At 33.6% G+C, this 115,343-nt stretch carries 96 protein-coding genes and 1 pseudogene (2 of these 97 cut by a window edge); 64 read left to right on the forward strand and 33 right to left on the reverse strand.

Translation table 11 applies throughout. From position 1 onward, the window contains the following. From A0O34_RS16090 to A0O34_RS16100, 3 genes are all read right to left on the reverse strand, one after another. Positions 1-957, reverse strand: the start of a protein-coding gene (locus tag A0O34_RS16090; protein ID WP_066756773.1) for a hypothetical protein. Its footprint begins 1,179 nt before the window's first position; 957 of the gene's 2,136 nt are visible here — the first part of the coding sequence; it begins with the start codon at positions 955-957; its stop codon lies off the left edge, out of view. A gap of 119 nt (positions 958-1,076) precedes the next feature. Next, entirely contained in the window at positions 1,077-4,640 is a 3,564-nt protein-coding gene (locus A0O34_RS16095; protein ID WP_066756776.1) for a DUF4450 domain-containing protein, read from the reverse strand. 1 nt (position 4,641) lies between these two features. Then, complete coding sequence (locus A0O34_RS16100; RefSeq protein ID WP_066756779.1) at positions 4,642-6,042, reverse strand: glycoside hydrolase family 28 protein; 1,401 nt, start codon at positions 6,040-6,042, stop codon at positions 4,642-4,644. Positions 6,043-6,378: 336 nt separating this feature from the next. On the opposite strand from A0O34_RS16100, the gene A0O34_RS16105 reads away from it, so the two are divergent. From A0O34_RS16105 to A0O34_RS16115, 3 genes are read left to right on the forward strand one after another with little or no spacing between them, the layout of a single operon-like run. Continuing rightward, positions 6,379-7,407: a hypothetical protein gene (locus tag A0O34_RS16105; protein ID WP_066756782.1), complete on the forward strand. Its 1,029-nt coding sequence runs from the start codon at positions 6,379-6,381 to the stop codon at positions 7,405-7,407. A gap of 3 nt (positions 7,408-7,410) precedes the next feature. Further along, the gene (locus tag A0O34_RS16110) at positions 7,411-8,358 is read left to right on the forward strand and encodes a hypothetical protein (RefSeq protein WP_066756786.1); all 948 of its coding nucleotides are present in this window, start codon (positions 7,411-7,413) and stop codon (positions 8,356-8,358) included. Next, a complete protein-coding gene (locus A0O34_RS16115; RefSeq protein ID WP_066756790.1) occupies positions 8,358-9,608 on the forward strand; it encodes a hypothetical protein in 1,251 nt (416 codons plus the stop codon). The genes A0O34_RS16110 and A0O34_RS16115 overlap by 1 nt, the downstream gene beginning before the upstream one ends. A 56-nt stretch (positions 9,609-9,664) precedes the next feature. Here the strand turns inward: A0O34_RS16115 and A0O34_RS16120 are convergent, their stop codons facing one another. Then, positions 9,665-10,432 carry a methyltransferase domain-containing protein gene (locus A0O34_RS16120; RefSeq protein ID WP_066756793.1) on the reverse strand — a complete coding sequence of 256 codons (768 nt, stop codon included), beginning with the start codon at positions 10,430-10,432 and terminating at the stop codon, positions 9,665-9,667. 96 nt (positions 10,433-10,528) lie between these two features. Here A0O34_RS16120 and A0O34_RS16125 point away from each other — a divergent pair, with 96 nt between their 5' ends. The 5 genes from A0O34_RS16125 (at position 10,529) to A0O34_RS16145 (ending at position 15,805) form a co-directional block, all read left to right on the forward strand. Further along, on the forward strand, positions 10,529-11,329 hold the full coding sequence (locus A0O34_RS16125) for a metallophosphoesterase (protein WP_228394303.1): 801 nt from the start codon (positions 10,529-10,531) through the stop codon (positions 11,327-11,329). Positions 11,330-11,410: 81 nt separating this feature from the next. Next, positions 11,411-11,971, forward strand: a complete 561-nt coding sequence (locus tag A0O34_RS16130; RefSeq protein WP_066756796.1) for a DUF2652 domain-containing protein — start codon at positions 11,411-11,413, stop codon at positions 11,969-11,971. 221 nt (positions 11,972-12,192) lie between these two features. Then, a complete protein-coding gene (locus A0O34_RS16135) occupies positions 12,193-14,355 on the forward strand; it encodes an outer membrane beta-barrel family protein (protein ID WP_066756798.1) in 2,163 nt (720 codons plus the stop codon). Positions 14,356-14,471: 116 nt separating this feature from the next. Then, positions 14,472-15,428, forward strand: coding sequence for a Fic family protein (locus tag A0O34_RS16140; protein ID WP_066756800.1), 957 nt, complete (start codon positions 14,472-14,474; stop codon positions 15,426-15,428). Between the two features lie 14 nt (positions 15,429-15,442). Beyond that, entirely contained in the window at positions 15,443-15,805 is a 363-nt protein-coding gene (locus A0O34_RS16145; RefSeq protein ID WP_066756802.1) for a hypothetical protein, read from the forward strand. A gap of 52 nt (positions 15,806-15,857) precedes the next feature. Here A0O34_RS16145 and A0O34_RS16150 read toward each other — a convergent pair whose 3' ends face one another. From A0O34_RS16150 to A0O34_RS16165, 4 genes are all read right to left on the reverse strand, one after another. Next, entirely contained in the window at positions 15,858-18,119 is a 2,262-nt protein-coding gene (locus A0O34_RS16150) for a glycoside hydrolase family 3 C-terminal domain-containing protein (protein ID WP_066756805.1), read from the reverse strand. Positions 18,120-18,439: 320 nt separating this feature from the next. Beyond that, a complete protein-coding gene (gene metQ / locus A0O34_RS16155; protein WP_066756808.1) occupies positions 18,440-19,249 on the reverse strand; it encodes a methionine ABC transporter substrate-binding lipoprotein MetQ in 810 nt (269 codons plus the stop codon). 191 nt (positions 19,250-19,440) lie between these two features. Then, entirely contained in the window at positions 19,441-20,097 is a 657-nt protein-coding gene (metI, locus tag A0O34_RS16160) for a methionine ABC transporter permease MetI (RefSeq protein WP_066756811.1), read from the reverse strand. Continuing rightward, positions 20,090-21,118, reverse strand: a complete 1,029-nt coding sequence (locus A0O34_RS16165; protein ID WP_066756814.1) for a methionine ABC transporter ATP-binding protein — start codon at positions 21,116-21,118, stop codon at positions 20,090-20,092. The genes metI and A0O34_RS16165 overlap by 8 nt, the downstream gene beginning before the upstream one ends. 586 nt (positions 21,119-21,704) lie before the next feature. On the opposite strand from A0O34_RS16165, the gene A0O34_RS16170 reads away from it, so the two are divergent. The 11 genes from A0O34_RS16170 (at position 21,705) to A0O34_RS16220 (ending at position 32,989) form a co-directional block, all read left to right on the forward strand. Then, positions 21,705-22,637 (forward strand): ring-cleaving dioxygenase, encoded by a 933-nt coding sequence (locus A0O34_RS16170; protein ID WP_066756817.1) that lies wholly within the window; start codon positions 21,705-21,707, stop codon positions 22,635-22,637. Between the two features lie 61 nt (positions 22,638-22,698). Next, positions 22,699-22,995 (forward strand): GNAT family N-acetyltransferase, encoded by a 297-nt coding sequence (locus tag A0O34_RS16175; RefSeq protein ID WP_066756821.1) that lies wholly within the window; start codon positions 22,699-22,701, stop codon positions 22,993-22,995. A gap of 62 nt (positions 22,996-23,057) precedes the next feature. Continuing rightward, complete coding sequence (locus tag A0O34_RS16180; RefSeq protein WP_066756826.1) at positions 23,058-24,011, forward strand: VOC family protein; 954 nt, start codon at positions 23,058-23,060, stop codon at positions 24,009-24,011. Positions 24,012-24,015: 4 nt separating this feature from the next. Next, on the forward strand, positions 24,016-24,636 hold the full coding sequence (locus A0O34_RS16185) for an alpha/beta hydrolase (protein ID WP_066759773.1): 621 nt from the start codon (positions 24,016-24,018) through the stop codon (positions 24,634-24,636). Positions 24,637-25,135: 499 nt separating this feature from the next. Beyond that, positions 25,136-26,746 (forward strand): Na+/H+ antiporter, encoded by a 1,611-nt coding sequence (locus A0O34_RS16190; protein ID WP_066756829.1) that lies wholly within the window; start codon positions 25,136-25,138, stop codon positions 26,744-26,746. Between the two features lie 17 nt (positions 26,747-26,763). Further along, positions 26,764-27,075 (forward strand): hypothetical protein, encoded by a 312-nt coding sequence (locus A0O34_RS16195; RefSeq protein ID WP_066756832.1) that lies wholly within the window; start codon positions 26,764-26,766, stop codon positions 27,073-27,075. A 9-nt stretch (positions 27,076-27,084) separates the two neighbouring features. Further along, complete coding sequence (locus A0O34_RS16200) at positions 27,085-27,663, forward strand: Crp/Fnr family transcriptional regulator (RefSeq protein ID WP_066756835.1); 579 nt, start codon at positions 27,085-27,087, stop codon at positions 27,661-27,663. 696 nt (positions 27,664-28,359) lie between these two features. Then, positions 28,360-29,235: a pirin family protein gene (locus tag A0O34_RS16205; RefSeq protein ID WP_066756838.1), complete on the forward strand. Its 876-nt coding sequence runs from the start codon at positions 28,360-28,362 to the stop codon at positions 29,233-29,235. Between the two features lie 25 nt (positions 29,236-29,260). Then, positions 29,261-29,959 (forward strand): M17 family peptidase N-terminal domain-containing protein, encoded by a 699-nt coding sequence (locus A0O34_RS16210; protein WP_082891180.1) that lies wholly within the window; start codon positions 29,261-29,263, stop codon positions 29,957-29,959. 189 nt (positions 29,960-30,148) lie between these two features. Beyond that, a complete protein-coding gene (locus tag A0O34_RS16215) occupies positions 30,149-32,269 on the forward strand; it encodes a type IA DNA topoisomerase (protein WP_066756841.1) in 2,121 nt (706 codons plus the stop codon). A gap of 297 nt (positions 32,270-32,566) precedes the next feature. Beyond that, positions 32,567-32,989, forward strand: a complete 423-nt coding sequence (locus A0O34_RS16220; RefSeq protein ID WP_066756844.1) for a PaaI family thioesterase — start codon at positions 32,567-32,569, stop codon at positions 32,987-32,989. A gap of 133 nt (positions 32,990-33,122) precedes the next feature. Here A0O34_RS16220 and A0O34_RS16225 read toward each other — a convergent pair whose 3' ends face one another. The 3 genes from A0O34_RS16225 to A0O34_RS16235 form a co-directional block, all read right to left on the reverse strand. Beyond that, positions 33,123-33,860: a hypothetical protein gene (locus A0O34_RS16225; protein ID WP_066756847.1), complete on the reverse strand. Its 738-nt coding sequence runs from the start codon at positions 33,858-33,860 to the stop codon at positions 33,123-33,125. A 95-nt stretch (positions 33,861-33,955) separates the two neighbouring features. Beyond that, positions 33,956-35,302, reverse strand: a complete 1,347-nt coding sequence (locus tag A0O34_RS16230) for an MFS transporter (RefSeq protein ID WP_066756849.1) — start codon at positions 35,300-35,302, stop codon at positions 33,956-33,958. A gap of 14 nt (positions 35,303-35,316) precedes the next feature. Next, the gene (locus A0O34_RS16235; RefSeq protein WP_066756852.1) at positions 35,317-36,750 is read right to left on the reverse strand and encodes a mannitol dehydrogenase family protein; all 1,434 of its coding nucleotides are present in this window, start codon (positions 36,748-36,750) and stop codon (positions 35,317-35,319) included. A 180-nt stretch (positions 36,751-36,930) separates the two neighbouring features. Here A0O34_RS16235 and A0O34_RS16240 point away from each other — a divergent pair, with 180 nt between their 5' ends. After that, complete coding sequence (locus A0O34_RS16240; RefSeq protein ID WP_066759774.1) at positions 36,931-37,941, forward strand: LacI family DNA-binding transcriptional regulator; 1,011 nt, start codon at positions 36,931-36,933, stop codon at positions 37,939-37,941. Positions 37,942-38,087: 146 nt separating this feature from the next. Beyond that, positions 38,088-38,432, forward strand: coding sequence for a phage holin family protein (locus A0O34_RS16245; protein WP_066756856.1), 345 nt, complete (start codon positions 38,088-38,090; stop codon positions 38,430-38,432). Positions 38,433-38,498: 66 nt separating this feature from the next. Here A0O34_RS16245 and A0O34_RS16250 read toward each other — a convergent pair whose 3' ends face one another. Then, the gene (locus tag A0O34_RS16250; RefSeq protein ID WP_082891181.1) at positions 38,499-39,359 is read right to left on the reverse strand and encodes a T9SS type A sorting domain-containing protein; all 861 of its coding nucleotides are present in this window, start codon (positions 39,357-39,359) and stop codon (positions 38,499-38,501) included. 169 nt (positions 39,360-39,528) lie between these two features. Between A0O34_RS16250 and A0O34_RS16255 the strand changes: the two genes are divergently transcribed. Further along, entirely contained in the window at positions 39,529-41,523 is a 1,995-nt protein-coding gene (locus A0O34_RS16255) for a S9 family peptidase (protein ID WP_066756867.1), read from the forward strand. A 189-nt stretch (positions 41,524-41,712) separates the two neighbouring features. Next, positions 41,713-42,201, forward strand: a pseudogene (locus A0O34_RS16260) (DNA-deoxyinosine glycosylase). Between the two features lie 146 nt (positions 42,202-42,347). On the opposite strand, the gene A0O34_RS16265 reads toward A0O34_RS16260, so the two are convergent. The 5 genes from A0O34_RS16265 to A0O34_RS16285 form a co-directional block, all read right to left on the reverse strand. Then, positions 42,348-43,385 carry a phosphotransferase enzyme family protein gene (locus A0O34_RS16265; protein WP_066756871.1) on the reverse strand — a complete coding sequence of 346 codons (1,038 nt, stop codon included), beginning with the start codon at positions 43,383-43,385 and terminating at the stop codon, positions 42,348-42,350. Continuing rightward, a complete protein-coding gene (locus A0O34_RS16270) occupies positions 43,376-44,284 on the reverse strand; it encodes a nucleotidyltransferase family protein (RefSeq protein WP_066756874.1) in 909 nt (302 codons plus the stop codon). Before A0O34_RS16270 ends, A0O34_RS16265 begins: the two co-directional genes overlap by 10 nt. Continuing rightward, on the reverse strand, positions 44,274-45,665 hold the full coding sequence (locus tag A0O34_RS16275) for a Gfo/Idh/MocA family protein (protein ID WP_066756878.1): 1,392 nt from the start codon (positions 45,663-45,665) through the stop codon (positions 44,274-44,276). Before A0O34_RS16275 ends, A0O34_RS16270 begins: the two co-directional genes overlap by 11 nt. A 208-nt stretch (positions 45,666-45,873) precedes the next feature. Next, positions 45,874-46,947 (reverse strand): serine hydrolase domain-containing protein, encoded by a 1,074-nt coding sequence (locus tag A0O34_RS16280; protein ID WP_185097265.1) that lies wholly within the window; start codon positions 46,945-46,947, stop codon positions 45,874-45,876. Positions 46,948-47,032: 85 nt separating this feature from the next. Then, a complete protein-coding gene (locus tag A0O34_RS16285) occupies positions 47,033-47,725 on the reverse strand; it encodes an AIM24 family protein (RefSeq protein WP_066756880.1) in 693 nt (230 codons plus the stop codon). A gap of 187 nt (positions 47,726-47,912) precedes the next feature. Here A0O34_RS16285 and queA point away from each other — a divergent pair, with 187 nt between their 5' ends. The 5 genes from queA (at position 47,913) to A0O34_RS16310 (ending at position 53,263) form a co-directional block, all read left to right on the forward strand. After that, on the forward strand, positions 47,913-48,962 hold the full coding sequence (queA, locus tag A0O34_RS16290; protein ID WP_066756883.1) for a tRNA preQ1(34) S-adenosylmethionine ribosyltransferase-isomerase QueA: 1,050 nt from the start codon (positions 47,913-47,915) through the stop codon (positions 48,960-48,962). Between the two features lie 72 nt (positions 48,963-49,034). Beyond that, positions 49,035-50,078 (forward strand): dual-specificity RNA methyltransferase RlmN, encoded by a 1,044-nt coding sequence (gene rlmN, locus A0O34_RS16295; protein WP_066756886.1) that lies wholly within the window; start codon positions 49,035-49,037, stop codon positions 50,076-50,078. Between the two features lie 73 nt (positions 50,079-50,151). Next, on the forward strand, positions 50,152-51,084 hold the full coding sequence (locus A0O34_RS16300) for a sterol desaturase family protein (protein ID WP_066756889.1): 933 nt from the start codon (positions 50,152-50,154) through the stop codon (positions 51,082-51,084). A gap of 252 nt (positions 51,085-51,336) precedes the next feature. Next, a complete protein-coding gene (locus A0O34_RS16305; RefSeq protein ID WP_066756892.1) occupies positions 51,337-52,209 on the forward strand; it encodes a hypothetical protein in 873 nt (290 codons plus the stop codon). A 76-nt stretch (positions 52,210-52,285) separates the two neighbouring features. Continuing rightward, a complete protein-coding gene (locus A0O34_RS16310) occupies positions 52,286-53,263 on the forward strand; it encodes a polyprenyl synthetase family protein (protein ID WP_066756896.1) in 978 nt (325 codons plus the stop codon). Between the two features lie 71 nt (positions 53,264-53,334). Here the strand turns inward: A0O34_RS16310 and A0O34_RS16315 are convergent, their stop codons facing one another. Continuing rightward, complete coding sequence (locus A0O34_RS16315) at positions 53,335-54,105, reverse strand: hypothetical protein (protein ID WP_157886044.1); 771 nt, start codon at positions 54,103-54,105, stop codon at positions 53,335-53,337. Between the two features lie 406 nt (positions 54,106-54,511). Beyond that, complete coding sequence (locus A0O34_RS16320) at positions 54,512-54,805, reverse strand: hypothetical protein (RefSeq protein ID WP_066756909.1); 294 nt, start codon at positions 54,803-54,805, stop codon at positions 54,512-54,514. Positions 54,806-54,942: 137 nt separating this feature from the next. On the opposite strand from A0O34_RS16320, the gene A0O34_RS16325 reads away from it, so the two are divergent. Beyond that, the gene (locus tag A0O34_RS16325; RefSeq protein ID WP_066756911.1) at positions 54,943-57,375 is read left to right on the forward strand and encodes an alpha-ketoacid dehydrogenase subunit alpha/beta; all 2,433 of its coding nucleotides are present in this window, start codon (positions 54,943-54,945) and stop codon (positions 57,373-57,375) included. Positions 57,376-57,538: 163 nt separating this feature from the next. Then, the gene (locus A0O34_RS16330; RefSeq protein ID WP_157886045.1) at positions 57,539-57,811 is read left to right on the forward strand and encodes a hypothetical protein; all 273 of its coding nucleotides are present in this window, start codon (positions 57,539-57,541) and stop codon (positions 57,809-57,811) included. A 4-nt stretch (positions 57,812-57,815) separates the two neighbouring features. Here A0O34_RS16330 and A0O34_RS16335 read toward each other — a convergent pair whose 3' ends face one another. Further along, entirely contained in the window at positions 57,816-58,205 is a 390-nt protein-coding gene (locus tag A0O34_RS16335) for a winged helix-turn-helix transcriptional regulator (RefSeq protein WP_066756915.1), read from the reverse strand. 132 nt (positions 58,206-58,337) lie between these two features. Here A0O34_RS16335 and A0O34_RS16340 point away from each other — a divergent pair, with 132 nt between their 5' ends. Further along, on the forward strand, positions 58,338-59,399 hold the full coding sequence (locus A0O34_RS16340; RefSeq protein WP_066756918.1) for an NADH:flavin oxidoreductase: 1,062 nt from the start codon (positions 58,338-58,340) through the stop codon (positions 59,397-59,399). A 480-nt stretch (positions 59,400-59,879) separates the two neighbouring features. Here the strand turns inward: A0O34_RS16340 and A0O34_RS16345 are convergent, their stop codons facing one another. After that, positions 59,880-61,082 (reverse strand): C1 family peptidase, encoded by a 1,203-nt coding sequence (locus A0O34_RS16345; RefSeq protein ID WP_066756921.1) that lies wholly within the window; start codon positions 61,080-61,082, stop codon positions 59,880-59,882. A 237-nt stretch (positions 61,083-61,319) separates the two neighbouring features. Between A0O34_RS16345 and A0O34_RS16350 the strand changes: the two genes are divergently transcribed. From A0O34_RS16350 to A0O34_RS16455, 22 genes are all read left to right on the forward strand, one after another. Beyond that, positions 61,320-61,835, forward strand: coding sequence for an RNA polymerase sigma factor (locus tag A0O34_RS16350; protein ID WP_066756925.1), 516 nt, complete (start codon positions 61,320-61,322; stop codon positions 61,833-61,835). Between the two features lie 12 nt (positions 61,836-61,847). Beyond that, positions 61,848-62,948, forward strand: coding sequence for a TonB-dependent receptor plug domain-containing protein (locus A0O34_RS16355; protein WP_066756927.1), 1,101 nt, complete (start codon positions 61,848-61,850; stop codon positions 62,946-62,948). A gap of 99 nt (positions 62,949-63,047) precedes the next feature. Next, the gene (locus A0O34_RS16360; protein WP_066756930.1) at positions 63,048-65,825 is read left to right on the forward strand and encodes a hypothetical protein; all 2,778 of its coding nucleotides are present in this window, start codon (positions 63,048-63,050) and stop codon (positions 65,823-65,825) included. A gap of 3 nt (positions 65,826-65,828) precedes the next feature. After that, positions 65,829-70,358, forward strand: coding sequence for a TonB-dependent receptor plug domain-containing protein (locus A0O34_RS16365; RefSeq protein ID WP_066756933.1), 4,530 nt, complete (start codon positions 65,829-65,831; stop codon positions 70,356-70,358). A gap of 340 nt (positions 70,359-70,698) precedes the next feature. Continuing rightward, positions 70,699-72,669, forward strand: coding sequence for a vWA domain-containing protein (locus A0O34_RS16370; RefSeq protein ID WP_066756936.1), 1,971 nt, complete (start codon positions 70,699-70,701; stop codon positions 72,667-72,669). Positions 72,670-72,785: 116 nt separating this feature from the next. After that, the gene (locus tag A0O34_RS16375) at positions 72,786-73,289 is read left to right on the forward strand and encodes a GbsR/MarR family transcriptional regulator (protein ID WP_066756939.1); all 504 of its coding nucleotides are present in this window, start codon (positions 72,786-72,788) and stop codon (positions 73,287-73,289) included. Between the two features lie 70 nt (positions 73,290-73,359). Beyond that, the gene (locus tag A0O34_RS16380; RefSeq protein WP_157886046.1) at positions 73,360-73,704 is read left to right on the forward strand and encodes a hypothetical protein; all 345 of its coding nucleotides are present in this window, start codon (positions 73,360-73,362) and stop codon (positions 73,702-73,704) included. A 7-nt stretch (positions 73,705-73,711) separates the two neighbouring features. Then, positions 73,712-74,113, forward strand: coding sequence for a hypothetical protein (locus A0O34_RS16385; RefSeq protein WP_066756944.1), 402 nt, complete (start codon positions 73,712-73,714; stop codon positions 74,111-74,113). A gap of 78 nt (positions 74,114-74,191) precedes the next feature. Further along, the gene (locus A0O34_RS16390; RefSeq protein WP_066756946.1) at positions 74,192-74,611 is read left to right on the forward strand and encodes a hypothetical protein; all 420 of its coding nucleotides are present in this window, start codon (positions 74,192-74,194) and stop codon (positions 74,609-74,611) included. 11 nt (positions 74,612-74,622) lie between these two features. After that, on the forward strand, positions 74,623-75,000 hold the full coding sequence (locus A0O34_RS16395) for a hypothetical protein (protein WP_066756949.1): 378 nt from the start codon (positions 74,623-74,625) through the stop codon (positions 74,998-75,000). Beyond that, the gene (locus A0O34_RS16400; protein ID WP_066756952.1) at positions 74,997-75,809 is read left to right on the forward strand and encodes a DCC1-like thiol-disulfide oxidoreductase family protein; all 813 of its coding nucleotides are present in this window, start codon (positions 74,997-74,999) and stop codon (positions 75,807-75,809) included. Before A0O34_RS16395 ends, A0O34_RS16400 begins: the two co-directional genes overlap by 4 nt. An 80-nt stretch (positions 75,810-75,889) precedes the next feature. Beyond that, positions 75,890-76,360: an SRPBCC family protein gene (locus A0O34_RS16405; protein WP_066756959.1), complete on the forward strand. Its 471-nt coding sequence runs from the start codon at positions 75,890-75,892 to the stop codon at positions 76,358-76,360. Between the two features lie 64 nt (positions 76,361-76,424). Beyond that, positions 76,425-77,129: a YqjF family protein gene (locus tag A0O34_RS16410; RefSeq protein WP_066756962.1), complete on the forward strand. Its 705-nt coding sequence runs from the start codon at positions 76,425-76,427 to the stop codon at positions 77,127-77,129. Between the two features lie 105 nt (positions 77,130-77,234). Then, positions 77,235-78,128 carry a TIGR01777 family oxidoreductase gene (locus A0O34_RS16415; protein ID WP_066756966.1) on the forward strand — a complete coding sequence of 298 codons (894 nt, stop codon included), beginning with the start codon at positions 77,235-77,237 and terminating at the stop codon, positions 78,126-78,128. A 218-nt stretch (positions 78,129-78,346) separates the two neighbouring features. After that, the gene (locus tag A0O34_RS16420) at positions 78,347-79,789 is read left to right on the forward strand and encodes an alpha-L-fucosidase (RefSeq protein ID WP_066756974.1); all 1,443 of its coding nucleotides are present in this window, start codon (positions 78,347-78,349) and stop codon (positions 79,787-79,789) included. A 266-nt stretch (positions 79,790-80,055) separates the two neighbouring features. Continuing rightward, a complete protein-coding gene (locus tag A0O34_RS16425) occupies positions 80,056-82,719 on the forward strand; it encodes a glycoside hydrolase family 3 N-terminal domain-containing protein (protein WP_066756977.1) in 2,664 nt (887 codons plus the stop codon). Positions 82,720-83,040: 321 nt separating this feature from the next. Then, positions 83,041-83,463 (forward strand): hypothetical protein, encoded by a 423-nt coding sequence (locus A0O34_RS16430; RefSeq protein ID WP_066756980.1) that lies wholly within the window; start codon positions 83,041-83,043, stop codon positions 83,461-83,463. 80 nt (positions 83,464-83,543) lie between these two features. Continuing rightward, a complete protein-coding gene (locus A0O34_RS16435) occupies positions 83,544-83,804 on the forward strand; it encodes a hypothetical protein (protein ID WP_066759778.1) in 261 nt (86 codons plus the stop codon). Between the two features lie 230 nt (positions 83,805-84,034). Continuing rightward, positions 84,035-85,423, forward strand: coding sequence for a dihydrolipoyl dehydrogenase (lpdA, locus tag A0O34_RS16440; RefSeq protein WP_066756982.1), 1,389 nt, complete (start codon positions 84,035-84,037; stop codon positions 85,421-85,423). 84 nt (positions 85,424-85,507) lie between these two features. After that, entirely contained in the window at positions 85,508-86,107 is a 600-nt protein-coding gene (locus tag A0O34_RS16445; RefSeq protein ID WP_066756985.1) for a hypothetical protein, read from the forward strand. Between the two features lie 154 nt (positions 86,108-86,261). After that, positions 86,262-87,065: a patatin-like phospholipase family protein gene (locus A0O34_RS16450; protein WP_066756987.1), complete on the forward strand. Its 804-nt coding sequence runs from the start codon at positions 86,262-86,264 to the stop codon at positions 87,063-87,065. 303 nt (positions 87,066-87,368) lie between these two features. Then, a complete protein-coding gene (locus A0O34_RS16455; RefSeq protein ID WP_066756989.1) occupies positions 87,369-89,312 on the forward strand; it encodes an SPFH domain-containing protein in 1,944 nt (647 codons plus the stop codon). Positions 89,313-89,363: 51 nt separating this feature from the next. Here A0O34_RS16455 and A0O34_RS16460 read toward each other — a convergent pair whose 3' ends face one another. The 3 genes from A0O34_RS16460 to A0O34_RS16470 all read right to left on the reverse strand — a co-directional run bounded on the left by A0O34_RS16460 (position 89,364) and on the right by A0O34_RS16470 (position 91,359). Further along, positions 89,364-89,801 (reverse strand): hypothetical protein, encoded by a 438-nt coding sequence (locus A0O34_RS16460; RefSeq protein WP_066756992.1) that lies wholly within the window; start codon positions 89,799-89,801, stop codon positions 89,364-89,366. Positions 89,802-89,950: 149 nt separating this feature from the next. Further along, on the reverse strand, positions 89,951-90,682 hold the full coding sequence (locus A0O34_RS16465; RefSeq protein ID WP_066756995.1) for an ABC transporter ATP-binding protein: 732 nt from the start codon (positions 90,680-90,682) through the stop codon (positions 89,951-89,953). Positions 90,683-90,765: 83 nt separating this feature from the next. After that, positions 90,766-91,359, reverse strand: coding sequence for a hypothetical protein (locus tag A0O34_RS16470; protein ID WP_066756998.1), 594 nt, complete (start codon positions 91,357-91,359; stop codon positions 90,766-90,768). Positions 91,360-92,420: 1,061 nt separating this feature from the next. Between A0O34_RS16470 and A0O34_RS16475 the strand changes: the two genes are divergently transcribed. Further along, positions 92,421-94,940 carry an RCC1 domain-containing protein gene (locus A0O34_RS16475; RefSeq protein ID WP_162271029.1) on the forward strand — a complete coding sequence of 840 codons (2,520 nt, stop codon included), beginning with the start codon at positions 92,421-92,423 and terminating at the stop codon, positions 94,938-94,940. A gap of 148 nt (positions 94,941-95,088) precedes the next feature. Here the strand turns inward: A0O34_RS16475 and A0O34_RS16480 are convergent, their stop codons facing one another. From A0O34_RS16480 to A0O34_RS16520, 9 genes are all read right to left on the reverse strand, one after another. Next, a complete protein-coding gene (locus A0O34_RS16480) occupies positions 95,089-95,436 on the reverse strand; it encodes a hypothetical protein (protein WP_066757004.1) in 348 nt (115 codons plus the stop codon). 66 nt (positions 95,437-95,502) lie between these two features. Next, entirely contained in the window at positions 95,503-95,904 is a 402-nt protein-coding gene (locus A0O34_RS16485) for a hypothetical protein (RefSeq protein ID WP_066757007.1), read from the reverse strand. 98 nt (positions 95,905-96,002) lie between these two features. Next, positions 96,003-96,629 (reverse strand): hypothetical protein, encoded by a 627-nt coding sequence (locus A0O34_RS16490; RefSeq protein ID WP_066757010.1) that lies wholly within the window; start codon positions 96,627-96,629, stop codon positions 96,003-96,005. Between the two features lie 137 nt (positions 96,630-96,766). After that, on the reverse strand, positions 96,767-97,075 hold the full coding sequence (locus A0O34_RS16495) for an immunity protein Tsi6 family protein (protein ID WP_066757013.1): 309 nt from the start codon (positions 97,073-97,075) through the stop codon (positions 96,767-96,769). Positions 97,076-97,572: 497 nt separating this feature from the next. After that, the gene (locus A0O34_RS16500; protein WP_066757015.1) at positions 97,573-98,199 is read right to left on the reverse strand and encodes a hypothetical protein; all 627 of its coding nucleotides are present in this window, start codon (positions 98,197-98,199) and stop codon (positions 97,573-97,575) included. A 7-nt stretch (positions 98,200-98,206) separates the two neighbouring features. Beyond that, complete coding sequence (locus A0O34_RS16505; RefSeq protein ID WP_066757018.1) at positions 98,207-101,782, reverse strand: peptidoglycan-binding domain-containing protein; 3,576 nt, start codon at positions 101,780-101,782, stop codon at positions 98,207-98,209. Between the two features lie 42 nt (positions 101,783-101,824). Continuing rightward, entirely contained in the window at positions 101,825-103,291 is a 1,467-nt protein-coding gene (locus tag A0O34_RS16510; protein WP_066757021.1) for an ATP-binding protein, read from the reverse strand. An 84-nt stretch (positions 103,292-103,375) separates the two neighbouring features. Then, positions 103,376-104,818: a contractile injection system tape measure protein gene (locus A0O34_RS16515; protein WP_066757024.1), complete on the reverse strand. Its 1,443-nt coding sequence runs from the start codon at positions 104,816-104,818 to the stop codon at positions 103,376-103,378. A gap of 51 nt (positions 104,819-104,869) precedes the next feature. Further along, a complete protein-coding gene (locus A0O34_RS16520) occupies positions 104,870-105,184 on the reverse strand; it encodes a hypothetical protein (RefSeq protein ID WP_066757027.1) in 315 nt (104 codons plus the stop codon). A gap of 674 nt (positions 105,185-105,858) precedes the next feature. Here A0O34_RS16520 and A0O34_RS16525 point away from each other — a divergent pair. From A0O34_RS16525 to vgrG, 10 genes are all read left to right on the forward strand, one after another. Continuing rightward, entirely contained in the window at positions 105,859-106,422 is a 564-nt protein-coding gene (locus A0O34_RS16525) for a Pvc16 family protein (protein WP_066757031.1), read from the forward strand. 51 nt (positions 106,423-106,473) lie between these two features. Next, on the forward strand, positions 106,474-108,231 hold the full coding sequence (locus A0O34_RS16530; RefSeq protein WP_066757033.1) for a phage tail sheath family protein: 1,758 nt from the start codon (positions 106,474-106,476) through the stop codon (positions 108,229-108,231). 73 nt (positions 108,232-108,304) lie between these two features. Then, the gene (locus tag A0O34_RS22630) at positions 108,305-110,026 is read left to right on the forward strand and encodes a phage tail sheath family protein (RefSeq protein WP_066757035.1); all 1,722 of its coding nucleotides are present in this window, start codon (positions 108,305-108,307) and stop codon (positions 110,024-110,026) included. A 39-nt stretch (positions 110,027-110,065) separates the two neighbouring features. Then, positions 110,066-110,497 carry a phage tail protein gene (locus A0O34_RS16540; protein ID WP_066757038.1) on the forward strand — a complete coding sequence of 144 codons (432 nt, stop codon included), beginning with the start codon at positions 110,066-110,068 and terminating at the stop codon, positions 110,495-110,497. A gap of 25 nt (positions 110,498-110,522) precedes the next feature. After that, complete coding sequence (locus A0O34_RS16545; RefSeq protein ID WP_066757041.1) at positions 110,523-111,863, forward strand: phage tail sheath family protein; 1,341 nt, start codon at positions 110,523-110,525, stop codon at positions 111,861-111,863. A 39-nt stretch (positions 111,864-111,902) separates the two neighbouring features. Further along, positions 111,903-112,334 carry a phage tail protein gene (locus tag A0O34_RS16550; RefSeq protein ID WP_066757038.1) on the forward strand — a complete coding sequence of 144 codons (432 nt, stop codon included), beginning with the start codon at positions 111,903-111,905 and terminating at the stop codon, positions 112,332-112,334. 2 nt (positions 112,335-112,336) lie between these two features. Continuing rightward, entirely contained in the window at positions 112,337-112,804 is a 468-nt protein-coding gene (locus A0O34_RS16555) for a phage tail protein (protein WP_066757044.1), read from the forward strand. 203 nt (positions 112,805-113,007) lie between these two features. Further along, complete coding sequence (locus tag A0O34_RS22530; protein WP_169816839.1) at positions 113,008-113,169, forward strand: DUF5908 family protein; 162 nt, start codon at positions 113,008-113,010, stop codon at positions 113,167-113,169. Further along, a complete protein-coding gene (locus A0O34_RS16560) occupies positions 113,169-113,888 on the forward strand; it encodes a CIS tube protein (protein ID WP_066757047.1) in 720 nt (239 codons plus the stop codon). Before A0O34_RS22530 ends, A0O34_RS16560 begins: the two co-directional genes overlap by 1 nt. Position 113,889: 1 nt before the next feature. Next, positions 113,890-115,343, forward strand: the 5' portion of a protein-coding gene (gene vgrG / locus A0O34_RS16565) for a type VI secretion system tip protein VgrG (protein ID WP_066757049.1). Its footprint extends 292 nt past the window's final position; the window shows 1,454 of its 1,746 coding nt (coding positions 1-1,454); its start codon is at positions 113,890-113,892; its stop codon lies off the right edge, out of view.

Here is a 115,343-nt window from a genome sequence, read left to right on the forward strand (position 1 = left end):
AGATTTCCAACCTGATGTGCTTTCTTTTTCAGCGTCAGCAAATAATGTTTTACTGCTTTTTGGATTTTTAGACGAAAATTCAACACTTAATTCTATTGTTTTATTTTTAGAAGAAGGTTCGTAAACGAAATAATGTTTCCCCGCTTCGCTTAATTTTCCATCTGTAAAATATAATTGAGTGTAATAATCTGCGCTTTGCAATTTATGCTCAATCAATCCTTGAGTTGGATTTGATGAGATTATTTTTGTTGAATGATCTTTTTCATTGCCATAAAAAACTGCGTCATCCAGAAATTGTCCAGTCGGAGAAGGGTAGTGCGTAAAAACTTTTAATCTTTTTTGTATAATCAAATCCGATTCAATTTTTACCCCAATTTTATCGGAATTTTGAAAAGATGCCGTCCATACTTTTACGGGTGTTCCTTCCAATGAGAATTCACTCGTAATAATTCCCGTCCACAAATCAATTTTCTGATTGATATTTTGTAAATCTGAAATTTTAGCTTTCTGACCATCTTTTTTATACAGTTCAATCCCCACATTTCCCAACTGCAAACGATGCTGATTCACACGGTAATATTCAACTGCTTTTTTATTGCGTTCCGGTTCTTTAAGTTGAACGCTGTACAACGCTTTTCGTCCATCATTATTAAAATCATAAGCTTTTAACGTCTCATCAAATTTATAATTTTCAGTATTCGGAAAACTATTCCAACCCCATTCGGATTGAGTTCCCAAAGAAACTCCGTTTTTGTAAACCTCAGGAAACGACTGCATTCCGGTAATATCAACGGTGTATGCAAATTTTCCGTTTCCGACCGTCAGAGAAGATAAAGTATCAACTTTTGTATTGACAATATTATGACGTTGAACGACTTTTTGGCGGTCAATTTTCTGGGCATTGAGAGAAGAAAATCCAATGCAAAAAAGACTCAGGTATATGACTAATTTCTTCATTTTTTTAATTTATTTTATTGAATCAGGCATTGTCGATCTTAAAATAAGTTTCGGCTAAAGCCTTGATTTTTTTGTTATTTATAAACGGGCTAAAGCCCGTCTCTATTGATGTTTTACATTTATTTAAGAACAGTAACGCTCATCATTCCGATGACAACATCGTTGCTCACTGCCGTTAATTTTATAGTTTTTAATTCTTTATTTGGATCAATTGGTAAATCCAGAATGGTTGCAGAACCGCCTTCTACGGCGCGATCTGTGAATCCTTTAATGCCTGAATATTTCGCTAAACTTCCGCCTTTATATAATTCTCCGGTTTTTAATTTTACTCTGTACGGAATTTTATCATCCGGAATTTCAAAGGCAAAATTATCATCAAGCAAATCCTGCTCGATCGGCCACCAATTGGTTGGATTTTTTAGTTCTAATTCTGTAGTCGAACCATCAGCATATTGAACGGTAATTTTTCCATTAATTATCTGTGATTGCATCGGATTCGTAGAACCTGCCATCAGAAAATAGATTTTTTTTCCTTTTCCTGAAATGGGAATTTCAACCGATCTTGGAAAATTATCCCACTGACTCGTAAAGACAATATTTTTCTCCGAATTATCAATTAAAAAAGGGATTTCAAGAAACTCAACCTTGCCGCTTTTTCTTTTATTCATCAATCCGCTGTCGTCGATTTGAGCGTTGATTAATGGATAACACCAATTTCCAATTCCCTGCCACGGAAGTTGTAATGTTGGGACATTTAGCCTTGGTGAAAGATATTTTTGATTGAAAATTTGGGTTACGCTTTCATTGTATTTTGAAGCTAATGAAATGGTGTTGAATTCTCCTTTGTTTTCAATTTCCCAATCTGTAATTTCAATATTTTGCTTAATTCCGTTGTATTCCAATTCAATAGAATTAGTTCCTTTACTTAAAATATTTGTCGGAATTTCAATAGATGTATTTTTATTTTTCTGAGCTGAAAAAGTTTTATTTAAACCATTAATACTCAATTTTCCATTAATCTGATTTAATGATTTTGATTGAATTTGTAACGTTTTATTAATCCATTTGATTTGCAAAGGATATTGAATATTGATGTTCACTGGCTGCCACCATTTGGTTCCGTTTTGCTCTAACTGAACGAAAAAAGTTCCTTTTCTTTCTTCTTTAATTAACTCGAATTGATTGTATTTTCTATTTTTAATTAATTCCTGAGGATCAAAAACTGCTTTAATTTTCTTTTTTGAATCTAAATTAAGTTGAAGGTTCTCAGAAATGTAGCTAACATAATCTGTCTTTTCATTTTTTAATACTTCTCCTGAATAATTAATTTCAATCTTAAATTCTTTTCCAATCGGAGTTTCAAACTGTACAAAAGGTTGTGAAATAGAATTTGGATTTATCGTCCAATCTACTTTTTTACCATTTATTTGTACTGATTTTATTTCGGTATGATTCACAGGAATTTGTATTTCCAAAGCAACCGATTTTGAATAATTTGATTTGAAAAAATATTCTGCCTTTTTTGAGTTTTGATTAAAATTAAATTCCCAATCAGGAAGTTTCAACTCAGCAAAATTCCAATCTTTAGGAAAGCCTGGTTTAATACTGATTTTATTTTCTAATAATTTAGGATAAACCCCGAAAAGTCCTTCCGTTAAAGTTCTTGCAGCAACACCAATCGGGTCGGCAAAATCTCTGTACAATTCACCACGAAAAGCATCGTAATGCGACAATTGCTCAAAATTTCCCGGGCTGATTCCGTAATACATACTTTCTGCCAAATTGCCTTTCCAAAGTAGGTAAGCATCTTCAGTTCTGCCAGCTTGCCAATATGCCAAGGCAGTTTGTAAATTCTCCGCCAGAGCTACATTGTTGATCGACCAGTCATATGGCTGCCAGTTGGTAGTCGACAAAGTATAATATTTCTTATCAACTTCTCCTTTTACTTTTATTGGAATTTTAGGAATATAATTGTTGATATATTGAGTGTTTTGATAATCTTCAAATTCATTCAGAATATAAGCATCTGAAACGTGATAAATCGACCAAATTCCGGGCTTATCATGAAGAATTTGATTACCCAAAGAGTCTTTATATTCAGCGAAATAGCCTTTATTTTTAATCCAAAGCTGATTTTTCATGGCGTTCAAAATCGATTCGGCTTCTTTTTCGTAAGGTTGAGAATTTTCGCCAATAATTTTCGCCAATTTTGCCATTTCGCGGTTGGCTCTGTAATTATAGGCAGAAGTATGAGTAACTTTTCCGCCCGAATATTGTAACGCATCACTCGCCCAAATAGCAGCATATGCATCGTAAAGATCGCCACGTTTGAAATTTCGTTTTTCCCAATCCATGTGACGAACCATCGTTGGCCACATTTTCTTTAAAAACTCAACGTCTCCGGTGTAATTGAAATGAGAAAACATCTGATCAAAGAAAACCAAATTCATATCATAATGATGCGGCTTGGTATTGTCATTGGGATTTCTCGAAATATATCCGCTTGAAAATACAGAATTGCCCATTTTTTCGGCATGTCGAGCTAAATGAAGTAAGGTATCCATCTCAACAGGTGCGAAATCTGGTTTCAAAACCTGAGAATTTGAATAGCTTTCAAAATGTTCTTTTGCACGGTCGTGCCAACTCAGAGCGTCTGCAACATAAGCACCACGCCACGCATTCAATCGCATTCTCCATGCTACAGCACCATGAAGATAGGTTGGACTTTCCCAAATTCCATCTGCGGCAACGGCTAAAGTTGCTCCGAAATTATTTAAATCCGAATCAGGAGTTTTTAACTGAACTCGGTTGGTTAAATTTAAACGAGATTGTTCAGATTCATTAAAAATATTCTTCAATTCTTCATCGGAAAAATGTTTATCTGATTTTCCTTTTGAAATTTGAATATAAATAGGCTGTTTTTGTGCTGAATAAGAACCGTAAATAATAGGATATTTTTCGTTTTTATTTTGAGTAAATTCACCAAGTTTTTCTAACGTTTTTGCATCAGTGAATTGAAGAGAATTTACATTTGAAAAGCTTCCGTTAACGATTTGAGTTTCTTTTTTCTTATTTAAATAATTTAATTGAAACTGATTTTTACTGATTTTATATTCATTAATTAGACAATATTCAGGCAAGAGATAAAATCCGGATTCAGGATCTGCGCCAATATCGCCGTTTCTGCTGAAAGTTGTTCCGCTCGCTCCGCCATAAACTGCGTAGATTTTTGTTGAGGAATCTATAGTTGAAGTTTCCATTTTTAAAACCAAACCTTCTTCTTTGGATTGTGCTAAAACAGTTAGTTTTAAAGTTCCAAATCCAAAAATCGGATCTTTAATATTGTAAATCATTGATCCCGGACGGTAACGGGTTTCAATCCTTTCTGCATTAATCAATTTTTTTATGGAATTCCCTTTTTGAATAACGAACTGAAGATTTCCGCCCATTCCGGGAAGATACAGCGCGAATTCCGGTAAATCTCCGGCTTCGACTCTTGAAGCACGGTTGTCTCCATACAAAGCGCGGTTGAAACGGTATTTTCCATTAACCAATAAAAAATCACCTTTATCTTCCTTATAATGCAGTTCTCTTTCATTGTTCTGCCAATGTTTCGATTGGGAAAATGAAAGTGAATAGGCAGATAAAATGATACAACCTGCTAAAATGGATTTTCTTCGCATTTTATTTAAAATTGGTTAAAGGTTTTCCGTTAACGGTTACATTTTTCAGTGTCACATTTTTCAAGAAATCCACTTTATACGGAATCTCAACGCCATTAATTTTGGCATTGATCATCGTGAAATCTGTTATCGGTGAAGATTCGTAAGCATCAGAAAGAACAGCATATTTTCCGCCTTTCTTCACCTGTAAGTTTTCTACCCAAATATTTCTGATAGTCGGAATAAAATTACCGGGTTTTTCATAATGCATATTGAAACGCACCGCTGCTTCTTTATAGGCGCCAACTTTTGTGTTGTAGAAAAATACGTTTTCAATGATTCCACCACGGCTTGAGCTGGTTTTAATTCTTAAAGCTCTGTCAAGATTTTTACTGTCCATCACATTTCCTATGGCGTAAATGTTTTTTGCTCCGCCTGCAATTTCGCTCCCGATGACAACGCCACCATGCCCGTCTTTCATTTCACAGTTTTCGATGATGTGATTTTCTGCTGGTTTTCCGATACCTCTTCCATCTTCGTCTCTTCCTGATTTTATGGCAATACAATCATCTCCGGTATCGAAATAAGAATCTTTAATCCAGACATTTTTACAGGCTTCAGGATCAAAACCGTCATTATTAGGGCCATGACTTATTATTTTTACTCTTTCAATTAAAACATTTTCGCAAAGCACAGGGTTCAGATTCCACATTGGAGAGTTTTTAACTAAAACATCTGCCATGTAGAAATTTTTACTTTTATAAGGCTGAACAAAATTGGGTCTCAGATAATGTCCATCTCCAAAAATTCTTTCTCTAGGATCTTTCTTTTGAGCCATATATTCGTGAAGTTTTGCACGTGCTGGATTTTGTCTTCCCGGACGGGATTCGTTGTAGCCATATTGTTTGGCACCACACCAAAACCACCAATGGTCGTTGTCCGAATTTCCGTCTAATGTTCCTTTTCCGGTGATGGCGATATTTTCTTCTTCGTAAGCGTAAATTAGGGAAGAATAATTCATACATTCCATTCCTTCCCATCTGGTGAAAACTATAGGATAATCGTTACTGTCTTGGCTAAACAAAATCGTAGCACCTTCACTCACATGCAGATTAACATTACTTTTTAAATAAATAGCACCCGTCAGGAAAATTCCTTTTGGAACTACAACTCTTCCTCCGCCTTCTGAATTACATTTTTCAATAGCTTTCTTAAATGCTTCTGTATTTTTTGTCTTTCCGTCACCAATGGCACCAAAATCAGTAATAAGATAGTCTTGTTTTCTGAAATTTGGCTTTATAATTTGTTTTTTTAAGGCATCAATTTCTTTTAAAGGCTGTTGTGCTGAAGTCCAAGGTTTATATTGAGCCGAAAACGGAATCGATAGTAAAAGTAAAAGAAAGAATAAAGTATATTTTTTCATAATGGGAGAAAGTTGTTTAGTTTTTAAAGCTATTATCTTCAAATAATTTTCTTTATTAATCGCAATCTAAAATAATTATGAATAATAATTATCCTGCACTGTCGGTATTATAAAATTTTATTTAAAAAAGATAAAATTACTGTTAAAATCTGCACGAATTGCGTGTTTCCGTAAAACTGAATTTGAAAGAAATTGTTATCATTGCATCAGAAAACTGATAATTAGTCAATGAATAAATTTTAGAAAAAATCTAAGATTACGGCTTCCCGTAATTTTTTTTTTGAGGTTGTTTATAGTTTTGAACATTATAAAAACGAAAACAATAACTCAATTATTATGAATAAAAAAATTACTCCTGCAGACCTTTTTTTGGGCGTTCTCGCAGTATTACTTATTAGCGTAAGTTTTTACCAGACTTGGCTTGGACTACAGCAGATCTTCGGGCCAGCATCGTTCGTCATCGCATTGGTTTTATCGCTGTTACTTCTTTTTCTGTGTTGGATGCTCCGAAATGCAAAATTGGAAGGGAAGCCGACGGGAAGCCTTGTGGGAATCTACATTTTTATTGCCTCTTTTTGTTTTATCGCCAACTTCAATGCGTTGTATACGAGATTTATGAGAACGGATATTTATACGGATGAACTTCGCGAAATCAATAAAAATTTCACAAATCTTGAAAATGATATAGAGTCGAAATTAAGTTACAAATACAATAAAATAACCACTCAAAATATCGAGATCAAGAAGAAACAGTTGATGGAGCAGATCAAAGATCCCGGAAATAAGGGAATCGGAACCCGTGCCCAGTCATTGATCAGAGATGTTGAAAAACTGACAGGTCAGAAAGTCGATTTACTGACTCCGGTTGGAACCGATTACGAAGATCTTTCAGAAAGAATGGGAAGACAGGTGGATAATATGATATCAGATTTATCTCCCGAAGAAAGAGCATTGAAAACCGATGTGAATAATGCAACCTTAAAATGGAATAAAAATATTCAGGATTTACTGCTTTTGTCTAAAAAAGAAAAAGATGATATGTCGCAAGGTTTAATTGATGAATCTCTTTCTGAATATAATAAATTAGGAAGCCGTGCGCAAACAGTTTTAGGAAACGAGAAAATTCATTTCGAACCTGTTGTCTCACAAACTCAGCAAGTCGGGAAAATAGGTTTTGCTTTTGAACATGCCATCAAAAACTTTGGAATGTACCAGTTTGTTGTTTTGGCGGGATGTATTTTGTTGGATTTTGTGATCGTAATTATCATTTTATTGGTAACAGATCCTAATAATAACGGGAGAAATAACGGTGGCAGTGTATTTAATAATAAAAGAAAAGGGAATACTTTAATTCCTAATAACTAAGCTATGGAAAGCAGTAATGAAAAACTAAAACCATTGTTGTTTGAGAACGATAATGAAATTGAAATAGAGGAAACTTTAAAACCTCTTTCATTTGATTTTAATAAAGATACTCATGACGATTATGTTCCGATTGCGAAAACGATTTCCAATGACATAAAAAATAAAGAGAGCAATTTTGTATTCTTCTTTGGAACGGCAGAATCTGGAAAATCGGTCATACTTTCTTCAATGTTGTACTATTTGAGGTCGTACGCGGGAGTTTTGAGACCTAAATTAGGCACACCCAATACAAAAGAAGCCAATGTTCTTTTATCTGATTTTTTTGAAAATTTAAGACAGGGAATTTTACCCAATAGAACAACAAAAGATCAGGTAACACGCATGGATCTGGTTTTTGAACCGAATAATAAGTCTAAAAAAGTGGTTCCGATCGACTTGACTTTTTTAGAAACTTCAGGCGAAAATCACAACGACATTAAGCGTGGCGGAAGCTATCACAGCAGTATTGAAACGTTTTTAAATGCCAACATTCCACTTACTTTTATCATTGTGACGAGCTACGAATCTGCTTATAAAGATGACAGTTTAATTAATGAATTTCTGGATGAACTGGAACGAAAAGGCAAAAATTTAAAATCGGTAAATGCCGTTCTTGTTATTTCTAAATGGGACAAATCCGGAAGAATGGACGTAGAAAGCGGTGAGGAGCTTGATAATTTTATATTGGAACGTCTGCCGATGACTTCACAGCGAATTAATACTTATGGTTTAAGCAAAACTTATTACACAGTCGGAAGTGTGCAAAATTCAACCGGAGAAGAAAGAATCAACTTACTGAATCTTTCTACCGCTGAGGTGCTGGCAAAATGGCTTTACAGAAGCATTGTCGGTTACGATTTAGATTATGAAGGAACATTTTGGGAACGTTTAAAATTTAGTTTTACGAATTAATGAGCAGCTATTTTTTCTCTGCATTCGGAACTTTTGGAAATCCGAACGGCTTCAGGCAGTCTTTTTTTCTGGGCGGAAATACCGCAATTGTAAAAGACATCAGAACATTTGATTTGAAAACAGATGCTATCATGCTCTTCCCGAAAAGCAGAATTTATTCAATACGTAAAGATTATGCGGCGGGACGTAACCTGATTTCTTATTCTGTTTACACATTCGCCAAAGAGCAAAACTCGCACAGAGGCGGTACTTTTATTGGCTCGAGTCTATTGTTTGTGGATAAAATAGGCTCTGAAAGTCTTGTTATAAATGTGTTGAATGAGTTTCACGACAGTTTGGAAGATAATAATGTTTCAGAAGGCGTTATTACAACAAATCATTCAAATAAATTTTCAGTTATTAAACCTAATGATTTTGATAAAATTGGATTTAATCTAAAGGATGTTGATGACCTTAATTTTGTCCAGAGTACCCATAAATATCTTGTTGTTTATAACGAAACAAGTCCCGATCAACTGCAGAAACTTTTTAGTAAATCTATTGATCTTCTTAACGTTTATGATACCATTTATTTCACTGAAAGCCATGAAATTGCTGAATTTGTAAGGCAAAAAGGTATTTTCAAGATCGTAGATGCGAATGGTTTTACCAGAGAAATAGAGAGTCTTCGGGAAGAAAGATTGCGTCTTGTTCAAAGCTTAATTCAGGAGTTTGAAAGGGAAAAAGAAAAATTAACAGAAGACCGCAGAAAAATAATTGATGATCTTAATAAACAGATTGATCAAAATAAAGTTTGTCATCAGGAAAACGAGAAAAAGATCAAAGATTCTGAGGGTGGAATAAAAATTATAGAAGATGAATACGCTGAATTTTCAAGAAAAATTGAAAATGTTATTAATCAATTAAAATCTGATGGAAATTTAGAGTCTGCAAAGAAGACTTATCAGGAAAATAAAAGAAACTTTTCAGGCAAGATCAATCAAAATAAGAATATAGATTCTTTACACTCAATTTCGACTTCCGGAAGCAGATTCCCAAGTGTATCAAATTCAAATCTAAAATATGGAAATGATTTTTCAGATTTCAGCAGAAACGACCGAAATAGTAGAAGTAAAGAGTCCAAATTGGATGTTTACAAAATAGCTGCATTTATATTATTGTTGATATTGATTGCATCTTACGTCTGTTATTTTGTATTTTACTATAGTGCAAAAGACTTTGACTTTCAATTTTTAAGAATTACAAATTGATAATGTCTTAAATAAATTACATCGGCTTGAAGTCTTAATTCAAGCCGATTTTAATATTACTTTTTTCTCCCATACATCAAAACTCTTTTAAAAGAATAAATAGCCGGAAGTTTCGGAAAATTTTTCGCAATTCTTTCTTTAAATTTTGTTGTGAAAATTTTTTGTTGCTCTTCATCCAATTTCTCCAAATAAGGTATCAAAGCCGATCCTGAAATAAAATTAAATAAAGACTCATGATCTTCCGCGATAATTGGATAGACTTTTTGAGACAGATTCAGATCTTCAATTCCATTATCAAATAAAATCTGGGCATATTCATCGATCGTGAGAACTGCAGAAGGGCGATTCCAATTGTTTAATTGTGATTTAAAAGGTTCTTCATCAGCCATTTCAAACAAAATTTGATTAAGAATATTTCCTGGCTGATAAGGCATTTGGATAGCTAACTGACTATCAGTTTTCAATTTCGAGATCAATTTTGGAAACAAAGTTTGATGATCGTCAGACCATTGCAAAGCAGCATTACTGAAAATAAGATCCCAATTTTCATCACGGTTCAAAATTTCTTCGGTCGTTGCTTTTTGGAAATGAAGCCGGTCGTTTTCAAGCGTTTTAGATTTTTCCAACATTTCACTTGAAGAATCAATTCCAACGAATGTTGCGTTTGGAAATTTCTCTGTAAGAATGGCGGTTTGTTCACCTGTTCCGCAACCCAGATCAATTGCTTTCATTTGTTTTTCATCTTTAATAAGATCTGCAAGATCAAAAAATGGTTTGAAACGTATATTTTTAAATTGATTATAAATGTCAGGATTCCAAGGCATAATTTGTAGATTTTAGGTGGATTCAATTTAATGATTTTGGGATGAATTGAAGAATTTTAAATATTAAAAAAGACTTAAATTAATTTTTGAATTCGAATGATCTGGAACATAAATGAAGCAAGAATTATGATTCTTTCTTATTTTAGCAAAATGAAAATACAAATCATCAGCGACTTACACCAGGAATTTGGATTCACCGATCTATCTTTTGATAATGCTGATTTGGTGATACTCGCTGGCGATGTAAATTTGGGAACAAAAGGAATTGAATGGATCAAAACAAAAATTCCCAATAAACCTGTAATTTACGTATTGGGAAATCATGAATATTATAAAGGTTCTTATCCAAAAACACTGAATAAAATAAAGGCAGCCGCTCAGGATTCCAATGTTTTTGTGCTTGAAGATTCTTTTATAGATATTGATGGAATTCGTTTTCACGGGGCAACATTGTGGACAGATTTTTCAATATTCGGAAATCCAATGTATTACGGAATGATCTGTCAGCCCAAAATGAACGATTATAAAAAGATAACACGCGATCCTTCTTATTCAAAATTAAGAACGATTGATACTTTTAAAATTCATCAGTTTTCAAAATTATGGTTACAGGAAAGCCTTGAGAATTCAAAGGGGTTGAAAAATATTGTGGTTACACATCATGCGCCAAGTATTCAGTCTGTTCCTGAGCAGTATAAAGAAGATCCGATAACCTCAGCATATGCTTCCAACCTTGAAGATTTTATTGTAGAACATCAACCGTTGTATTGGATTCACGGGCATATTCACACACCTTGCAGATATAAAATTGGAGAAACTGAAATCATCTGTAACCCTCATGGTTATATCGATGAAAAATACAATGGTTACGATAAAGAATTGATGATTGAGATTTAATTAAAATTTTAAGATGATAATAAAGTAAAATAAAATCTGTTGCGTCTATTACGATGAAGCAGGTTTTTAAAAATTATCATCATGAAAAATACAAATATACACGAGGGAATCATACTCATTCCGGACTTCAATGGGTTTACAGAATTTGTATTCAATACGAAATTGTATACAGGTCAATATATTGTAAGAGAGCTACTTTCCACTTTGTTGGAAGTGAATGATCAGCATTTTGATATTTCAGAAATTGAGGGTGATGCGATTTTATTTTATAAATATGATTCAAAACCATCGTTTCAAACTGTTTCAAAATTGCTTAAGAAAATGAGGAATGCTTTTAACAGAAAGGTTGAGGAATTAAGTGAGATTTTGAATACTTCTATTGATTTGTCATTAAAATTCATTGTTCATTACGGTAAATTTTCTCAGTACAATATTGGTAATTTTAAAAAATTGTATGGGCCGACGGTTGTAGAAGCCCATCAATTGCTTAAAAATGATTTTGCAGAACAGCCTTCTTATGCTTTATTTAGCCATTCTTTTCTTGATAAAAGCAATGATTTTGAGAATGGTTCTAATGGTCAGTTATATTTACCGGAGGTTGGTGTAATTCAATATTTTGAAAAAATAAAACAGCATATTTAAATTTTTCTTTACAAATTTCTTATTACAGACGTTCGAATAAATTTGGGCGTTTTTTGTTTTAAAGATGTTAATTTTATCTATTCTTTATGAATATTTTACAAGAACTAATCTTTGTGCTTTTATAACGTAAAAGTGAATTTCAATAAGTGTGAAATTTTTTCACTCTTTGGTGTAACATAACTTCAGTGATAAGTGTCTTATACATGAAACTCAATTTTTACATGAAAATATTATTAGCTCCAATCGCTTTATTAATAGGTTCCTTAGCTTTTGCTCAGGCAGAAAAAAAAGATACTATTAAAGGAAAAGATATAGAAGCTGTTGTTATAACTGCCAGAAAACCCACCGTAGAATCTAAGGTTGACAGAACGGTTTTTAATGTTGCCAACAGCTCGATCGTTGCAGGAAATACAACCTGGGATGTGCTTAGAATGACACCTTTGGTAAGCATCGACAATAATGATGCAATAAAAGCGGAAGGAGAGTCCGTAACAGTTTATATCAACGATAGAAAATCTGTTTTTAAAGGCAAAGAATTAAAGGAATATCTTGCTACTATTCCCGCAGATAACCTTTTAAAAATCGAAGTCATTACAAGTCCGTCTTCACGTTATGAAAGCGCTGGATCTGTCATCAATATTGTTTTAAAAAAGCGTGATGATGAAGGATTAAAAGGAAGCGCCACCTTCAATAACAGACAAAATAGAAAGAACTCACAATACACCAATCTAAATCTTAATTATCATAAGAAAAAATTCACCCAAACGGTAATTGGAAGCTATAGTGATAATACGTATGTTCAGCAAAACTCTATCTTCAACACATTGTATGAAAACAATAAAATTACCCAGATAGAGAGTGAAAGCATCTATAAAAACAGAAGTCCGTCTCTTTCGTCAACTTCCGAATTTGAACTGAATGATAAAAACAATATCGGACTTATTCTTGAATATTATCAAAGCAAAACATCTTCTACTTCTGATGCAAGCGGAATGAATTTTAATAAGGATGGTCTTCAAGATTCTTACATTCAGAATCAGAGTTCAAACGGGCTTAACCGAACGGTGGGAACCAATCTTTTTTATAAATATTACGACAAAGAGAAGAATAAAATTTTAGATATTAATGTCGGAACTAATTACAATTCCCAGGAAGATAACAGCTTTTTTGTAAAAGATATCAGTACGAATCCTATAGCGAATGAATTAGGAATTAATTCTGATAATGAAATGCGAAATTACTATCTGAAAGTAGACTACACCCAACCTTTAGGGAAATCAGGAGCTACATTTGAAGTAGGTGGAAAAATGGATTTTAATAATAACGTTATCCCAAATAGCCTTTATGGAAATCATCTTGACAGCGATCTTCGTACGAATGATATTTTCCGTTATAGTGATAATATTAATTCCCTTTACGTAAATTATAGTAAAACTTTCTTTAAAAAGTTAGAAACAAGAATCGGACTTCGTTATGAACATATCGATTTTAAAGTGCGTGAAGACGTTGCCGGAACTTATAGAAAAGATTCTTATGGAACTTTTTTGCCTAATTTATTGTTAAAATATTCTTTCTCTGATAAATATGATCTGAGTGTAACCTATAACCGTAACATTTGGCGTCCTTGGTATGCAGAATTTAATCCGTTCCTTGTTCCCAATAATGATGGGATTTACACACGAGGAAACATGGATCTGGAACCCAATCCAAGTGACAGAGTGGTCATGAAACTAGGTGTTTTTAAGAAATATTTCCTTTCTGCAAGGTATATGTTTACAAAACAGGATTACTGGACAACTTATGATGAAGAAAATAATAAAACAGTTTCATACCCTGGAAATTTCCCCGGAAAAGTAGAAAAATACTATCTTTTTGCAAGCACCAACCAAACTTTTCTTAAAAATAAACTGAGCGTAAATGTAGGTTTCGGATGGTATTATATTGATAACAGTGATTTTAATACAAAGAATGGACTTATCAAAGAAGATGGTTCAGGCCCTAAAAGTTATATCAGCTATTGGGGTGGATCTACCAATCTGTCATACACCAATCTTTTTAATAAAAACATTAATCTGAGTGCGTGGGTTGAACTTGCTAATCAGAATAATGGGAATTCTTTGGCCAACAGAACAAATGTTTTCCACAATATTTCTGTGACGAAAATTTTTCCGAAAACACAGATGGAAGCCAGTGTACAGCTGATGAATATTTTCCAGAGACCTAATTTTGATTCTACGACTTTCAGCACGGCAGGAACTTTCAAAAACTCCTCACAATCTGACTGGTACGGCGTTTCTCTTACCTTCGTAAAACGTTTCGGAAACCAAAAAGTAAAAGATAATACCAAAACCGATGTCGAGAAAAACGGCGGTGGCGGAAAGTAATTCTTTTTAGTTTAAAATATTTTCAATTTAAAAGTGGCAGAAGTAATTCGGTCACTTTTTTTGGTTTAGATTTAAAATTTAATATCTTTGATAGTATCAAATGATACTATCATATTTTGAAACTACCTTATATAATTACAGATAAAATTTTAAAATTGGTTACTTCTATTTCCGAGAAAATAGGGGAGATTAATGCTAATCACCTTTACAAACCGACCACAGAACTTCGGAAGAAAAATCGTATCAAAACAATTCAGTCTTCATTGGAGATTGAAGGAAATACATTAACGGAAGAACAAATAACTGCTTTATTAGACAACAAAAGAATCATTGCTCCGGTTAAAGATATTCTTGAAGTTCAGAATGCTATTGAAGTTTACCATGATCTGAAACGTTTTAATTCCAATAAAATTAAAGATCTGGAATTTGCTCATTCCATTTTAATGAAAGATTTAATTAAGAATGCTGGAAAATTCAGAACGACTAATGTAGGAATTGTTAAAGGTTCAAAGGTTGAACATCTTGCGCCTGGTGGTACAATGGTGAAAGGATTGATGAACGATCTTTTTTCTTATTTAAAAAATGATAAGGATTTAATTTTAATTAAAAGCTGTGTTTTTCATTATGAATTTGAATTTATACATCCTTTTGTTGATGGAAATGGCAGAATGGGAAGGCTGTGGCAAACCTTAATTTTGATGCAGCAATATCCTGTTTTTGAATATTTACCTGTTGAAAGTCTCATCAAAGAAAATCAACAAAAATATTATAACAAGCTTTCAGAATCTGATAAACTAGGACAATCAACTCCTTTTATTGAATTTATGTTGGCGATAATATTTGAGTCTTTGAATCAGCTTTTACAGTCTCAAAACATTAATCTAAGTACAAAAGACAGAATATTCTTATTTAAAGAAAAGATAGGAAGTGAAAAATTCAGCAGAAAAGATTATTTGCAGAATTTTAAAAATATTTCTGCGCCAACGGCGAGTAGAGATTTAAAATGGGGTGTTGATGAGAATGTATTGGTAAAATCTGGTGAACAAAGATTAACAGAATATCGGTTTATTTAGTTGAAATTGAGGATATGATTAAGAAAATAATTTTTGGAGGAATAGTAATTATTGTATTTTTTATAGTTGATCATTTTATGGGAAATCGGATGAACAAAATATATTCGGATCGATTTAATGATTTTAATAAAAGTAATTTAAAGAGTATAATTGTTGACTTATCTAAAAATAGGAGAGATGTTGAATTGATATTAGCTAATGATACAGTCGCATTTTTTCCTAAAACGAGTGATTTGAATCATAATAGTATTTTTGGATTTACAGCTGACAAGGGAGATAGTATTATTAAAAAACCTTTCAATGATACTTTAATACTAAAAAAATCAAATGGAAAGATTTTTAGGTATACTTTTTCTAAATCTGAAGGAAGTCTTTAAACAAAAAATGCCCGAATCAAATTCAGGCATTTTATTTTATGTTGTAGAAAATTTACTTTAACGTAAACTTCACTTTCGTCTTAATCGCATCCGAAGAATTTCCGATCAACGCTTCAAAATCTCCGGGCTCTGCAACCCAATCATGCTTTTGAGCATCAAAGAAACTTAATGCTGTTTTATCAATGGTAAAAGTGACTTCTTTTTCTTCTCCTGGGTTTAAAAACACTTTTTCAAAACCTTTTAATTCTTTTGTTGGTCTTTCAACAGAAGATTTCAAATCAGAAATATACAATTGAGCAACCTCAGCACCTGCTTTTTTTCCTGTGTTTTTAACAGAAACCGTGAACGTAATTTTGTCTTCTTGGGAAATCGTTGTTTTATCAGCTTTAGCTTTTCCAAATTCGAAAGTTGTATAACTCAAACCATGACCAAAACTGAATAAAGGCTTGATTTTTTTCGTGTCATGCCAACGGTAGCCAACAAAAATACCTTCATTATAAGTAATATTGATTGGGTTTTTCTGATCTTTTCCTTTTCCGGCAGCCAATTCTTCCTTATTTCCAGGATATTCTCCTAGTGTATGAGCAGAATTATCTTCCAACTTTACAGGGAAAGAAAACGGCAATTTTCCTGATGGATTGGCATCACCTGCCAACACAGAAGCAATAGAATTACCAGCTTCAGAACCCAAATACCAAGACTGAATAATTGTCGGGACTTCCTTTACCCAAGGCATGGCAACTGCATTTCCTGAAACCAGAACTACAGCAAAATTTTTATTCGCTTTTGCCAAAGCTGAGATCACATTATCCTGATTGTATGGTAATCCGTAACTTTTTCTGTCGTTTCCTTCACTGTCCTGGAAGTCGGCTTTATTTAATCCGCCAACGAAGATTACGTAATCCGATTTTTTTGCCAATTCTACAGCTTCATTTAATAATTCGGCTTCAGAACGAGTGTCTTTTAAATCCTGTCCGGATTTTACGCCGTTATATTCTCCACCAATATCTCCAACATATCCTCTTGCATATTGCACATCGGATTGTTTCCCGAATCTTGCTTTAATTCCGTCTAAAGGTAGCGTTTCATATTTCACTTTTAATGAAGATGAACCTCCTCCAACAGTCATGATTTTAATAGCATTTTCACCAATAACGGCAATTTTTTTAGCTTTATTAATATCGATTGGAAGAACGTTTCCTTGGTTCTTCAACAAAACAATTCCTTCTTCACCAATTTCTTTAGCAACAGCTTTATGTTCCTCAGAAGCGACATTTCCGAAAGGTTTATTTCGGTTCATTGTCGTTTTGTAGGCAAGATTTAATAGTCTTGTTACTTTATCGTCAAGTTCTTTTGTGCCTACTTTTCCTGATTTAATTAGATCTAAATAGGGTTTTGCTAAATAGTAATTATCGTACGCATTTTTTGTTCCTGCAGAAAGTCCGTTCGTCCAGCTTCCGAATTCAAGATCCAATCCGTTATGGATGGCCTGTTCAGTATTATTGACAGCTCCCCAATCGGAAACTACAACGCCTTTATATTTCCATTCTCCTTTTAAAATATCATTTAAAAGATATTGATTCTGACTTGCATATTGACCTTTATACATGTCGTAAGCACCCATAATCGTCCAAGAATCTCCTTCTGTAACTGCAGCTTTGAAAGGCGGAAGATAAATTTCATACAACGTTCTGTCATCAATTTTCACATTACTTGTATGACGAAACATTTCCTGATTATTAAGAGCATAATGCTTCACAGAAGTCGCCACACCGTTTGACTGAACACCTTTTATGTAAGGGACTACCATTTTTGAGGTTAAATAAGGATCTTCACCCATGTACTCGAAATTTCTTCCGTTCAAGGGTGTTCTGTAAATATTGACTCCAGGTCCCAAAAGAATATCTTTCTTTCTGTAACGGGCTTCTTCACCAAGAGCTTTGCCGTAATTCCATGACATTTTTTTATTCCATGTAGCGGAAAGAGCGGTCAGAGCAGGGTACGCGATTATGGAGTCGTTCGTCCAGCCGGCTTGGTTCCATTCGTCCCACATTACTTCCGGGCGTACACCGTGTGGACCGTCTGTTGTCCAGAATTCAGGAATTCCCAATCTTGGAACTCCGGGAGAACTGAACTTCGACTGTGCATGAAGCATCGCCACTTTTTCTTCCAACGTCATTCTGGAAAGCGCATCCTGAACGCGTTGTTCAACTGGTTTGGATTCATCCAAATAAACGGGTAGAGTTGTATTTTGAGCCATAGAATAAGCAGAAATAAGAGTGAATAAACTTACGATGGCAGTTTTCTTTAACATAAAAACCTTTTTATTGATTCGTAACAAAATTAAGGAAAATATTTATTATCTCAAATTGAGAAAATATAATTTTTGCATAAATGGTTATTTATAATCAATTGTTAATTAAAAATATGCAGGTTTTGACTGGGTAAGTTTTGGAAAAAATTAAGATGAAATAAAAAAAGCATCATTTCGGAAAATAAATTTCACAAAACGATGCCTCGATATATAATAATAAAATATGTGTAATGTGAATGGTCAATTGTGAAGTGTGAATGAGTCAATTTTTCCATAATGCTGTAAAATTCACGGTTGACAATTCACAATTGATCTTTTCGTTACCAGCCTTTAACCGCTCCGCCTTTGAAAATTTCTTCGGCTTTCTTTACAACTTCGTCAGATTGATAAGCTTTCAGGAAATTTTTCACTTTTTCATCGTTTTTATTATCCTCTCTTGAAACCACAAGATTTACATACGGAGAATCTTTATCTTCTTTAAAAATTCCAAATTTAGTTTCATCCAATCCGGCCTGAGCTGCAAAATTGTTATTAATAATCGCAATTACAACTTCTTTATCATCCAAAACTCTTGGCAATTGTGGAGCTTCGATTTCTACAATTTTTAGCTGTTTAGGGTTGTCGACAATATCAGTGACTTTAGGTAATAAACCAATGCCTTCTTTTAATTTTACTAATCCATTTTTCTGTAAAAGAAGCAATGAACGCCCACCATTTGTAGGATCATTTGGAATAACAATCGTACTTCCGTTTTGAAGCTCGTTGATATTTTTAATCTTTTTTGAATATGCCACGATTGGATAAAGAAAAGTATTTCCGACAATAGCCAATTTATAACCTCTTTGTTTTGATTGTTCATTTAAATAAGGAGCGTGTTGAAAAGCATTAGCATCAATATCTCCATTGTTCAAAGCTTCATTGGGAACCACATAATCATTGAAAGAAACGAGCTCAACTTCAAGGTTGTATTTTTCTTTAGCAACTTTCTTTGCTACTTCGGCAATTTCCTGTTCCGGACCTGAGGTGATACCGACTTTAATGAAATTCGGATCTTCTTTTTTTGGTGAATTACAAGCTGTGAACAATAACAAACCAGCTGCTAGAAAACTTAAAATCTTTATTTTTTTCATTGTAAATTATTTTCTTTAATTATTTTTTGTTTTAAACGGAAAGGCGCAGAGTTTATAAATCTTCGCGGGTTTTAAGGCGCAAGAAAATCTAAGATTTTCAATTATAACACAATCAATTTTATCGAAGATAAAATCCTTGCGCCTTAAAAATATTTATTATTCATTTTTTGCGTCTTTGCGTTTAACTAAAATCAACGGTGATCAAATATTTTAGCCAATCTATCACCCGAAAATTGAATGATAAACACGATAGCCACCAATAAACCTAATACAAGATTCATGATAACAGCATCATAACCGATATAACCATATTGATAACCAATTTGCCCTAATCCACCAGCACCAACAGCTCCACCCATCGCAGAATATCCGACTAAGGTGATCAAAGTGATGGTTGCATTGTTTATTAATGAAGGAAGTGCCTCAGGAAGCAAAACTTTTTTAATGATTTGAAATGGAGTAGCTCCTAAAGCTCTGGCTGTTTCAATTAAACCGGCCGGAACTTCAAGCAAACTGTTTTCCACTAATCTTGCAATAAATGGCGCTGCACCGATACTTAACGGAACCAATGCTGCATTCACACCAATAGATGTCCCCACCAAAGTTCTTGTAAAAGGAATCATCCAAACAATCAAAATAATGAAAGGAATGGAACGGAAAATATTAACCAAAACAGATAAAATTCTGTTATAATATACATTTTCCAAAAGCTGCCCTTTTCTTGTCATAAATAAAAGAATCCCGACAGGAAGACCTAAAATAAATCCAAAAAATCCTGAAACAAAAGTCATATAAATTGTTTCCCAAACTCCTTTCGACAAAAGCGAAATTACCGTATCACTAAGCATAACCTTTTACTGTATTTTGAATTTTATTCTGATTAAAATAATAGATTGCTTTTTGGTTTTCTTCCTCTTCTCCTTGAAGCTGCAATAGTAATTTCCCGAAATTTGAATCTCCGAGATATTCTACATCAGCTTTCAAAAGTTTGTATGGAATTTTATATTTGTCATAGATTATTGAAAGAAGATTTTCAACAGATATATGTTCGTCAATTTCTATTTCTACAAGTGGAAATAATCCAGCTTGTGGGTCTTTTTGTAGTTTTTTATTAAGTTCTTGCGGTATAGTCATAACACCTGAGTTTAAAAATTGTTTGATGATCAGGTTGTCTTTATTAGAGATGATCTCGCTTAAAGTTCCTTTTGCTAAAAGTTTTCCTTTGTCTATTACTGCGACGTGGTTACAGATCGATTTGATAACTTCCATTTCGTGAGTAATCAATAAAATGGTAATTCCCAGCCTTTGATTAATATCTCTCAATAACTGTAAAATAGATTGAGTTGTTGCCGGATCCAACGCACTCGTCGCTTCGTCACAAAGTAGAAGATACGGATCATTGGCAAGCGCTCTTGCGATAGCAACTCTTTGTTTTTGTCCGCCCGAAAGACTTTTAGGATAATCGTTCGCTTTGTCTTCCAATCCTACGATTTTCAGTAATTCGTTTACTTTGTTTTGAATGTCCGATTTATTATTGTTATCCAATTCTAAAGGAAGGGCCACATTTTCAAAAACGGTTCTTGAAGAAAGAAGATTAAAATGCTGGAAAATCATTCCGATTTTTTTTCGCTCTTTCGCTAATTGTCTTGAATTTAATTTCGTAAAATCATTTCCATTAATAATAATTTGTCCGTGATCTGGTTTTTCCAGTAAATTCACTGTTCGTATCAGGGTACTTTTCCCTGCTCCGGAAAAACCGATGATTCCTACAATATCTCCTTGTTCAACATTTAGACTTACATCATCCAGCGCCTTAAAAGACTGCTTTTTTTGATGAAATGTTTTTGAGATGTTCTTTATTTCTATCATTTTATGTTATTCTTAATTAAATAAAAAAGGCCCTACAACGTGGTAAGGCCTTTAAAAATATGTCATATAAAAGTAAGGTCAGCCACTAAAATTCTCATAACAAGCCATACAGCATTGCATCATAATATTGATGTTAAATTTCTTCATTGAATTATATCTGAATTTTGATTCCATTATCATTTCCAAACTTGAATACGGGTGCAAATATAAAGCATAAATTTTTATTAGTCCACTGAAATAATAGACTTTTTGATATTAATTTTAAACTAAATATTTAAATAATTGATTTTAAGTGTTTTAAATCTTTTTTTAAATGCGATAATTTACTGATTATTGTATTTACTTCAAGGCTTGTAGAGGCATTTCATTAAAAAATGGACAGCTAGCTGTCATTCTGACGAAGGAAGAATCTCTTTTTATATATAATAGATTCATCACTCTGCTATCAATTCGATCAGAATGACAAAAATGCTATTATATTTCACAAATCCACAATTTTCAAAAAACATCATTTATTAAACTAGTTAAATGTACAGCATTTCTCATCACCCTAAATTTGTCATATCAAAATAAAACAATAGAAAACATGGAAAATAGAATTTTAGGATTACACCACATAACAGCGATTGCTGACAACGCAAAAAGAAATTTTGATTTTTATACTCAGGTTTTAGGGCTGAGATTGGTAAAGAAAACGGTAAACTTTGATGATCCGGGAACGTACCACTTTTACTTCGGAAACGAAACCGGAACTCCGGGAACGATTTTAACTTTCTTTCCTTGGGAAGGAATCGGCAAAGGAACAAACGGAAGCGGATTGGCAACTCACATCGGATATTCAGTTCCAAAAGGAAGCTTGGAATTTTGGAAAAACCGTTTTCAACAGTTCAATGTAAATGTTGAAGAAGGTGAAATTTTTGGTGAAAAATTAATTTCATTTAAAGATCCGGATGGTTTGCAATTACAGTTTATCGAATCATCAACTCCGGACGACAGAAAAGTTTGGACAACCGATGATATTAAAGATGAAAATGCTTTGAAAGGTTTCCACAATGTGACTTTGACATTGAAAAAAGCAGATCCGACGATCAAAGTGTTGACAGATATTTTAGGATATGATCTTCAAAAACAGGAAGGTGAAAGATTCCGTTTCGTAACAGATTCAATAGAAACAGCAAATTTAATTGATATTATTCAAAACGATAAAATTGTTGCAGGAAGAAACGCTGCGGGAACCAATCACCACATCGCTTTTAGAGTGAAAGATGACAATGTTTTGATGGAATATCGCGAAAAAGTAATGTCTGCAGGATTGAATATCACTCCAAAAATTGATAGAGATTATTTCTACTCATTATACTTCCGTGAGCCGGGTGGAGTTTTATTCGAAATTGCAACCGATAACCCTGGATTCACTGTTGATGAACCTTTAAATGAATTGGGAACAAGTTTAAAACTTCCAAAACAACACGAAGGATTACGTGATAAAATAGTTGGGGTTTTACCGAAGTTATCATAGATCATTACACAGTTTTATCAAAGATCTTACCTTTAAATTATTAATTAAAAAATCAAAAACAATGGAAAGAACAGAAGTAGTTTTAGGAAATGTAAGAGGAGAAGTTCAACTTTTCTCAGACGATAAAAAAGCAGGAAAAATGGATATCTCAGTCATCGGAAAAAAATTAACCGTTTATCATACAGAAGTTAATGAAGAATACGCAGGAAAAGGTTTTGCGAAAATATTATTAGAAAAACTGGTTTCCTACGCAAGAGAAAATGAGCTAAAAATTGTGCCGTTGTGTCCATATGTTCACGCACAATTCAAACGCAATCCGGAAGAATATAATGATGTTTGGTTGAAAGAAGAATTGTAAAAAAAACTTCGCGTCTTTGCGTTAAAAACCAATCAAAAACCAACAACTAAAAACTAAAGAAAATGCCACTTATAACAGGACTTCACCACGTTACAGCCATCACAGGCGATGCACAGGAAAACATAGACTTTTACACAGGAGTTTTAGGACTTCGATTAATAAAAAAGACGGTCAATTTTGATTATTCTGATGTTTATCACTTCTATTTCGGAGACGAATTTGGAACTCCGGGAACGATTATGACCACTTTCCCTTATGGAAAAGGCTTGGTGAATGGAAGACATGGTAAAGGAATGCTGAATACAACGGCATTTTCAATTTCAATAGACGCATTAGATTATTGGTTGAATCGACTTGATCAATTTAATATTCCTTACAAACAGCCACAGCAAAGGTTTTCCGGTGAAGCTTTTATTTATCTTGAAGATTTTGACGGATTGGGATTAGAATTGGTTTTTAATGATAAAGATGACCGAAAAGGCTACTATAACGGATTTATCCCAAAAGATTATGCCATCAAAGGAATTCATCACGTAGAAATTTGGTTGGATGCTTATGAAAGAACGGCAGCGTTGTTGACAACCCAAATGGATCACAAATTAATTGCTGAAAGTTCAGATAGATTCAGATTCGGGACAGATGATCAGCCCGGAAAATATGTTGATTTAGTTTGTACTCCAAATGCTTTGAAAGGTTTGGCCGGAAGAGGAACCGTTCACCACGTTGCTTTTGCGACGCCTGATGCGCAATCTCAGCTTGAAATGATTGAAAAATTAAACAAATTCGGCTTGGAACATACCGAAGTGAAAGACAGAAAATACTTCACTTCCGTATATTTTAAAGAACCGGGAGGTGTTTTATTTGAAATTGCGACTTCAGGACCGGGATTCGATATCGATGAGGAGTTAGCCTCTTTGGGAGAAGATTTAATGCTTCCGGAAAAGTTTGAAGAAAAAAGAGAACATTTGATTGACGTTCTTCCAAAAATTAATTATCCAACAGAAAAATACAGATAAAATAATGAATCACATTTTAGATATAAAAACAGCAGGAAAACCTTTAGACCAAGCCGAAAAAGCTTTAATTATGATTCATGGCCGAGGTGGAAGTGCGCAGGATGTTTTAAGCTTATCACAACATTTAAATGTTGAAGATTACGCAATACTAGCACCACAGGCAACGAATGGAAGTTGGTATCCTCTTTCATTTATTGCTCCTGTAGAACAAAACGAACCGTGGTTATCATCAGCCATTGAAACGATTGAGAAGACAGTAAAAAATGCTTTAGATTCAGGAATTAAAGTTGAAAATATTTACTTTTTCGGATTTTCTCAAGGTGCTTGTCTTACTTTGGAATTTTTAGCGCGAAATGCCCAGAAATTCGGTGGAGCAGCAGCAATTATTGGTGGAGTGATTGGTGACAAAATCAATCGTGAAAATTATAAAGGAGATTTTGCCCAGACTCCAATTTTTTTGGGAACGAGCAATCCGGATTTTCATGTTCCTGTAGAAAGAGTGTATGCTACAGCCAATATTTTAAGAGAAATGAATGCCGATGTTACCGAAAAAATTTACGCTAATTTTGGTCATTCTATTAACCAAGAAGAAATGGAATTGGCGAATACATTGATTTTTAAATAGATTTATTTAAACACGAATTGACACGAATATTTTTCACAAATAAACACAATATTGTAATCAATAGGAACGGGCTTTAGCCCGTTTAATTAAATGTCAAAAATCAATTGGCTTTAGCCAAAACTTAAAATAAGCTATAACTTAAAACCGACATAGGAAGTTGAAGCGTTAAGAAACCTCGAAGAGGTTCGCCGATTCAAATAAAAAAATATAAAATATTGAGGCAAAATAAATTCTGTGAACGTAAAGAAAATTCTACTGTTTGAAGCGCGAGACAAATTTTGAATCGAATAATCAATAATAAATTCGCGCAAGTTTTGGGGATTTTAGGATTAAGTTTTAATTTTTAGCATTCAGATTCCAAGTCTTGAATTTTTGTTTCTTTTGTTTCAAGACAAAAGAAATTTTAATAAAGAATTTAAAGTGAGAAAAAAGAAGAATGTCATTTCATATGTAGATTATAAAAAATGAAATAGACAAAAGAAAATTAAAAAAACTAACTATGCACGAAGATTTACTATTAATACTAGGACTTTTACTACTCGTCATGCTTCTAGTTATGCTGGCACAACGCATCAAAATTGCCTATCCCATATTTTTAGTATTGGCAGGATTGGGGATCAGTTTAATTCCAGGAGTTCCGATTTTAAAATTGGATCCTGAAATTATTTTCCTAATTTTTTTACCACCACTTTTATACGAAGCAGCTTGGTACACGTCTTGGAATGATTTCTGGAAATGGAAAAGAACAATTTCACTAATGGCTTTCGGGTTGGTATTTCTGACCTCAATTGTTGTGGCTTTTGCGTCTCAATCTTTAATTCCAGGATTTACTTTGGCATTAGGTTTTTTGTTGGGAGGAATTGTTTCGCCACCTGATGCAGTTGCTGCAACAACAGTTTTAAAAGGCTTAAAAGTACCAAAAAGAACGCTTGCGATGTTGGAAGGCGAAAGTTTGATCAACGATGCATCGTCATTAATTGTTTTCCGATTTGCTTTAGTAGCGGTCACCACAGGAGCTTTTTCAATGCAGGAAGCAACTGGACAATTTTTTCTTGTTGCCGGAATGGGAATTGTGGTAGGAATTGTTGGTGCCCACATTTTCTACGCTATTCATAAATTTTTGCCGACAACTCCGGCGATAGATGCGGCATTAACGGTGATGACTCCTTATATTTTATTTCTGAGCGCTGAACATTTTCATTTTTCGGGAGTAATGGCGGTCGTAAGTGGTGGATTATTTATGTCTTTCCGTTCACATGAAATTTTTAAAACAGGGACAACAAGGATCAATATGACAGGCGTTTGGAATACCTTGATATTTGTGATGAACGCTTTAGTTTTTGTATTAATCGGGCTTGAACTTCCCGATATCATCAATGGATTGGGTGAAACGTCTTTAATGGAAGGCATTAAATATGGTTTAATTATTAGTTTAATCGTAATTGTTGTCCGTTTGTTGTGGATTTATCCGGTTGCTCATATTCCAAGATGGTTGAGCAAAAAAGTACGAAGAGATCCAAGTCCGGGATGGAAAAATCCATTAATCATCGGTTGGGCAGGAATGCGTGGCGTGGTTTCATTGGCAACGGCTTTGTCAATTCCGGTGATGATGAATGATCAGATTGAATTTCCGATGAGAAATTTAATTATCTTCATTACGTTCATTGTAATTTTTGTGACTTTGGTTTTTCAAGGTTTGACGCTTCCTTTGATTATTAAATTAACCAAAATTGGTGAAATTGATGATATTTTACCTTCGCATGAGCAACAAGCTGGAATTCAAATAAGATTAGATAGTTTGGCAGTTGATAGATTGAATGAAAAATATGAAAAGAGCTTAACAAGCAATAGCTTAGTTGAAAATTTTAAGGACAGTTTACAAAACGATATCAAATTGCAAAAAGGACACCTGAGTTCATTGGAAATGTGTTCTAACAGACAAAATGATTTGAAAGAATACCATCAGATTATGCTTGATATTTTTGCAATGCAGAGAAAGGAATTATTTGCTATGAAAAGAGAGAAGTTTTTCAGTGATGACGAGATCAGAAAAGCAGAATCTCAATTAGATTTAAATGAATTAAAAATCACAGGAACTAAACATTTTTAAAAACAACAAAATACATAATGAAAACATTACAATTCCTAGTTATCGGAAAAAATCAGGAAATATTAGATACTTTAAAAAGAATCATTGAAAATAATGAAGGCTGGAAAGCTGAAATTAAAAGTGAAGAATCACTTTGTTATGATTATCTAAAAGAAAATCAGGTAGATATTGTATTATTAAGTTCAGGTTTAGAAGAACAATTTGAAAAAGATATCAAAGTTTTTTGTGAAAATTTGGATCAGGAAGTGAAGGTAATCGACCATTATGGCGGAGGAAGTGGACTTTTAAAGAACGAAGTTTACGCACTTTTCCCTAATTTGCAGCCGTAAACTTAATTTATGTTCGAAAATATCATCAAAAACGTAACACGATTCATCAATCTTAACCAAGGCGAAGAAAAATTTTTCACAGATCTACTCACTTGCGAGACTTTTCCAAAGAAAACGGTTCTGTTGAGAGAAGGAGAAGTCTGCCAGTTTGAAGGCTATATTCAAAAAGGTTGTGTCAGAGTATATTACCTTGATGATAACGGTTTCGAAGTCACGATTTTATTCGCCATTGAAGATTGGTGGACGAGTGATATTGCATCATTTCAGGAACAGAAGCCATCCAAATTATATATCGAAACATTGGAAGATTCAGAAATTTATATGCTGACTCCCACTGCAAAAGAGAAATTATTAAAAGAATATCCAAAATTCGAAAGAGTTTTCAGGATGTTGGTACAACGAAATTTATCAACCCTTCAAAACCGTTTGGTGAATACTATTTCGAAAAGTGCATCAGACCGATATTTAGAATTTGTAAAAGTATATCCCACAATTCCGCAAAGAGTTCCGCAGTATTATATTGCCTCTTATCTTGGGGTTTCAAAAGAATTTGTAAGCACAATCCGAAAGAGATTAGCTTCAAAATAGAAATATTTCTGTAATAAATTAAATAATAGAATTCCCTTTATTTAATTAAAAACATACCCATAAAGTTTGTCATCCCAGAAGGATCTAGACGCGAATCTTTTTATATTAATCTTTAAAGATTCTGTTTATGTTTAGATCCCTCTGGGATGACAAACTTTTCGCGTAAATGAAATCGACATAGGAGGCTGAAGCGTTAAAAAAATAAATTCTGTGAACATTAAGAAAATTCTACTGTTCGAAGCGCTAGACAAATTTTGAATCGAAGAACAAACAGAAAATTCGCGCAAGTTTTAGAATTTTTAGAGAGCAGAATTTATTTTTAGCGGAAGTTTCCAAGTCTTGAATTTTTCTTTCTTTTGTTTGACTAGGTCGAATCTTCGATTTCAAGACAAAAGAAATTTAATCGGTTGGAATACGCAAAGGCGCAAAGTTTTTATAATTAAAAACGTTTTTAAGGCGCAAGAAAATCAGAGATTTTCAACAAATTATCCATAATTAATTTTATCGCAGATAAAATCCTTGCGTCTTATCTATGCATTATAAATAACACTTTGCGCCTTTGCGTATTCCAACAAAAATAGAATCAAAAAAATACTTTAAAAAGTAATTTATTAAACTAGTTAAATGCACAGCATTTTCCCTCTGCCTAAATTTGTCCTATCAAAATCAAAATAACTAACTAACTAACTAACAGATATGGACAGAAAAGATTTTTTAAAGAAAGGCTTACTGGGAACAGGAATGTTTGTAGCATCTGCATCATTGGGAAACACAATGAAAAATGAGATTGACGAAATCGAGCCATTAGAACCAATCGGATACAATCATTTACCTAATCCTGAGTCAAAAATCAAAGATAATTCAGTTATTCATAAAGCAGATTCAAGAGGAAAGGCAGATCATGGATGGTTGGTAAGTAATCATACTTTCAGTTTTGCGAATTACCATAATCCGGAAAGAATGCATTTCGGAGTATTGAGAGTTTTTAATGATGATAAAGTGGAAGCCGGAAGAGGTTTCGGAACGCATCCTCACGATAATATGGAAATCATCAGTATTCCGCTGGAAGGCGATTTGGAGCATAAAGACAGCATGGGAAATTCTGCGATTATCAAAAGTGGAGATATTCAGGTGATGAGTGCAGGAACGGGAATCATGCACAGCGAATTCAATAAAAATACAGATGCCGAGGTTAAATTTCTTCAAATCTGGGTTTATCCAAACAAAAGAAATGTAACGCCGAGATATGATCAAATTACATTAGATAAAACAAAAAGCAAAAACAGATTCCAGCAAATATTATCTCCAAATGCTGATGACGAAGAAGTTTGGATTCATCAGGATGCTTGGTTTCACTTAGGGAATTTTGAAAATACGATCGAAACTAATTATCAAATCAAGAAAAAAGGAAATGGAGTCTATGCCTTTATTTTAAAAGGAAGTGCAGAGATCGAAGGTCAGCAATTGGAAACAAGAGACGGTTTCGGAGTTTGGGATATTTCAGATTTGAATATTAAAGCAACAGCAGAAAATACAGAAATTCTATTAATGGAAGTTCCAATGACAATGTAATAATTAATGCTAAAAATTTAAAACCATGAAAAATTTTATCTTATCATTTGCAGTTGGTTTATTATCATTGACATTAACTGCTCAAAATACAACACCTGTCGGAACATCAAAAAACTGGGGCTCCGTTGACGGAATTTCAATGATTGGATTAGTGCAGGGACCATCTTCCGCAGACGCTCAACTACAAGTTGCTTGTGTCTTCGAATATACGGAAAATGATATTCACAGCGCTCAGGCTTTACCCGCAAACTTAAATGGATTAGTTCATTTAGATGATGCACTAAAAGGCGAGTTCACCAAAATCAGACAGTCAGGGCAATTTCAGGGACACTCATTGGAAACAATTTTAATTACCCCTCCGGCAGGCTCGATGTCAGCAAAAAAACTTCTGTTGATTGGCTTGGGAGACCGTAATAAATTCACTCCTGAACTAATGACTTCCGTAGGAGAAATGGCTGCTCGTGAAGCAATGAGATTAGGCGTAACCAATTTCGCTTTTGCCAGCGACCTGAAAGATGCCGGGATTGATTCTCCAACCGCTTTGGTAGCCGGAAATGTAGTGAAAGGTATTGTATTGGCCAGCCGTTCTGAAATCTATTTAAGAGAACACAAATTATCCAATACTAAGAAATTAGAAAAGGTATATCTGTTGGCAGGTCCGTCTTTCTTTGAAGTTGCAGGCGGCGGAATTAAAGATGCGATTGCAGAAGTGAATAAAAAATAATGAGGTTAGATTCATTAATATTGTTGTGAGCTCTCTTTTTTAAGAGAGCTTTTTTGATTTAAAACGGATGAATATTTTAATAGTTTAAAACATTATTTTCATAACACTCAATTTATCAACCCTCAACTAAATTAGCGAAAGTCAAAAAAAATCCCGATTTTTGCAACCCTTTCAATAATCCCGAAATTCATGAAACTTTGTATTGCCGAAAAACCCAGTGTTGCCAGAGATATCGCCAAAGTATTGGGCGCAACTACGCCTAAACAAGGCTATATGGAAGGAAACGGCTATTGTGTGACATGGACGTTCGGACATCTTTGTACCCTGAAAGAACCTCACGATTACGGTCCTCAGTACAAATCCTGGAATCTCTTTTTACTGCCGATTATTCCAAATAATTTTGGGATCAAATTAATTCCAAACAAAGGCGTTGAAAATCAGTTTAAAGTGATTGAGAGATTGGTCGAAGAATGTGATGAGGTGATCAATTGTGGGGATGCCGGGCAGGAGGGAGAACTCATTCAGCGTTGGGTTTTGCAGAAAGCAAAATGCAACAAACCGATTCAGCGTTTATGGATTTCTTCGCTTACCGAAGAGGCGATTAAAGAAGGTTTTCAAAACTTAAAACCAGCCGAAGATTATAAAAATCTCTATCTCGCAGGAAATGCAAGAGCGATTGGTGATTGGTTATTAGGAATCAACGCGACCCGACTTTTCACCAAAAAGTTTGGCGGAAATAAAGTGGTACTTTCTATCGGGAGAGTGCAGACGCCGACGTTGGCGATGTTGGTTCAGCGCCAAAAAGAAATCGATGCTTTTAACACCGAAGAATATTGGGAGCTGAAAACCAAATACCGTGAGGTTATTTTCAACGCAGCGATTGACCGTTTAAAAACATTAGATCGCGCCGAAAAAGGATTGGAATATCTTAAAATTAATCCTTTTGAGATCGTTTCTTTTGAAATTAAAGAAGGAAAAGAAAAAAATCTAAGGCTTTTTGACCTGACCGGACTTCAGGTGGAAGCCAATAAAAAATATGGTTATTCTGCGGACAGCACTTTAAAATATATTCAAAGTCTTTACGAGAAAAAACATGTGACTTATCCGCGTGTTGATACGACGTATCTATCGGAAAGTTTATATCCGAAAATTGAAGGAATTCTTAGAAAAATGCATTTCTATCAGGAACTGATTGCTCCTTTATTAGAAGCGCCAATTCCAAAATCGAAAACGGTTTTTGATGATGCAAAAGTAACGGATCACCACGCCATTATTCCAACGGAAGTTCCGCCTTCTCAAAATCTGACGAGGGAAGAAAAATTGGTTTACGATCTGATTGCAAAACGTTTTATTTCAGTGTTTTACCCTGAATGTAAAATTTCAAATACATTGGTAGAAGGTAAAGTAGGAACTATTCCGTTTAAAACAAGTGGAAGACAAATCCTTGAACCGGGATGGAGAGCAGTCTATGCAAAGGATGCCAAAGAAGAACCGACTGATAAAGAAAAAGATAAGGAAGAGGAACAAACCATTCCTGAATTCGTTGCAGGAGAAACCGGACCGCATGATCCGATGATTCACCAGGGAAAAACTTCGCCACCAAAGCCTTACACGGAAGCAACGCTTCTGAGAGCGATGGAAACTGCCGGAAAACAGGTGGAAGATGAAGAACTACGAGAATTATTAAAAAATAACGGTATCGGAAGACCATCAACCCGAGCCAACATCATAGAAACGCTTTTCAAACGTCAGTATATTGAAAAGAAAAGGAAAAATTTGATTGCCACTCAAACCGGAATTCAATTGATCGATACGATTGAAGATGAATTACTGAAAAGCCCTGAATTAACAGGAGAATGGGAATTAAAACTTCGTAAAATTGAAAGTGGTGAATATGAAGCCAACCAGTTCAAAGAAGAATTGATCCAAATGGTGACAGAACTTACCAAAAAAGTGGTGGACGGAAAAGGAAAAGTCATCATGTTGCAGGAAGAAGAAAAAGTAGTTGAAAAGAAGAAGAGAGAACCTGCCGTAAAAAAAGAACTTCAGACTTGGGAAGAAACCAAGTGTCCAAAGTGTAAAGAACATAATTTAATCAAAGGAAAAACGGCTGTCGGCTGTTCTGATTTTAAAAATTGTGGATTTAAAATCTCTTTCGATATTTTCGGAAAAAAGATTTCGGATAAACAGTTATTGGATTTAGTTTTAAAAGGAAAAACTTCAAAACTGAAAGGATTTACAACACATCCGGAAAGTTTGGCGGAAGGAATTTTACTGTTGTCTGATGATTTTCAGGTTCAGCTTAATTAAGGTTGACACAAATTTTACAAATATTTTACACAAATAACACGAACATTATTCTCAATAATATATCAATAGGAACGGGCTTTAGCCCGTTTTCGTTTTAAACAATATTCAAATGGCTTTAGCCAAAACTTAACTAATCTTAAAAATTTAACTTTTCTTACTATTTTCAAAAAAAATAACCATTAAGTTTTATTAAGTAATTAAGAGCATTAAGTTTAAACTTCGTTTTTTAAGATTTGCGTCATTCGTGTAAAATATTTGTGCAAATTGTGTTTAAATTTACCATTCAAACAACAATCAATGACACCCGAAAAAAAACAACTCATCACCGACAGCTTCAACCGCTCAGAAACCTTAAAATTCTACAAGGCAGAATTACTGGAAGTCGACACCGATTTCATTTCCATGAAAATTCCAAAAATGGAATTAATGACCAGAAAAGCAGGAATGTTCAACGGCGCAATGATCGCTTCTTTGGTTGATGTTTCTTCAGGATATGCTGCGGTGAGCCATTATGAACAAGATTGTTATGTAGTTACGGTTGAGTTAAAAGTGAATTATCTTCGACCTGCAATTGGAGACGCTTTGGTTTCAAAATCCTATGTTGTGAAAGGTGGTGCAAAAATCAGTGTCATCAGAACAGAAATTTATGTTGTCGATGAAAATGGAGGATCAGAAAGCCATGTGGCAACTTCATTGGTTACAATGATGAAGATAAAATAAAAAATAGGGTATAATTTTATAGCATATCATCTCAAAATAAACTTTTAGCATTAAAAAACTCATACCCACACACACTCAAACTCTACGCCCCTCAAACCCTACGCCCCTCAAATTCTAATACTCTCAACCAAAATCAGAATGAAAATGCCTGAACAGAAAACTGCAGATAAGCATTATTTCCTACAGGATTCCACATTCCCCAAATGCCGACGGGCAGTTTGTAACCTGCAACCATAAATGTTTTAGAGACAATTAAACTCACTTCATTGATGCCATCTTTTTTAGCGAAGAAATTGCTTTCTTCTCCGGCATGATTTAACGCAAAACCGTAGCCGACTCTTGTGCGGACTTCCAGATTTTCATCAACATTTTTATAAACTGGATATTCTGCAGAAACAAAAGATGAATATTTGTTTTCTGTATTTTCTTTATTCCTGTCACGACCGAAAACAACAGTGTTTGCACTTAATGTTAAGGGAACTTTATCACTGATCGTGTAGTACGATCTTAAATCCCAAAAACGCCCTGTTTCGCTTGCATTATAATTGAAAAACTCTTTGTTGTTATAGGTGGCATCGGGTGAAAAGTTATAGATATCCCAAAGTTCAACCGTTAAATGTTTGTTTTTATAGCCAACATAATTGTTGAACTCTTTGTACGAACCATCAAAATTTCCGCCCGTCCAAAATCCGCCATAGAAATTTTTTCCGTCTAAATGAATATCTCCTGTATAAATTAAACCCGAAGAAACTTCAAGTCCTCGCCATAAATGACTGTTTCTAAGTTGCAAAGCTGAATGTATTTTCTGTCCATAAAGCAGTGAGCTTCCGATGATAATTGAAGAAATTATCAATAATTTAGTTTTGATCATGATGCTGTGTTTTTTAGATTTTGGGTTGTAGCATCCCTACATCCGACAAATAAATGCCGGACAATAGGAATGCGTAAAAACAAAAATGAATATTGTTAGTTAATTAAATCTTTCTCTCTGATTTTTGATCCGAATAATGCGTAAGACAGCATTAATAATTCACAAACTACGGTTAAAATCCAAGTCCATCTCCAAGATCCGAAAGCATCTGCTAATCCACCCTGAACAAGCGTAAATACAGCTCCTCCAAATACTGCTGAAATAAAAACTCCCGAAGCTTTTGAAGTGTATTTATTCAATCCTTTGATGGAAAGTGTGTAGATACAACTCCACATCGATGAATGTAAAAGTCCGATGGCAACCAAGAACCAAAGATTTTGAGTAATCATTGAAATAATCGCTAAGATTGTTGCTAAAATCGTAGTAACAGCCAATTGAGTTTTTGCTGAAATATGACTCAGAAAACTTGAAACCGATCTTCCAACTAAAAATCCGCCCCAATATAATGTAGAAAGTAAAGCGTGAATTCCCAAGTCCATTCCGCCAATCATAATGTCTGTTTTTCCGAAGAAAGTAATGGGATGACCGGATTCTGTTAGTTCAAAAGCGTGAAGATTGATATTCGCACCAATCGCAACTTCAGTTCCAACATAGAAAAATATCGCTACAACTCCGAATGCGAAATGTCTGAACGACCAAATACTTCTTTCCAGTTTTTCACCGCCAACGGCTCTGGTGTTTTCAATATCAGGAAGATGAAGTCTTTTTGTAATTAAAATAACGGTTAAAATACACGCTATCAATACAGAAAGAGGAAGTAATAATTGTTTAATTTCAATACTTTCAATCGAAATTCCGCTGAACATCACAACAGTTACGAAGAATGGGGCAGAAGTAGTTCCGATGGAATTAATTGCTGTTAAAATATTCAATCTTTGTACAGGCTGAGTTCCTTTTAACTGATAAGAAGCAGCATAAGGATTCACAACAACCTGAATAACAGCTGCCGAAGTTCCCATTAAATAAGATCCCGCAACGAAAATAATGAACCCAAACGGAATAATCGCATCACCAACACTAAATTCCATATTTGGATATTGCGAGCCAAACCATGATGAGAACAGATACATAAACAATCCTGAGATCATGAATAAAAGCCCTCTCAAAATGGTGTTTTTATATCCGAAAGCATTCACCCATTTACTTCCTAAGGTTCCGTTTAATAAATATCCTAAAAAGAAAAAGAAGGAAATTAAAGTCGTGAAAGTATTTTTCAAACTTCCTGCATGAGAAAGAAATGTGAATTTCAAAGGAGCTTGTAACTGCTCGTTTACGGTGGTTAAAAAACCGACAATGAAATAGATAAACGTAATAATAGCGAACGGAAATACACTGGTATTCGTCTTTGTATCAAGGGTTTTAATATCTGAATTGACTATCATAAGTGTTTGTTTTTTTATATTATTGATTCTAATACCTGAGTCGTTCCCTGATTTTTAATTTCGCTTACAAATCTTTCATAAAGCTGAATAAATGAGCCTGATTCTTTCAAATCAACACTTTTAAAAGCAGATAAACTTAAGAAATCGAGAGGGTTGTCGCTTGAAATAAGTTTTTCATCATTTTCAGTCATCCAAGGTTCGGCAATGTCGTAAGAATGCCCTTTATCATCAACTTTATATTTCAAATACTGTCTGTAAGAAGCGAACAGAAAGGCGACACGAGTGAGATCTTTATCATCATCAATCATTTTTGTAAGGTTCGGCATAATGTAAACCGGAAACTTTGAGATTCCGTCGAAACACAGTCTGCTCACCTGATCGCTCACACTATGATTGGCGAATCTTTCAATTAAAGTCTGTTTATATTTTTCCAGATCGGTATTTTCGGGAGCCGGAACGTAAGGTGTGATGTCTGTATCCATAAAATCGCGGATAAATTTCACGATACTTTTATCTTCCATGGCTTCATCCACTTTTCTGTAACCTTTTAAAAATGAGGGATAGGAAAGAAGAGTGTGAGAGGCATTCAGTAAGCTCAATTTCATATTTTCAAAAGCTGTAACGTCTTGGGTAAATTCTACACCAACTTTTTCCCAACTTGGTCTTCCGGCAATAAAATTATCTTCGATCACCCATTGTGTAAAATCTTCGCAATACACGGGAGCTTTATCATCAATTCCACTTTTTTTATTTAATCTTATAACATCTTCGGGAGTTGTTGCAGGCGTAATTCTGTCGACCATACTGTTTGGAAAAGTCACGTTTTCTTTTACCCATTCAGCTAAATTTTTATCCTGAGCTTCAATAAAAGTCGTAAAAGATCTTTTTGCCGTATTTCCGTTGTGTTGAAGGTTATCGCACGATAAAATGGTAATACTTCCGTTTCCGTCGGCTTTTCTTTTACGAAGACCTTCCGCTATAAATCCGAAAACAGTTGTCGGATTACTTGGGTTTTCCAAATCATGTTTAATTTTTTCATCATTTAAATTAAACTCATTGGTTTCTTTATCTAAATTATAACCTCCTTCTGTAATCGTTAAAGTGATGATTTTAATAGAAGAGTTTGCAATTTTATCAACAATAGCTTTTGGATCTTCAACGCCCCAGATTAATTCCGTTAATGAACCTATTTTGTGAATTTCATCTTTTCCGTCTCTTCCGCAGATGGTCAAAGTATAATCAAGGTTCTGAGATCTTAAATTATTGACAATTTTTTCATCAGATGGAAGCAGACAAACTCCACAAATTCCCCAATTTTGTTGGTCTTCATGCTTTAACAATTCATTGGTGTAAAATTGTTGATGCGCTCTGTGAAAATTTCCAACACCAATGTGCAGAATACCGGATTTTATATTTTTAGAATCGTATTGAAAGGCTTGTATATCCATGAGAAAAATTTTATATATTTTTTAAATAATAGTCGATTTCTCAAACTTATATTAATTTTATTATTGATAATGTTTTTTATTTGAAAATTCTTTATGGGAACGTTCCCAAAAGTTTGGGAACGTTCCCATTTGTGTAATTTTTGTGTATTTTTGATGAAAACAACCTCAAAAAAGCACCTGATGAAACGAATTACCATTAAAGATTTATCCAAATTCCTATCCTTGTCGACTTCTACGATATCAAGGGCACTTTTGAATGACAAAAATATCAACCCCGAAACTCAGAAAAGAGTTGTGGAAGCAGCCAAAAAATTAGGGTATAAACCAAACGCGACAGCTTTAAGCTTAAAGTATGGTCAGACAAAGAATATTGGGCTTGTAGTTCCTGAAATGATTACGCCTTTTTCATCAAAAGTTCTTCAGGGAATTCAGAATATTTTGTATCCGTTAGGATATAGGGTAATTATCACTCAATCGGACGAAAATCCTTTAATTGAAAGGAAAAATCTGCAACTTTTAGAAGAATTTAATGTTGATGGAATCATTATTAATCTATGCCATGAAACCTACAACGAAGATTTATACAAAGAGATTATGGATAGAGGGATTCCGTTTGTTTTTTTTGACAGAATTCCGAGTAAAACGCTCGATGTTTCAAAAGTTGTGGTGGATGATAATATTAAAGCGTCTTTGGTAGTTGAACATTTGATAAATACAGGCAGAAAAAGGATTGCTCACATCATGGGACCTTCAACAATCCGTAATGCGATCGAGAGGGAAATGGGTTACAAACGTATTTTGACTAAACATAATATTTTCGATCCTGAACTGATCATAAAAACAGACGGAATGATGTTCGATGCCGGAGAAAATGCTGCGAAACAATTATTAGACAAGAAAATTGAATTCGACAGTATTTTTGCTTTCAGTGATACGCTGGCGATCGGAGCGATGAATTACCTTCTTGAACAGGGAATAAAGATTCCGGAACAGGTTGCCGTTGCAAGTTTTTCAGGAACGGAATTAGCAACAATTGTGCATCCGAAATTAACAAGTGTGCAGCAACCTTTAGTTAAAATGGGCGAAACTGCAGCGCAATTAATTTTAGAAAAAATAAAAGATATTTCTGCGCCCAATCAAACAATTGTTATGGATACGGAATTGGTGTACAGAGCCTCAACTTTTCATTAAGTTTTTAATATTCAGAAATATATAAATCTGATTTTAATATTTGATTTAAAATTTTCTTAAATTGAACTAATTGTTATCGATTTATTTAGCTTAAATGGAATGGCTTTTGCTCGGTAGCACCTATAAACATTAAAAAATCAATTACTATGAACTTAATTATTCGACTGTTCGTAACTGCGATAGTTGCGTATCTTTTAACCAAAATCTTACCTGGAGTACATTTTGAAGGTTTCTCAACGGCAATTATTTTTGCTATCGTTTTGGGAGTTTTAAACCTTATCGTAAAGCCTGTTTTAAGTCTTTTCGGACTTCCGCTTACAATTATAACTCTAGGATTATTTGCGTTGGTGATCAATGCGATCATTATTTTGATAGCAGATTATTTCATTGACAGTATGACTGTAGATGGCTTCTGGTGGGCATTTATTTTCAGTATTGCACTTTCACTAGTTACTTCATTGGCGAATTCTATGTTCTCGGATGGAGATTAAAATAAAGCGTTAAATTCATATCAAATAAAAATCCGTCAGCTAAAAAACTGACGGATTTTTTTGTTTTTATTTCTTTATAAATTTTAAAAGAGTGACGTTTCCCTGCTGATCTTTTAATTTTATAAAATAATTTCCTGATGTAAGGTGACTGATCGATATTTCCTTTGAAGAAAGTTGATTTTTAGAGATCACTTTTCCGGTTACATCAATAATTTCATAGTCTTTAAAATCCTTGTTCGTGTTGATTTTTAAAACATCAGAAACCGGATTGGGATACACTTTTACCAATGTAATATTCTTTTGAGCTTCATCTGTGTTCAAAAACAGACATGTAGGCGGATTGCTAATTTCCCCGTTTGTGAAATCATAATATATTGTGCTTCCCGCAGGAATTATGTTGGTACTGATAGCTCCCGGAAGATTTTCCATGATAAAACAATTGGTAAACCTTAAATTAGCATTTTCATAATAACCTACAGACTTATACCAGCCGTCGCATCCTGTATTCTGCATTTGTGATCCGGGCCAGAAAACATCAACCACTCCTCCGTTCACAGAATTTGGATTCACCATATCAGTCATTACACAAGCTCCATTTGTCCAGCTGGAAGGTGGTTTAAAATAAATGTTAGAATTTGGAAGAGCTCCGGTATAATATTTTTTAGTGAACACAGACGATGTACCTTGCCCGTTCACTAAAAATGCTTTAATTTCCTTATTCTGATTGATCATTACCTGCAAACTATTTACTGTTGAGCTAGAACTTAATGTAGGAGTTGTCCCATCTGTAGTATAATAGATTGTCCCGTTTCCCGTAACTGTAACTGGATAAGGATTGCTGTAATGTGTACCTCCAGGGGACATATTTATTTGTGAAAAAAGAAATAATGATGAACAATGTAATGCGATAAGTAGAATTTTTTTCATGGTAATTAGTTTAAATAATTAAGTGTAAAAATAATAAAATATAAATTATAACTGCTTCTTTAATTTGAATTTTAAAACACATTTACATACCTTTGGAAATCTTTGAATTAAACAAGAATCTATAAGATCGCTATACGATTTTATAGGTCGTAAAAATGAATATCAATATATGAAACTTAAGTACAGTCTGCTGGCTTTGGCAGCTCCGCTCTTAATGAATGCACAACAATTAATGACTCCTGAAATCCTTTGGACTTTGAAAAAAGTTGGAGTACAGGCAGTTTCACCGGATCAGTCTTCGCTTATTTATAAGGTAGGACAAGTTGATTTAAAAACAGAAAAAACAAAAAGTGAGAACTATTTTCTAAATGTTCTTAATAATCAGGCTTCTAAAATCGATTTGGGTAAAAAGGCTCTTATTCAGTGGGATAAGAACGGAATTTACGCTCAGGAAGGCGATAAAATTTTCCTTTCAAAGGACAGTGGTAAAACCTGGACTGAATTTTACACGATCGGTGAAGTTGATAACATTGTAATTTCTCCGGACGGAAAGAAAATTGCTTTCAGTAAGCAGGTTTTGGTTGAAAAATTAATGGGGAAAGATAAATATGCTGACACTCCAAAAACAACCGCTCAGGTTTATACAGACCTAAACCACAGACACTGGGATTATTTTAATGAAGGAAAATACAACCACGTTTTTGTCGTAAATACTTCGGCAGCTGTTGATTCTGCAAAAGATTTATTGGAAGGGAAAACTTGGGATTCTCCTCAAAGACCTTTTGGTGGAGCAGAAGATTTTATCTGGAGCCCGAATTCTTCTCAACTTTTATATGTTACAAAACCGAAAAGCGGTAAAGAATATTCAACAAGCACGAATACAGATATTTTCGCTTACGATTTAGCTTCAGGAGCAACTAAAAATCTAACTGAAACGAATAAAGGTTACGATGTTAACCCAAAATTCAGTCCGGACGGAAAGTCTTTGGTTTGGCAGAGTATGGAAAGAGATGGATATGAAGCGGATAAAAATGACATCAAATTGATGGATTGGAAGTCTGGTAATACCTCAAATCTTACAAAAGATTGGGGCGAAAGTGTTTCTGGAGATGTTTTTTGGAGTGGAGATTCTAAAGCAATTTACTTCACAGCAGCTTTCAGAGGAACAAAACAATTATTTTCTTTAGATCCTAAAAATGCTAAAGTTCAGCAAATTACAAAAGGAGATTTTGACGTAAATGAAATTTTTGCTGATAATAAAAATTCATTGGTTGTTGGAAGAACAGACGTAAATCATGCAACAGATCTTTTCTCAGTAAATCTGAAAAATGGAGAAATGAAGCAGGTTACCGAAGCTAATAAAGACATGTATTCTAAATTAGCTCAGGGAAAATCTGAATTGAAAATGGTGAAAACAACGGACGGAAAAGAAATGGGCGTATGGTTCCATTATCCGCCAAACTTTGATCCAAATAAAAAATATCCGACTTTAGTTTATTGCCAAGGTGGTCCTCAATCTGCATTAACTCAATTTTTCAGCACAAGATGGAACTTTGCTTTAATGGCAGCAAACGGATACATTGTTGTAGCACCAAACCGTCGCGGAATGCCGGGTTGGGGAACAAAATGGAACGAAGAAATTTCTAAAGACTGGGGAGGACAGCCAATGAGAGATTATTTGGCAGCGACAGATTTTGCTAAAACGTTACCGTATGTTGACGGTGATAGAGTAGCCGCTGTTGGAGCTAGTTACGGTGGTTACAGTGTATTTATGTTGGCTGGAATTCACGAAAACAGATTTAAAACGTTCATCGCTCACGATGGATTGTTTGATATGAAATCTTGGTACCTTACAACAGAAGAACTTTGGTTTGCGAATTGGGATCTTGGTTCTCCATGGGAAAAACCGCTTCCAAAAGCATATACAGAATTTAACCCAAGTAATTTTGTTGATAAATGGAATAAGCCAATCATGATTTTCCAGGGTGGAATTGATTTCCGTGTACCTTACGAGCAAGGTCAGGAAGCTTTCCAGGCAGCGAAATTGAGAGGGTTGAAATCTAAATTAGTTTATTTCCCGAACGAAAATCACTGGGTGCTACATCCGCAAAACGGTTTGGTTTGGCAGAGAGAATTCTTTGATTGGTTGAAAGAAACTTTATAATTAAGTTACAATCGAATTTAATTGTTTAAAATATCAATAGGAGCGGGCTTTAGCCCGCTTTTTGTTTGTATTTCATTGCTGAGTGTTAACGCCTTTGCGAACTTAAAATATGAAGTTAGTTTGTGAAAAAGCTTTGCGAACTTTGCGTTAAAAACAAATTAAAAATTTTAAAAATAGCTATATTTATAAATGCAAAACAGAATCTCATCATTTCCACCGTTCATTGATGATCAATCTGAAATTTTAATTTTAGGTTCAATTCCCGGTGTGAAATCTTTGGAAAAACAGCAATATTATGCTCATCCTCAAAACAAATTCTGGAAAATTATTTTTGAATTATTTAATGAAGAGTTTACAGAAAATTAAGCTGAAAGAATTACTGTTTTAAAGAAACAGCATATTGCGATTTGGGATGTTATCGATTCTTGCGAAAGAAAAGGAAGCCTTGATTCTGAAATTAAAAACGAAGAAGCCAATCAGATTGGAGAATTGTTGGAGCAATACCCAAACGTAAAAGCTATTTTCTGCAACGGCGGAAAATCATATAAAAATCTACAGAAAATTTTAGGAAAGAATTATAAGCTTCCTATTTACTTACTGCCTTCAACAAGTCCGTTGCATACAGTTTCTTTTGAAAAAAAGTTAGAAGAATGGAAGGTTATTTTGAATTTTTTATAAATAATTAAAGCTAGATGAGCATAATATCAAATAGTTGAAATTTAGCATAAGGTTTGTTATTCCGAAGGAATCTAGCCTGTTTTGTAGAGATGCTTCGACTTTGCTCAGTATCTTCAAAACTCTCAAACTCTTCGAAACTACAACCCTCAAACCCTCCAATCTAAATACTCATTCAATCCTTTCAAAAGCTCCAATTGATTCTTAGTCCTATCCAAATTATGTTCAGCATATTTTGTTGAATAATAAACACTTCCATTTAAATAATCCGTCAAAAAGCGAATCTCCTGAATGTAAATTGCCACTTGAGCAGCATAATCAAGATTCTCAGATTCTTCCGGAGTTAATTTTTCTTTTAAATGAAATAAAAATCCTTCTTTTACGGCATTATAAATTTCAGAATTAAAGTTATTTTCAGCATTTCCGTCATCTTCATTTGTTGTGTTGGTATAAGATTGAATCATCGTTCCAAAATCATATAAAATGGTAGAAATCATCACAGTGTCAAGATCGATAACGGCTATTGCTTTATGATTTTCATCAAACAAAATATTGCTGATTTTGGCATCGGCATGAACTATTCTTTTAGGTAACTTATTATTTCCAACCATTTCGATCCATTTATCAGGTAAAGATAAAAATTGGTTGGTGGTTTCTATTTCAGTTTTGGCATTTTCAATTAAATGAGGATCTGCGTTTTCTAATGCATTTTTATAATCATTCATTCTTTTCTCAAAATTGAGGAAATCGGGCAACGTTTCTTCAATGCTGGGAAGGGTTTCCGTATTTATTGTGTCAAGAAAATGACTGAATGCCTTTGCTGCTTCAAAGGCGATTTCCGGTGACGGAACTTTAATAAAAGTCAAACTGTTTTCAACAAAACTCTGCATTCTCCAAAGCTGTAAATTTTCGTCCTGCACCAGAAATTCTTTTGAAAGAGAAAGAATTGGTTTAATAATATTCAGTTGATAATCATTGGATTGCAACAAACAATTAATCTGTAAATGATTAATAATAATTGAATTTGAATTTTTAAATACTTGATTATTAATTTTTTGTAAGATAAATTTTTGATCAGTATCCTTATTTTCTACGATAAAAGTAGCATTGATCAATCCGTTTGTGATAGAATCGACCGTATAATTTTCAGTAGTAATGAATTGTTGAACAATATGATCTACTTCCATAAATTTTTAGGATATCGGTTATTCTGAATTTCTCTTTCAAGATAATTTTTAATAATTTCTTTGTCGTCTGCGTAGGTCATTCCCATCCATTGTGAAGGTGAAGATTTTACTAAAACTTTTATCTTATTATCATCCATCATTCTTTGAACAGCAGACGGGATATAAAATTCTTCTTTAGGTAAAGGATCTGCCTGAATAAAATCATTAAAATACAACTCCAAAGCGTTAAAAATTTCAGGATGAAAAATAAAATAATTCATTGAAACCAAAGTTTCGGAATCAACTTTTATATCTTTTCCGTTTTCAGTATAAATAATTGAATTTCCTTCTTTGCGAATCGAGGTTTGTTCTTCAACTTTTATTAAATAACTCTCGGAATCTAATGTGCAGATTCCTCTCGCAACCGTACCATTTTCGCTCAATGTTGTAGCTAAATTATAGGCGACAATTTCAAATTGTGATGGTGAAATATTTCCAAGATCAATTTCCTTTGAAGCAAGCTGATAAACCTCTTTTCCATAAAAATCATCAGCATTGATGACTGTAAATATTTCATTAATAACCTCTTTTGCGCAAAGAATAGCATGTCCGGTTCCCCAAGGTTTTTGTCTTGTGGAGTGATCGTAATTTTTGGGCACAAACATTTCCTGTTCCTGATAAACAAAATGCAGTTCGAAATTATTGCTTTTCGAAATTTTTTCAAGCCTTTCAATATAACTTTCAGGAATAAAACGGTTGAAAACCACAACTACTTTATTGAAACCTGCTTCCAGCGCGTCATAAAGAGAATATTCCATGAGAGGAGATCCGTTCTCTAAAATTCCGTCTACCTGTTTCAGACTTTTGTATCGGCTGCCTAAACCTCCGGCTAATATGAGAAGTGTTTTTTTAGAAATCATCTGTCATTCCAAATACGGGTTTACGGTTTTTCCACTGTCCTTTCGTGAAATCAGGAATATCAATTGCCTGACCTCCTTTTGCGATGGATTTTTCGCTGAGCGGAGTGATTGAGTACCAAGTCGCCAAGTCATAAACATCCATTGGGAATTCTATATTTCGTTTGATACATTCTATAAAAGTGTTCATCACGAAGAAATCCATTCCGCCATGTCCAGCTCCTGTAGCCATATTTTCATATTTTTTCCACATTGGATGATCGTTTTCACTTAACCATTTTTCAGGATTGTCCCATTTATGAGTGTGATTCATAATTTTTTCGAAATAAATATGTCCCTCACTAGGTCCTCCCGATCCGAAATCCTGCCAAAGTCCTTCCGTCCCCTGAACCCTGAATCCTAGGTCATAAGGTCTTTGTAAGCTTGTATCATGAGTTAAAAGGATGGTTTCTCCGTTTTCACAGGCAATTTGTGTGGTTACAATATCTCCCTGATGAAATTTTACTTTTGCATTAGGATGATTTTCGCCACCTTTTGCATGTTCTACAATATATTTATGCAGCCCGACAGATTTTGATGAAAATGAAGATAGTCTTGTTAATCTATTTCCGCGGTTGACGTTCATCATCATAGAAACTGGGCCTAATCCGTGAGTAGGATAGAGTTCGCCATTTCTTTTTACATAATGTTCTGTTCGCCATTTTGCTTCACTGAATCCTTTTGCTCCAAACTCAACGCCCGAATTATAAGGAGTAACTCCATCATTAAATAAAACGCCGCGAAGATCATGCTCGTAACCACCTCTTCCGTGAACTAACTCTCCAAACATTCCTTTACGAACCATGTTGAGAACGGCCATAATATCTCTTCGATAGCAGACGTTTTCCATCATGAAAATAGGAACTTTTGTTTCTTCGTAAGCTTTTACAAACTCCCAACAATCTTCAAGTTTGATGGCTCCGGCAACTTCCATTCCTACAATTTTTTTGGCACGCATGGCTTCTACACCTTGTGTCAAATGCCATTCCCAGGGAGTTGCGATTACGACTGCATCTATATTATTTAACTTTAATAAATTTCTATAATCATATTCGCCATTTGAAAACTCTTTTGCGACAGGTTTACCGTTGTCTTTAAGTATTTTCTGACATTCGGATAGCATGATTTTACTGGGATCTGCAAAGGCGATTACTTCAACATCATTACGTTTTGCGAGTAATTTTACATGTTCTCGTCCGCGAAGTCCGACTCCGATAAAACCTACACGAATTTTTTTGTTAGATTTAAAACTTTCAGAATAAGCGAATAAAGAATTGGGTAAGACAAGAGCACCAAAAGTTGCCAATGCAGTTGTCTTGATAAAATTTCTACGGGAATTATTCATCTGTGTATTTTTATTTTTAAAGATATTAAAATATTAATATCAAAAACTTAATTATATCAAATTATGACCATGGATAAAGCAATTAGTTACGATCTGCGAATCTTTTTATTCTATTTTAAATAAAAGGTCTGTTCTATATTATAAAACAGACCTTTTGCTTAAAGATTTAAATAATTCTTCTTTTTATAGAACAAATTTCTTCGTAATGTTATTGTCCGTAGTATGGAGTTAATAATTTTTCTCTCATTTTGTTTAAATATTTAATATCTTTTGTGTTTGATAAAATAATTAGCGTAACATTTTTATCAATCAAATGCACCCAATTTGCACTGTGACCGTACCCTTCACCTTGACGTTCTGCAAATAATGTCTCTACAGAACCGAATTTTTTAGGATAAACCCAAAAACTGAATGCAGTATCTCCAAGTTCTTTATAAGGAGTAAGCATCGTATCCACAGTTGTTTTTTTAAGTAAAGTATGATTGAAAATTGCCTGATCGAAAATCAACAGATCTTTTGGAGTAGAATACATAGCTCCGGCACAGTAAAGATTATCAATATAAGTATTTGTGGGCATGTGAAGTGAGAAAGCATCAGATTCATCGGCAGAATAGCCTTCATCAATATTTTTAACAATATCATTATGATGCAGAAATCCTGTGTTCTGCATTTTCAGAGGAGTTAATATTTGCTCCTTTAAAACCTCATCAAATGGTTTATTATATATTTTTTCAATGATTTTTCCAAGTAAAATATAATCACCATTGTTATAACTGAATTTTGTTCCCGGTTTGTCGATCAGTTTTTCAGATAAAAAAGTGGTGATAAAATTATCAAGATCCCAAATTGTATTGTCATAAGCCTGATGAATAAATTCGGGCGAGCTGATGTCTTTATGAAATCTTCCGCTGCTGTAGGTCAACAAATTTCTTATTGTTGCTTTTTTCGCAGCTTCTCCTTTGTATTCAGGATAATAAGTTGAAATCGTAGCATCTAAATTGATTTTTCCTCTCTCGTACAGTTGCATAATAAGCACAGCTGTAAAAGTTTTAGTAAGAGAAAAAATATGGAATCTGGTTTCGTCAGAAAAGTTAATGCTATACTGTCTGTTGGATAGACCTTTATAAGTAAGCAATTCAATATTGCCGTTTTTTGCTAATAATACAGAGCCATTGAAATTGTCTTTCTTCACACAGGAATCGATTGCTTGTTCGACTTTTTGTATTTGTGAATAAGCTATGTTGATGGTGATCAATAATAGCACAGTCAATAAATTTTTCATGGATGTATATTTTTAACAATATTGAATTACTTACATTGTAAAAATAATTAATTATTAATGACTTGATTAAAACTAATCATAATAATTATTTTTCAATAGAATATACTTCCTCGTAAGGCTGAATAAGAACCCAACCATGACCAGAAAACTTCATTTGAAATTCTTCTCCGCTTCCTCTTCCGATCAGGCTTTTGAAAGATACATTAGTTTTCAGTTCAGGACTTAGATTTCCAGACCATGCAACAGTTGCGTTCGGATCTGTGAAAACCGGAGCATCAGGAGTAACCAATAAAGTCAACGGATCACCGTGAGTCGTGATCGCGATATGACCCGTTCCTGAAAGTTTTACCTGAAATAATCCGCCAGACATCATTCCTGCAACGCTTTTTAACATGGTGATGTCATTTTTAATGCTTTGTTCGTGAGCCAAAACATCATTTCCGTTGACACAGACAGATTCATTATTTAAATGAAGGATACGAACTTTTTTTCCTGAATCGGCAACGTATAATTTTCCTGTTCCTTCTGCTTTCATCAGTTTTGCACCTTCACCGCTGATCGCTTTTTTCAAAAGATTTCCCAGCCCGCCGGAAAGCATTCCCTGTTTCTCAAATTTTACATTCCCAACATACCCGACCATGCTTCCTGCTTTGGTCCATACAGATTGGTTGTTTAGGTTGATTTCTAAAAGTTGTGGTTTTTCAAGTTCGAAATAGTCTCTTTCCTGTGGATTCTCTTTTGTTTCGTTAACGAAAGCTTCAATTGAATACTTACTCATGTGTTTAAAGTTTAATTTTTTAATGTTCTCAAAAATAAACTTTTTTCGGCTTGAAAAGTACCGTGATATTACGGTTTTTAATATCATGTTAAATAATACTTGACAAAGGGGTATCCAATGTCGTATATTTGCAACTCGAAAATTACACCTTGTAATTTCATTAAATTTTTAAACCGTAATTTAAAAAATGAAAACATCAGATTTTAATTTTGATCTTCCTGAGGAATTATTAGCAGAACACCCATCAGAGCACAGAGATGAGTCTAGATTAATGGTTCTTGACAGAAAAACACAAACTATCGAACATAAATTATTTAAAGATGTGGTTGATTATTTTGATGAAAAAGATTTATTTATTTTCAACAATACTAAAGTTTTCCCTGCACGTCTTTATGGAAATAAAGAAAAAACAGGAGCTAAAATTGAAGTTTTCCTTTTAAGAGAGCTTGATAAAGAGACTCGCGTTTGGGATGTTTTGGTAGATCCGGCAAGAAAAATCAGAATTGGTAACAAATTATTCTTCACAGAAGACGAATCTTTGGTAGCTGAGGTTATCGATAATACTACTTCTAGAGGAAGAACATTGAGATTCTTATTTGATGGTTCTTACGAAGAATTCAGAACTAAATTAAAAGAATTAGGAGAAACTCCACTTCCAAAATACATCAAAAGAGCAGTAGAGCCTGAAGATGCTGAAAGATATCAGACAATTTATGCTAAGATTGAAGGAGCGGTAGCGGCGCCAACTGCTGGTTTACACTTCTCAAGACATTTAATGAAGAGATTAGAGATCAAAGGAATTGATTTTGCTGAAGTTACGCTTCACGTAGGATTAGGAACTTTCAACCCAATTGAAGTTGAGGATCTTTCTAAACATAAAATGGAGTCTGAAGAAATCATCATCGATGAGAAAAATGCAGACATCATCAACAAAGCAGTAGACGAGCACAGAAGAGTTTGTGCTGTTGGTACAACAACAATGAGAGCGTTGGAAACTTCTGTTTCTTCAAACAAGAAAATTTCTGCTTTCAACGGTTGGACGAATAAATTTATCTATCCGCCTCACGATTTCGGAGTTGCAAATACAATGATTACTAACTTCCACACGCCAAAATCAACTCTATTGATGATGATTGCAGCGTTTGCAGGAAGAGATTTCATTATGCAAGCTTATGAAGAAGCCGTAAAAGAGAAATATAAGTTCTACTCTTACGGTGATGCAATGTTAATTTTATAAAAAGATAATAGGAAATAGGATTTAGGGCTTAGTTTGTCCCTAGATCCTGATTCCTAATACCTAAACCCTCAAATGAAAGATATCCGTACTTTATCACTAGACCAGCTTAATGACTACTTTTTGACGTTAGGTGAAAAGCCGTTTCGTGCAAAACAGGTATATGACTGGTTGTGGAGTAAAAATCTCCATTCGATTGATGAAATGACGAATCTTTCGAAAACACTTCGTGAAAGAATTTCCGAAGAATATACTATAAATCCTGTTTCTGTTGATCAGCTTCAAAGAAGTACAGACGGAACCATCAAAAACGGAGTGAAACTTCACGACGGATTGTTGGTAGAATCTGTTTTGATTCCTACAGAAACAAGAACTACAGCTTGTGTTTCTTCACAGGTTGGATGCTCATTAAACTGCGAATTCTGTGCTACAGCAAGACTGAAAAGAATGAGAAATCTTGAAGTTGCTGAAATTGTAGACCAGGTTGCCTTGATCGATAGCCAGAGTAAAATGTATTTCGAAAGACCGCTTTCCAACATTGTTTTTATGGGAATGGGAGAGCCGATGATGAATTACAAAAATGTAGTGGAAGCCATCCGAAAAATCACCCAGCCGGAAGGTTTGGGAATGTCTCCAAGAAGAATTACCGTTTCTACATCGGGAATTCCAAAGATGATCAAAATGTTGGCTGATGATGATTTGCGCGTGAAATTGGCGTTGTCCCTTCACTCAGCAATTGAATCTAAGCGTAACGAAATCATGCCGTTCTCGGATAAATTCCCGTTAACGGATATTATGGATTCTCTTCAATATTGGTACAAAAAAACAGACTCAGTAATCACTTTTGAATATTGTGTTTGGAAAGGTATTAATGATGGCGATGAAGATATTAAAGCTTTGATCAGATATTGTAAACAGGTTCCTTCTAAGGTTAATTTAATTCAATACAACCCGATCGGCGACGGAAAATATGATAAATGCAACAAAAAGGCAGAAGAAAATTATGTTCAACAGCTTGAAAATGCAGGGATTACTGTCATGATTCGAAAGAGTAGAGGTGGAGATATTGACGCAGCTTGTGGACAACTGGCCAACAAAACGGCTGATGCTGTGAATTAAAATTTCATTAAAAAATCAAAAATAATTCTTAACGATTTCTTAAAATCCTACATTTGTATAAAACTAATGTACAATGACGGATTACTTTTTAGGTGAAGACGGATTAGAAAATGTCTATGCTTGGTCGATCCCGATTCTTGCTGCTGTTATTTTGGCGGAAATGATCTACAGTCATATTTCTGAAGCCAAATTATACAATGGAAAAGACGTTGCAACAAGTGTTTTTCTTGCATTGATGAACTTCGGACTGGATCTTTTGATGAAGGTTTCCGCGATGGGGGTCATGTTTTTCTTTTACAATCACCGAATTTTTTCCTGGGATTTTACAATCTGGTATTGGCTGATTTGCTTTGTAATTACAGATTTTGCATATTACGTTCTTCATTATGTTGATCACCATTCAAGAGCATTTTGGGCGGTGCATATCACGCATCACAGTTCGGAATATTTCAATTTGACGACAGGTTTCAGAAGTCCTGTTCTGCAACCACTTTATCGATATTTATACTTTTCTCCCTTAGCTTTTTTAGGCTTTAATCCTTGGCATATTATGGTTGTTTATGCAATTGGTCAGGTGTACGGAACGTGGGTTCATACACAAACGGTAAAAACGATGGGAATTCTTGAATATATTTTGGTGACCCCTTCTCATCACCGTGTTCATCACGCCTGTAATATCAAATATCTCGACAGAAATATGGGAATGTGTCTTATTATTTGGGATAAAATTTTCGGCACTTTTGAAAAAGAAGATCCCAATGTTCCTGTGAAATACGGAATTTATCCAAAAATGCCAGATAACAAACCTGATACAGTTCTTTTTTATGAATGGAGAAAGATTTGGAAAGATATTAAACAACCAGATTTAAAATTTTCAGACAGAATTAATTATCTTTTTAATTCTCCCGGCTGGAGACATGATGGAACCGGAAAAACGGTAAGACAATATCAAAGAGAGCATTTGGAAAAGCAAACTAGAAGACAGAAACTGAAGAAATCAGCTTGATTCTTCAAACACAAATAAGCACAAATGTTTTTCACAAATCACACAAATCTCTTCTAAGAATTATATTACCAAACAGTTTGTCATTGACTACGCCGAATCTTCGATTTCTGACGAAGGAAGGATCTCAACATTAATTGTAGAGTCTAGATTCCTGCGGAATGACAAAGTGGGCACATAAATTTGTGTAATTTGTGAAAAATATTCGTGCAATTCGTGTTTAAATAAAAATTTAAAAAAGATTATTTTTACTCCATGAAAAAGCTTTTCCTAATAATAACAACTGTAATTTCCACCTACTCATTTTCGCAACAATCTGATTTTCTTAAAATAAGAAAATACAGAGTAAATTATCTTGATGAAAAATTAAAGGAAACATCAGGATTAAGTTTTTTCAATGAAAAACTATACACTTTCAATGACAGTGGAAATTCTCCCGAACTTTTTGAGATTGATAAAAACTCTGGAAATATTCTCAATACCTTAAAAATTAATGCTAAAAATAAAGATTGGGAAGCGCTCGCAAATGATGGAAAATACTTCTACATCGGAGATTTTGGGAATAATGGAGGAACAAGACGAGATCTTGAAATCAATAAAGTTCCTTTTCAAAATAATGAATTGAAAAATGATTCTGTTAAAATAATTTCATTCTATTATCCAGACCAGACAGAATTTATTCCTAAATACACCAATACTGATTACGATGCAGAAGCAATGATCTATTTAAATGGAAAACTTCATATTTTTTCAAAAGAATGGGCGTCAAGATCGGTTTCACATTATATTGTTGATCCTGAAATTTCAGAAAAACAAAAAGCCGAAAAAATAGAATCTTATAAAACTAATTTCGTTGTTACAGATGCTTCTTATTTCGATAAAAAGCTTTATTTGATAGGCTATACAAAGAAAACAGAAGTATTTTTGGATGTCTTTGATGAAACAGAATCCGGAATCTTTTTTAAGCAAACTCCAAAGCATTATTATCTCGGAAGTTCTTTGTCAATCGGGCAGATCGAGGGCATTGCTGTTGATGAAAAAGGAGTTTATATTTCTGGTGAAAAATTCAGTTCGCCGTTGGGAGGAGCAAAGCAGAGTTTTTATTTTATTCCGAAAGATAAACTCTAAGATTAATTTCACTTAAAATTGACTGAAAAAAATTATCTTTGTGAGATTAATAATTATTATCCATCATTCGTAGATTTTGGCAAATATTGTAGAAGACATCAAACACCCGATCAATGAGGAAATGAAACTTTTCGAACAGAAGTTTTATGAATCAATGCAAAGCAAAGTGCCTTTATTAGATAAAGTAACTCGTTTTATCGTTACTACTAAAGGAAAACAGATGCGTCCGATGTTTGTATTTCTTTGTGCAAAACTAATTGGCGACGTCAATGAGAAAACTTTTCGTGGAGCTTCCATGATCGAGCTTATTCATACAGCGACTTTGGTTCATGATGATGTGGTGGATGAAAGTTTTAAAAGACGTAATTTTTTCTCAATCAATGCGTTGTGGAAAAATAAAATTGCGGTTTTGGTAGGAGATTATCTTTTGTCGAAATCAGTTTTATTATCTACAGACCATAAAGACTACGATCTGTTGGCCGTTATTTCAAGAACGATTCGTGAAATGTCTGAAGGCGAGCTTCTTCAATTAGAAAAAGCCAGAAAATTAGATATTACGGAAGATGTTTATTATGAAATTATCCGTCAGAAAACGGCTACTTTAATCGCTGCCTGTTGTGAAATTGGTGTTTTATCCAATAACGCTGATGAAACTCTTGCCAAGAAAATGCAGGATTTCGGAACGTATACAGGAATGGCTTTCCAGATTAAGGATGATTTATTTGATTATTTAAGTTCAAATGTCATCGGAAAACCTGTAGGAATTGATATTAAGGAACAAAAAATGACCTTACCTTTGATTCATACCCTGAAAATTGCCAGCGAAAAAGACAAAAAATATTACTTTAATACGATAAAACGTTACAACAACGATCAAAAGCGAGTGAAAGAACTTATCGCTTTTGTTAAAAGTTCGGGCGGTCTGGAATATTCTATCAAAATAATGAAAGAATTTCAACAGAAAGCAAAAGAGATTCTTAATGAATTCCCTGATACTGAGGTTAGAAGATCTTTACACAACATGCTGGATTACGTTATCGAAAGAAAATTTTAATTATAAAATATTTACCATAAAAAAACGGAACTCAATGAAAGTTCCGTTTTTTGTTTATTTTATTTAAGATTTTAAATTTTTTGTATGGTCACGTTTGTCACATTTCCACTTCCTGTACCTCCTGTTTCTGTTGCTAATACAGTGGAAGTTGCATTTGAAGCTGCGGTAAATCGAACTTGGTAACCTGCAGTTGGTGCTACTATTAATGTTGTATAACTCATTAATTCTCCAATAGTTCCAGAAGTTGCAATAGCAGTATAATGACTTCCTCTTCCCAAGTAAGAAGCATCTGGTATTGGTCTTATCCCTAAAACTAACTGTGTCGTGGCAGCACAATCTGTGAAACTTGATTGTAATGTAACAATATAGTTTCCTGGTTGGTTGAAAGTCAAGGTGCCAGTACTTGTATTATAGGTGTAGTAAGGAGAAGTTGATAACGGAGAACTAAATAATAACGTTGTTACTGTACTTACAGCGAGACTTTGTGCTGCTGCTAAACGTGCATGAAATAAGCCATAAGCATTAAAGTTAATAGTTTTCAAAACACCAGTAGCATCTGCAACAACAACTCTATCTGTACCTCCAATACCTACATTTGTATTAATATCACGAATACGGGCGTTACCTGAAGCAATATCTAATTTCTCCGTAGGAGTTATCGTTCCTAAACCAAAATTTCCTGTTGAAGTTACAACTGCATCATTAAGCTGTTGAGCAGTAGTTGGTATACCAGTTGCTGCATTATCTTTGGCTCCGTCTACGTGTAAAGCTGTTTGTGGGTTACTTGTTCTGATACCAACTTGGGCGTAATTAATACCACTAATTAATAGTGATACAATCAAAATAATTTGTTTTTTCATTGTGTATGTTTTGTAAAATATTTTACAAACATAGTAGTTTTTTTCGATAAAAAATAAATATTAATTGCGTTTAGTGCTTATTTATTGCGAATTATTCAATTATTTCACTTAAAATTGATGTATTTTATAAATTAATTCATTTTATTATGAATTGTTTTATTCTTGTTGTTCCTGAGCATGGTAGCTTGCTTAATTAAAAGTATGATAGATTTATCACAGAACTATGAAGTTATTGTAATCTTTATTTAAAATTTATATTAAAAAAATCACGAAATATTTTTTAATAATTAATTAAAACAATCCAGATTTATATCAGAATGTCTTAATTTTTATAGTGAAAAGTTTCGAATTATTATGTTAAATCGTTTGTTTTGTTGAAAATTTAAAACTAAATAATCCTTACAGTTACAATTATAACAGCCAAAACAATACAAAATAAAGCGATTAAAAATAAATAATCCGCAATGGTCTCAAACTTACTTTCTTGCTTATCATTTGTTGTTCTGATGGCCAAAAATGAGAAGAAACAACTGCATGCAAAAAAGATACATGCTACACCTGCAAATTCGTCTAAATGGGTATTGCCACTTATTTTAGTGATCTTTAAGGAAGTGATAATTAGCAATGAAAATCCTAAAAGGTTACTCGATGCGTTAAGAATATGACCCGACTTTTTTTCCATCTTTACAAATTTATTCTAAGATAAACACAATTTTTTTTATTATCAAATTTTTAAAAAAGATTATTAAAAATTAAAATTAATTTAAAAAGTGTATATTAGCAAAATACTTCGAAAACTAAAAATTTTTTATATTGGCTATGCAAACAACCTATATTGAAACTCAGCAGATTTCCTTTCAAGATTTTAAAAATCAAATACTTGGAGACTATAAATTAGGAAGAATCTCTCGTGAAATGTCCTACTTGGGCAGAAGAGAAGTTCTTACAGGAAAAGCTAAATTTGGTATTTTTGGTGACGGTAAAGAGTTACCACAGTTGGCAATGGCGAAAGTTTTCAAAAATGGAGACTTCCGTTCAGGATATTACAGAGACCAGACTTTTGCACTAGCTATTGATGCTTTGACAGTTGGAAGTTTCTTTGCACAATTATACGCAGATACAAGTGTTGAAAGAGAGCCAGCATCAGCCGGAAGACAGATGAATGGGCACTTTGCAACAAGAAGCTTAAATGAAGACGGAAGCTGGAAAGATCTTACCGCTCAAAAAAATATCTCATCGGATATTTCTCCGACAGCCGGACAGATGCCTAGATTATTAGGATTGGCTCAGGCTTCAAAAATATATAAATCAGTAAAATTTGAAGGTTCTGAAAAGTTCTCAAAAGAAGGTAACGAAGTTGCTTTTGGAACAATCGGTGATGCTTCTACAGCAGAAGGTCATTTCTGGGAAACTTTGAATGCTGCTTGTGCACTTCAGGTTCCTATGATCGTTTCTATTTGGGATGATGGTTACGGAATTTCAGTTCCAACCAAAAATCAGAGAGCAAAAGCGGACATTTCAGAAATGTTAAGCGGTTTCCAAAGAAAAGAAGGCGAAAACCAAGGTTGTGAGATCATTCAGGTGAAAGCTTGGGATTATCCTGCATTATTGGATGCGTATGCAAGAGCGGAACAATTTGCAAGAATGGAGAGCGTTCCTGTGGTAGTTCACGTAATTGAAGTTACACAGCCTCAAGGTCACTCGACATCAGGATCTCACGAAAGATATAAGAATGAAGATCGTTTAGCTTGGGAATCTCAGTTTGATGGATTGGTAAAATTCAGAGAATGGATCTTGAATTATTCAATCGAAATTGAAGGAAAAGAAGAAATCATTGCTTCTGTTGAAGAATTGGATGCAATAGATGAAGAAGCAAAAAAGACTGTAAAAGCCGGACAAAAATCAGCTTGGGAAAGTTATCAGAAAACGATTACGGATTTAATTCAATCAGTTTTACCTTTAGTTGAAAATATTAAAGGACAAAATACTGAAATTGAAAATTATATCAATCAATTCAATAAATTAGTTTCAAAAGCTAAGAAAGATGTTTTCCATTTGGTAAGAAGATCTTTATTGGCAACAAGAGGAACAAATTCTGCAGAAAGAAATCAATTGATGCAGAAATACAATGAGATTTTTGAGGTAGAAAAGGATAATTATTCTTCTCATTTATATTCTCAGTCTCAGTGGAAAGCTGAAAATGTTAAAGAAATCAAACCAGTTTATTCTGATGCTTCGGAAGATGTAGACGGAAGAGTAGTGGTTAGAAATAATTTCGATAAAATATTCGAAAAATATCCTGAAACTTTAGTCTTTGGTGAAGATGCCGGAAATATAGGTGATGTAAACCAAGGTCTTGAAGGAATGCAGGAAAAATATGGCGACGTTCGTGTTGCTGACACAGGAATTCGTGAAGCTACAATTCTTGGTCAAGGTATCGGAATGGCGATGAGAGGTCTGAGACCAATCGCTGAAATCCAGTATTTAGATTATATTTTATACTGTTTGCAGGGAATGAGTGATGATTTGGCGACGGTTCAATACAGAACAAAAGGCGGTCAGAAATCACCTGTAATCATCAGAACGAGAGGTCACAGATTGGAAGGAGTTTGGCATTCAGGTTCTCCAATGGCAGGAATTTTAAACCTTTCAAAAGGTATTTTGGTATTAGTTCCAAGAAACTTAACGAAGGCTGCCGGATTCTACAACACAATGCTTCAAAGTGACGATCCATCAATCATTGTTGAATGCTTGAACGGATACAGATTAAAAGAAAAACAACCTGATAACTTAGGTGAATTCACTGTTCCTGTCGGAAAAATCGAGGTTACAAAAGAAGGAAAAGATGTTACGTTGGTAACGTACGGTTCGACTTGGAGAATTGTAATGGATGCAGCAGAAGAACTAGAAAAACTTGGAATCTCTGCGGAAGTTATTGATGTTCAGTCATTAATTCCTTTCGATTTAACGAACGAAATTGCTGAAAGTGTAAAGAGAACCAACAGGTTAGTCGTAATCGACGAAGATGTGGAAGGTGGAACCTCAGCGTTTATTCTTCAACAAATTTTAGAGAAGCAAAAAGCATTCAGATTCTTGGATTCTGATCCGTTGACAATCGCTGCAAATGATCACAGACCTGCATATGCAAGTGATGGAGATTATTTCAGCAAGCCATCTTCTGATGATATGGTTGAAAGAATTTATGCCCTATTTAATGAAACAAATCCTGAGAAGTATCCTGCGATATTTTAATTGGAATTTTAGATAAATTTTGAAACCGCTTTCTTTTGGGAGCGGTTTTTTTGTTTATATTGTTTAAGATTATTTAAATTAAAAAGTAATGAGAATCAGTTTTTTATATTTATTTCTAATATTGGTAATGATAAGTTGTAAATACGATAAAAAAGAAGTTTTATTGGCAGACAGAGAAGCTCCTTTAGGTTGGATATATCTGAAAATGTATGATAATAAAAGCTTTGAATTTATCTCTCAAGGAATGTTGCGAGATAAAGAAGTTTATCAAGGAAATTATGAATTAAAAAATGATACTATTTACTTTACATATCAAGATTCTATTCCTAAAGCCGGTTCCAAAGCAATAATAAATAGAGGTTTTGTTAATTATCTAAACGGAAGTTATCCGGAAAGTGTGCAAATAAAATTGAATCATCTTTCAAATAAAAAATAAATGACTATCCAACTTCAACAGCCTTATTTACTTTTTTCTCAATCAAATTACAATCCTTATCATATTGTACTTCCTTATTATCAAATTTCGCTTCCCATTCTTCCAGCAAATATAAAATAGGCAACAGTGCCAATCCCTTTTCTGTCAAAGAATATTCAACTCTTGGAGGAAGTTCTTTAAACTCTTCTCTGATGATCAATCCGTCGGTTTGCATTTCTCTTAACTGATCGGTCAGAACCTTTCTTGAGATCACATTAATTCGTACGGCAAGCTCTCCGAAACGAAGTTTACGGTCTTTGATAACCAATACAATGATCGGTTTCCACTTGCTTCCCAAGGCAGACATTGCTTTGCCTAGAGGGCAGCTGTATTTCATTAATTCACTCTTTACCATACGTTACTTTTAAGTTACTAATGTAAGTTACTGCGAAGTTACCACTTTTTTTCTTCATAAGATACAAATCTGAACTATTATTAGTTACTTTGTGTAACAATTTAAAAATGTTAAATATAAAATAATTGCAAAATGAGTATAGACGCATTATTTAGTCCATTTAGTTATAAAAATCTTCAACTTAAAAATAGAGTGGTAATGGCTCCGATGACAAGAGCTCAATCTGATAACGGAGTACCCACTCAGCAAATCGCAGATTATTACGCAAGAAGAGCGGCTTCGGAAGTAGGTTTGATCCTTTCTGAAGGTACAGTAATCAACAGACCCGGTTCAAAAAACATGCAGAATATTCCTGATTTTTACGGAACTGAAGCATTAAACGGCTGGAAAAACGTAATCGACGCTGTTCATGAAAATGGCGGTAAAATGGGACCTCAAATCTGGCATGTAGGCGATACAAGAAGTTCTGAAGATTATCCATTAGTTGATATGGAAAAAGCTTCTACAATGACGTTGGAAGATATTCAGGATACGATTGCTCAGTTTGCAGCTTCTGCAAAATCGGCTAAAGATCTTGGATTTGATGTTCTTGAAATTCACGGAGCTCACGGATATTTGATCGATCAATTCTTTTGGGAAGTAACCAATACAAGAACAGACGAATATGGTGGTAAAACATTAAAAGAAAGAAGCAAATTTGCTGTTGATATCGTTAAAGCAATGAGAGATGCAGTTGGACCAGACTTCACTATTATTATCCGTCTTTCTCAATGGAAACAACAGGATTATAAATCCAGATTGGCAACAACACCAGCTGAAATGGAAGAATGGTTGTTACCTTTAAAAGAAGCGGGAGTAGATATTTTCCACTGTTCACAACGTCGTTTTTGGGAACCTGAATTTGAAGGTTCTGACTTAAACTTTGCAGGTTGGGCTAAGAAAATCACAGGACAACCAACAATCACGGTAGGTTCTGTAGGTCTTGAAGGAGATTTTATGGGAGCATTTGCAGGACAGGGAACTGAAAAAGCAGATTTATCAGAATTAATAAAAAGACTGGAAAGAGGAGATTTTGATCTTGTTGCAGTCGGAAGAGCGCTTTTACAAGACCCTGAATGGGTGAAAAAAGTAAAAGAAGGAAATACAGACGATCTTTTAAACTTTTCAGCTGAAAGTTTAGGAGTTCTTTATTAAAAAAGACAATTATTGAGTTGTGAATTTACTTCGCTCTTAGACTATTAGCTTGGTAAACCATTGACAATTCACTTATTTATATTAAATTTTCTACCTAATTATTTTTTTAAACAAAAACCGCCTCCGGAATTTCTGAAGGCGGTTTTTAGTTTTGATATTTGAATTGATTTAAATTGAATTTTAACTTTTTTAACCACAAAAGCCACAAAAGTTTTTTTGATTAGTTTGTTTTACAATACGAAAATAATAAAGTTGACAAAAGAAGAAAATCAAAGATTTTCAAAAAACTTATGTGTACTTTTTAACAGTATGAGTTTTACTTAAAAATCTTAAGTGTTAAAATCTTTTGTGACTTTTGTGGTTTAATTTTTTATCTAAGTTAAAATAAGTTCAAAAACAAAACCGTTCCCAAAAAATGAGAACGGTCTATTAACAGATTTAAATATCTAAAATTGTCAAATAAATGACAACAGTGATTTCTTATAAACCAATATTTTCAGTTGGTTTTAATTGCTTTAAAATATTCTTTGGAATCGCATTTTTGTGAACCAATATCGCCGTCGATTTGTACTCAACATAAGGTCTTGTTACATAAAGATATCCTTCAAAATCGTTGGTTACACCCCAAGAGTTTTTAACCATATAATATTCTTTTCCAGACTGATCTTTTGCCAATCCTACGATGTGCATTCCGTGATCATCGGTTGTAGAAAGGTTATTCAAAGCTTTTTGACGCATATCTTCTGTGATCGTTTTGTCTTTTTTAGGCTCAGTGAATAAAGTTCCTTTGTTTTCTGCATTGATTTGGTCTAATTCCATGTCCGGAACATAAGCCACCCCATTTTTATATGAAAAATAAGGCTCAGAAACGTCAGTTGCCCAACCTACAGAATATCCTTTGCTTACTGCATTATCAACGATTGCTGTAATGTCTTTCATTGGAACATTCCAGTCAGAATCATGACTCCAGTTATCAGGAATTGGAACTACAAATTTCTGGTAATATGGATAATCTTTGTAAGAAGAAATTTCTACATAATCTTCAGGATTAATACCTACAACTTCCTTAGCAAAAGTCTTTGGAGTGTAATTTTTTCCGTCATATGTAAAGTTAGCAGGAACTTTTCCTAAATATTCGTCTAAGATTGCATCTACAGAATCCATCCAGTTATCAGAAAGTTTTCCTTTTGTAGCTGCCTGAACTAAGCTATCCAAAACAGGCTTCAATTTATCCTGCATTTCTTTGAAATTGTTGGTTGTTTGACCGTTTTTCAAACCTGTATAAGCTTCCTGAGGTACAGCTCCGTACTTTTTATACATGTTGACAACATCATGTAATTCTCCTCCGTCTCCCCAGCTGATTGCTCCGTTATTAAGAACGTATAATTTTGCTTTATCGTGATAAGAATTCCTTGCTGTAAAAATTTCTGCCAAATCAACAGGTTTTTTACCCATTCTCTGCATTTCAGATTCAAGGAAAGAGTTTCCTGAGTAGCTCCAGCAAGTTCCTGATGAACCCTGATTTTTTACTGAAGTTGCCCCCACGTCCTTTAAAGTCGTGAATTTAAAATTGGCATTTTGAGATTGATTGTTTTTTAACTTATTGATTAAGTCATCTTGTGCAAACATCATACTTCCTGCAGACAAAACAAAAAGTAATGATGCAATTTTGTTATTTTTCATTACTATAAAAAGATTATTTATATGAATAGTCGGTAAGTTATAAGATATGTTACAAAGGGAAAAGTTAAATTTGAAATGAAAGTTTTTTATGAAAAGGTGAAATTTTAATTCAATATTGATTAAAACGGTCTTTCTAATCTTTCCCAGCTTAGTCTTTTAGCTTAATTTTAAAAAAAGTTTATCATGTTTCCAACCTTTTTGAAATTTTCTGCATCTATACTAATATAAAGCCTGACTATGGAAAGTGAATTACTGTTAGAATGTCAACGGAACGACCGCAATGCACAGCGGAAAGTTTACGAAAAAATGGCGGGAAAATTATATTCGGTCTGCAAACGCTATCTTAAAAACGATGAAGATATTGAAGAAGTATTGGCTGATACGTTCTACAAAATCTTCACTAAGATCGATCAACTGCAAAATCATGATATTTTCGAAGGTTGGGCAAGAAAAATTGCTGTAAACGAATGTCTTCAGAAATTAAGAAATACCAAAGCTCTGCATATTGAATTGGAAGACAGCCACGCTGAATCTTCTGATACAACGGATACTATTTCTTTTGAAAAAGATATTTTGAGTTTATTAAACTTCCTTCCAGAAGGATGCCGTGCGATTTTTAATCTGTTTGCGATTGAAGGTTATCCGCACAAAGAAATTGCGATGATGCTTTCAATAAGTGAAGGAACTTCAAAATCACAACTCAATTTTGCCAGAAAAAAATTACAGGAACTTTTGATCAATCAAAACATTTAAACTTTTAAGACAATGGAAAATAATCACGATATCGATAAAAAATTCAATGAGGCTTCTAAAGATGTAGAGGAACCTGCGACTTTTCCGGGTTTTGATAAAGTTTGGGCTAAAGTTGAAGAGAAATTAGATGAAAAAAAAGAGAAAAAAAGAATTCTACCAATCTGGCTTCCTTACGGAATTGCAGCGAGTTTAATGATCGGCGTAGGAGGATTTTATTTTTTGAATAAAAAAGTAAACATAACTGAGTCAGCAAAGCCTGTTATTGCAAAAAATACGGAAATTCCTAAAAGTACAATTGCTCAATCTGAGAAAATTCAGAAGATAGATGAACTTGTAAAATCAAATATTGAGGAGGAAATTTCAGTGCCAAATCCTGTAGCTAAGCTTGAGGATTATGCTGTTAATTCAGTGTCTGTACCTTCTCCATCTCCTGTTTATAATGATGTACCACAAAATATTCAAGCGTCTCCACCTCTTGCTCCGTATAAAACCGACACTTTAAAACAAAGTAATATTGAAGAAGTTGTTGTAACTGGTTTAAGAATGAAAAAAGCAAAAAAAGATATTACATCTTCGGCACAAACAATTTCTTCTGCTGAAGTTGAAAAAAAATCTAATAATCCGCTTTTAAGTTCTTTACAGGAAACTTCGGAAGCAGAATCTCTTACACCTGATAACGGAGTTAATCCTGAGGTTATAGGTTACAATAAATCCAATATAAAGAGGAATGTTGCATCAGTTCCGAGATTGGCAGAAAAAGTAGGAAATAAATATTTTACAAACTCATTGCAAGGATCAGTTTCTGGGCTTACAATCAATATGGGATCAGGAAAAATTGATTCCAATAACGCGATTGTTATTCGTGGAGTGAGCTCGGTCAAAGAAGAGGCAAATCCTTTATATATAATCAATGGAGCTGTTTCTGATGTTGCAAAATTCAAGAGCTTAAATCCAGATTCGATTGACACCATGACCGTTTTGAAGGGTGAAAAAGTAACTTCAATCTATGGAAGTAAAGCCGTAAACGGAGTTATTGTAGTGGAAACCAAAGATGCTTCAAAGGTGAAAGATGTAAATGAAAAAAAACATTTAGAAAACAAGGAAAAACCATAGTCCACTCGCGGATTTATTAAAATTTTAATCGTTTTTCAATACAATGAGTTTGAAGGAAAATTTCCTTTGAAAGTGTCATTTATTAATATAATTTAAAATATGAGAAAATTTTATTTATTGCTATTTCTTCTTGTTTTTAAAATTGTTTCAGCGCAAAATTCACAGCTTTATTATTCAGGAATATTTTTAAATCATAAAGAAAAGCCACAGAATTTTTTAAAGGTTTTAAATAAAAACAGCGGTGTTTATGAATTGACCGATGAAAAGGGTTTTGCCATCATCGCTGCAAAAGCATACGACACTTTAGTTTGGAATAATGGGAAAAATAGGCTCGTTGTCTACGGATTAAGTGATCTCAAAACTATTTTAGAAAATAAAATTGATAAAAAAAGAGTAGAAAATGTTCGAAGTAAGGCTTATGATAGTCTGGTTTCTAAAAAAACGAAGGATGAATTTAGTATTGAGAATTCTCCTCAAAAGTTGACGGTAAAATCAGATAAAAATTTTAATTCAATAAGAAAATTAAAAGAGATCGCTCAAGATACTTTTAAACTTAAAAGACAAACGAAAACATATTTGAATTTTAATGGAAGTTTTACCACTTCTTTTGACGTCAAAAGTAGAAATTCTGTTCCACAGACTCAGACTCAATATGTTCAGGGAAGATCGAAAAATGGGCAACTGGTTTGGCAAGGTCCTGAAACCAATGAGCTCTTCAGTTTTGGGCCGGATATTTCTACATTAGGGTTTGATAATCAATCGTATGAGTATGACCAAAACGGAAGATTAATTCCTTTGATAAATGAAAATTCACCAGCAAAAGTTTACAAAAATGATCTATTTAAAACTACTGTTGGCTACAATAATCAACTAAGGTTGAGCGCATTCATCGGAGATAATGGCTATGGCTATTATAATAATGATAAATTCCGGCTATCATTAGATTTAGGACAGCAGAAAGATCAGATGTATTTTATTGATCATTATAATATTATAAATTCTTTTAAAACGAAACTAAGTACAAAAATTTTAAAATACAGCTTAAATTTTGTCTTTAATTATGAAGAAAATAAAGCCATAAATTCCAATAGAATCGGACTTTTCAACAGAGCTTATCAAAATTTTTTACTGACACCGATTTCTTTTTCAAATAGTCAGAATTTGTTGTTGTCAAACGGTTTTCAGAGAAGTTACAGCCAGTTTGCAGACAATCCACAGTTTTTATTTGATCAGGAAAATAAATACAATTATCGGGATAACAGAAGACAATTCAGCTTTGATCTGGCGAGAAATTGGGGTGATTTTAGATTGAATGTTACTCAGTCTTATGAGAATGATTACTTCTGGAATTTAGACAGTTACAAACCTTCAACATACGGATTTGCCAATGGGATTTTAAATGAAAGATCTCAAAATAATAAATTATATAATTCTAATATTTTAGGAACTTATTCCTTTGGAAGATATGATTTTAGGAGTGAGGTAGGATTTAATCATATTTTGAATGATAGAGAATCAAATATTTACAATAATTCAAATAATAAAAATTATTTATATCAAAGAACGTCACAAGATTATATTTTTAATTACAAAGTTGATTACGATGATTATGATTTTAAGGCAGGAGCAAATATTGGAAACGCATTCTATATATCGAATACTTCTAAGGAAAATAATTATTGGCTTCCAAAAGTAGGCGCGTACGTCACGTTTGAAGATATTTTTAATTGGAATAACATCAATTTTAAAATGCTCGGAACCTACACACAATTGAGTTCAGAGCCGGAAATTACAAGATCTTACGCTTCTTACGGAACAACTTTATTCAATGCTCAAGATTCGCATCAATATTTCCCGATCAATGAAGTAGAAACCTTTAAAAATTTATCAAATATCAACAGTAAAGAATGGAAAGCCGGTTTTGTATTGAGTTACAGACGTAACCTGAATGTAGAAGCCGAATATTTTAAAAGAAAAACGACTAACGATATTTTTCCTGTGTTTGAAAACAATCAGTTGAAATTAAAAAACCTTGCAGATCATACCTACAGCGGTTATGAGGTGAATTTTTCTTACGATAATATTTACTTGGATAGAGATTTTAGAATGAACCAGAAAGTTTCATTTTTTAAATATAAAGATATAGTTGACAGGGTAAATACTGGCTACAATAATCTTGCACTTTCTGGTTTTAGTGATATTTATAAAACGTTGACAGAAGGTCATATTTTAGGAGTGATAATGGGGAGTTATTTTGAGAGAAATACAAATGGAGAATTGATTATCGATGAATTTGGTTATCCTAAAAAAGCGGACGGAATGAAAATAATTGCAGATCCGACTCCCGATTTTGTATTAAAATTCAATCATAATATTACATATAAAATGTTGTCATTAGACATTAATTGGGAATGGAAAAAAGGCGGACAAATTTGGAACGGAACTCAAGCTGTTCTTGATTATTATGGACGTTCTCAAACTTCTGCTGACGAAAGAAATATCAAAAATTATGTTTTTCAAGGAGTAAATTCAAGCGGAAATACCAATCAGATTCCAGTTGATTTTTACAATCCGAATCAAGATGTTTCAGAAAACCGATGGACGAGATATGGATATTTGGGCGTTGCAGAAAATTATGTTCAAAAAGCAGACTACATAAGGATCAACAATATTTCTTTGACGGCAAAATTTGACGTAGGAATTTTCAAAAGAGGACTGGGAATTACATTTTATGTGAATAATATTCTGCTTTGGCAGGCCAATAAAGGCGCAGATCCTAATCAAAATTTCTACGATTTTGATAACGGAAGAGGGCTCGATTTCTTCAATCTTCCTTCTTATAAGACTTTTGGGTGTATGGTTTCATTTCAATTTTAATTTATGAATTTCAAGTTTACATTATATATCATACTAGGATTTTTGTTTTCAAATTTGAGTTTGAAAGCGCAAAATCAGTTTAAAGATTTCGAGAAAGAAAAAACGTACATACAGACCAATCATGTTTTTTATAAACCTGGTGAGGAAATGTACTTTAAAATTTACATTATAAAAGCAGAAAATAATCTTCCTGCCGATCAAAGTAAGGTCGTGAATTTTGAATTGATTGATCCAAGCGGAAGTGTCATTAAAAAAGACAAATACGAAATTAAAAACGGCTATGCAGAAGGATATTTCTATTTTAATGATGAAATGAAAGGCGGAATTTACAAGATCCGAGCTTTTACGAATTGGATGCAGAATGAAGAAGGAAAAAATGCATTTGAAAAAGAAATTACTTTACAGAAAATTGTTTCCCCAAGAATTTTAATGAAACTTGATTTTCCTAAAAAAGGGTACGGAGCAGGAGATGAAGTGTTGGCGGATTTTTCGATGAGAAGCCTGAGCAATTTGCCGATTCCTTTTTATGAGGCGGATTTTACAGTGATGCACAACGGTGAAACCATTTCACAAGGAAAATTTATTACAGATAAAGAAGGAAAAAAACAGTTGAAATTTACTCTTCCGGCAGTTTTAAAATCTTCTGATGCTTTGTTGAATATCAAAGTGAATTTTGAAGGATTTACAGAGTCTATTTCCAGAAATATTCCGATTGTTCTGAATAATCTTGATGTAAAATTTATGCCTGAAGGCGGAACTTTCATTAATGGAATCGAACAAAATATCGCTTTCAAAATATTAGATGAATTTGAGAAACCTGTTGATGCAGTTTTAGCAATTTGTAATCAAAATAATCAAAAAGTTGCAGAAGTTTCGGCTTACAATTTTGGGATGGGAAGTTTTCTTTTTACGCCTAAAAAAGGCGAAAATTATTATGCTAAAGTTGTAAAACCCGAAAATATTAATCAGGTTTATCAGCTTCCATTAGCTAAAGGTGAAGGTGTTGTTTTTAATCTCAATAAAGAAAATGGAAAGATCAATTTTAAAATTATTTCAACAGATGAAAAAAATGTTGTTGTGAAAGGAAGTTTCCGTGAAAAAGAGGTTTACACGAAATCATTTTCTTTAAAAAATGGATTGAATGAATTTCAAATTTCAGAAAGTGAGCTTCCAATCGGGATTTCCAGATTTACTGTTTTTGAAGGACAGATTCCTCTTGCCGAACGTATTGTTTTTGCCAATGAAAACAAGCAGATGAATGTAAAGATAATGCCAATCAAGAAAAATTATCTTCCAAGAGAGAAAGTAATTGTAAATGTTGAAACGACAGACGAAAATAATCAACCCATTCCTGCAAACCTTGCAATGAGTGTGGTTGACGACAAGCTTTGGACATATGCCGATGATAAACAAAATCATATCATCTCTTGGCTTTTGATGGATTCTGAGTTAAGAGGAAAAATTGAGAAACCACAGTTTTATTTCGATAAAAAAGAAGAAAAAGCAAAAAAAAGTCTTGATCTGGTAATGCTTACGAACGGTTACAGATATTTTGAATTGCTTCCTGAAATTATCAAAAACCAGAAATATAAATATCTTCCGGAAAAGAAAAATCCGATCTACGGAATTGTAGAAGATGAAAAGAAAAACCCTGTAAAAGCGGAGGTTTATTTGGTCAATGGTTCATTAATCAAAAAACAAATTACTTCAGATGATGGAACATTTTATTTTTCAGATCTGAATGGTCAGGAAAACTATCGTTTGATTGCAAAATCTTTTCAGCCAAAACAAGAAGTAAAGATCCTAATTTTATCTTATAAACTAGCGGTAAATCCACTGACGAAAAAATCATTGAACAATGCAAATGTAGAAGAAGTGGTGAAGGAAGCCGTAAAAGAAGCGGATAAAAAATTAACTAACGAAGAAAAAAATAAAAGTCGTGCTGAAAACCGTTCTAATACTTCCAAATTGAGACGTTTAAGCGATACCGTAAAATCACAAAATATAGAGGAAGTTGTTGTTTTGGGATATTCCCGTATGTCTGCAAAAGCGAAATCAACCGCAGCTACAGTAACAGTAGATAACAATGGTTTTCAAAACCCTAATATAGCTTCAGTTTTGAGCGGTAAGGTTGCCGGGCTTATTATAAATACGACAAATGGTCTACCGGGAAGTCCTATTAATGTACAAGTAAGAGGATCTGCTTCGATTTCTAATAAAACTCCTTTGTTTGTGGTGGATGGTGTTCCGGTAGAGAACTTTAAAACGACGATTAATCCTGATGATATTAATAGTATTACAGTTCTTAAAGATGCTGCTGCGACTTCTATTTATGGAAGTCAGGGAGCAAACGGCGTTATTGTCATTAATTCTTTCAAAAACCGAATATCCCATATCAAATTTGATATTACTCCAAAATCATATTATGCAGTGATGACTATTCCGAGGGATAGTTTAGTGAGATATTCTTACAGCAGAGATTTTTATTATCCCGTTTACCAAACGACAAATACTTCATATCGACACGATTATAGAGAAAGTATTTATTGGAATCCAATTGTAGAAACCGATAAAAACGGAAAAGCTCAGGTTGAATTTTATAATTCTGATGCCAATACAGCTTTCAGAATTATGACGGAAGGAATTTCGTCTTCGGGATTAATCGGAAGAGACGAAACAACTTATGCCGCACAAAGTCTGATTTCAATTGATGCTAAAATTCCGCAATATTTAACGAGAACAGATCAAATGACGATTCCTGTTGTGATTAAAAATAATTCGTCCGAAACCAGAAAAATGACAATGGATGTAATTGTTCCAAATCGGGTTAAATTGATGAAATCTGACAGTATTATTACGTTAAAGCCATTAGAATCTGGAAGATTATTTGTGCAAATACAAACAGATGAAATTATTAATTCTAATATTCAGTTTAGCGTAAAATCTGGTGATTTCAGAGAGACGATGATCCTTCCTTTTAGTGTTGAGGAGAAAGGTTTTCCGCATCGTTATTCGATCATTAATAATAAATCTGAGGATATAAAAATCGACATTCCGGACTATATCAACAGAAGTTTCTTCGCATCATATTATGTTTACGAAAATACAGCATTACAGATGTTTGAAGATATAGAAAGACTGAAAAAAGAGCCTTACGGATGTTTTGAACAGTTGTCGTCAACGGTTTATCCTAATATTTTCATTCTGGATTATTTAAAATCTGTCAAGAAAATTACACCAGAAACAGAAAGTCTTGTCATTAGAAACATGAAAAAAGGTTATCAGAAAATGTTGAGTTATAAAAATAGAGACGGCGGTTTCGGATACTTCAATTCCGCGGAGTCTGATGTGGCAATTTCTGCTTTTGCTTTGCTGGAATTTAGAGATTTAAAAAAGTATGTGAATATTGATTCAAAATTAATTCAAAACCTTACCAATTTCATTTTATCCAAGAAAAATCAAAACGGAATTTTTGAGGTAAGAAAAAGTTACGAAATCAATCATCCTTATTCTGAATTTGCATGGTCGAGAAATATGTATGTTTTATATGCTTTGTCTAAAATCGGCTTTAAAAATGAGCTGGAAGAATCGTATAAAATCAGTTTAAATAAAGCTTTGGCGACAAAAGATTCTTATCAGTTGGCTTTAATGGCTAATGTGTCTGTCAATCTTGGGAAAACAAAAGAATATGAGACACTTTTGGGTCTTTTAAATAAACAATACGAAGAAAAAAATGTAAAGACAAAAATAACATTCACAGGATCAGGCGGAAGATCTGCCAACGCAGAAACATTGTCGTTATATGTCATGGCTTTGCAGAAAGATGAAAAATTAAATCAGTTACAGATTGCCGAAGTTGCTGATGAATTAATCAATTACAACGGATATTACGGTTTTGGTTCTACACAGGCAACAACATTAGCATTGGAAGCTTTGTCTCAGTTTTTTGCTAAAAATGAAAAATTATACGGCAATGAAAAACCTAAAATAAAGATCAATGGAGCAGAGGTTAACGTCAATAATTCACTAGGATCTGCCTTTAAAACAGGAGAAAATACAATCAGTGTAAATTATCCGACTCAAAAAGGTCTTCCTTATAAATTGGATTATCAATATTTCACGTTGCAGGCTCCGAAAAGTGCTGATATTCCTTTAACAATGGAAACGAACTTAAAATCTGAAATTTCAAAAGTGGGAGAGACCAACAGAATGACAATTTCAATTAAAAATAAAATTAATGGTCAATTGCCAATGACGACAGCCAAAATCGGAATTCCTGCTGGATTAACATTACAAAATGCCTTGCTGAAAGATTTAATGGATAAAAAACAGATCGCTTATTATGAAATTTTTGATAATTATTTGGTTCTGTATTGGGAACATTTCGATGCTAATGAAACGAAAGTTATCAATCTGGATTTAAAAGTAGAATTTGCAGGTGAATACACAGGAAAAGCCAGCAACGTCTATCTTTATTATATGCCGGAATCTAAGTTCTGGAATGAAGGAATTAAAGCCAAAATTGAACCTTAATGGATAAAAAAATAAAATAAACTGAAACCTTTTTTAATTTCTGCATCTATTATATAACAAACCTGTTTAAACTAATTAAAAAATTAACCACAAAAGATACAAAAGCAATGATTTAAAATTTAACAGTTTTGAAAACAATAGCCCTCAAAAGAATAAAAATCAAAGATTTTTAAAGCTAATGTGGTCTTTTTGCGGTCTATTGGTTAACTTAAAATACTAATGTGTTAATCTTTTGTTGCTTTTGTGGTTAAAACAAAAAGTTCAAACTCGTTCAAAGCTTGATTATCAGAAATAATTATAGCCATCAAATTTATTTATATTTAACAACGAAAAAATAATCATGAAAAAAATTAGTATATCAATATTGGCTTTGGCTTTATTAGGAAGTTGTAAGACCAAAACTGTTTCAGAATCTACAAAAGAATCAAAACCTTTAAGTGTAAAAAAAGATAAAGATCAGGATGGAATTCCCAATAAATTAGATCAATGTCCAGAAATTGCTGGGCCTGTGGAAAACAACGGCTGCCCTTGGCCGGAGGCGGATGGTGACGGTATTATCGACAAAGACGATGCTTGCCCAACAGTTGCAGGTCCTGCGGAAAATAATGGTTGTCCTTGGCCTGACACAGATGGAGACGGAATTCTGGATAAGGATGATGCTTGCCCAACCGTTCCAGGAATGCCCGAGTATAACGGTTGCCCGAAACCTAGAACGCAGGTAGCAATGGAAGTTGAATCATCATTAGAAAGTGTTGCGATGGTAGGTTCATATAAAAAGCAAAAGAGTAATGTTCTTTCAAAGCCTGTAAAACAAGCTAAAACTGCAACTGATAATAAAGTTTACAATAAAAAAATTACGACAACAGCCTCAAAAAAAGGGGTAAAACAAATCAGCAATACTGACGAAGAATATAATTCATTGGTTGAAAATCCTTTTGAATCAACCAAAAATCAGCCTGTTTCTACGTTTTCTATTGATGTGGATAATGCTTCTTATTCCAATATCCGAAGAATGATCAATTACGGAAGTATTGTTGATAAAGATGCCGTGAGAATAGAGGAAATGATTAATTATTTTAAATATGATTATCCTCAACCTGAAAATAAGCAACCTTTCGGAATCAATACAGAATACAGCGATTCTCCGTGGAATCCTAATCATAAACTGTTGAAAATCGGGCTTCAGGGAAAAAATATTGCGATGGAAAATCTTCCGAATTCCAATATTATTTTTCTGATCGATGTTTCGGGTTCTATGGATGAGAGCAATAAACTTCCTTTGTTAAAATCTTCGCTTAAAATTTTGTTGGATCAACTCAAACCACAGGATAAAGTCGGAATTGTTGTCTATGCCGGAAATGCAGGGACAGTTTTGGAACCAACTTCGGCTGCAGAAAAAGAAAGAATCATTAAAGCATTAGATAAACTTCAGGCAGGTGGAAGTACAGCAGGAGGAGAGGGAATTGAATTAGCTTACAAATTGGCTCAGGAAAATTTTATTAAAGGTGGAAATAATCGTGTAGTTTTGGCTACAGACGGGGATTTCAACGTTGGAATTTCTTCTGAAAAAGGTCTTGAAACTTTAATTGAAGAAAAAAGAAAAACCGGAATTTTCCTTACCTGTCTTGGCTACGGAATGGGAAATTATAAAGATAACAGACTGGAAACCTTGGCAGATAAAGGAAACGGAAACTATGCTTATATTGATAATTTACAGGAAGCTAATAAGTTCTTGGGAAGAGAATTCGCAGGAAGTATGTACACCATTGCTAAAGATGTGAAAATTCAGATTGAATTTAATCCGAAATTTGTAAAATCGTATCGATTAATTGGTTATGAAAACAGAAAATTAAGAAATGAAGATTTTACAAACGATAAAATTGATGCAGGAGAATTGGGAAGCGGGCACACGGTAACTGCTTTGTATGAAGTGATTCCTACAGGTGTAAGTTCTTCATATGCTCCGAAGGAAAGTAAGTTAAAATATTCTTCAAGTTCAACTTCAGAAAATTTCGGAGATGAGGTGGCGACTGTAAAGTTCCGTTACAAAAAGCCTGATGGAGATAAAAGTACAGAGATCACGAAAGTGGTTAAGGATTCTAATGAGTCTATTTCACAATCGAGTCCGGATTTCAAGTTTGCGACTTCCGTTGCCTGGTTTGGATTGGTTTTAAGAGATTCTAAATTAATTAAAGAAAAAGATCTCAATACAATTGAGAATTTAGCCAAAGAAGGAAAAAACAAAGATGAAGAAGGCTATAGATCTGAATTTATAAGATTAGTTGAAAGCTATAAATCAATCAAAAAATAAAGCAAAGACAGGCATTCATATCGGGTGTCTGTTTTATTTTAAAATAAACTTTCAAATATTATTGAAAGTTCGAAAATTATTATTACATTTGTAAAAGAAATTAAAAGTAAAACAAAATGCAACTTTCAGAAGCTAAAGAAAAATATATTCAGACTTGGGGAACATTCGCTACGAATTGGGGAATCAACCGTACGATGGCGCAGGTTCACGCTTTGCTGTTGGCAAGTGGTAAAGCATTGTCTACTGATGAGGTGATGGAGCAGCTTGAAATTTCAAGAGGAAACGCCAATATGAATCTTCGAGCCTTGATGGATTGGGGAATTGTGAAAAAAGAATTCATAAAAGGTGAAAGAAAAGAATATTTTTTAGCTGAAAAAGATGTTTGGTACCTCTTCAAACAGATTACAAAAGAGCGTAGAAAAAGAGAGATCGAACCTGTAATTTCCTTTTTAGAAGAACTTAAGGATATTGAAGATAAAGATTCTGAAGGAGCAAAAGAGTTTATCAAATTAATGGATGATTTCAGTTCTGTAACAGGAAAAATCAACAATATTATGGATCTTGCGATTAAAAGTGATGATCACTGGCTGGTCGGAAAGATCACCAACTTATTAAAATAGAAAGGACTTCAAAATCCTTTTTTATTTCAAATAAACTTTCAAAAATTATTGAAACTATAATATTTATAAAATGTTCAATATAATTTCATACATGCTTTTTCTTTCTATCAGTTCGTATATCACGATCGATGTGGGGCGAAGATGTTTCAATTCCGGAAAAGTCTATTTGGAATATCTGATCAAAGACAAACATTTTTGCTTAACGGTCAACAGAATACTTTTAGGGAGTTATTATTTGGTCAACCTCGGCTATATCGCTATCAGCTTGAGTTCTTGGGGGGAAATAATAAGTATGGACGAAGTTTTGGCAACCGTTTTTAGCCGTATCGGATACATCATTTTGATTCTTTGCTTTTTACATTTTACAAATATTCTCATGCTTTATATTTTAAGAAAAAAATTAACAATAAAATAAAATTATCATGACTGCAACTATCCTTACCCAAACGTACAACTTTTCAGCGTACATGATCTACTTACCAATTGTAATCGCGCTTACAGTTTTGGTTTCTCAATTTCTGTTTAAAAATTCAAAAACTTTTATGATTGATATTTTTCACCAGAAAGAAGACATCGCAATGGCAACAAATTCACTCTTTAAAATTGGTTTTTACCTTTTAAATATTGGATTTGCCTTATGTATTATTGAGTTTTTTCAAATCGAAACCGTTGAAAGGTTGGTCGTCGCAGTAAGTAGAAAAATTGGTGGATTCTCTATCTATCTGGGAATAATGATGCTTTTAAACCTGTTACTTTTCTTGAAAGGCCGTAAACACGCAATGAACAAAGAAAAACAAATTCAAAATGAAAACATTGATCTTTAAAATTTGGATGTATTTCACTTTCAAATTTCAAAATAAACGAACACGAGGCGATTTTTTAAACCTTTAAAATTCATAGCCATGAAAACTATTTTAACACACGATTCAAAAATCCAGCAAGGAGTTATCTTATTATTTATATTGACGATTTTGATCGCTGTATTGTCAAAGAAAGAATTTCTCGCTTTTGCAATAATCATTGAATTTTTTATCATTGCATTTGTACAATACACTTTGAATATTATTAAGTTTTTCAATAAAAAATATATAAAAACAGAGTCTAGAAAGGTTTATATGTTTCTTTCAACATATGTAGTTATAGGCGTTTTTATATGGATATTTGCTTGTGTTTTTTATATAAAAGGTTTAAAAGATATTTTTGAAATATTGGTTTTCACTTGGCTCATTCTTTCTCCTGTTCTTATTTTACAATCCTTATGTATTAGTTTTTTTGATGCTAAAAATCATAAAGGCGTAATAAATGAAAACATAAATCTTTAAAATTCATAGCCATGAAAACTTTCATTAAAAATGATTTCTACATTCAAGTTTATTTTCTTGTCGGAGGATTACTTTCAATATTTGTAGGAATAGCAGTTGGTTGGGGAATAATGCCATTTTACTTTGTTGTAGGAATTCCTCAATTAATTAGTTTTTTACTCAAAATTTTTCAAAAGAAAAAAAAGACTATAAGCTACATCATTTATGGACTTTTTATAATGCCTGTCTGGATTTCATTCTTAATAATGTTTATGTTTAAGAATAATCATGAAGTCACCAATTTTTTTGGAACTATTTTAATTGCATCTCTTTTATACAGCCCTTTCTTAGCTATTCTATATGTCTACGACAATTACAAATTATATCAATCTTTAAATCAGCACAAATGAAAACTTTAAAAAACCACACCCTCATCTACGACAATGAATGCCCCATGTGCAACATCTATTCAAAAGGTTTTACAAAATGCGGAATGCTTGATGAAAACGGAAGAGAAGCCTTTACAGAATTGTCTTTGAAGAATAAAAATTTAATAGATTTCAAACGTGCAAAAAACGAAATCGCTTTGGTCGATCACAACAAAAACGAAGTGATTTACGGATTAGATAGTTTATTATTAATTATTGGAAATTCCTTCCCATTATTAGAAAAAATTGCCAGAATACGACCTCTGTATTGGTTTTTCAAAAAGCTGTATTCTTTTGTTTCTTACAATCGAAAACAGATCATTCCATCAAAAAAAGATGATACAGACCAATCTTGTATTCCTGATTTTAATTTGAAATACAGAATCGCATACATTACATTCGTTGTATTTTTCTCAGCTTATATTTTGAGTTTGTTTACAGTAAAATTAGGATTGAATCTAGGACATAATTTTTTAAGAGAATTTATAGTTTGTTTAGGTCAAATTGCTTGGCAAACTACATTTTTAAAAGCTTATTTAAAAGAAAAATTTTGGAATTATCTTGGTAATATGATGACCGTTTCAATGATTGGAACATTACTTTTAATTCCTGTTTTATTCATCAACTTAAATCCAATTTTCAACATTATTTACTTCGGAATCGTAGTTTCCATAATGTTTTTGGAGCATTTGAGAAGGTGCAAAATTTTAAAATTAAATTATCTTCCAACAATTTCCTGGACTCTTTTCAGAATGACAGCTTTAGCAATAATTATTTGGTTAAATTTTTAAAAACAGCTCAAAAGAGTCCCAACGGGACGATTTAGCAAAGGATAGGATGCAATCCTATCAACCTAAAAAATAAATAAAAAATGTCAACAATCCATTTAAAAACAATCATCAAAGCCGATATTCACACCGTTTTCGATTTAGCAAGAGACATTGATTTACATCAAAAATCAACTTTCAAAACAGGCGAAAAAGCAATTGCAGGGAGAACTTCAGGATTAATTGAAGAAGGCGAAACGGTGACCTGGCGGGCAAAACATTTAGGTATTTATCAAACACACACTTCAAAGATTGTCAGCATGGAAAAACCTTATCAATTCACAGATATGATGTTGAAAGGAACTTTTAAATCATTTAAACATCAACATATTTTTAACCAAGAGGGCAAAAACACAATAATGACTGACATTCTCGAATTTGAATCTCCATTTGGAATCATTGGAAAACTTTTCAACCATTTTTTTCTTAAAAATTATATGAAAAATTTTCTGGTAGAACGAAATAAATTAATCAAAATTACGGCAGAATCTAAGAGCCACAAAGTGGCGACTTAATAAAGAATAGGATAAAATCCTATTAAATATATCAATCAACCAATTAATAACAAAAAACAACACAATGAACTTCCTAAAAGCCGAATGGCGAAAATTAGCAATCATAAACTACGAAATCAATCCAGAAATTCTATTAAAATATCTTCCTGAAGGCACAGAACTCGATTTTTATAAAGAAAAATGTTACGTAAGCTTGGTTGGTTTTATGTTTTTAAACACAAAATTATTAGGGTTTCCAATTCCTTTTCACAGAAATTTTGAAGAAGTCAATTTGAGATTTTATGTAAAGAAAAAAGAAGGTAATGAGTATAAAAGAGGTGTAGTTTTCATCAAAGAAATTGTTCCGAAACCTGCTTTGAGTTTTGTCGCGAATTCAATTTACAAAGAAAATTACAAAACAATGCCGATGAAAAATTTTATTAATGAAAAAGATGGAGAACTATTAATAAAATACTCTTGGAAAGATAAAACTTGGCATTCTATAGAAATCACAGCTGAAAACGAACCATTACCAATGGAAAATAATTCAGAATTTGAATTTATTACCGAACATTATTTCGGTTTCACAAAAAGAGAAAATAAAACCTCAGAATACGAAGTCTGTCATCCAAAATGGAATTATTATTTAGTCAAAAATCATCAGCTCGAAATTGATTTTAATAAGATCTACGGAAAAGATTTTGAATTTTTAAATGATCAAAAGCCAATTTCCGTAATGCTTGCAGAAGGCTCTGAAATACAAGTTAAAACTAAGAAATATCTGGCTTAAAATATATTCAAAAACAGCTAGTATTAGCGCTGTCATGCTGAGTTTGTCGAAGCATCTCAACAAAAAAACATTAACTTGCAACCAACAACTATCAACCAAACCAAAATGAAAATAATCATCGCCGCCGGAACCGGATTTCTCGGAAAAAATCTTGAAAAATATTTTACAGAAAAAGGAAATGAAGTTTATATTTTAACAAGAAATCCGAAACGTAAAAACGAAATTCATTGGGATGCCAAAACTTTAGGCGAATGGGAAAATTTGCTTGAAAATTCTGATGTTTTAATCAATCTCGCAGGAAAATCTGTCGATTGTCGATATACCGAGAAAAACAAAAAGGAAATTTATTCTTCAAGAATTGAAAGTACAAGAGTTCTTCAACAAGCCGTTGATCAATGTGTTAATAAACCTAAAGTTTGGTTGAATGCAAGTTCAGCAACAATTTACACACACTCAGAAACACAATTAAATACAGAAGAAAACGGAATCATTGGTGACGATTTTTCCATGAATATCTGCAAAAGCTGGGAAAAAGAATTTTTTACTATTAAAAATGAAAATGTACGAAAAGTAGCGTTACGAACTTCAATTGTTTTAGGTAATAATGGGGGTGCTTTTCCAAAATTAAAATTAATTACAAAATTAGGATTGGGCGGAAAACAGGGAAGAGGAAATCAAAATGTAAGCTGGATTCACATCGATGATTTTTGTAAAGCGATCGAACACATTATTGATAACGAAAATATATTCGGAGTAATCAACATAACTGCTCCAAATCCTTTATCTAACGAAGAATTTATGAGGAAATTAAGAAAAGAAATGAAAATCCCATTTGGATTAAATGCTCCTGTTTGGCAATTAGAAATAGCGTCAATTTTCTTAAAAACCGAAACAGAATTATTATTAAAAAGCAGAAACGTTTATCCCGAAAAATTAATCAAAAACGGATTTGAATTTTCTTATCCAAATATCGAATCTGCATTTAGAAATTTGATTTAAACACAAAAAGCACAAATGTTTTCACAGATAAACACAAAAACTTAAAATTAAATTGAAAAAAGTAATATATGAGCCACAAAATGGCGATTTATTTAAGGATAGGATAAAATCCTATTAACAAACCAATTAGATAAAACAGATTAAAAATCAAAATTTCCCGAAACACAACCATTTGCCAGTTCACAAATGATGATTAAATTAGCGAAAACTAAACTGCAATGTTAATCAGACAAAAAGTAAAAACCATATTTCTTTCATCATTCCTCATATCATCTACTTTTTTTTCACAGGCTCACAATGTTTCGGAGGGCTACCAAAAACCAACTGATCCGCTTGTTATTCAGAATCTTGAAAACTGGCAGGATTTAAAATTCGGGCTTTTCATGCATTGGGGAACGTACAGCCAATGGGGAATTGTGGAAAGTTGGAGTCTTTGCCCCGAAGACGAATCATGGACGCAACGTAAACCCGAACACGGAAAATCTTACAATGAATACGTGAAAAACTATGAAAATCTTCAGACGACTTTCAATCCGACTCAATTTAATCCGCAAAAATGGGCAGATGCGACCAAAAAAGCAGGAATGAAATATGTGGTTTTTACAACAAAGCATCACGACGGTTTTGCAATGTTCGATACCCAACAGTCTGATTATAAAATTACTTCCTCAAAAATGCCTTTTTCTAAAAATCCGAAAGCGGATGTAACGAAAGAGATTTTCAATACATTTAGAAAAGAAGGTTTCAAAATCGGAGCTTATTTCTCAAAACCCGATTGGCACTCTGATGATTATTGGTGGTCGTATTTTCCGCCGAAAGACCGAAATGTGAATTATGATCCAAAAAAATATCCTGAAAGATGGGAAAACTTTAAAAAATTCACATTTAATCAGCTAAACGAGATCACTTCAAACTACGGTAAAATCGATATTCTTTGGCTAGACGGAGGTTGGGTTCGCCCATTCAACACCATCGATCAAAAAGTAGAATGGCAGAGAACGATCAAAGTTGAACAAGATATTGACATGGATAAAATAGGTACAATGGCTCGCAAAAATCAACCCGGAATTATCATTGTAGACCGCACCGTTCCCGGAAAATGGGAAAATTATGTGACGCCTGAACAAGCCGTTCCTGAACAGGCACTTTCGATTCCATGGGAGAGCTGTATCACGATGGGAGATTCGTTTTCATATGTTCCGAATGATAATTACAAATCGTCTCAGAAAATTATTGAAACTTTAGTTAAAATCATTTCGAGAGGTGGAAATTATCTGATGAATATTGCTCCCGGACCCAACGGAGACTATGATGCTATCGTTTATGAAAGATTAAAGGAAATCTCAACTTGGATGGATAAAAATCAGTCCGCTGTTTTTGCAACAAGAGCTGTTGCACCTTATCATGAAGGAGATTTTTATTATACTCAAAGCAAAGACGGAAAAACAGTTAATATTTTTCACATTGATGAAAAAACGAATTATCAGGCTCCATCAACGTTAAATTTTCAAATTCCTGAAAATTTTAAACCAAAATCATTGAAAATATTAGGAATTTCCTCAAAAATTCAATGGAAAAAAACAGGAAATTTTATTGAAATAAATTTACCAAAAGAAAGAACACAATTAAAATATTCAACTGTAATTCAAATAACACAATAGTTGAATTTGTAAACTTTTTTTTGTCTTAAAATGACATAGGAAATCGGAGCGTTAAGAAAATAAAGTCTGTGAACGTTAAGAAAATTCTACTGTTTGAGCGCGACACAAATCGTGAACTGAAAAACCACTATTAAATTCGCGCGAGTTTTAGAATTTTTAGAGAACAGATTTTATTTTTAGCGGAGGGTTCCAAGTCTTGAACTTTTGGTTCTTTTGTTTCTTTTGTTTCAAGACAAAAGAACTGATTTTAAACTAAATTATTTACGATGCCTTTTAAACTCAGATTTAAAATTATAGTAATTTCATTATTGAGCATTACATTTATTACCGCTCAAAAACCCTTATACAAAGATCCCAAACAACCTGTAGAAGCCCGGGTTCAGGATTTGTTGAAAAGAATGACTCCCGAAGAAAAATTCTGGCAGTGTTTTATGATTCCCGGAGATTTGGACAATGTTCCGAAAGGTCAATATTCCCACGGAATTTTTGGTTTACAGGTGAGCGCAGGAAATCAAGGTGGTGGAGTTGCAGGACAACTCTTGAAATATAATGCCAATGAAGATGCAGAAAGATTGGCAAAAAAAATCAATGCAATTCAAAAATATTTTGTGGAAGAATCACGATTGGGAATTCCTATTATCCCTTTTGATGAAGCTTTACATGGATTAATGCGAGAAGGCGCAACGGCTTTTCCACAAGCGATTGGTTTGTCGGCGACTTTCAACCCTGAGTTAATGAAAGAAGTTTCAACAGCGATCGCAAAAGAAACGAAATTGAGAGGAATTCGTCAGATTTTGACACCTGTTGTCAATTTGGCGAGCGACGTCCGATGGGGTAGAACGGAGGAAACGTATGGTGAAGATCCGTTTTTGACTTCCGTGATGAGTGTAAATTTTGTCAGTTCTTTTGAAAATCAGGGAATTATTACCACTCCAAAACATTTTTTAGCGAATGTCGGAGAAGGTGGAAGAGATTCATATCCAATTCATTGGAACAAAAGATATTTGGAAGAAACGCATTTGATTCCTTTTCAGAAAGCTTTCACACAAGGCAAAAGCAGGTCGGTGATGACTTCGTATAATTTGTTGGATGGGCGACCTTCAACGGCAAATCATTGGTTATTGACCGAAAAATTAAAAAAAGATTGGAATTTCAAAGGTTTTGTCATTAGTGATGCAAGCGCGGTAGGTGGAGCAAATGTTCTCCATTTTACGGCAAAAGATTATGATGATGCTTCTGCACAGGCGATCAATGCAGGTCTTGACGTGATTTTCCAGACAGAATATCAACATTATAAATTGTTTATTCCACCATTTTTGGATGGAAGAATTTCACAGGAAAGAATTGATGATGCAGTTTCGAGAGTTTTAAGAGCAAAATTTGAATTGGGTTTGTTTGAAAATCCTTACGTTTCCGATGCAGCTATTTCGGAATTAAAGAAATTAAATCACAAACCCTTAGCAGAAAAAACAGCCATTGAATCTTTTGTTTTGCTTCAAAATAATAATCAAACGCTCCCGATTTCGGAAAATATTAAAAAGATTTTAGTGGTTGGGACTGATGCTGTTGATGCAAGATTAGGCGGTTATTCCGGGCCGGGAAACAAGAAAGTGAGTATTTTGGAAGGAATTAAAAATTTCACTAAAAATAAAAATATTGAAGTAAATTATTCAAAAGGAATTGATTGGAGTTTGAAGAATTTCACAACCGTTCCATCCGAATTTTTATCTTTTGAAAACCAAAAAGGTTTGAAAGGAAATTATTTTTCCAATTCTGATTTAAAAGGAAATCCCGCTTTTGAAAAACAAGACGAACAATTAAATTTCAAATGGACTTTATATTCTCCAAATCCTGAAAAGCTACAACCCGACAATTACAGTGTTCGATGGACAGGAAAATTAGAAGCTCCAAATTCAGGAAAATATCAGTTGGGTTTAAGAGGAAATGATGGCTTCAGATTATATGTAAATGGAAAATTGTTGATTGATAATTGGGAAAAGTTGAGTTATTCAACCAAAACTGTTGATATAGATTTTGTAAAAGGTCAAAAATCTGATATTGTCATTGAATTTCATGAAAATAGGGGTGAAGCGAACATTGAACTGATCTGGAATTATGGTTTAAATGATTATCGGAAAGATTTTAATGATGCTTTAAAATTGGCTCAAGATGCAGATTACATCATTGTTACCGCAGGAATTCATGAAGGTGAATTTCAGGATCGCTCTTCGTTGAGCCTTCCCGGAAATCAGGAACAATTTATTCAGGAAGTTTCAAAATTAAATAAACCGACAACAGTTGTTTTGGTTGGCGGTTCTGCAATAAAAACTACGGATTGGAAAGATAAAGTCGGGGCTATTTTAGATGTTTGGTACCCGGGAGAAGAGGGTGGAAATGCCGTTGCAAAAGTGCTTTTCGGGGCGGAAAATCCATCGGGGAAATTGCCGATTACGTTTCCGATTGAGGAAGGGCAGTTGCCTTTGACGTACAATCATCACCCGACCGGACGCGGAAATGATTATTATGATTTGAGTGGCGAACCGTTGTATCCGTTTGGTTTTGGATTGAGTTACACAACTTTTGAAATTTCTGATTTACAATTAAATAAAACAAAATATTCTGAAAACGAAACGATTATCGCTAAAGTTCAAGTTAAAAATACAGGTTCGAAAGTTGGAAGTGAAGTCATTCAATTATATATAAAAGATTTGTTGGCTTCAGTTTCAAGACCGATTATTGAGTTGAAAGGTTTTCAAAAAGTAGAATTAAAACCAGGAGAAACTAAACAAATTTCGATTGAAGTTCCAATTCAGAAATTAAAATTTTTAGACGAAAAAATGAATTGGATCGTAGAAAAAGGAACCTACAGAATTATGGTTGGAAATTCCTCTAAAAACCTGACTTTGAAACAGAATATTGAGGTTGAATAATTTTTATTTTATCGCAAGGTTAGACAAAGTTTTCTTGATTTTCTTTATGCACAATTTAAAGATAAACAAGGTCGTAAACTTCTCAAAGAAATACAAGACAAATTAAAATTGTATTACCTTCTTAAATGAAATGCCTTTGTATATCTTTAAAACTTAATTATGGACTTAAATCTTTGTCTAGCCTTGCGATAAAATAAACTTGGTATAATATCTGCATCTAAAAAGTAATTTTTTTAACTTAAATATTTATTGTACAAAATATAATTCCCATACTCTATAATTTTTAACAGTAAATATTATTAATCTTTAAATATAAATGTCATGAACAAATTTTTTATTTTAACTGTATTGTTTTTAGGTTTATCTGTAAATGTTTCTGCTCAAAAAACGCAGGATCAAATCAATAAAGAATATGCTGAACAGTATAGAAAAATCAATGAAAATTCTAAATTATCAGGCCCTGAAAAGGCAAGATTGAAAAAACAATTAGCTTTAAAACAAGATAAGGACAATAAAACCTATGATCTAGCTTACAAAAAGAAATACGGCAATTCTAAAGACGGTAGAAAAAAGCAGGTTGAAGATAAAATTGATCAATTAGAAAAAAAATATGATAAAGAGAAAGATCTGATTGATGATAATAATGGCTTAACAAAAACTCAGAAAAAAACTAGAAAAGAGGCTTTGAAAAAAAGATACGAAAGTCAAAAAGAAGTATTAAAAAAAGAGAAGGATAAAATTTAATGGTACGATATATGTAATATTCACTACGAATCCGAATGAATTTAATTAAAAGTTTAAAATCATTCATAAATGTAAATATCATGAACAAGTTTTTTATATCAACAATTTTATTAGTAGGATTATCAATGAATGTTTCAGCACAAAAACATCCTACGCCACCACCTCATCCTTCAAAAAGTGAATTGATTAATACCAAATCACGTGAACTTGATAAAAGATATAATCAGGAAAAGAAATTGATTTTGAATCATCCAATTGCTTCAAAAAAAATGAAACAGGAACAGTTGAAGGCTTTAAATGATAAATATAGAAGTCAAAAAAGATTGCTAAAAAAAATGTAATAACAGACATTTCTTGAAATTATTAAAATTGAAATAGGTTAATTCTATATATTAGGTTTTGATGAATTTCAAATTAAAATAAAAATTTATTAAAGAGAACGTATTTTATGTTCTCTTTTTTTGTTGGAAATATAATAAAAACAGGCTTTATTATGCATTGCCTCACGAATTTTAAGAAACATGAAACATCCAATATTTTTCCTTAAATTCGCATTAAAATTTTTAAGCTAATGAACTACGATATTATTGTCATCGGAAGTGGTCCTGGTGGATATGTTACAGCTATTAGAGCGGCACAATTGGGTTTCAAAACTGCAATTATCGAGAAAGAAAATCTAGGAGGAATCTGCCTTAACTGGGGATGTATTCCAACGAAAGCTTTGTTGAAATCTGCTCAGGTTTTTCATTATATCAACCATGCAGAAGATTATGGATTGAATAAAGTGGAGCCAAGTTTTGAGTTTCCAAATGTAATTCAAAGAAGCCGTGGCGTTGCTAATAAAATGAGTAAAGGGATTGAGTTCTTAATGAAAAAGAACAAGATCGACGTTATTCTGGGAACTGCGAAAGTTTTAAAAGATAAAAAAGTTTCTGTTACAGATAAAGACGGTAAAGTGACTGAATATGCTGCAAGCAACATCATTATTGCAACTGGAGCACGTTCTAGAGAATTGCCAAACTTACCTCAAGACGGTAAAAAAGTAATCGGATACAGACAGGCATTATCTCTTCCTGAGCAGCCAAAATCTATGATTGTTGTAGGTTCTGGAGCTATTGGTGTTGAGTTTGCTGACTTCTATAACACAATGGGAACGAAAGTAACTGTTGTTGAATTTATGCCAAACATCGTTCCTGTGGAAGATGAAGATATCTCTAAGCACTTAGAAAAATCTTTGAAAAAGACAGGTATCGAAATTATGACAAATGCTTCTGTTGAGAGCGTTGATACAAGTGGAGAAGGGGTGAAAGCTACTGTGAAAACAGCTACTGGAACAATCACTCTTGAAGCTGATATTTTATTATCTGCTGTTGGTATCGCTGCAAACATCGAGAACATTGGTCTTGAAGAAGTTGGAATCCAGATAGATAAAGGTAGAGTTTTAGTAAACGAATGGTACGAAACTTCTGTTCCGGGTTACTATGCGATCGGAGATATTATTCCGACTCAGGCTCTTGCTCACGTTGCTTCTGCTGAAGGAATCACTTGTGTTGAGAAGATCAAAGGACTGCACGTTGAGAAAATCGACTATGGTAATATCCCTGGATGTACTTACTGTCACCCTGAAGTTGCTTCTGTTGGTCTTACAGAAAAGCAGGCTAAAGAAAAAGGTTACGAAATCAAAGTTGGTAAATTCCCTCTTTCTGCAAGTGGAAAAGCTACTGCAAACGGAAATACAGATGGTTTCATCAAAGTTATTTTCGATGCTAAATACGGTGAATGGCTAGGTTGTCACATGATTGGTGAAGGTGTAACTGATATGGTTGCTGAAGCTGTTGTTGCTAGAAAACTAGAAACTACAGGTCACGAGATCATCAAGTCTATCCACCCGCATCCAACGGTTTCTGAGGCTATCATGGAAGCTGCAGCTGCTGCTTACGGAGAAGTTATTCATATTTAATATGGCTTCTAAATAACGATAAATTATTTACACTATATTTAAAGCCCAGATTCGTTCTGGGCTTTTTTTATAAATGATACAACTATGAAAAAAAGTATTTTATTCCTTGCCCTTGTTTATTTTAACCTTCTTTTCTCTCAAAAGGAAGAAAAATTTCAAGAAATATATTTTCCTGTAAAATATGTATTAAAAAGTTCTAAAGACACCATAAAAACGAAGATTCTGAATATTGGGTTTTATACAAACGAAGAGTTTTCTCCCGCAACTTATATCAAACAAATGACGGTATTAGATCCTTCGGGTAAAAAAATAAAAGTCAATGAAGATGATGTTCGTTATATGGAAGTTGTTGATCTTAAAAAAGTTAAAAGAAAATTTATAAATGGGAAATCTCTTTTTTCTAAAGACATGGGGCTCCTTCAGGTGAAGTATAATGGAAAGAAAACGGCTTGGTACAAGAAAAGCTCTTATTCGGGACCTATTTATACGTATGAAACAAATGACACTGATTATATATTATTCCGTAAAGATAAAAGTGTAATTGAAATGCATTTAAAGATGCGAGGTTCCATTACTCAGCTTAAAGAAAAATTATATGGATATCCTGACTTATCAGCTTTAGTAGATGTTGTGATTGAAGATAAAGATATATTAAACATCCTTAAGCTCTACGACAAAAAATAAATATAAAGGAACCACAGATTTTTGTCTGTGGTTTTTTATGCTTTAAATATTTATATTTTTAAGATAAATGAAAGAATTATTAAAATAATTTTAAAATTCGCATTTTTAGAAAAATTAATCTCATTTTCTCCTCATGTTTTCTTAATTTTATTCTATGAATTTTGAAAAAACAGGATTGGTTTTATCCGGTGGCGGAACGAAGGGCATTGCCCATGCAGGAGTTTTAAAATTCTTGAAAGAAAAAAATATCAATATAGATGTTTTAGCATGCTGTAGTGCGGGTTCCATTGTTGGAAGTTTGCATGCAGTGGGAAAAACACCCGAGGAGATTTTAGATTTTTTTCAGTCCATCTATTTTTTCAATTGGAAACATTTTGCGTTTAATCAGCCGGGATTGGTTTCTTCGGTGATTTTCAATAATTATTTAAGACCAATTTTTCAGGATATGAAAATCGGTGATTTGGATAAAGAAGTGAAAATTGTAGCAACAGAATTGGTTTCCGGAACTCAGAAAATTTTTGACAATAGTTTTAAGGTGACGGATGCTGTTATTGCCTCATGTTCTATTCCGGGAGTTACCACGCCTTATATTTTGGGGGAAGAAATGTACTGTGATGGAGGGGTTTTAAATAACTTTCCCGCAGACGTTATCAGAGATGAATGTGATCGACTTATTGGTGTTTTTGTATCTCCGCCACACAATATTAATATTAATGATTTAAAGACCATAAAAGCAATCGTATCACGTTCTTACGACCTTCTTTCATATAGAGTTGAGAAAGCAAAATTCGAATATTGCGATTGGTTTATATCTTCACAAGACTTATCAAGTTATGGAACTTTCGAGCGTAAAAAAGACCGTTTGGAAGAGATTTTTAATATAGGATATAATGCCGCAAAAGACGGTTTTGAAAACGAACAAAATGTTTTTGTAAAAAATAATGTTGATTGTCTGTAAATTACATTATTTTCAAAAAATATTTTGATTTTTTGTATTATCAATAATGTTTTCTTCCGTACATTTGTACAGCAAAAAGGATCTTACTCCTTCACAAATAAAATGGAACAAACAAACTTCAAGTTTTTTCTTTTGAAAGTATCAGAAATCATATTCACGATTTTTAATACTTCTCCTCCTACACTTTCTTAAATTTTTCGAAAGAATTCAATAATTTGATTCTATCCGTATTTTTTTATTTCAAAAAAATAGGGGCTATCTGTCATTTCTACTATTTAAACTAAATTTTTAAACAAATAAATTATGGAACTATCGTTTCAGGGCTGGATGATTCCGGCTGTCATTGTGCTTTTATGCGTAATTTTTTACAAAATTATTTTGAGAGTTTTCTTCGGGCTGGTTATTGTTCCCGAAGATAGAATTGGTTTAGTTACCAAAAAATTCGTGCTGGTTGGTAAGCAGGAACTTCCGGAAGGGAGGATCATTGCGACCAATGGAGAGGCTGGTTTTCAGGCTCAGACATTAGCGCCGGGAATTTATTTTGGTAAATGGATCTGGCAATACACAATTCAATTTCAGCCATTTACCGTGATTCCTACCGGGAAATTAGGATTAATTCTGGCTAAAGACGGAACTGAATTGGAAACTGGACGTATTTTGGCAAGAAAAGTAAACTGCGACTCTTTCCAGGATGCAGAAGCTTTTCTAAGAAACGGAGGTAGAAAAGGGCGACAAACAGCTATCGTTGCGCCAGGTTCTTATAGAATTAATACCTTATTGTTTGATATTGATTTTACAGATATGACTCAAATTCCGGACAATGCGGTGGGAGTGATAACAACAATGGAAGGTAATCCTCTGGAAGAAGGACAGATTGCAGGTAAAATTGTTGAAGCTCACAACAAATTTCAGGATGTTGATACGTTTTTGAGTAACGGAGGTTATAAAGGTCTTCAGGAGCAGGTGATTTTGGCGGGTTCATATTTCTTAAATCCGTGGTTTACAAAAGTTGAAATGGTACACATGACGGAAATTCCGATCGGACACGTCGGTGTAATTATCAGCTATGTGGGTGCAGAAGGTAAAGATTTAAGCGGTGTTGATTTTAAACATGGAAACATTGTTGAAAAAGGTCATAAAGGAGTTTGGTCAGAGCCAATCGGTCCCGGAAAATACCCTATCAATCCTTATATTATGAAGGTTGAGCTTGTTCCTACCACCAATTTAGTTTTAAATTGGGCGTATGAAAGAAGTGAATCTCACCAGTTAGACAAAAATCTTTCTACGATTACGGTAAGAAGTAAAGATGGTTTCCCTTTTAACTTAGATGTTTCTCAAATCATTCATATTCCGACTTATGAAGCTCCAAAAGTGATTGCCCGTTTCGGAAATATGATCAATTTGGTAAGCCAGGTATTGGAACCTACGATTGGGAATTATTTCAGAAACTCTGCACAGGACAGTGATGTGATCGCGTTTTTAGGAACCCGTAAAGAAAGACAACAGTCTGCAAAAGAACATATTAGTAGTGTTTTGGATCAATATAATGTAAATGCGGTTGATACTTTAATTGGTGCAATTGTTCCTCCCGAAAGTCTGATGAAAACATTGACAGACAGAAAATTAGCAGAAGAACAGAAAATCACCTACGAAACCGAAATGTTAGCACAGGAAACCCGACAAAGTTTAGAAAAAGAAACTGCGGTTGCAGATATGCAGAAAGAAATTGTAAAAGCAGACCAAGGTGTTTGGATTGCAGAACGTGTTGCGGATGCTTCTGTGAAAAAAGCGACGGGTGATGCCAATTCTGTACGTCTTCAAGCGAATGCGGAAGGAGACAGATTAAAATTACTCGCAACCGGTGAAGCCGAAAAAACCAGACTTTTAGCAAAAGCAGAATCCGAAAAAATAGAATTATTAGCTAAAGCGAATGCCGAGCAGATTTCTCTAACGGGTAATGCGGAAGCTGAGAAAATATTGGCAATCGGTAAATCTAATGCAGAATCTTATAAATTATCTGTGGAAGCAATGGGCGGAAACAATTTCACCCAATTGAAAATCATGGAAAATATTGCTTCTCAAAATGTGAAAATAATGCCTGATGTTCTTATCGGTGGGGGTGGAGATGCAGCCAATGGAGGTATCAGCGGATTGTTGGGTTTACAACTTCTTGAGCAGGTTCAAAAGAGAAATGAAGATCGTTCAAAAGTGATTGAAGTTAAATCTGATGAAACTCCTAAACAATAAAATTAACATATGAAAAATAAAAACTCCCACTTTAAAATGGGAGTTTTTTTATTAATTTTTTACGACTTGTCCGTCTTGGTTGACGATCGTTTTTCCTGTATTATCATCTACTTTTAAAGTATAAGGCGCTTTTTTCGCTGAATTCGTTAAATAATTTCTCCAAACCTGATAAGTGAAAGCATTATTTACAAATTCATAATAATAGTTACCGCCGCTACCATCAGGAATCAATTCTCCGTCCGGAATTATCATACTTGGTTTTGAAGTGATTTTTGCATTGGCAGCCCAAGATTGATACAAATATTTACCGTTGGGTTGTTTATCAATTCTTATTTTAAACTTTTTAGTTTTAATAATTACCGTTTTGGGTACTTTTTGATAATTTGCAGAAACCGTTGATGGTTTTGGTGATTCGTTTTTAATTTCGGTAGCATACGTCAATGAAAATTGAGCGATACAAAATGCTCCCAAGAGAATTTTTTTGATCATTGTAATGAGTTTTGATTTAGTTGGATATTCTCAAATTTAATGCCAATCCACGAATTTTTGTTTAATGAAAATTTTATAGATCTAATTAAATTTAAAGAAATATTTTAAATGAAAAAATCCTACAATTTGCAGGATTTTTTATATTTGATTTAATTATTAATTTCTTCTGTTACGCTTACTGTTTCAGTTTGAGTATAACTTGCGAAAGCTTCTTCCAGACTTCCAAATTTGCCTTTAAATTCATCAATCGGGCAATCCTGAAGAATATTTCCTTTGTGGATTAAAATCACGCGTGAACAAAGCGCTTCAACTTCCTGCATAATATGAGTGGAAAGTAAAACCGTTTTTTCTTTACCGATTTCTTTTACAACATTTCTGATCTCGATGATTTGATTGGGATCTAAACCATTCGTTGGTTCATCTAAAATCAATAAATCAGGTTGATGAATAATAGCTTGTGCCAAGCCAACTCTTTGTTTGTACCCTTTAGAAAGCTGACTGATTTTCTTAGATTTCTCTGGAGTAATTCCTACTAATTCAATCACCTCATCAACTCTTGCCTCAGAAATTTTATGAATATTTGCTACGAATTGTAAGTATTCTTTCACGTACATTTCCAAATACAGCGGATTGTTTTCAGGTAAGAATCCAATGTTTTTCTTACTTTCAATCTCGTGTTCGGAAATATTTTTTTCATTAAAAATTATTTCACCTTCATCTATTTTCAAAGCACCAACGATAGATTTCATTAGAGTTGATTTTCCGGCTCCGTTCGGACCCAGAAGACCGATGATCTCGCTTTTATCAATTGAGATATTGATGTTGTTAAGTGCGGTTTGTTCACCAAATTTTTTGGTCAGATTGATTATTTGAAGTGACATATATGAAAACAATGTTTTTACAAAAATAGAAATAAAAAACTCATCCGGGAAGAATGAGTTTAATTATGTTTTGTAAAGATTGATTATTTTTTATATTTCTTGCTTTTTGGCGAAGAAGATTGCGTTTTTGCAGAAGTATCATTCAATGGTATTGCTGTACTCGTTGAAGAGTTATAGCTTGTTGTACCCATTGTAGAATTTGTTTTTGCGACAGATCTCTCATACAATGTAGATTTGCCGTTTGTTTTTCCAAAAAGCTTATCAACCTGTTTTTTGTTTAGAAATTGTGATTTTCCAACATACTTTTTGTTCTTATTAATATATTGAATAAACTGAACCGTTGGCTGTCCGAAGTTTTTCTCGTAATGAAGCTCAATAATGTCGTTAGGAAGTTCCAGAACAATATTTCCTTCCGGAGAATCGATGAAGCCGTCGGTAATCATTTTATATAAACCTTCAACATCTTTATTCATGTTTTGAAATGAAAATGATCTGAAAGTATTTAGATTAGCGGTATTAAGATCCTGATAGTTGATTGTAAATTTATCGTCTTTTTTATATAAACCAACGGAATTATCTTTGCCAATTTCCACTAAAGTTTCGTTTTTCAAGACCTTAATCTGTGAAAAAACCGAAATACCGAACATGCAAGTAAATAGTAGAATTATTTTTTTCATGTGATGATTTTTAATGTTTTATAATTTGGTATATCTAAATTACTAATAAAAACGCTAAAAAACAATTTTTATTCCTGTCAGCAAAAGTAGCATTTTTTTTTAATATCTATAATTAATATACTATGAATACTATGCATTTCATTCTAGTATATATACTGTCTATATTCCTTTATTAATGAGGGGTTTATAAAGGTTTTGTCTATAGATTGTATAGAAAGTCTGCGAGGTTATAATAAATTTGTTTTAATATGTAATTTGTTAAAAGACAGCTATTAACTAATTTTATTCACCTATAAATGAATTTTAATTTAAATTAAATGTTAATTATGCCTTTGAAGTATTAAGATAAACCAATTTTTAGATAAGAATACTTTTAAACGATTTGAATTAGATATTTCAAAATCAGTGATTGTCGTTTTGCCGGCTTTTGCCAAAGAACGGGAAAATTGTAAATTAAACTTTTTTTCATGTGTAATATTTAAAAATTAAGGGAGCAAATTTAGCTAAAATATTCAACCTTATCTATGACACATCTCATTTTGATTAAAATTGATACTGTTAATTTTTTATCAACTATTTGATGATCCACAAGAAAGATATATTTTTGCAATCGAAAACATATAATCATAAGTTGATGATCGTGTTGTTTTTACTAAAAAAACTAAAACCTAAATCGAAAACTAATTAAATCATTAAAATGAAGCAAACTACACTTTACTTTATTAATTCGTCAAAACTAATTGTTTCCAACAATTTAAAATAAGAGTAAATCCTCAAAATTTCTTTAGACTACAAGTCATATTTAATCAATAGGGCTATTTAATTATTTCCTGAAATTAGATGGGAAATTTTGTAATACCAGAGGAAATTTGATGATTTACCAGTAACGATACTAAATTATTTTATCAACAAAAATACTTTCAAAATCAATGCTAATCTATTGATTAAACTTATTTTTTATGGAGTTCAGAAACCATTCAAACGAAGCGAAACCGAAAAGCTAAACGAGTAGGGAAATATTACAAAACTTAAACATGAAGAGAATTATTTTATTAAAAACCATGAAAAAACTTTACTTTTTACTCTTATTCCTCATTTCAATTTCTGCCTTTACACAAACGTATAGTTACACGACTTATAATAGTGGAAACTCAGGAATAGGGAGCAACTCTATCTATGATATTAAATCTGATGCGAACGGCTTATTATGGGTTGCTTCTTATTATGGGATTTCAACGACTCTTAATGGAACTACTTTTACAAATTATAATACCAGCAATTCAGGTATTGCATCGAATGTAATTTTAAAAATTGAAATTGACGGGCAGGGCAGGAAATGGTTGGCATCTCAGTCCAATGGTATTATCTTATATAACGGAACTACCTGGACAAATTATACCACTTCAAATTCAGGGCTGCCGAACAATAATATCATTGATATAGCTGTTGACGGACAAAATAATCTTTGGGTTGTAACAGATGCGGGACTTACAAAATTCAATGGTACTACCTGGACTACTTATAATTCAGTTTCAAATATGAATTCTGTAGCCACTGACAGTAATAATGGTGTTTGGGTTACAAATGGAGGTGTATTGTACAAATTTAATGGGGTTGATTTTAATTTCATCGCACAAGGAACTCAAAAAATATTAAGAATTGCAAATAATATAGTTTACGTAAAAGGTTCTGATAGCTTAATCACTTTAACAACAAGTGGAACTAACATCACATTTACCTATCAAAGCACTTCTTGTCTGGCGGGATCCCAACTCAATGCTTTGGATGTTGACAGCAACAGCAAAGTGTGGATCGGGTTTAATGGACAAGGCGTACAAAACTTTACAAATTGTACTACTTATACTAAAACAAATACAAATTTAGGTTTGCCGGATGATTATTTCAGTGCAATTAAAACACAAAGCTCTGGAACTATTTGGTTGGGAACATTACAACTTGGCTTGGTGAAAATGACGCCAAGTACATCAACTTGTAATCCTCCGACACAATTGTATACTTCTAATATAACTTCTACAACGGCTACCCTTAATTGGCTTCCGCCAACACCAGCACCTAATGGAGGATATTATTATGTTTATAGTACAAGTCCTACAATGACAGGTTCAGCTACTGGCAGTTCTTCTACAACTGCGAATATAGCCAATTTGTTGCCCAACACAACTTATTATTGGTGGGTTTCAGCGAATTGCGTTTCAAGTCAAAGTACTTGGGCTCCGGGAGGAGCTTTTACTACGCTTCCTAATCAAACTGGATGTTGGAAAAGTGTAAGCGCAGGCTCTTTCCATTCATTAGGAATAAAAACAGATGGAACGCTTTGGGTTTGGGGTAATAATACCGATAATCAATTGGGAGATGGAACTAATACTCAGAGAAATAATCCAATACAGATTGGGACTGCAACTAATTGGAAAAAAGTTTTTGCGAGTGGTAAATATAGCGTTGCTATCAAAACAGATGGAACACTTTGGGCATGGGGAAATAACCAGTTTGGTTATTTAGGAGATGGAACTACGACTAACAGAACGATCCCCACAAAAATAGGAACAGCTACTGACTGGGAAGATATCGCAGTTGGAGAAGCTCATACATTGGGCATAAAATCAAACGGAACTCTCTGGGCTTGGGGAATGAATGTAAGTGGAGAATTAGGAGATGGGACAACTACAAACAGACTTGTACCCACACAAATAGGAACAGCAACCAATTGGAAAAGTATTGCAGCAGGTACTTTCTTTTCAGTGGCGATAAAAACGGATGGTACGCTATGGGCTTGGGGCTATAATGGTCATGGGCAGTTGGGTGACGGTACTATAACTAACCGTATTTCACCTAAACAGATAGGAACCAATACCGATTGGGCAGATGTCGTTGCGGGAGATTCACATACTGCAGGAAGAAAGACAAATGGATTTCTTTATACTTGGGGATATAACGGGTCTGGACAGTTGGCTGATGGAACTACCAGTAGCAGATCAACGCCTTTTTTAGCATCTGATGCTATTCAAAAAGTTATTACAGGAAGTTTTAATACTATAGCCATAACAACATCAGGAAATGTGATTGCCTGTGGAAATAATACTACTGGATCGTTTGGTAACAATACTAACACCAGCACGTCCAATTGGGTTCTTCTCGGAAGCAATTCTCATATGATGATTTCTACAGGGGGGTTGCATACTTTATCTATCAATAATGATGGTGTTTTAAAAGTGACAGGATCTAATAATTATGGACAATTAGGAGATGGTACTGGTGTTCAGAAAAGTACATTTACTCAGCTTGTATGCCCTACAAGTAATTTAGCAGTCGATGAAATTTCAACAACATCGAATAATCTAAAAGTTTTTCCGAACCCGGTACAGGATTATTTAACTGTTTCGTTCGATCAAAAGATTGTTTCAGTAACAGTTTACAGTGCAACTGGACAGCAAGTTCTTACTAAAATGATCAATGATAATAAAGGAACGATTGATTTTTCTACTTTAACATCAGGTGTTTATCTGGTTAAAGTAAATGCAGATAACAATACGGTGAAAACGGTAAAAGTAATTAAACGTTAATTGTTAAGAAAAAGCCTCTAATATATTTATGTGATGAGGTCATAATTAATTTTTAATCAGTGTGTACGGATATTCGTGCACACTGATTTTTTTTAATAAAGCTTATAACGCTATTCGCCTCCTGTATTATGAAAAAATGTGATATTGGTCATACAATATAATGCCAAATACCTTCTAAGAATAACATATATCTTCCCGGTTGATATTCTCCATATGAAAATAGATATATGGCATCATTTTTTTTTAGATAATGAATTTCTAATCCCTCTTCAGATAAATATTTTTCAATAAAACTTTTTCTTTCAGTAAATTCATTTTCTTTTACGATTGTATCAAAACTTTCATTATCTATTTCTTTTTTTAAATCCCTTAATGGGTTATTGTAAAAATCGATTAGTTTGATGTCTTGATTTTCAATTTCAAAAACTTCTTTTAAACATTTTTCTTCATCTCCTTCAAATAATTTTTGCCTGGCTATTTCGTTTTTTTTGATCATATTTAATTACTTTATCGTTTATATATCCCTTCTTTTATTTAATTATTTTTCAAAATTGTGTGTTTTTTAATCAATATTGAAAGGGATCATATCTGATTTTGTACCAAGATATTCTATTTGAAAATAGTAAGTTTCATCCTTTTTAACATTAAAATTAGCTCCTTTAAATTCAAGAAATAGGTCATTCTCTATTTCTTCAAGCTTCGTTTTTAAAATAACCTGAGTGGATTTGCCTGTTTCAATTGAAGTTAGACTGGTGACATTATTGATGGGGGTCATATAGCTGACTCCTTTATTCAATCTATTCTTGTTTTTATCATATAAATGAATTGTTTCTCTTGCAAGCCCACCCGTATTATTAGAAAGGTTGAGCTTTAAAGTTTCTTCGGATATATTGAATATATTTACATAGAACAAGAATGATTCTCCATTCTTTTCTATCTTAGCAGTTATCTTAATTTTAGTCATATTGATTTTCACTACATAAAAAACGAGGCTATCTCAAAATTGAGGTAACCTCGTTGCAAGTTATTTATAAAGTATTAATTACTTTTTGTATAACGAAATTATTCATTCTTTTCTTTCGGAATAGGCATTCCTGTTTTAGGATCTATAGTGTAATTTTTAAAAAAGTTTTCAATTGTTTCAGGTTTACCTGTTCTGGGATCCACGCCATATCTTAAAATATACTCATCTACAGTATCGGGCTCTCCCATATTACCCCTAAAACGTGGCTTAGGATCTGCATTATATTGGTCCCACCATTCCTTTTCTTTTTTCTTCTCTTCGTCTGTCATTAAAGCCCGTTTTTTTGTTTTTTCTTCCTCATATATTTTCCTCTCGAATTGAGCTATTTGATCTTTGCGGTCTTCTGATAATAAATCATAAATAGCTTCTCCTGTTTCTCCATCTTTTTGATACAAAATGACTTTTTGTAGCAAAACATTGTCGAAGATCTCTGGTAAATTGTTGAAATCTACATATGGTAGTTTAGCATTTCTTTCTTTTCTATATTTTTTAGCTTCTTCAGAATCTTTAAAAATAATATACTGTTCTTGCTGATTTGGTTTAAGTATATTAAATACTTCGTCAAAAATAGAATTGTTCAAATCTTCGATATTTAATAATAATTTTAAATTAAACCTAGGCAATTCATCTTTGATATGGTTAAAATAATTTGTTGCGAAAATCATATTTATTTAATTAAAATTGAGTTTTTGGTATGTATATTTCACTTCTGCCATCTTCTGTATGTATTGAGATAGGTTTGCTTTCTGCATCGATTTTCGACCATTTATTTTTATCGAATATGCTATGTTTTGAAAAAGGATTAAGATTGTGGCATATCCCAATATTCAAACAAAGCACCAAATAAATCTTGTAGTTTTCTGCCAAAAATGTCGTTCTCACAATCAAAATTCTTCACAGCTATAGCACCTATAGAATACTTCTTATATATATCATTCTCAGATAACTTAATATTATTGGATATCATGCTTTCAATATCAATAATTTGGTTATAGATTGACTTATAGATTGATATTTCAGGGTATTTATCCGCTAAATTTTTAGACTCAATACTTAATTCACTTAGTAAATTATTGTATTCTTTTTTTGTATTTACTTCTTTGTAATTCATTGTTAAAATTGGGATTTAGATATATTTATCTGGCTTCCAACTCCTTCTGTAAGAATAGGTAATTCTGCACCGTCTATATCTATTCTTGACCATATGATATTTATTTCAGCTGATGTACTTCTTAGACCTTCTGCATCTTTTGGTAGTATTAATGTTTCTCTGTTTACTTCTTTTATTTCTTGTGTTTGTACTCTATCGGGTGTTTGAACATTATACTTGTCGGAAACTCCTAACTCACCAGGGGTATTTTTTAGATTATCAGTATAATAATCTCCTCTTAATGGGTTATTGTAAAAATCGATTAATTTGATGTTTTTATTTTCAATTTGAACAACTTCTTTTAAATATTTTTCTTCATCTCCGTCAAATAATTTTTGCCTAGTTATTTCGATTTTTTTAATAATATTTTTTCACATAAAAAACGAGGCTATCTCAAAATTGAGGTAGCCTCGTTGCAAGTTATTTATAAAGTATTTTTACTTTTTTGTCTAACGAAATTATTCATTCTTTTCTTTCGGAACAGGATCTCCTGTTTGGGGATCAATGGTATACTTTTCATTAAAACTTTCAATGGTTTCAGGTTCTCGGGTTAAGGGATTTACACCGTATTTTATGATATAACTTGTAACGGTATCTGGCTCTCCCACATTACCCATAAAACGTGGTGTTGGGTCTGCATCATACTTATCCCACCATTCCTTTTCTCTCCTTTTTTCTTCGTCGGTCATTAAGGCTCTTCTTTTGGCTTTTTCTTCTTCAAATATTTTTGATTCAAATCGGGCAATTTGACCTTTGTGCTGTTCTGATAATGAATCATCTATTGCTCTTCTAGTTTCTCCGTCCTTTTGATACAGCATAATTTTTTCCAATAGAATATCGTCAAATATCTCGGGTAAGTTGTTAAAATCTATATAAGGAAGTTTAACATTTCTATCTTCTCTATATTTTTTAGCCTTTTCAGAGTCTTTAAAAATAATATATTGTTCTTGCTGATTTGGTTTAAGTATATTAAATACTTCGTTAAAAATAGTATTGTTCAAATCTTCGATATTTAATAATAATTTTAAATTAAACTCGGGTAACTCACTTTTAAAAGGTGTAAAATCGTATATGGCAAAAATCATATTTTCTTTAATTTAATGGTTTTACTAGTTCTTTATATTTTATCTCATAATAATCTATATCGTCAATAGTTTTGATATATTTTGGGTCAGTTGTTTGAAGAAAGTATCCTTCATTCATCAGTACTTCCTCTTGTATCATTGTAGAAGGAGGGGTTGCGTCAGAATGTCGTATGGGACCAAGGTTTTTACCCCAATCTGACAAATCATCAATATAAACACCTTCTACAGTTTCTATTTTTCTAATAATAGCTACTTTTTCTCCTTTTTTTACATTTTTAGCTGAAAGTTCTATAAATCCTTCTGCTACTTTTTCATCTAATGTAGCAGAAACCATCCCTTTGAAAGGAACTTCTTTGCCTTTTCCATTTTTTAAAGTTGATTCAAAATAATCTAAACTTTCCATACGTCCGCTAAGTACTGTTTTTCCGTTCATATTTCGTTCTTCCACTTTTCTAAGTTTATCTAAGGCAATTTTTAAATCTTCATATATTTGGCTGTTATATTCGCCCCACCAAGAAGGCTCAAAACGTGCCGGAGTGTTTACTAATCCTCCGTCTACTGTAAAAACATGAACAGTGGCAAGATCATGATGGGTTGCATCACCGATAGGTAATAATTTATTTTCACTTTTTAACAAATCAATAGTTTTTGATGATTTTCCAAAGTCGGGCATTTTTTTCCAAAACTTATACCATCCATATTCTCCCAAGAATTTTTCATAGCTTTTTACAGTTTGAGTGAAAACTTTCGGATTATCTTTGTAGCTTTTAACAAAGTTAATCAATTTGTCTTGATTATTTATTTCATTTAAAACTTTAGGATCAGCTGATTCCAAAGCTTTTTTGAAATTTATCAACTGCTCTTCCGTTAAATGATGTCTGAGAGGTGCTATTTCAAGTTGTTGTTTGAAACCAGTCAGTTTTGGTAAGATACCGTCTGTCAAATTGTGAGGCGTATCAATAAATTCCGAATGCTGCTCTGGGTTGTAAGGTTTTTTTGATTGTGTTGAAGTTTTATTTTTCTTCTTTGGAAGTTGCTCACCCTCTATTGCTACTCCTTTTAGATTTTTACTACTTAATACCAATAATCCTGCAGTTAAAGTTAATTGTGCCAAAATTTTAACCGTAGCATCTATTTTTTCTGCTGTGGTTAAGTTTTTATTATCATTAATGGCTTGTATACTTTCTAAACCATCAGATGTAATCATAATTCCGGCAGTGCCATTAAGGGCAAAATCGGTTATAATGATATAACGCATCCCTGTTGCGGATATTTTTAAAATAGATGATGCTTTAACGATGTTTGATAATGACCCGGCCATCCCTAAAAAGCTGGAAGCTATCATGATAACATCCAAAGTCAGGGTTTCTTTGGTAAGCGTGCCTTGCTGTACTTTATCGATAATACTGGCTGTACCGGAGACTGCTCCTGTAGCTCCTGCAGCTATAAATAAGAAAGGCGCAATAGGAGCTGCCGGTGTAAATGACGCCGCTAATCCTGCTACTGCCAAACCTAAAGAAGCCCAACCCGCTTTGGTAGAAAGTGATTCCCACATTGATTCTCCATCGGTAGTGAAATTACCTTTCATGCTAGGATAACCCAATGTATTTACCGGAATTTCATACGCTAATATGCCATCCGGATAGGTGTTTTTGCGGTCAAATTCTTTAAATAAATCTTTTATATTACTTCCTTCATAGGTACGCTTGTGCAGTACACCTGGCGTAAGATCTGTTAATACATAATTTTTGGAATTTGTTTTGCTTTTTCCTAAAAATAAATTGAGAGATAATGTTTCTGTAGTTTTTTCGTTTATAACAATGGCATTTAAAGCTAATGCTGTGTTAGGAAGAATGGTATTAAAACTTTTATCAATATTTCTCTTATATTCTCTAATGTTCTGAAGTGCCTTGTAATCTTCTTTTGGCAAGATCACTTGTTGGTAAGATGCTTGTTGCCCTGCCAGATGGTTGTTTTTGTCTAATTCCAGGCAATGTATTGTAAAAACACCTGTAAATGAACCTAAAAAAGCGGCTGTTGTTTGCGACGAATTCATGTCCCAGCCATCTTTACCAAAATACGTTCCTCTTTGATAGCCGTGTACAACCGCATTTCTAGCATATTCAACGCCTAGTAATGCGCTAACCTCATCCGCCATTTCTTTCGGGGTATTGATTTCTGCAAACCAAAAATAATGATAGTCTTTAGGAATCGGTTTTCCTTTAATTGAATAATATAAGTGAGGAATATAATCAGAATATACAGTTCCAACTTCTTCAGGATTTTTAGTAGAAGATTCGGTTTTAATATAGAAATACGGATTGCTTTTTTGTTCCTTAACTGCTCCTTTCGAAAGATTAAAGTCTATAAAAGCTATTTGTTGCCTGAAATCTGAATAATTTTGAATCTTATTCTTTTTTAAATTATCGGATGCTGCCTCTTCAAGTGTTTTAACCTGATGTTTTTTTGTATACGCACTAAACTCATTGGTGATAGTATTTTCTATAATAAACACAAATGTGTAAATGCCCGATTTTTCAGTATTAATTGAAAATTCACTAATTACAGTTCCGTCTTGTCTGAAAGTTTTTATATTTTCTACAAAATCAGGGCGATTTAAAAGGCTGTATACCGTATTATCTTTTTGTATCAATACTTTTCGGACAACTTCGGGTAGATTAGATTTGCTTCCTAAGGCTGATATAACAGGTGTTTCATATTGATATACACATTCAAATTCTATTGGTTCTCCTTCTATTGTATATTTTGTTTTAGATTTAATCCATGGGTATGGTTTCTTAGCATTTATAATAACTTCTTCCAATAACTGACCCTTAGATTCTTGCTCTGGTTCTTGTTGTGACTTTGGTTGAGGTTCTTGTTGTGGCTCGTCATAGTTTGCGTATAACAATCGTATAGCTTTATATAAGTCTTTATCGTCTAATTCTTCATATAAATCTTGTACTAATCCTACTTTTCTTTTAGGTTTGTATTTTTCGTCATAATAAGTAATGAGTTCTTTTCTGTCTTCATAAGAAAGTTTTTCTAAAGCCTTAAAAACTTTAGCTTCATCAGTTCCTCCAAAAATCTTTAAAGTTCTATGTTCAAAAGCTTCATATAAAAGTTTAGCACGCTCAGAAACTGAAAGCTGATCTTTCCCCTCTCCGTTTTTTAATGCTTCCAACGCTTCATTCATTTTCAATAAAGTCTTCTTATCAAAAACTCCAGATTTTTGAATACCATGATCACCTTGAAAATTCATCAGTGCAATCTTCGTTTTATCCAAAAAAAGAGTCTCATTTTCAGGCGCTTTGTAACCTAATGTATTGAGTGCCTTATTAAGAGCCAATACATGCAATCCGTTGTTGGAAAACTTTATGATGGATGAGCCTCTTTCTACTTTATTAAATGCTCTGTTTTGGAATGGAGCGTATGTTATTTTGATAACTTCTGTTTTTGCGAGGGAGATTTTAGCATCTTGACTGCTAATTGGGACGTATTTTTCTTGTTCTTCTATGTTATCGGTGATTTGCGCTTCGGACCGGTTAGCTCTCGGCGCAAATGTTTTTTTATGTCTGCTCATGTGGTTGGTTATTAGATGAATTCATTATTTTATGCTAAAAATTTATTCTGATTTTTGTACAAATGGACTAAGACGAGACTGATTTTTTCCAAAAGCCTTTTCGTTTTCTATCATTAAATAAGTACTTAATAATGAATGGGTAATAATGGTTTCATTACGATCATGTAATGCAATCGTTACATTTTTCATAATGTTGCGGATATTAGAACCTGTATAAGAATATTCTTTGGCTAAATGTTTCAAGAGGTTTTCATTTTCAAAGGTTATATTTTTAGGTAAATAGTGTTTCCAAAGTGATTCTCTGGTGTTTTCTGTCGGGCGGATTACATTGATAGATACATCTATACGTCGCTTAAAAGCGTCATCCATATTATTTTCGAAATTGGAGGCCAAGATTGTTAATCCGTCAAATTTTTCTATTCTTTGCAATAAATACGACACTTCTTGGTTGGCATAACGGTCATGGGCATCTTTTACATCAGAACGTTTTCCAAACAAAGCATCGGCTTCGTCAAAAAACAGCATGCAATTTTTACCTTGCAGTCTGTTGAATAAAACTTCAAGATTTTTCTCAGTTTCACCAATGTACTTGCTCACCACCTGCGATAGGTCTACATGATACATGTCAATACCATACGTATTAGCAAGTATTCCTGCCAACATCGTTTTTCCTGTTCCCGGAGCACCGTAGAATAAGGCTATAAAACCTGATTTAAAACTATGATCATTGCTTTTAAAAAATCCATTTTCCAATGCTTTTATGTAATGTCCAACGGGTTTTATCTGTGCTCTCACATTATCTTCTAAAATAATATCATCCATTGTGAGATTAGATTTATAAAGTGTTCCCGGAAAGTAAGACCCATGGTCTAATTGTGGTTTTTGACCTGATAAAAAATAGTTTAAATACGCTGTATCCAACTCAATTTTTCCGTGAATAAATTCTGTTGAAGAACGATTGTAAATAATATCGTTTTTTAATAAAATACTGCCTTTTATTAGTTGTGCGCTATAATGCGACCATAATGATAAATCTTTACCTGCAAGCAAAAAAAGTGCGGTTTGAAAAGTAGGTTTAAAGCTACGATTGGCTTTATTGTATTCACCTCCTGCTTCAATAGCAAAAGCACTGCTGCTTTCTTCTATCTGTATAAAAGTTTTTAATATTGATGGATAATGAGCCGAAGCAACACCTAAAGCTAATATTACTCTGTCAATCGCTGTAAGTTGATGTGCATTTACGGTAATAGAGTAAGGTGATTCGTCATTTGATTTTGGTGATTCAGGCACTTCAAAAGCAACATTCAATTCTGTTTCCTCTTCTAAAAACAATTCTTTACATCGCATTTCAATAAGCGATTGCAACCATTTCATTTCTTCATTTAAAGAGGTGTGACTTACATCATTGGTCTGAAATAAATGATTAATTTCTTCAGTTTTTTCATTAACTTTTGTCTTTATTAATGCTTCTTGTTGATGGTTTTCAGTTAAGGAAATAGGAGATTTCATAATTTTATTTTGAGTTATTAGTGTTGAAATGATGATGCTGATTTGAAATCAGTTTTTTAGAGTATTTAAAAAAGTAATTAGCCATTACCAGTTTATAAATATGAATTTTTCCTGCCACGGTAACTTAACAAGACCAAGTCCCCAACCAAGCTTATCTAGTAAAATGTCCTGTGCTTTTCGTTCTACTGTTAGAGTATAATCATGGTCGGTGACAACTAATTTACCAGACCGTTGGAAAAACTCATTTTGTAATAGTGCTGCAGATGATGTTTTCATTGGAGTCCAGTTGTGCTGAACACTTTCTATTACATTTTTAGCTTGTGTTTTATGCTTACGCGAAAGCTTAATATGTTTGTTAATGGTTTGATTCATCGGAATATTACATAAGAACTTTTCAAAAACCAAGTCGTATTCCGGAGCGTTTGTTTTTCCGGTAGCGACATAATGTAATAAATGTGCGCACAATTCAGGATCAATCAGTTGCTGGGTTTTTGGATCCAAAAGATTGCAATGTTCAAAAAAGGTCTTGATGAACGGATGTATCAAAATAAGCCCTGCATTTTGAATATATTGCCCATCATTTTGGCTTAATTCCTCGGGAACTGTTTCATTCTTTTTATCAATTTTTTCCGTCGAAGTTTTTCCGTTTTCAGGATTAACTTTTGAATTATTTTTGATGCTTTCAAGAATTTCATTTTCTTTAATAAAAGGGAATATCTCAACGACTGTTTTCAAGTTTTGATGGTTGTTTTTTGTCTGTGAAAAACTGGTTTGTTCTATTTTTGATATTTGCCGTAAAAGATATTCCCCAAGATTACTATTTGAATTTTTCAGATACTCTGATAATACATTCAATATCAAACGCCATATGATTTGTCTGTCAGTATGACTCAGTTTAGAAAAACGACTTATTACATCAACTTTCAAGTTGATTTTTAAGTCCTTATTTTTTAAAACAATCAGACATAATTGCGCAATCTGTTCGTTTGAGAGTTGATTGATGATTCGCTCCTGAACATTTTGTTTTAACAAAACAGGAATAATACTTTTCTGGAAGTTGTTAGCCAAAATCAAGGTGTCAAATACCTTTGGTTCCAAAAAAGTAATCCTTTTTTTATCTGAATTCCACCAAGGCATAGATCCGTTTTGTAAAAAATAAATAAAAGTCTGAACTATTTTTTCTTGATTTTCAATAAGATATGCTTGGGTGTCACTTTCTGATTCTTGATTTGAATTTTCAATTGGTCTCGTAATTTCAGACAGTTCTTCTTTAAAAAGTTGAGCAATTTTATTTTTTAATTCAGTATTTAATGAGCTGTTTTTCACATCCAAATTCAATTCTAACCGAGGAATTTGGAGTGTATGATCAGCCAATGTATCTTCTAAAGCATTGATGTACTTTTCTATTTCCGGAAAAACATCAATAGACAAAAAGCTACTGATATCATCTTTTATACTATTTGCTTTTTCTTTGTTGTTGACTGTAATTTCAACAAAAACTTTCTGAATTATATGATCTTGCTTCACATTAAATAGGTTTTAATTATATGATATTGGTACTGGTCAGATTGTTTTATTTTATTTGAATTCTCCTCCCCAAAAACCTGCAGGACAAAGACTTAATTTTGATCTTTGTTTCGCGCTCAATCTACATCCACAACCTCTTATAAATCCATCTTTAGGAGCATCTGCGACTTCCAATGTATCAGGATTCATCCATTTTACTGCGTTGCAATTGTTGCCGGTTTTTAAAGGACATGCGTTACAAATTTCTTCTCTTATAGCAAAAACTGCTTCTTCGTTTTGATTAGCCACACCCATTTTTGAGCGTAATTCATTGAAATGGCCGCCAATGATTTCATTGCGCTTGCCAAAAAGATTTTTAATATTCATGTGAATAGTTTTTTAAATTTATTGGGGTCAAAATTAGAGGAAGGCAATGCTTTTTTACGAATAATAAGGCCTCTCTATTCTGTCTTTGCAGTAGATGATGAAATCAGTTCTTAATAAAAAAGGCTTAAAAATTTTAGAAATTATCAGGAATAGAAAAGAGATATTCTGATAAAGAAAACATTGAACTTGCTGACATTTTTTTGGAGCTTAATCCCGCTTTCCATTACAATCTTTTTTTGCAAAAAAGGATTTTCATTACAATCGCGGCTAGGGTTGCAGTCTGTTACTTAAATATTGACAAATATCTACCAAGTTTGTCATCCTGATTTTTATGACAGACTTGGTAGATATGTGCCATGAAGAGAATTAAAATCGACATTTAATTAATGTCCATTTTTAGGCTGAAATAAAATAATTTTTAACAATAAAACCATACCACATTTTCATGTGTACATTTCACTGAGTTTTGATTAAGAGAATTGTTATTTAAAATTTTATTTTTAGTATTTGTTTTAAATATTTGATTTATAGATTGTTATAATAGTTGTTTTTTCATGCTTTATTGAAAAACAAAAATCCTATTTACTGCAAAGACAGGTTTGACCCCTCAAAATATTTGTCTTTTGATTGGGGATGATTGTATGTTTGCACCATAATAATAAAGAACAGAAATTATGATTGATAACGTACTTAAAATTTTACAAAATAAGCTGAACGATCCAATAAATGGATTAAAAGATGACGATGGGGAAGTTAATATAGCTGTTGTTAATAATATCGCAAAACATGAAGACGAAGATTCCACAAATCTTAAAAATAAGGTCGTAATTACCCTATTGACCGTTGAGGAGGAATCTACAATGAAAAACACCCCAAGATATAATAAGCTAAAAACAACGCCGGTTCGCTATGAATTGGAAAGTGCTCCGGCTTATCTGAATTTATATGTAATGATCGCTGCCAACAGAGATGCTTATGACAAATCATTAGCGAATGTTTCAAAAGTGATTGAAATATTTCAGACAAATAACGTGCTGGAGGCTGATGATTACAAATTCAGAATAGAATTGCACTCCATTCCTTTTGAGCAGTTAAGTTATGTCTGGGGATTATTAGGCGGAAAGGTAATGCCTTCTGCATTCTATAAAATCAGTGTAATAAAAATTGCTCCAAACACAGCACCGCTCGATGTTGAATTAATTGATGAGGTAAATATTAAAAGCTTTAAAGTCGATTAATCATAAAAACAAAAATAAAAACTAATAACCTTTAACTTAAATTTTTAAAACATGCCAAATCCAACAACGCCAGGCGTTTCAGTTGAAGAAATTACCAAACTTCCAAATTCAATTTCATTAATAGATACAGCTATGCCTGTATTCATAGGGTATACTGAGCTAATACCCGAAGGCTATGATATTAATAATAGTAAAAATAAAAAGCTTAAAATCAGCTCTCTTTTGGAATTTGAGGATAAGTTTGGAAGAGCAAAAAAGGAAAGTATCCAACTGAAAGATACCAAAGATAAAGGACTAACTCTTATAACACCGGAAGTACAGTTTTTAATGTACTATTCGCTACAGATGTATTTTGCCAATGGTGGCGGTCCATGCTATATTGTTTCAACAGGGACTTATGCTTCGGCTTCAGCAGGAGTGCAGTTATCTTCCCTGAAAAACGGATTAGATAAGATCGAAACCCTAGAAGCTATTAAAGATCCAATTCTTATTGTTTTCCCTGATGCAGTATCATTAACCGAACCAGATTTTTACGACCTTTATAATTATACAATAGGAAAATTAGATACGAAAAATAGGTTTGCCATTTTAGATACATATGAAGGGAATTCTGCAATTACATCAAACAATCTTAATACAATTGGGCACTTTAGAGCTGGAATACTAAGTCCAACCAGCCAAGCTGCAGCTTATTTTCCACATCTACAGACCATTTTGAATTATACTTTTGATGAGAGTGAAACTGCGATCACACATACCGGTTTACAACAAGCAGGACAGAGTAGCGCGACTTTTTACGAAGGGCAGCTTGATGCTTTAGAAGAATTAGGAAGCTTAGCAAGTGAAGAAATCTTGAGCAGATCTGCAAATGCTTCGGTACTTGCCGACTTATTAGGCCAGGCTATTGCAATTGCGGAAGAAATTAATGAAACTGCTGATGATACAGGTCAACCGGGTGATGCAAAGGCAACTTTAGTAGAAGCAATTAATGAGGCAAAATTTGTCTTAAATGCCATACACGACGGAACAATAGACAATTTTGAGATGCCTGAGGATTTAGATGTAGATGCTCCTATTTTTAAGGGAGAATTTGATGACTTAATAAGTGCAATTCTTGGAGTAAAAGACGAAAAAGGAGATGCAGATGGTAAAAAACTTAAAGATTTAAAATTATCGAATTCGGCATTATACAATCAGATAAAAAAAGAGATCGCATCATTAAAAGTTATTTTACCTCCATCATCAGCAATGGCAGGAGTATATGGTAGAGTAGACAATACAAGAGGTGTCTGGAAAGCTCCGGCAAACGTAAGTCTTAAATATGTACTTGCTCCGACAGAAAAAGTTTCAGAACAAGAGCAATCAGGTTTAAATATACATGATACTGGAAAATCAATCAATGCGATCAGAACTTTTACAGGAAAAGGCACTTTGGTTTGGGGAGCAAGAACGCTTCAAGGGAAAGATAAAAACGATGATAGTACAGATAATGTATGGAAATATATTCATGTACGTCGCTATTCTGATATGTTGGAACAATCGATAAACGTAGCGCTCAAAATATTTATTGATGAACCTACTATTCCCTCCACGTATTTAAGAGCAAAAACAATGATAGAAAATTTTCTTAACCAACAATGGATAGAGGGTGCATTAGCCGGAAGTACTCCGAAAGAAGCTTACAAAGTACAAGTTGATGGAACCAAAGATGGAAATATTAATATTTTGAAGGCAACTGTCGAAATAGCATTAGTACGCCCTGCAGAATTTATTGTATTAAAGTTCTCACACAAATTACAACAATCATAAAAAATCAATCACGAACAAAAATTCGAAGTCGTACTTCGAGGAATAATTAATATTAATTTAAAATTTTTAACAAATGAATTACAAAACCCCTGGAGTCTATGTGGAGGAGCAGGAAAAATTTCCACCTTCCGTAGCGCAAGTTGAAACAGCTATTCCCGCTTTTATCGGGTACACAGCAGAAGGAACAAAAAACAAACCAACAAGAATCTCTTCAATGTTGGAATACGAAACCCTTTTTGGTAAAGCAAACCCGGAAGTTTTTGCGGTAGCTTTCAAAGATGGCGTTGCAACAGCAACACAAACTAAGGTAAGCGACTTCAAAATGTATTATGCTATGCAAATGTATTTTGCTAATGGTGGTGGCCCTTGTTATATCGTTTCGGTAGGAGATTACAGCGGTCTGGTGACTGTAGGAACCTCTACAACGGTAGGAACTCTATTATACGGTCTTGAGTTGTTAAAGAAAGAAGACGAGCCTACTCTTATCGTTTTTCCGGATCTTCAAGGTTTAGTCCCTTCTACTGCTGATGTTGCTACTGCTCAAGCCGCTGCTCAAGTTGCAGACAGTAATAAAATTGCGGCGACTGCTGCTAAAGATGCTGCTAAAGCTGTTACAGACGTTGTTGCTGGTGCTAATGTAGATGCCGCTGTGGACGCTGCTGTTGCTAAGGCTATTACTTATATTGTTAATGACCCTAACAATGCACAAATCGCTGCTGCTCAGGCTGCTCAGGCTGTCGTAGATGCTGTTAAGGTTGCTGCTGTTGTTAATAATGCTACTGTTACTACTGTTAAGGCTGCTGCTCAGGTTGTTGCTGATGCTTTTAACACAGATCTTACGACTGTTACAACTATTGCTACAGCTGCTACAGCTGCTAAATCTTTAGCTGTTTCCAGAGCTGGCGATGCTGCTGGTATTAGCCTAACGTACTCTCTGTACAACAAAGCTTTAGATCAGGCAGAATTATTAAAAGACAGATTCGTAATTATGGATGTTCTTGGAGATGATGTTACTTTTAGAAAAGAAGTAGTTGCTACAGGTTTAAACTATGGTGCAGCTTATCATCCAAAGTTAAAAACAGTTTTGAGTTATGATTTCAAGGATGCAGATATTTTAGTTACTGGTGCATCTGGTATTACAAATTTAGCAGCATTGAAATTAGCAAGCTCAGAATTATACAATCAAGCCAAAAAAGCAATTGCATCGAAACAAGTGGTAATGGCTCCATCATCATCAATGGCAGGAGTTTATGCTAAAGTGGACAGTACTTCAGGAGTATTTAAAGCACCGGCTAACCTAGGACTTAACTTCGTTGAAGCTCCAATAGTAAAAATTTCTGACAGAGAGCAGGATGCTCTTAATGTAGATCCAACATCGGGAAAATCAATTAACGCGATCAGAACTTTTACAGGAAAAGGAACATTAGTTTGGGGCGCAAGAACACTGGACGGAAACAGTAATGAGTGGAGATATGTTTCTGTACGTCGTTTCTTCAACATGGTGGAAGAATCTGTGAAAAAATCTACAGAACGTTTCGTTTTCGAACCGAATACTGCTAATACTTGGATTCGTGTACAAACGATGATCGAGAATTTCCTTAATCAACAATGGCAAGACGGCGCATTGGCTGGAAGCAAACCTGAAGAAGCTTACTACGTAAGTGTTGGTTTAAACAAAACAATGTCTGCTCAGGATATTTTGGAAGGAAGAATGGTCATTGAAGTTGGTATGGCTGCGGTTCGTCCTGCTGAATTTATTGTGCTACGTTTTTCACACAAGTTGCAAGAAGCATAAAATAATTAAACTAAATAACAATTAAATATAAATAAAATTATGAGTACATATCCATTAGTAAAGTTTGCCTTTGAAGTAGATTGGGGCGGAACAAAAGTAGGTTTTCAAGAAGTATCTGGTTTAAATATTGAAGCTGGTCTTATTGAATACAGACATGGAGCAAGTCCGGATTTCAGCAAAATTAAAATGCCCGGATTGAAAGTTTTCAATAACATTACTTTAAAGAGAGGAACTTTCAAACAAGATAACGAGTTTTTCGCTTGGTTCCAGTCAATTCAATTGAATACAGTAGAAAGAAGATCAATTACTATCTCACTTTTAGACGAAAACGGAGAGCCTGCAGTCACTTGGAAAGTGAAAAATGCATTCCCACTTAAATTACAGTCAACAGATTTAAAAGCTGAAGGTAATGAGGTTGCTATTGAAACTTTAGAATTGGCACACGAAGGATTAACTATTGAAAATAACTAATTATTAACATTAAATTTTAAAAAAAATGAATTACAAAACACCTGGAGTCTACGTAGAGGAAATCGCAAAATTCCCACCATCTGTAGCACAAGTAGAAACGGCTATTCCTGCTTTTATCGGATATACTGAAAAAGGGCCAAAAAATGAACCAACAAGAATCTCTTCTATGTTGGAATACGAAACAATTTTTGGAAAAGCAAAAAACGAAGCTTTTACATTTGCTGTAGTTGCAGAAACTACTACACCGCCAATTAAACCTAGAACAGTTACTGCCGAGTTAACAGCGCCTAATCTTTTCAAAATGTATTATGCTATGCAGATGTATTTTGCTAATGGCGGTGGACCATGTTATATTGTTTCTGCTGGAGAATCGGCTGGCTATCCAGCTTCGGTAGTGAAATCTGAATTGGAAAAGGGTCTTAATACTTTAGAGAAAGAAGACGAACCGACTCTTATTGTTTTCCCAGATGCTGAAGGTTTAAGTTCAGACAACGCTTATGATTTGTATGGACAAGCTTTAGATCATGCAGGATTGATGAAAGACAGATTTGTTATCATGGATGTTATTGGAAATAACGACGCAACTGCGGTTGATGAGTTTAGACTAAAACTGGATAGCAGCGAAAATTTAAAATATGGTGCGGCTTATTATCCAAAATTAGAAACAGTTTTAAGCTATAGCTATGATCCAGCGATTACTGTTGGAACTAATACTTTAGAATATTGGAAAACTAATGACTCTGAATTGTATAACTTAGCTAAAGCAGCAATCGAGTCTAACAAAGTAGTAATGGCTCCATCATCAACAATGGCCGGAGTTTATGCTAAAGTAGACAGTACTTCAGGAGTATTTAAAGCACCTGCTAACATTGGACTAAACTATGTAGTAGCACCTAAAGTAAAAATCTCTCATGAAGATCAAGAAATTCTTAACGTAGATCCAACTGCTGGAAAATCAATTAACGCGATCAGAACTTTTACAGGAAAAGGAACATTAGTTTGGGGAGCAAGAACGTTAGACGGAAACAGCAATGAATGGAGATATGTATCAGTACGTCGTTTCTTCAACATGGTGGAAGAATCTGTGAAAAAATCTACAGAACGTTTCGTTTTCGAACCTAATACTGCTAATACATGGATTCGTGTACAAACGATGATCGAGAATTTCCTTAATCAACAATGGCAAGACGGCGCATTGGCTGGAAGCAAACCTGAAGAAGCTTATTACGTAAGTGTTGGTTTGAACAAAACCATGTCTGCTCAGGATATTTTGGAAGGAAGAATGGTCATTGAAATTGGTATGGCTGCGGTGCGTCCTGCTGAATTTATTGTGTTACGTTTTTCACACAAGTTGCAAGAAGCATAAATTAATTAAACTAAATAACAATTAAATATAAATAAAATTATGAGTACATATCCATTAGTGAAATTTGCCTTTGAAGTAGATTGGGGCGGAACAAAAGTAGGTTTTCAAGAAGTATCTGGTTTAAATATTGAAGCTGGTCTTATTGAATACAGACATGGAGCAAGTCCGGATTTCAGCAAAATTAAAATGCCTGGATTGAAAGTTTTCAATAACATTACTTTAAAAAGAGGAACTTTCAAACAAGATAACGAGTTTTTTGCTTGGTTCCAATCAATTCAATTGAATACAGTAGAAAGGAGATCAATTACCATTTCACTTTTAGATGAGAACGGAGAGCCTGCAGTAACTTGGAAAGTGAAAAATGCATTCCCACTTAAATTACAGTCAACAGATTTAAAAGCTGAAGGTAATGAGGTTGCTATTGAAACTTTAGAATTGGCACACGAAGGATTAACTATTGAAAATAACTAATCATGGCTATCTTATATCCTCCAACTAGTTTCTCATTTATTGTTAACGGGATTTCAACAACAGAGGGTATTGACTCCAGATTTCAGTCTATATCTGGTTTATCAACAGAAATTGCAACTGAAGAATACGCCGAAGGAGGCGAAAACAGATTTCTTCATCAACTTCCTTTGAGACCAAAATATGATAATTTAGTTCTTAAGCGTGGATTAATTGTAAGTTCCGGATTGATAAGCTGGTGTAGAAATGCTATGGAAAACTTCCAGTTTGAACCCCGAGACCTGATCATTACTCTTTCAGGAGGACTACAATCTACAGCACCTTTAATGGTTTGGAACGTAGTTGGGGCATACCCAGTAAAATGGAACGTTTCAGAATTCAACGCAGAAGAAAGCAAACTTGCTATTGAAACAATAGAACTGAAATATAGATATTTCACAATACCTTCATCGTTAGCAAGCTTAGGCTTGTAATTTCTAAATCTAATCTAAGCACCTGAAAGTGTGTTAGTCTTCAGATAACATTCAGCAAAAATTTTTCAGATAAAAAAAACAAAAGATTGGTCTATAACAAGACTGAACACACTCTTTATGTGCTTAGATTTTTAAAAATAAACATGTTAAATCATTGGTTATTAGTGTTTTGAATATTAATAATTGATTAAAAAACAAACGAAATGCCAATAGAAATAAAAGAGCTTCACATTAAAATAAATGTGGACGAGAAAACAGCAGCAACGACAACTGCGACATCAGTTGATGAAGCAAAGATTATGCGGGCAGTTAGCGAAAGTGTAGAGCAGGTAGTAAATATTGAACAACGTAAAAAAGAGAGATAATGAGAGGAGCAATTCAAAAACTAACGATAGGGACTTATAAAGACTCTGATTATGAAAGACGAATTAAGGTGGGTGCTTTTAAAGCTTTTATCAATCCTACAGGTTTTTCTATGACGTATAAAACGAAGTATAATTCAGATCAGGCAGATGGTAATTCTAAGCCCAATTTAGGATATACTTCATCGGCGGCACCTGATTTACAATTAGAGTTTTTATTTGATGGGACAGGAGTAACGGAAGCGAATTCCGGTATTAAACTTATCAATAAAATTAAAGGAAAATCGTTTGCTAAAACAGCTGTAACAAAACAGATTAATGATTTTTATAAGGCTACTGGTGAGCTTGAAGGATCCATTCATAAACCCTATAATGTTATTCTTAATTGGGGTAGTTTCGAGTTTAAAGGAGTGCTTTCGGAACTAACTATAGAATATAAATTATTTGATAACGAAGGGCAACCTTTAAGAGCTATAGGAAAGGCAACATTCAGCGAATCAACAAGTCCGAAACTTGCTGGTAAAATTGAAGATAAGCAATCTCCGGATCTTACTCACAAAAGAACAGTGCAAGATGGAGATACATTGCCCTTAATGACTGAAAGAATTTACGGAGATTCCAAATACTATCTTGAAGTAGCTAAAGTAAATAAACTTGTTAATTTCAGACAATTAATACCTGGGCAGGATCTATACTTTCCGCCATTAGAAAAAGTATCATAATATGAATAATAGCGGATACATACAAACAGCAAAAAATCCAGATCTAGTAACCTTTAAGATTATGTCAGGAGGTACAGAATTGCCTGGTAAGTACGGTGTGAAAAGCATTGTAGTGGAGAAAGAAGTCAACAGAATTCCTTATGCCCGCATCGTTATTTTAGACGGAAGTGTGCCGGAACAGGATTTCAAATTAAGTAATGAAGATCTATTAATTCCTGGGAAAGAAATTGAAATTACTGCCGGATATCACTCTGAAGAAGAGACCATTTTTAAAGGAATTGTTGTAAAACACAATATAAAAATCAGAAACGGTTCTTCTTACCTCATCGTAGAATGCAGAGATAAAGCTGTAAAAATGACTTTAGGAAGAAAAAGTAAATATTTCTACGAAAGTACAGACAGCGATGTCATGGAAGAACTTATTGGTAATAACGGACTTACTGCCGATGTGGAAGCTACTTCAAATTCTCATAAAGAATTGGTTCAGTATCAGGCTTCTGATTGGGATTTTATGTTGACCAGAGCACAGGCCAACGGTAAATTGTGTTTTGTTGAAGATGGAACTATCAAAATAGCTAAACCTGATTTTAGTGGTGAAACCTTAGAAACAGTGGTTTACGGATCATCTGTACATGAATTTGACGGTGAAATTGACGCGAGAGATCAATTCAACAAAATTACAGCCAAAACTTGGAGCTATACCGATCAGGAATTAACGGAAGTTGAAGCTCAGGATCCGGCAATTAATCTCAATGGAAATCTTTCTTCCGGTGATCTAGCAAAAGTTTTTGGAATTGAAGATCTACAACTTAAACACGGCGGAAATCTTACGCAAGGCGAGCTACAGGAATGGGGCGATGCTAAAGCAACTTTTCAACAGTTAGCAAAAACAAGAGGAAGAGTAAAATTCCAGGGAATTCCATCGGTGAAACCGGGAGTTTCATTAACGCTTCAAGGTGTAGGAAACAGATTCAACGGAAAGATTTACGTTACAGGTGTTCGTCACGAAATAGCCGAAGGAAATTGGTTAGTAGACGCTCAATTTGGACTTTCTCCAACATGGTTTTCAGAAACTTATGATGTCAGCGAAATGCCAGGTTCAGGAATTATGCCTGCAATTAGCGGATTACATATCGGTGTCGTATCACAATTGGAATCTGATCCGGATGGTGAAGATAGAATTTTAGTGCAAATCCCAATTATTAATAATGAAGAGGAGGGAATTTGGGCAAGAATTGCCACTCTTGATGCGGGAGAAAACAGAGGATCATTTTTCAGACCGGAAATTGGTGATGAGGTCATCATCGGATTCATTAATGACGATCCTAATGATGCAGTTGTCCTTGGAATGCTGAATAGCAGCGCAAAACCTGCTCCAATTGTAGCTTCTGATGATAATCACGAAAAAGGATTTGTAACCCGAAGCGAAATGAAAATGATTTTTAATGACGACAA

The organism is Chryseobacterium glaciei (assembly GCF_001648155.1).
In the GTDB taxonomy this organism is placed as follows: Bacteria; Bacteroidota; Bacteroidia; order Flavobacteriales; family Weeksellaceae; genus Chryseobacterium; species Chryseobacterium glaciei.

Excerpts from the sequence above, each read along its gene's own strand:
- A0O34_RS16095 (WP_066756776.1), bottom strand. The coding sequence starts at position 4,640 with ATGCGAAGAAAATCCATTTTAGCAGGTTGTATCATTTTATCTGCCTAT.
- A0O34_RS16100 (WP_066756779.1), bottom strand. The coding sequence starts at position 6,042 with ATGAAAAAATATACTTTATTCTTTCTTTTACTTTTACTATCGATTCCG.
- A0O34_RS16105 (WP_066756782.1), top strand. The coding sequence starts at position 6,379 with ATGAATAAAAAAATTACTCCTGCAGACCTTTTTTTGGGCGTTCTCGCA.
- A0O34_RS16110 (WP_066756786.1), top strand. The coding sequence starts at position 7,411 with ATGGAAAGCAGTAATGAAAAACTAAAACCATTGTTGTTTGAGAACGAT.
- A0O34_RS16115 (WP_066756790.1), top strand. The coding sequence starts at position 8,358 with ATGAGCAGCTATTTTTTCTCTGCATTCGGAACTTTTGGAAATCCGAAC.
- A0O34_RS16120 (WP_066756793.1), bottom strand. The coding sequence starts at position 10,432 with ATGCCTTGGAATCCTGACATTTATAATCAATTTAAAAATATACGTTTC.
- A0O34_RS16125 (WP_228394303.1), top strand. The coding sequence starts at position 10,529 with ATGATCTGGAACATAAATGAAGCAAGAATTATGATTCTTTCTTATTTT.
- A0O34_RS16130 (WP_066756796.1), top strand. The coding sequence starts at position 11,411 with ATGAAAAATACAAATATACACGAGGGAATCATACTCATTCCGGACTTC.
- A0O34_RS16135 (WP_066756798.1), top strand. The coding sequence starts at position 12,193 with ATGAAAATATTATTAGCTCCAATCGCTTTATTAATAGGTTCCTTAGCT.
- A0O34_RS16145 (WP_066756802.1), top strand. The coding sequence starts at position 15,443 with ATGATTAAGAAAATAATTTTTGGAGGAATAGTAATTATTGTATTTTTT.
- A0O34_RS16150 (WP_066756805.1), bottom strand. The coding sequence starts at position 18,119 with ATGTTAAAGAAAACTGCCATCGTAAGTTTATTCACTCTTATTTCTGCT.
- metQ (WP_066756808.1), bottom strand. The coding sequence starts at position 19,249 with ATGAAAAAAATAAAGATTTTAAGTTTTCTAGCAGCTGGTTTGTTATTG.
- metI (WP_066756811.1), bottom strand. The coding sequence starts at position 20,097 with ATGCTTAGTGATACGGTAATTTCGCTTTTGTCGAAAGGAGTTTGGGAA.
- A0O34_RS16165 (WP_066756814.1), bottom strand. The coding sequence starts at position 21,118 with ATGATAGAAATAAAGAACATCTCAAAAACATTTCATCAAAAAAAGCAG.
- A0O34_RS16170 (WP_066756817.1), top strand. The coding sequence starts at position 21,705 with ATGGAAAATAGAATTTTAGGATTACACCACATAACAGCGATTGCTGAC.
- A0O34_RS16175 (WP_066756821.1), top strand. The coding sequence starts at position 22,699 with ATGGAAAGAACAGAAGTAGTTTTAGGAAATGTAAGAGGAGAAGTTCAA.
- A0O34_RS16180 (WP_066756826.1), top strand. The coding sequence starts at position 23,058 with ATGCCACTTATAACAGGACTTCACCACGTTACAGCCATCACAGGCGAT.
- A0O34_RS16185 (WP_066759773.1), top strand. The coding sequence starts at position 24,016 with ATGAATCACATTTTAGATATAAAAACAGCAGGAAAACCTTTAGACCAA.
- A0O34_RS16190 (WP_066756829.1), top strand. The coding sequence starts at position 25,136 with ATGCACGAAGATTTACTATTAATACTAGGACTTTTACTACTCGTCATG.
- A0O34_RS16195 (WP_066756832.1), top strand. The coding sequence starts at position 26,764 with ATGAAAACATTACAATTCCTAGTTATCGGAAAAAATCAGGAAATATTA.
- A0O34_RS16200 (WP_066756835.1), top strand. The coding sequence starts at position 27,085 with ATGTTCGAAAATATCATCAAAAACGTAACACGATTCATCAATCTTAAC.
- A0O34_RS16205 (WP_066756838.1), top strand. The coding sequence starts at position 28,360 with ATGGACAGAAAAGATTTTTTAAAGAAAGGCTTACTGGGAACAGGAATG.
- A0O34_RS16210 (WP_082891180.1), top strand. The coding sequence starts at position 29,261 with ATGAAAAATTTTATCTTATCATTTGCAGTTGGTTTATTATCATTGACA.
- A0O34_RS16215 (WP_066756841.1), top strand. The coding sequence starts at position 30,149 with ATGAAACTTTGTATTGCCGAAAAACCCAGTGTTGCCAGAGATATCGCC.
- A0O34_RS16220 (WP_066756844.1), top strand. The coding sequence starts at position 32,567 with ATGACACCCGAAAAAAAACAACTCATCACCGACAGCTTCAACCGCTCA.
- A0O34_RS16225 (WP_066756847.1), bottom strand. The coding sequence starts at position 33,860 with ATGATCAAAACTAAATTATTGATAATTTCTTCAATTATCATCGGAAGC.
- A0O34_RS16230 (WP_066756849.1), bottom strand. The coding sequence starts at position 35,302 with ATGATAGTCAATTCAGATATTAAAACCCTTGATACAAAGACGAATACC.
- A0O34_RS16235 (WP_066756852.1), bottom strand. The coding sequence starts at position 36,750 with ATGGATATACAAGCCTTTCAATACGATTCTAAAAATATAAAATCCGGT.
- A0O34_RS16240 (WP_066759774.1), top strand. The coding sequence starts at position 36,931 with ATGAAACGAATTACCATTAAAGATTTATCCAAATTCCTATCCTTGTCG.
- A0O34_RS16245 (WP_066756856.1), top strand. The coding sequence starts at position 38,088 with ATGAACTTAATTATTCGACTGTTCGTAACTGCGATAGTTGCGTATCTT.
- A0O34_RS16250 (WP_082891181.1), bottom strand. The coding sequence starts at position 39,359 with ATGAAAAAAATTCTACTTATCGCATTACATTGTTCATCATTATTTCTT.
- A0O34_RS16255 (WP_066756867.1), top strand. The coding sequence starts at position 39,529 with ATGAAACTTAAGTACAGTCTGCTGGCTTTGGCAGCTCCGCTCTTAATG.
- A0O34_RS16265 (WP_066756871.1), bottom strand. The coding sequence starts at position 43,385 with ATGGAAGTAGATCATATTGTTCAACAATTCATTACTACTGAAAATTAT.
- A0O34_RS16270 (WP_066756874.1), bottom strand. The coding sequence starts at position 44,284 with ATGATTTCTAAAAAAACACTTCTCATATTAGCCGGAGGTTTAGGCAGC.
- A0O34_RS16275 (WP_066756878.1), bottom strand. The coding sequence starts at position 45,665 with ATGAATAATTCCCGTAGAAATTTTATCAAGACAACTGCATTGGCAACT.
- A0O34_RS16280 (WP_185097265.1), bottom strand. The coding sequence starts at position 46,947 with ATGAAAAATTTATTGACTGTGCTATTATTGATCACCATCAACATAGCT.
- A0O34_RS16285 (WP_066756880.1), bottom strand. The coding sequence starts at position 47,725 with ATGAGTAAGTATTCAATTGAAGCTTTCGTTAACGAAACAAAAGAGAAT.
- queA (WP_066756883.1), top strand. The coding sequence starts at position 47,913 with ATGAAAACATCAGATTTTAATTTTGATCTTCCTGAGGAATTATTAGCA.
- rlmN (WP_066756886.1), top strand. The coding sequence starts at position 49,035 with ATGAAAGATATCCGTACTTTATCACTAGACCAGCTTAATGACTACTTT.
- A0O34_RS16300 (WP_066756889.1), top strand. The coding sequence starts at position 50,152 with ATGACGGATTACTTTTTAGGTGAAGACGGATTAGAAAATGTCTATGCT.
- A0O34_RS16305 (WP_066756892.1), top strand. The coding sequence starts at position 51,337 with ATGAAAAAGCTTTTCCTAATAATAACAACTGTAATTTCCACCTACTCA.
- A0O34_RS16320 (WP_066756909.1), bottom strand. The coding sequence starts at position 54,805 with ATGGAAAAAAAGTCGGGTCATATTCTTAACGCATCGAGTAACCTTTTA.
- A0O34_RS16325 (WP_066756911.1), top strand. The coding sequence starts at position 54,943 with ATGCAAACAACCTATATTGAAACTCAGCAGATTTCCTTTCAAGATTTT.
- A0O34_RS16335 (WP_066756915.1), bottom strand. The coding sequence starts at position 58,205 with ATGGTAAAGAGTGAATTAATGAAATACAGCTGCCCTCTAGGCAAAGCA.
- A0O34_RS16340 (WP_066756918.1), top strand. The coding sequence starts at position 58,338 with ATGAGTATAGACGCATTATTTAGTCCATTTAGTTATAAAAATCTTCAA.
- A0O34_RS16345 (WP_066756921.1), bottom strand. The coding sequence starts at position 61,082 with ATGAAAAATAACAAAATTGCATCATTACTTTTTGTTTTGTCTGCAGGA.
- A0O34_RS16350 (WP_066756925.1), top strand. The coding sequence starts at position 61,320 with ATGGAAAGTGAATTACTGTTAGAATGTCAACGGAACGACCGCAATGCA.
- A0O34_RS16355 (WP_066756927.1), top strand. The coding sequence starts at position 61,848 with ATGGAAAATAATCACGATATCGATAAAAAATTCAATGAGGCTTCTAAA.
- A0O34_RS16360 (WP_066756930.1), top strand. The coding sequence starts at position 63,048 with ATGAGAAAATTTTATTTATTGCTATTTCTTCTTGTTTTTAAAATTGTT.
- A0O34_RS16365 (WP_066756933.1), top strand. The coding sequence starts at position 65,829 with ATGAATTTCAAGTTTACATTATATATCATACTAGGATTTTTGTTTTCA.
- A0O34_RS16370 (WP_066756936.1), top strand. The coding sequence starts at position 70,699 with ATGAAAAAAATTAGTATATCAATATTGGCTTTGGCTTTATTAGGAAGT.
- A0O34_RS16375 (WP_066756939.1), top strand. The coding sequence starts at position 72,786 with ATGCAACTTTCAGAAGCTAAAGAAAAATATATTCAGACTTGGGGAACA.
- A0O34_RS16380 (WP_157886046.1), top strand. The coding sequence starts at position 73,360 with ATGTTCAATATAATTTCATACATGCTTTTTCTTTCTATCAGTTCGTAT.
- A0O34_RS16385 (WP_066756944.1), top strand. The coding sequence starts at position 73,712 with ATGACTGCAACTATCCTTACCCAAACGTACAACTTTTCAGCGTACATG.
- A0O34_RS16390 (WP_066756946.1), top strand. The coding sequence starts at position 74,192 with ATGAAAACTATTTTAACACACGATTCAAAAATCCAGCAAGGAGTTATC.
- A0O34_RS16395 (WP_066756949.1), top strand. The coding sequence starts at position 74,623 with ATGAAAACTTTCATTAAAAATGATTTCTACATTCAAGTTTATTTTCTT.
- A0O34_RS16400 (WP_066756952.1), top strand. The coding sequence starts at position 74,997 with ATGAAAACTTTAAAAAACCACACCCTCATCTACGACAATGAATGCCCC.
- A0O34_RS16405 (WP_066756959.1), top strand. The coding sequence starts at position 75,890 with ATGTCAACAATCCATTTAAAAACAATCATCAAAGCCGATATTCACACC.
- A0O34_RS16410 (WP_066756962.1), top strand. The coding sequence starts at position 76,425 with ATGAACTTCCTAAAAGCCGAATGGCGAAAATTAGCAATCATAAACTAC.
- A0O34_RS16415 (WP_066756966.1), top strand. The coding sequence starts at position 77,235 with ATGAAAATAATCATCGCCGCCGGAACCGGATTTCTCGGAAAAAATCTT.
- A0O34_RS16420 (WP_066756974.1), top strand. The coding sequence starts at position 78,347 with ATGTTAATCAGACAAAAAGTAAAAACCATATTTCTTTCATCATTCCTC.
- A0O34_RS16425 (WP_066756977.1), top strand. The coding sequence starts at position 80,056 with ATGCCTTTTAAACTCAGATTTAAAATTATAGTAATTTCATTATTGAGC.
- A0O34_RS16430 (WP_066756980.1), top strand. The coding sequence starts at position 83,041 with ATGAACAAATTTTTTATTTTAACTGTATTGTTTTTAGGTTTATCTGTA.
- A0O34_RS16435 (WP_066759778.1), top strand. The coding sequence starts at position 83,544 with ATGAACAAGTTTTTTATATCAACAATTTTATTAGTAGGATTATCAATG.
- lpdA (WP_066756982.1), top strand. The coding sequence starts at position 84,035 with ATGAACTACGATATTATTGTCATCGGAAGTGGTCCTGGTGGATATGTT.
- A0O34_RS16445 (WP_066756985.1), top strand. The coding sequence starts at position 85,508 with ATGAAAAAAAGTATTTTATTCCTTGCCCTTGTTTATTTTAACCTTCTT.
- A0O34_RS16450 (WP_066756987.1), top strand. The coding sequence starts at position 86,262 with ATGAATTTTGAAAAAACAGGATTGGTTTTATCCGGTGGCGGAACGAAG.
- A0O34_RS16455 (WP_066756989.1), top strand. The coding sequence starts at position 87,369 with ATGGAACTATCGTTTCAGGGCTGGATGATTCCGGCTGTCATTGTGCTT.
- A0O34_RS16460 (WP_066756992.1), bottom strand. The coding sequence starts at position 89,801 with ATGATCAAAAAAATTCTCTTGGGAGCATTTTGTATCGCTCAATTTTCA.
- A0O34_RS16465 (WP_066756995.1), bottom strand. The coding sequence starts at position 90,682 with ATGTCACTTCAAATAATCAATCTGACCAAAAAATTTGGTGAACAAACC.
- A0O34_RS16470 (WP_066756998.1), bottom strand. The coding sequence starts at position 91,359 with ATGAAAAAAATAATTCTACTATTTACTTGCATGTTCGGTATTTCGGTT.
- A0O34_RS16475 (WP_162271029.1), top strand. The coding sequence starts at position 92,421 with ATGAAAAAACTTTACTTTTTACTCTTATTCCTCATTTCAATTTCTGCC.
- A0O34_RS16480 (WP_066757004.1), bottom strand. The coding sequence starts at position 95,436 with ATGATCAAAAAAAACGAAATAGCCAGGCAAAAATTATTTGAAGGAGAT.
- A0O34_RS16485 (WP_066757007.1), bottom strand. The coding sequence starts at position 95,904 with ATGACTAAAATTAAGATAACTGCTAAGATAGAAAAGAATGGAGAATCA.
- A0O34_RS16490 (WP_066757010.1), bottom strand. The coding sequence starts at position 96,629 with ATGATTTTCGCAACAAATTATTTTAACCATATCAAAGATGAATTGCCT.
- A0O34_RS16495 (WP_066757013.1), bottom strand. The coding sequence starts at position 97,075 with ATGAATTACAAAGAAGTAAATACAAAAAAAGAATACAATAATTTACTA.
- A0O34_RS16500 (WP_066757015.1), bottom strand. The coding sequence starts at position 98,199 with ATGATTTTTGCCATATACGATTTTACACCTTTTAAAAGTGAGTTACCC.
- A0O34_RS16505 (WP_066757018.1), bottom strand. The coding sequence starts at position 101,782 with ATGAGCAGACATAAAAAAACATTTGCGCCGAGAGCTAACCGGTCCGAA.
- A0O34_RS16510 (WP_066757021.1), bottom strand. The coding sequence starts at position 103,291 with ATGAAATCTCCTATTTCCTTAACTGAAAACCATCAACAAGAAGCATTA.
- A0O34_RS16520 (WP_066757027.1), bottom strand. The coding sequence starts at position 105,184 with ATGAATATTAAAAATCTTTTTGGCAAGCGCAATGAAATCATTGGCGGC.
- A0O34_RS16525 (WP_066757031.1), top strand. The coding sequence starts at position 105,859 with ATGATTGATAACGTACTTAAAATTTTACAAAATAAGCTGAACGATCCA.
- A0O34_RS16530 (WP_066757033.1), top strand. The coding sequence starts at position 106,474 with ATGCCAAATCCAACAACGCCAGGCGTTTCAGTTGAAGAAATTACCAAA.
- A0O34_RS22630 (WP_066757035.1), top strand. The coding sequence starts at position 108,305 with ATGAATTACAAAACCCCTGGAGTCTATGTGGAGGAGCAGGAAAAATTT.
- A0O34_RS16540 (WP_066757038.1), top strand. The coding sequence starts at position 110,066 with ATGAGTACATATCCATTAGTAAAGTTTGCCTTTGAAGTAGATTGGGGC.
- A0O34_RS16545 (WP_066757041.1), top strand. The coding sequence starts at position 110,523 with ATGAATTACAAAACACCTGGAGTCTACGTAGAGGAAATCGCAAAATTC.
- A0O34_RS16550 (WP_066757038.1), top strand. The coding sequence starts at position 111,903 with ATGAGTACATATCCATTAGTGAAATTTGCCTTTGAAGTAGATTGGGGC.
- A0O34_RS16555 (WP_066757044.1), top strand. The coding sequence starts at position 112,337 with ATGGCTATCTTATATCCTCCAACTAGTTTCTCATTTATTGTTAACGGG.
- A0O34_RS22530 (WP_169816839.1), top strand. The coding sequence starts at position 113,008 with ATGCCAATAGAAATAAAAGAGCTTCACATTAAAATAAATGTGGACGAG.
- A0O34_RS16560 (WP_066757047.1), top strand. The coding sequence starts at position 113,169 with ATGAGAGGAGCAATTCAAAAACTAACGATAGGGACTTATAAAGACTCT.